The 112,597-nt window shown below is 64.9% G+C and carries 112 protein-coding genes and 1 tRNA gene (2 of these 113 running past the window's edge); 66 read left to right on the forward strand and 47 right to left on the reverse strand.

The features are described 5' to 3' along the window. From der to ING15_RS00845, 3 genes are all read right to left on the reverse strand, one after another. A protein-coding gene (der, locus tag ING15_RS00835; RefSeq protein ID WP_206452871.1) for a ribosome biogenesis GTPase Der crosses the window boundary here: on the reverse strand, positions 1-1,366 show its 5' portion. Its footprint begins 53 nt before the window's first position; 1,366 of the gene's 1,419 nt are visible here — the first part of the coding sequence; its start codon is at positions 1,364-1,366; its stop codon lies off the left edge, out of view. Between the two features lie 63 nt (positions 1,367-1,429). Further along, positions 1,430-2,305, reverse strand: coding sequence for a tetratricopeptide repeat protein (locus ING15_RS00840; protein WP_206452872.1), 876 nt, complete (start codon positions 2,303-2,305; stop codon positions 1,430-1,432). Positions 2,306-2,422: 117 nt separating this feature from the next. Continuing rightward, positions 2,423-3,004, reverse strand: a complete 582-nt coding sequence (locus ING15_RS00845; RefSeq protein ID WP_206452873.1) for an NnrU family protein — start codon at positions 3,002-3,004, stop codon at positions 2,423-2,425. Positions 3,005-3,241: 237 nt separating this feature from the next. Between ING15_RS00845 and ING15_RS00850 the strand changes: the two genes are divergently transcribed. Further along, on the forward strand, positions 3,242-3,658 hold the full coding sequence (locus ING15_RS00850; protein ID WP_206452874.1) for an MAPEG family protein: 417 nt from the start codon (positions 3,242-3,244) through the stop codon (positions 3,656-3,658). A 48-nt stretch (positions 3,659-3,706) separates the two neighbouring features. On the opposite strand, the gene ING15_RS00855 is transcribed toward ING15_RS00850, so the two are convergent. Then, complete coding sequence (locus ING15_RS00855) at positions 3,707-4,711, reverse strand: ABC transporter substrate-binding protein (RefSeq protein WP_206452875.1); 1,005 nt, start codon at positions 4,709-4,711, stop codon at positions 3,707-3,709. Positions 4,712-4,944: 233 nt separating this feature from the next. On the opposite strand from ING15_RS00855, the gene ING15_RS00860 reads away from it, so the two are divergent. The 8 genes from ING15_RS00860 (at position 4,945) to ING15_RS00895 (ending at position 12,694) form a co-directional block, all read left to right on the forward strand. After that, entirely contained in the window at positions 4,945-5,295 is a 351-nt protein-coding gene (locus ING15_RS00860) for an I78 family peptidase inhibitor (RefSeq protein WP_206452876.1), read from the forward strand. 151 nt (positions 5,296-5,446) lie between these two features. After that, positions 5,447-6,265, forward strand: a complete 819-nt coding sequence (locus ING15_RS00865) for a FadR/GntR family transcriptional regulator (RefSeq protein ID WP_206452877.1) — start codon at positions 5,447-5,449, stop codon at positions 6,263-6,265. Between the two features lie 110 nt (positions 6,266-6,375). Beyond that, positions 6,376-7,680 carry an ABC transporter substrate-binding protein gene (locus ING15_RS00870; RefSeq protein ID WP_206452878.1) on the forward strand — a complete coding sequence of 435 codons (1,305 nt, stop codon included), beginning with the start codon at positions 6,376-6,378 and terminating at the stop codon, positions 7,678-7,680. A 78-nt stretch (positions 7,681-7,758) separates the two neighbouring features. Next, positions 7,759-8,655, forward strand: a complete 897-nt coding sequence (locus ING15_RS00875) for a branched-chain amino acid ABC transporter permease (protein WP_206452879.1) — start codon at positions 7,759-7,761, stop codon at positions 8,653-8,655. Continuing rightward, positions 8,652-9,647 (forward strand): branched-chain amino acid ABC transporter permease, encoded by a 996-nt coding sequence (locus ING15_RS00880; RefSeq protein ID WP_206452880.1) that lies wholly within the window; start codon positions 8,652-8,654, stop codon positions 9,645-9,647. The genes ING15_RS00875 and ING15_RS00880 overlap by 4 nt, the downstream gene beginning before the upstream one ends. Continuing rightward, positions 9,644-10,396 carry an ABC transporter ATP-binding protein gene (locus tag ING15_RS00885; protein WP_206452881.1) on the forward strand — a complete coding sequence of 251 codons (753 nt, stop codon included), beginning with the start codon at positions 9,644-9,646 and terminating at the stop codon, positions 10,394-10,396. Before ING15_RS00880 ends, ING15_RS00885 begins: the two co-directional genes overlap by 4 nt. A 4-nt stretch (positions 10,397-10,400) precedes the next feature. Beyond that, positions 10,401-11,051: an ABC transporter ATP-binding protein gene (locus tag ING15_RS00890; protein ID WP_206452882.1), complete on the forward strand. Its 651-nt coding sequence runs from the start codon at positions 10,401-10,403 to the stop codon at positions 11,049-11,051. Next, on the forward strand, positions 11,048-12,694 hold the full coding sequence (locus ING15_RS00895; RefSeq protein ID WP_206452883.1) for a class I adenylate-forming enzyme family protein: 1,647 nt from the start codon (positions 11,048-11,050) through the stop codon (positions 12,692-12,694). The genes ING15_RS00890 and ING15_RS00895 overlap by 4 nt, the downstream gene beginning before the upstream one ends. Here ING15_RS00895 and ING15_RS00900 read toward each other — a convergent pair. The 4 genes from ING15_RS00900 to mobB form a co-directional block, all read right to left on the reverse strand. Then, positions 12,691-14,787 carry a heavy metal translocating P-type ATPase gene (locus ING15_RS00900; protein ID WP_232845513.1) on the reverse strand — a complete coding sequence of 699 codons (2,097 nt, stop codon included), beginning with the start codon at positions 14,785-14,787 and terminating at the stop codon, positions 12,691-12,693. The genes ING15_RS00895 and ING15_RS00900 overlap by 4 nt on opposite strands. Before the next feature lie 452 nt (positions 14,788-15,239). Then, positions 15,240-16,814, reverse strand: coding sequence for a bifunctional aminoglycoside phosphotransferase/ATP-binding protein (locus ING15_RS00905; protein WP_206452884.1), 1,575 nt, complete (start codon positions 16,812-16,814; stop codon positions 15,240-15,242). Positions 16,815-16,863: 49 nt separating this feature from the next. Beyond that, complete coding sequence (locus tag ING15_RS00910) at positions 16,864-17,715, reverse strand: universal stress protein (protein WP_206452885.1); 852 nt, start codon at positions 17,713-17,715, stop codon at positions 16,864-16,866. Between the two features lie 218 nt (positions 17,716-17,933). Next, on the reverse strand, positions 17,934-18,440 hold the full coding sequence (gene mobB / locus ING15_RS00915; RefSeq protein WP_206452886.1) for a molybdopterin-guanine dinucleotide biosynthesis protein B: 507 nt from the start codon (positions 18,438-18,440) through the stop codon (positions 17,934-17,936). A 164-nt stretch (positions 18,441-18,604) separates the two neighbouring features. Between mobB and ING15_RS00920 the strand changes: the two genes are divergently transcribed. Next, the gene (locus ING15_RS00920; protein WP_206452887.1) at positions 18,605-19,492 is read left to right on the forward strand and encodes a substrate-binding domain-containing protein; all 888 of its coding nucleotides are present in this window, start codon (positions 18,605-18,607) and stop codon (positions 19,490-19,492) included. 120 nt (positions 19,493-19,612) lie between these two features. Here the strand turns inward: ING15_RS00920 and ING15_RS00925 are convergent, their stop codons facing one another. Genes ING15_RS00925 through ING15_RS00935 form a run of 3 tightly spaced genes read right to left on the reverse strand, consistent with a single transcriptional unit; the run spans position 19,613 to position 21,978 of the window. Beyond that, positions 19,613-20,440: an extracellular solute-binding protein gene (locus tag ING15_RS00925; RefSeq protein ID WP_206452888.1), complete on the reverse strand. Its 828-nt coding sequence runs from the start codon at positions 20,438-20,440 to the stop codon at positions 19,613-19,615. A 31-nt stretch (positions 20,441-20,471) separates the two neighbouring features. Next, the gene (locus ING15_RS00930) at positions 20,472-21,218 is read right to left on the reverse strand and encodes an ATP-binding cassette domain-containing protein (RefSeq protein WP_206452889.1); all 747 of its coding nucleotides are present in this window, start codon (positions 21,216-21,218) and stop codon (positions 20,472-20,474) included. 37 nt (positions 21,219-21,255) lie between these two features. Next, entirely contained in the window at positions 21,256-21,978 is a 723-nt protein-coding gene (locus ING15_RS00935; protein WP_206452890.1) for an ABC transporter permease, read from the reverse strand. Between the two features lie 282 nt (positions 21,979-22,260). Here ING15_RS00935 and ING15_RS00940 point away from each other — a divergent pair, with 282 nt between their 5' ends. From ING15_RS00940 to ING15_RS00990, 11 genes are all read left to right on the forward strand, one after another. Further along, entirely contained in the window at positions 22,261-22,866 is a 606-nt protein-coding gene (locus ING15_RS00940; protein WP_232845478.1) for a TorD/DmsD family molecular chaperone, read from the forward strand. A gap of 92 nt (positions 22,867-22,958) precedes the next feature. Continuing rightward, complete coding sequence (locus tag ING15_RS00945; RefSeq protein ID WP_206452891.1) at positions 22,959-23,156, forward strand: twin-arginine translocation signal domain-containing protein; 198 nt, start codon at positions 22,959-22,961, stop codon at positions 23,154-23,156. A gap of 57 nt (positions 23,157-23,213) precedes the next feature. Further along, positions 23,214-26,204 carry a formate dehydrogenase subunit alpha gene (locus ING15_RS00950; RefSeq protein ID WP_206452892.1) on the forward strand — a complete coding sequence of 997 codons (2,991 nt, stop codon included), beginning with the start codon at positions 23,214-23,216 and terminating at the stop codon, positions 26,202-26,204. A gap of 16 nt (positions 26,205-26,220) precedes the next feature. Next, positions 26,221-26,817: a formate dehydrogenase FDH3 subunit beta gene (fdh3B, locus tag ING15_RS00955; protein WP_206452893.1), complete on the forward strand. Its 597-nt coding sequence runs from the start codon at positions 26,221-26,223 to the stop codon at positions 26,815-26,817. Between the two features lie 196 nt (positions 26,818-27,013). Next, positions 27,014-28,144 (forward strand): formate dehydrogenase subunit gamma, encoded by a 1,131-nt coding sequence (locus ING15_RS00960; protein ID WP_232845479.1) that lies wholly within the window; start codon positions 27,014-27,016, stop codon positions 28,142-28,144. A 19-nt stretch (positions 28,145-28,163) separates the two neighbouring features. Next, positions 28,164-29,549 carry a cytochrome C gene (locus ING15_RS00965; RefSeq protein ID WP_206452894.1) on the forward strand — a complete coding sequence of 462 codons (1,386 nt, stop codon included), beginning with the start codon at positions 28,164-28,166 and terminating at the stop codon, positions 29,547-29,549. A gap of 142 nt (positions 29,550-29,691) precedes the next feature. Continuing rightward, positions 29,692-30,672, forward strand: coding sequence for a S1C family serine protease (locus ING15_RS00970; RefSeq protein ID WP_206452895.1), 981 nt, complete (start codon positions 29,692-29,694; stop codon positions 30,670-30,672). Beyond that, positions 30,669-30,860 (forward strand): DUF6494 family protein, encoded by a 192-nt coding sequence (locus ING15_RS00975; RefSeq protein ID WP_206452896.1) that lies wholly within the window; start codon positions 30,669-30,671, stop codon positions 30,858-30,860. Before ING15_RS00970 ends, ING15_RS00975 begins: the two co-directional genes overlap by 4 nt. Next, a complete protein-coding gene (locus ING15_RS00980; RefSeq protein WP_206452897.1) occupies positions 30,860-31,621 on the forward strand; it encodes a biotin/lipoate--protein ligase family protein in 762 nt (253 codons plus the stop codon). Before ING15_RS00975 ends, ING15_RS00980 begins: the two co-directional genes overlap by 1 nt. Next, positions 31,621-32,670 (forward strand): DUF6352 family protein, encoded by a 1,050-nt coding sequence (locus tag ING15_RS00985; protein ID WP_206452898.1) that lies wholly within the window; start codon positions 31,621-31,623, stop codon positions 32,668-32,670. Before ING15_RS00980 ends, ING15_RS00985 begins: the two co-directional genes overlap by 1 nt. Positions 32,671-32,683: 13 nt before the next feature. Beyond that, on the forward strand, positions 32,684-32,983 hold the full coding sequence (locus ING15_RS00990; RefSeq protein WP_206452899.1) for a hypothetical protein: 300 nt from the start codon (positions 32,684-32,686) through the stop codon (positions 32,981-32,983). A 32-nt stretch (positions 32,984-33,015) separates the two neighbouring features. Here ING15_RS00990 and ING15_RS00995 read toward each other — a convergent pair whose 3' ends face one another. After that, positions 33,016-35,055, reverse strand: a complete 2,040-nt coding sequence (locus ING15_RS00995) for a 4Fe-4S binding protein (protein ID WP_206452900.1) — start codon at positions 35,053-35,055, stop codon at positions 33,016-33,018. 89 nt (positions 35,056-35,144) lie between these two features. Here ING15_RS00995 and ING15_RS01000 point away from each other — a divergent pair, with 89 nt between their 5' ends. Both ING15_RS01000 and ING15_RS01005 read left to right on the forward strand, forming a co-directional pair. Further along, positions 35,145-35,690, forward strand: coding sequence for a DUF3305 domain-containing protein (locus tag ING15_RS01000; RefSeq protein WP_232845480.1), 546 nt, complete (start codon positions 35,145-35,147; stop codon positions 35,688-35,690). After that, positions 35,683-36,372: a DUF3306 domain-containing protein gene (locus ING15_RS01005; RefSeq protein ID WP_206452901.1), complete on the forward strand. Its 690-nt coding sequence runs from the start codon at positions 35,683-35,685 to the stop codon at positions 36,370-36,372. Before ING15_RS01000 ends, ING15_RS01005 begins: the two co-directional genes overlap by 8 nt. A 34-nt stretch (positions 36,373-36,406) precedes the next feature. Here the strand turns inward: ING15_RS01005 and ING15_RS01010 are convergent, their stop codons facing one another. Continuing rightward, complete coding sequence (locus tag ING15_RS01010) at positions 36,407-36,697, reverse strand: DUF3144 domain-containing protein (protein WP_206452902.1); 291 nt, start codon at positions 36,695-36,697, stop codon at positions 36,407-36,409. Positions 36,698-36,820: 123 nt separating this feature from the next. On the opposite strand from ING15_RS01010, the gene ING15_RS01015 reads away from it, so the two are divergent. Next, positions 36,821-37,984: an Mrp/NBP35 family ATP-binding protein gene (locus ING15_RS01015; protein WP_206452903.1), complete on the forward strand. Its 1,164-nt coding sequence runs from the start codon at positions 36,821-36,823 to the stop codon at positions 37,982-37,984. Positions 37,985-38,054: 70 nt separating this feature from the next. Here the strand turns inward: ING15_RS01015 and ING15_RS01020 are convergent, their stop codons facing one another. Next, positions 38,055-38,303 (reverse strand): sulfurtransferase TusA family protein, encoded by a 249-nt coding sequence (locus tag ING15_RS01020; RefSeq protein ID WP_206452904.1) that lies wholly within the window; start codon positions 38,301-38,303, stop codon positions 38,055-38,057. 44 nt (positions 38,304-38,347) lie between these two features. Further along, on the reverse strand, positions 38,348-39,604 hold the full coding sequence (locus ING15_RS01025) for a molybdopterin molybdotransferase MoeA (RefSeq protein ID WP_206452905.1): 1,257 nt from the start codon (positions 39,602-39,604) through the stop codon (positions 38,348-38,350). 153 nt (positions 39,605-39,757) lie between these two features. On the opposite strand from ING15_RS01025, the gene ING15_RS01030 reads away from it, so the two are divergent. Both ING15_RS01030 and mobA read left to right on the forward strand, forming a co-directional pair. After that, the gene (locus ING15_RS01030) at positions 39,758-40,651 is read left to right on the forward strand and encodes a formate dehydrogenase accessory sulfurtransferase FdhD (RefSeq protein WP_206452906.1); all 894 of its coding nucleotides are present in this window, start codon (positions 39,758-39,760) and stop codon (positions 40,649-40,651) included. After that, positions 40,641-41,270 carry a molybdenum cofactor guanylyltransferase MobA gene (gene mobA, locus ING15_RS01035; protein WP_206452907.1) on the forward strand — a complete coding sequence of 210 codons (630 nt, stop codon included), beginning with the start codon at positions 40,641-40,643 and terminating at the stop codon, positions 41,268-41,270. The genes ING15_RS01030 and mobA overlap by 11 nt, the downstream gene beginning before the upstream one ends. Before the next feature lie 3 nt (positions 41,271-41,273). Here the strand turns inward: mobA and ING15_RS01040 are convergent, their stop codons facing one another. The 6 genes from ING15_RS01040 to ING15_RS01065 all read right to left on the reverse strand — a co-directional run bounded on the left by ING15_RS01040 (position 41,274) and on the right by ING15_RS01065 (position 47,359). After that, positions 41,274-43,244 (reverse strand): molybdopterin biosynthesis protein, encoded by a 1,971-nt coding sequence (locus tag ING15_RS01040; RefSeq protein WP_206452908.1) that lies wholly within the window; start codon positions 43,242-43,244, stop codon positions 41,274-41,276. Further along, a complete protein-coding gene (locus ING15_RS01045; protein WP_232845481.1) occupies positions 43,241-44,389 on the reverse strand; it encodes a molybdopterin-binding protein in 1,149 nt (382 codons plus the stop codon). Before ING15_RS01045 ends, ING15_RS01040 begins: the two co-directional genes overlap by 4 nt. Positions 44,390-44,568: 179 nt before the next feature. After that, positions 44,569-44,790 carry a hypothetical protein gene (locus tag ING15_RS01050; RefSeq protein ID WP_206452909.1) on the reverse strand — a complete coding sequence of 74 codons (222 nt, stop codon included), beginning with the start codon at positions 44,788-44,790 and terminating at the stop codon, positions 44,569-44,571. A 191-nt stretch (positions 44,791-44,981) separates the two neighbouring features. After that, positions 44,982-45,563 (reverse strand): cysteine hydrolase family protein, encoded by a 582-nt coding sequence (locus ING15_RS01055; protein ID WP_232845482.1) that lies wholly within the window; start codon positions 45,561-45,563, stop codon positions 44,982-44,984. Positions 45,564-45,860: 297 nt separating this feature from the next. Beyond that, on the reverse strand, positions 45,861-46,631 hold the full coding sequence (locus tag ING15_RS01060; protein ID WP_206452911.1) for an SDR family oxidoreductase: 771 nt from the start codon (positions 46,629-46,631) through the stop codon (positions 45,861-45,863). A 14-nt stretch (positions 46,632-46,645) separates the two neighbouring features. Then, entirely contained in the window at positions 46,646-47,359 is a 714-nt protein-coding gene (locus ING15_RS01065; protein ID WP_206452912.1) for a GntR family transcriptional regulator, read from the reverse strand. A 184-nt stretch (positions 47,360-47,543) separates the two neighbouring features. On the opposite strand from ING15_RS01065, the gene ING15_RS01070 reads away from it, so the two are divergent. The 5 genes from ING15_RS01070 (at position 47,544) to ING15_RS01090 (ending at position 54,202) form a co-directional block, all read left to right on the forward strand. Further along, positions 47,544-48,803: an ABC transporter substrate-binding protein gene (locus ING15_RS01070; RefSeq protein ID WP_206452913.1), complete on the forward strand. Its 1,260-nt coding sequence runs from the start codon at positions 47,544-47,546 to the stop codon at positions 48,801-48,803. A 92-nt stretch (positions 48,804-48,895) separates the two neighbouring features. Then, positions 48,896-49,768 (forward strand): branched-chain amino acid ABC transporter permease, encoded by an 873-nt coding sequence (locus tag ING15_RS01075; RefSeq protein ID WP_206453228.1) that lies wholly within the window; start codon positions 48,896-48,898, stop codon positions 49,766-49,768. A gap of 9 nt (positions 49,769-49,777) precedes the next feature. Next, positions 49,778-52,297, forward strand: a complete 2,520-nt coding sequence (locus tag ING15_RS01080; protein WP_206452914.1) for a branched-chain amino acid ABC transporter ATP-binding protein/permease — start codon at positions 49,778-49,780, stop codon at positions 52,295-52,297. 16 nt (positions 52,298-52,313) lie between these two features. After that, positions 52,314-53,261: a 3-hydroxyacyl-CoA dehydrogenase gene (locus ING15_RS01085; protein ID WP_206452915.1), complete on the forward strand. Its 948-nt coding sequence runs from the start codon at positions 52,314-52,316 to the stop codon at positions 53,259-53,261. 11 nt (positions 53,262-53,272) lie between these two features. Next, on the forward strand, positions 53,273-54,202 hold the full coding sequence (locus ING15_RS01090) for a BKACE family enzyme (RefSeq protein ID WP_206452916.1): 930 nt from the start codon (positions 53,273-53,275) through the stop codon (positions 54,200-54,202). Positions 54,203-54,232: 30 nt separating this feature from the next. On the opposite strand, the gene ING15_RS01095 is transcribed toward ING15_RS01090, so the two are convergent. Continuing rightward, a complete protein-coding gene (locus ING15_RS01095) occupies positions 54,233-55,993 on the reverse strand; it encodes a DEAD/DEAH box helicase (protein WP_206452917.1) in 1,761 nt (586 codons plus the stop codon). Between the two features lie 437 nt (positions 55,994-56,430). Between ING15_RS01095 and ING15_RS01100 the strand changes: the two genes are divergently transcribed. The 4 genes from ING15_RS01100 to ING15_RS01115 all read left to right on the forward strand — a co-directional run bounded on the left by ING15_RS01100 (position 56,431) and on the right by ING15_RS01115 (position 60,570). Further along, on the forward strand, positions 56,431-57,321 hold the full coding sequence (locus ING15_RS01100; protein ID WP_206453229.1) for a sugar ABC transporter substrate-binding protein: 891 nt from the start codon (positions 56,431-56,433) through the stop codon (positions 57,319-57,321). 153 nt (positions 57,322-57,474) lie between these two features. After that, positions 57,475-58,611: an ABC transporter permease gene (locus ING15_RS01105; RefSeq protein ID WP_206452918.1), complete on the forward strand. Its 1,137-nt coding sequence runs from the start codon at positions 57,475-57,477 to the stop codon at positions 58,609-58,611. Positions 58,612-58,613: 2 nt separating this feature from the next. Further along, positions 58,614-59,393 (forward strand): ATP-binding cassette domain-containing protein, encoded by a 780-nt coding sequence (locus ING15_RS01110; RefSeq protein WP_206452919.1) that lies wholly within the window; start codon positions 58,614-58,616, stop codon positions 59,391-59,393. A 166-nt stretch (positions 59,394-59,559) separates the two neighbouring features. Further along, complete coding sequence (locus ING15_RS01115) at positions 59,560-60,570, forward strand: LacI family DNA-binding transcriptional regulator (RefSeq protein WP_206452920.1); 1,011 nt, start codon at positions 59,560-59,562, stop codon at positions 60,568-60,570. Between the two features lie 101 nt (positions 60,571-60,671). Here the strand turns inward: ING15_RS01115 and ING15_RS01120 are convergent, their stop codons facing one another. Genes ING15_RS01120 through ING15_RS01130 form a run of 3 tightly spaced genes read right to left on the reverse strand, consistent with a single transcriptional unit; the run spans position 60,672 to position 63,878 of the window. Continuing rightward, positions 60,672-61,835, reverse strand: a complete 1,164-nt coding sequence (locus ING15_RS01120) for a Gfo/Idh/MocA family protein (protein ID WP_206452921.1) — start codon at positions 61,833-61,835, stop codon at positions 60,672-60,674. A gap of 10 nt (positions 61,836-61,845) precedes the next feature. After that, positions 61,846-62,739 carry a sugar phosphate isomerase/epimerase family protein gene (locus tag ING15_RS01125; protein WP_206452922.1) on the reverse strand — a complete coding sequence of 298 codons (894 nt, stop codon included), beginning with the start codon at positions 62,737-62,739 and terminating at the stop codon, positions 61,846-61,848. 23 nt (positions 62,740-62,762) lie between these two features. Further along, on the reverse strand, positions 62,763-63,878 hold the full coding sequence (locus tag ING15_RS01130; RefSeq protein ID WP_206452923.1) for a Gfo/Idh/MocA family protein: 1,116 nt from the start codon (positions 63,876-63,878) through the stop codon (positions 62,763-62,765). 128 nt (positions 63,879-64,006) lie between these two features. Between ING15_RS01130 and iolD the strand changes: the two genes are divergently transcribed. From iolD to ING15_RS01180, 10 genes are all read left to right on the forward strand, one after another. After that, positions 64,007-65,878, forward strand: a complete 1,872-nt coding sequence (gene iolD / locus ING15_RS01135) for a 3D-(3,5/4)-trihydroxycyclohexane-1,2-dione acylhydrolase (decyclizing) (protein WP_206452924.1) — start codon at positions 64,007-64,009, stop codon at positions 65,876-65,878. A gap of 81 nt (positions 65,879-65,959) precedes the next feature. Further along, positions 65,960-66,940: a 5-dehydro-2-deoxygluconokinase gene (iolC, locus tag ING15_RS01140; protein ID WP_206452925.1), complete on the forward strand. Its 981-nt coding sequence runs from the start codon at positions 65,960-65,962 to the stop codon at positions 66,938-66,940. A 12-nt stretch (positions 66,941-66,952) separates the two neighbouring features. Next, the gene (locus tag ING15_RS01145; protein ID WP_206452926.1) at positions 66,953-67,795 is read left to right on the forward strand and encodes a 5-deoxy-glucuronate isomerase; all 843 of its coding nucleotides are present in this window, start codon (positions 66,953-66,955) and stop codon (positions 67,793-67,795) included. After that, positions 67,792-68,631, forward strand: a complete 840-nt coding sequence (locus ING15_RS01150) for a class II fructose-bisphosphate aldolase (RefSeq protein ID WP_206452927.1) — start codon at positions 67,792-67,794, stop codon at positions 68,629-68,631. Before ING15_RS01145 ends, ING15_RS01150 begins: the two co-directional genes overlap by 4 nt. Positions 68,632-68,819: 188 nt before the next feature. Next, positions 68,820-69,779 (forward strand): YeiH family protein, encoded by a 960-nt coding sequence (locus tag ING15_RS01155; protein ID WP_408628666.1) that lies wholly within the window; start codon positions 68,820-68,822, stop codon positions 69,777-69,779. A gap of 110 nt (positions 69,780-69,889) precedes the next feature. Then, positions 69,890-70,141, forward strand: a complete 252-nt coding sequence (locus ING15_RS01160; protein ID WP_206452929.1) for a hypothetical protein — start codon at positions 69,890-69,892, stop codon at positions 70,139-70,141. A gap of 472 nt (positions 70,142-70,613) precedes the next feature. Further along, positions 70,614-70,994 (forward strand): hypothetical protein, encoded by a 381-nt coding sequence (locus ING15_RS01165; RefSeq protein ID WP_206452930.1) that lies wholly within the window; start codon positions 70,614-70,616, stop codon positions 70,992-70,994. Then, positions 70,987-71,367 carry a hypothetical protein gene (locus ING15_RS01170; RefSeq protein ID WP_206452931.1) on the forward strand — a complete coding sequence of 127 codons (381 nt, stop codon included), beginning with the start codon at positions 70,987-70,989 and terminating at the stop codon, positions 71,365-71,367. Before ING15_RS01165 ends, ING15_RS01170 begins: the two co-directional genes overlap by 8 nt. A 48-nt stretch (positions 71,368-71,415) precedes the next feature. Next, positions 71,416-71,796 (forward strand): hypothetical protein, encoded by a 381-nt coding sequence (locus ING15_RS01175; protein ID WP_206452932.1) that lies wholly within the window; start codon positions 71,416-71,418, stop codon positions 71,794-71,796. Positions 71,797-71,837: 41 nt separating this feature from the next. Beyond that, the gene (locus ING15_RS01180; protein WP_206452933.1) at positions 71,838-72,215 is read left to right on the forward strand and encodes a hypothetical protein; all 378 of its coding nucleotides are present in this window, start codon (positions 71,838-71,840) and stop codon (positions 72,213-72,215) included. A gap of 30 nt (positions 72,216-72,245) precedes the next feature. On the opposite strand, the gene ING15_RS01185 is transcribed toward ING15_RS01180, so the two are convergent. The 4 genes from ING15_RS01185 to ING15_RS01200 all read right to left on the reverse strand — a co-directional run bounded on the left by ING15_RS01185 (position 72,246) and on the right by ING15_RS01200 (position 77,177). Next, positions 72,246-73,565 (reverse strand): NAD(P)H-dependent oxidoreductase, encoded by a 1,320-nt coding sequence (locus ING15_RS01185; protein ID WP_206452934.1) that lies wholly within the window; start codon positions 73,563-73,565, stop codon positions 72,246-72,248. 111 nt (positions 73,566-73,676) lie between these two features. Then, complete coding sequence (gene hisG, locus ING15_RS01190) at positions 73,677-74,369, reverse strand: ATP phosphoribosyltransferase (protein ID WP_206452935.1); 693 nt, start codon at positions 74,367-74,369, stop codon at positions 73,677-73,679. Then, the gene (locus ING15_RS01195) at positions 74,366-75,508 is read right to left on the reverse strand and encodes an ATP phosphoribosyltransferase regulatory subunit (protein WP_408628658.1); all 1,143 of its coding nucleotides are present in this window, start codon (positions 75,506-75,508) and stop codon (positions 74,366-74,368) included. Before ING15_RS01195 ends, hisG begins: the two co-directional genes overlap by 4 nt. Before the next feature lie 4 nt (positions 75,509-75,512). Beyond that, positions 75,513-77,177, reverse strand: coding sequence for a histidine--tRNA ligase (locus tag ING15_RS01200; protein ID WP_206452937.1), 1,665 nt, complete (start codon positions 77,175-77,177; stop codon positions 75,513-75,515). 1,570 nt (positions 77,178-78,747) lie between these two features. Between ING15_RS01200 and ING15_RS01205 the strand changes: the two genes are divergently transcribed. Both ING15_RS01205 and ING15_RS01210 read left to right on the forward strand, forming a co-directional pair. Beyond that, complete coding sequence (locus ING15_RS01205; RefSeq protein WP_206452938.1) at positions 78,748-79,125, forward strand: hypothetical protein; 378 nt, start codon at positions 78,748-78,750, stop codon at positions 79,123-79,125. Continuing rightward, positions 79,122-79,493 (forward strand): DUF2019 domain-containing protein, encoded by a 372-nt coding sequence (locus ING15_RS01210; RefSeq protein ID WP_206452939.1) that lies wholly within the window; start codon positions 79,122-79,124, stop codon positions 79,491-79,493. Before ING15_RS01205 ends, ING15_RS01210 begins: the two co-directional genes overlap by 4 nt. A 5-nt stretch (positions 79,494-79,498) precedes the next feature. Here the strand turns inward: ING15_RS01210 and ING15_RS01215 are convergent, their stop codons facing one another. Further along, a complete protein-coding gene (locus tag ING15_RS01215) occupies positions 79,499-80,176 on the reverse strand; it encodes a DNA-3-methyladenine glycosylase I (protein WP_206452940.1) in 678 nt (225 codons plus the stop codon). A gap of 215 nt (positions 80,177-80,391) precedes the next feature. Between ING15_RS01215 and ING15_RS19900 the strand changes: the two genes are divergently transcribed. Both ING15_RS19900 and ING15_RS01225 read left to right on the forward strand, forming a co-directional pair. Continuing rightward, positions 80,392-81,210, forward strand: coding sequence for a L,D-transpeptidase (locus ING15_RS19900; protein ID WP_232845515.1), 819 nt, complete (start codon positions 80,392-80,394; stop codon positions 81,208-81,210). 138 nt (positions 81,211-81,348) lie between these two features. Continuing rightward, the gene (locus tag ING15_RS01225) at positions 81,349-82,071 is read left to right on the forward strand and encodes a L,D-transpeptidase (RefSeq protein WP_206452941.1); all 723 of its coding nucleotides are present in this window, start codon (positions 81,349-81,351) and stop codon (positions 82,069-82,071) included. Between the two features lie 80 nt (positions 82,072-82,151). Here ING15_RS01225 and glcF read toward each other — a convergent pair whose 3' ends face one another. The 8 genes from glcF to ING15_RS01265 form a co-directional block, all read right to left on the reverse strand. Next, positions 82,152-83,495 (reverse strand): glycolate oxidase subunit GlcF, encoded by a 1,344-nt coding sequence (glcF, locus tag ING15_RS01230; RefSeq protein ID WP_206452942.1) that lies wholly within the window; start codon positions 83,493-83,495, stop codon positions 82,152-82,154. Positions 83,496-83,498: 3 nt separating this feature from the next. Beyond that, positions 83,499-84,176, reverse strand: coding sequence for a hypothetical protein (locus ING15_RS01235; RefSeq protein WP_206452943.1), 678 nt, complete (start codon positions 84,174-84,176; stop codon positions 83,499-83,501). Beyond that, positions 84,124-84,450, reverse strand: a complete 327-nt coding sequence (locus tag ING15_RS01240; protein WP_206452944.1) for a DUF433 domain-containing protein — start codon at positions 84,448-84,450, stop codon at positions 84,124-84,126. The genes ING15_RS01235 and ING15_RS01240 overlap by 53 nt, the downstream gene beginning before the upstream one ends. Before the next feature lies 1 nt (position 84,451). Continuing rightward, positions 84,452-85,693, reverse strand: a complete 1,242-nt coding sequence (gene glcE / locus ING15_RS01245; RefSeq protein WP_206452945.1) for a glycolate oxidase subunit GlcE — start codon at positions 85,691-85,693, stop codon at positions 84,452-84,454. After that, a complete protein-coding gene (locus ING15_RS01250) occupies positions 85,690-86,268 on the reverse strand; it encodes a Uma2 family endonuclease (RefSeq protein WP_206452946.1) in 579 nt (192 codons plus the stop codon). Before ING15_RS01250 ends, glcE begins: the two co-directional genes overlap by 4 nt. After that, positions 86,256-86,834 (reverse strand): hypothetical protein, encoded by a 579-nt coding sequence (locus ING15_RS01255; protein WP_206452947.1) that lies wholly within the window; start codon positions 86,832-86,834, stop codon positions 86,256-86,258. The genes ING15_RS01250 and ING15_RS01255 overlap by 13 nt, the downstream gene beginning before the upstream one ends. Continuing rightward, entirely contained in the window at positions 86,834-88,327 is a 1,494-nt protein-coding gene (locus tag ING15_RS01260) for an FAD-linked oxidase C-terminal domain-containing protein (protein WP_206452948.1), read from the reverse strand. Before ING15_RS01260 ends, ING15_RS01255 begins: the two co-directional genes overlap by 1 nt. A gap of 81 nt (positions 88,328-88,408) precedes the next feature. Continuing rightward, on the reverse strand, positions 88,409-89,707 hold the full coding sequence (locus ING15_RS01265; RefSeq protein WP_206452949.1) for a DUF3422 family protein: 1,299 nt from the start codon (positions 89,705-89,707) through the stop codon (positions 88,409-88,411). 182 nt (positions 89,708-89,889) lie between these two features. On the opposite strand from ING15_RS01265, the gene ING15_RS01270 reads away from it, so the two are divergent. Genes ING15_RS01270 through ING15_RS01285 form a run of 4 tightly spaced genes read left to right on the forward strand, consistent with a single transcriptional unit; the run spans position 89,890 to position 92,902 of the window. Further along, positions 89,890-90,690, forward strand: coding sequence for a (Fe-S)-binding protein (locus tag ING15_RS01270; protein WP_206452950.1), 801 nt, complete (start codon positions 89,890-89,892; stop codon positions 90,688-90,690). After that, a complete protein-coding gene (locus tag ING15_RS19905; RefSeq protein WP_206452951.1) occupies positions 90,687-90,794 on the forward strand; it encodes a DUF29 family protein in 108 nt (35 codons plus the stop codon). The genes ING15_RS01270 and ING15_RS19905 overlap by 4 nt, the downstream gene beginning before the upstream one ends. 3 nt (positions 90,795-90,797) lie before the next feature. After that, positions 90,798-92,231 carry a LutB/LldF family L-lactate oxidation iron-sulfur protein gene (locus ING15_RS01280; RefSeq protein ID WP_206452952.1) on the forward strand — a complete coding sequence of 478 codons (1,434 nt, stop codon included), beginning with the start codon at positions 90,798-90,800 and terminating at the stop codon, positions 92,229-92,231. Further along, positions 92,228-92,902 (forward strand): LutC/YkgG family protein, encoded by a 675-nt coding sequence (locus ING15_RS01285; protein WP_206452953.1) that lies wholly within the window; start codon positions 92,228-92,230, stop codon positions 92,900-92,902. The genes ING15_RS01280 and ING15_RS01285 overlap by 4 nt, the downstream gene beginning before the upstream one ends. Before the next feature lie 13 nt (positions 92,903-92,915). Here the strand turns inward: ING15_RS01285 and ING15_RS01290 are convergent, their stop codons facing one another. Beyond that, on the reverse strand, positions 92,916-93,497 hold the full coding sequence (locus tag ING15_RS01290; protein ID WP_206452954.1) for a Uma2 family endonuclease: 582 nt from the start codon (positions 93,495-93,497) through the stop codon (positions 92,916-92,918). Between the two features lie 219 nt (positions 93,498-93,716). Between ING15_RS01290 and ING15_RS01295 the strand changes: the two genes are divergently transcribed. Beyond that, positions 93,717-94,349, forward strand: a complete 633-nt coding sequence (locus ING15_RS01295; protein ID WP_206452955.1) for a LysE family translocator — start codon at positions 93,717-93,719, stop codon at positions 94,347-94,349. A gap of 17 nt (positions 94,350-94,366) precedes the next feature. Next, a complete protein-coding gene (locus tag ING15_RS01300; RefSeq protein WP_206452956.1) occupies positions 94,367-95,170 on the forward strand; it encodes a 16S rRNA (uracil(1498)-N(3))-methyltransferase in 804 nt (267 codons plus the stop codon). A gap of 7 nt (positions 95,171-95,177) precedes the next feature. Here the strand turns inward: ING15_RS01300 and ING15_RS01305 are convergent, their stop codons facing one another. Together ING15_RS01305 and ING15_RS01310 are read right to left on the reverse strand one after the other, a co-directional pair. Further along, the gene (locus ING15_RS01305) at positions 95,178-95,504 is read right to left on the reverse strand and encodes a helix-turn-helix domain-containing protein (RefSeq protein WP_206452957.1); all 327 of its coding nucleotides are present in this window, start codon (positions 95,502-95,504) and stop codon (positions 95,178-95,180) included. Further along, positions 95,473-95,868: a type II toxin-antitoxin system RelE/ParE family toxin gene (locus tag ING15_RS01310; RefSeq protein WP_206452958.1), complete on the reverse strand. Its 396-nt coding sequence runs from the start codon at positions 95,866-95,868 to the stop codon at positions 95,473-95,475. The genes ING15_RS01305 and ING15_RS01310 overlap by 32 nt, the downstream gene beginning before the upstream one ends. Positions 95,869-96,027: 159 nt before the next feature. On the opposite strand from ING15_RS01310, the gene ING15_RS01315 reads away from it, so the two are divergent. The 4 genes from ING15_RS01315 (at position 96,028) to ING15_RS01330 (ending at position 100,204) form a co-directional block, all read left to right on the forward strand. Beyond that, positions 96,028-96,171 carry a hypothetical protein gene (locus ING15_RS01315; protein WP_206452959.1) on the forward strand — a complete coding sequence of 48 codons (144 nt, stop codon included), beginning with the start codon at positions 96,028-96,030 and terminating at the stop codon, positions 96,169-96,171. A gap of 55 nt (positions 96,172-96,226) precedes the next feature. Next, positions 96,227-97,600: a glutamate--cysteine ligase gene (locus ING15_RS01320; RefSeq protein ID WP_206452960.1), complete on the forward strand. Its 1,374-nt coding sequence runs from the start codon at positions 96,227-96,229 to the stop codon at positions 97,598-97,600. Between the two features lie 171 nt (positions 97,601-97,771). Next, positions 97,772-98,716: a hypothetical protein gene (locus ING15_RS01325; protein WP_206452961.1), complete on the forward strand. Its 945-nt coding sequence runs from the start codon at positions 97,772-97,774 to the stop codon at positions 98,714-98,716. A gap of 171 nt (positions 98,717-98,887) precedes the next feature. Further along, entirely contained in the window at positions 98,888-100,204 is a 1,317-nt protein-coding gene (locus ING15_RS01330) for a hemolysin family protein (protein WP_206452962.1), read from the forward strand. Between the two features lie 59 nt (positions 100,205-100,263). On the opposite strand, the gene ING15_RS01335 is transcribed toward ING15_RS01330, so the two are convergent. Further along, positions 100,264-100,536 (reverse strand): DUF1127 domain-containing protein, encoded by a 273-nt coding sequence (locus ING15_RS01335; protein WP_206452963.1) that lies wholly within the window; start codon positions 100,534-100,536, stop codon positions 100,264-100,266. 182 nt (positions 100,537-100,718) lie between these two features. Here ING15_RS01335 and ING15_RS01340 point away from each other — a divergent pair, with 182 nt between their 5' ends. The 3 genes from ING15_RS01340 (at position 100,719) to ING15_RS01350 (ending at position 102,587) form a co-directional block, all read left to right on the forward strand. Next, entirely contained in the window at positions 100,719-101,669 is a 951-nt protein-coding gene (locus tag ING15_RS01340) for a LysR family transcriptional regulator (RefSeq protein WP_206452964.1), read from the forward strand. A 291-nt stretch (positions 101,670-101,960) separates the two neighbouring features. Continuing rightward, the gene (locus tag ING15_RS01345; protein WP_206452965.1) at positions 101,961-102,173 is read left to right on the forward strand and encodes a cold-shock protein; all 213 of its coding nucleotides are present in this window, start codon (positions 101,961-101,963) and stop codon (positions 102,171-102,173) included. Between the two features lie 138 nt (positions 102,174-102,311). Continuing rightward, on the forward strand, positions 102,312-102,587 hold the full coding sequence (locus ING15_RS01350; RefSeq protein ID WP_206452966.1) for a hypothetical protein: 276 nt from the start codon (positions 102,312-102,314) through the stop codon (positions 102,585-102,587). 171 nt (positions 102,588-102,758) lie between these two features. Here the strand turns inward: ING15_RS01350 and ING15_RS01355 are convergent, their stop codons facing one another. After that, positions 102,759-103,526: a pentapeptide repeat-containing protein gene (locus ING15_RS01355; protein ID WP_206452967.1), complete on the reverse strand. Its 768-nt coding sequence runs from the start codon at positions 103,524-103,526 to the stop codon at positions 102,759-102,761. Positions 103,527-103,670: 144 nt separating this feature from the next. Between ING15_RS01355 and xseA the strand changes: the two genes are divergently transcribed. After that, entirely contained in the window at positions 103,671-105,293 is a 1,623-nt protein-coding gene (xseA, locus tag ING15_RS01360; protein WP_206453231.1) for an exodeoxyribonuclease VII large subunit, read from the forward strand. Positions 105,294-105,297: 4 nt separating this feature from the next. On the opposite strand, the gene ING15_RS01365 is transcribed toward xseA, so the two are convergent. The 4 genes from ING15_RS01365 to ING15_RS01380 form a co-directional block, all read right to left on the reverse strand. Next, positions 105,298-105,681, reverse strand: coding sequence for a hypothetical protein (locus tag ING15_RS01365; RefSeq protein WP_206452968.1), 384 nt, complete (start codon positions 105,679-105,681; stop codon positions 105,298-105,300). Positions 105,682-105,685: 4 nt separating this feature from the next. Then, positions 105,686-106,024 carry a hypothetical protein gene (locus ING15_RS01370; protein ID WP_206452969.1) on the reverse strand — a complete coding sequence of 113 codons (339 nt, stop codon included), beginning with the start codon at positions 106,022-106,024 and terminating at the stop codon, positions 105,686-105,688. A gap of 204 nt (positions 106,025-106,228) precedes the next feature. Next, positions 106,229-106,305: transfer RNA gene (locus tag ING15_RS01375), tRNA-His, on the reverse strand. Positions 106,306-106,477: 172 nt separating this feature from the next. Next, positions 106,478-106,942 (reverse strand): phasin, encoded by a 465-nt coding sequence (locus ING15_RS01380; protein ID WP_206452970.1) that lies wholly within the window; start codon positions 106,940-106,942, stop codon positions 106,478-106,480. Positions 106,943-107,210: 268 nt separating this feature from the next. Between ING15_RS01380 and ING15_RS01385 the strand changes: the two genes are divergently transcribed. The 3 genes from ING15_RS01385 to ING15_RS01395 form a co-directional block, all read left to right on the forward strand. Next, the gene (locus ING15_RS01385) at positions 107,211-110,999 is read left to right on the forward strand and encodes an ATP-binding protein (protein ID WP_206452971.1); all 3,789 of its coding nucleotides are present in this window, start codon (positions 107,211-107,213) and stop codon (positions 110,997-110,999) included. Positions 111,000-111,250: 251 nt separating this feature from the next. Then, positions 111,251-112,318, forward strand: a complete 1,068-nt coding sequence (locus ING15_RS01390; RefSeq protein WP_206452972.1) for a Fe(3+) ABC transporter substrate-binding protein — start codon at positions 111,251-111,253, stop codon at positions 112,316-112,318. Between the two features lie 167 nt (positions 112,319-112,485). Then, positions 112,486-112,597, forward strand: partial view of an ABC transporter permease gene (locus tag ING15_RS01395; RefSeq protein WP_206452973.1) — the 5' end (the start) only. 1,580 nt of this gene lie beyond the right edge of the window; the window shows 112 of its 1,692 coding nt (coding positions 1-112); its start codon is at positions 112,486-112,488; its stop codon lies beyond the right edge, outside the window.

The following is a 112,597-nucleotide window of genomic DNA, read 5'->3' on the forward strand; positions in this document are numbered from 1 at the left end:
CCAGACGAATCGGCACGCCGAGAAGCCCGAAGCTGTCGCGCAACCCGTTGATAAGATAGCGGGTATAAGCGGCGCCAAGCGCCTCCGGCCGAGTCGTGGACAACATGAAGGTCGGTGGCCGCGACTTGACTTGAGTCATGTATTTAATGGTCACCCGCCGGCCCGCGACCGCCGGAGGTGGGTGGTGGCCGACCATCCGGTCGAGCCACTGATTCAGTTTGGCGGTCGACACGCGACGGTTCCAGATTTCGTGCGTCTCGGCGATCGCGCGCATCAGCCGCTCGATCCCCTCGCCTGTTTCGCCCGACACTGTCACCGCCCGAATGCCACGCGCCTGCGGCAAAAGCCGTCCGGTCTTCTCGCGCAGATCGGCGAGCACCGCCTGCCGATCCTCGACCAGATCCCATTTGTTGAAGGCGATAACCGGCGCCCGTCCCTCGCGCACGACGAGGTCGACGATCGAAAGGTCCTGGCGCTCGAAGGGGATGGTCACGTCGAGGACCACCACAACGACTTCGGCGAATTTGATCGCGCGGAGCGCATCGGCGACGGAAAGCTTTTCGAGCTTTTCCTGGATCTTTGCCTTGCGCCGAAGGCCGGCTGTATCGAACAGCTTGATCTTGCGCCCGCGCCATTCCCACTCGACCGAGATGGAATCGCGCGTGATGCCGGCCTCGGGGCCGGTCAGCATGCGATCCTCGCCGATGAAGCGATTGATCAGCGTCGACTTGCCGGCATTCGGCCTTCCGACGATGGCGATGCGGAGCGGCTTGGTGGCGTCGTAGGCGGGCTCCTCGGCGTCATCCTCCAACGCAGTCTCGCCCTCTGCGTCTCCGCTGTCGTCGCCATCCTCATCCGCGCAGTCCAGGACCACGTCGCCCAATGCCTCGACGATGGCGTCGCGAAGCTCCGCCATTCCGACGCCGTGCTCGGCCGAAATGCCGATCGGCTCGCCCAGGCCGAGCGAATAGGCGTCGATGAGGCCCGACTCGGCGCCCTTCGCCTCGGCCTTGTTGGCGACCAGCACGACCTTTGCCGCGGTCCGCCGCATCAGATCGGCGAAGGCGAGGTCCTGGGGATTGAGACCGGCCTTGGCGTCGATCATGAACAGTGACAGATCCGCCGCCGCGATCGCCGCTTCAGTCTGGGCGCGCATCCGCCCCTCCAGCGTCTCCGCCCCGGCTTCCTCCAGACCCGCCGTGTCGACGATCTCGAATTCCAGATCCATCAGCGACGCCTCACCCGAGCGCCGGTCGCGGGTAACGCCCGGCCGGTCGTCGACGAGCGCCAGCCGCTTGCCGACGAGGCGGTTGAACAGGGTCGATTTGCCGACATTCGGCCGACCGATGATGGCGATGGTGACCATGACGGTCTCCGCGCTCCTCCGGAGCGATGGGGCGTCCGGCGGTTGGCCGGATGCCGATTGGAGTCAGTTCGCGCCGGCTGCCGGTGCCGGTTCGCTCACCGCCTGGGAAGGCGTCGAGGACGGCGCGGCCTGCGGATTCGTTTCTTCCGCCGGCGCGGCGGCGCTCGCCGGTTCGGGCACATCGGTACCGGATGCCGGTTGAGTTGCCGGCGGTGCGCCAGCGGCCTCACCGCCCGGAGCATCGGCGTCGGGGGATGCGGCCGGTGGCGCTGAAGCCGCCACCGGGTCGCTAGCGGCAATCACCTCGAGCATCATGCGCGCTCGTCCGGCAATACCGTTCGGTGCTCCGGCATCGTCGAGGAGTTGCTGGAAGAGCTGACGTGCGGTTTCCCGATCCCCCGCCTTCCACGCCGCCAGCGCGATCGCCTCGCGCGCCGGAAAGCGCAGCGGTTCGCTGTCGCCGGTCAGACGTTCGACGCGGCTGCGAACGTCTTCGAGCGTGCCGCTGTCAACAAGAATGTAGGCTGCCCGGACGGCGGCCATATCGCGGATCGGCTGCGGCACGTCGGAATCGTTCGTCACGTCGTCAAAGGCGGCGACTGCCTCACCGGGCTTGTCCTGCTCGTGAAGCACGCCTCCGATGCTCATCCGGGCGAGATCGGGATAGGCTCCGTAGCCGTCCACCGCGATCGTTTGCAGCGCCGCCACGGCTTCGTCCCGCTTGCCCTCCCGCGCCAGATCGAGCGCGGCGAGATATGAGTCTCCCGAGGCATTGGCTTGCTGGCTCCGGTAACGATCCCAGCCGACGACACCGGCCGTAATGGCGACAGCGAGGACGACGGCGGCGAAGATCCACGTACCGAACTTCGTCCAGACGGCCTTGACCTTGTCCTGGCGAAGCTCGTCACTGACCTCGCGGAAGAAACTGTCGTCGCTCATTCACCCACTCTTCGAAAAATCGTCGCGGCACATCATCCGCCGCAGCTGACGCACACAATGGACATGGCGTCTTCTAACGATTTTTCGCGTCTGTGAAAGGGCAGGCGCTTGCCGATCCTATCCAAGCAGCGGCATGCCAATGAGCCAGCCATGCAGTCCGAACAAAAAGGCTGCGGACAGGCCGAGGCCGATGACCACCGCGATCATGTCGCCCCGTAGGCTTTTGGCGGCGACCGCTTGCGCGGCGCCCGTCGCGGTTCGGCGAAGCGCACTGGCATAGTCGATGAGCGCCCAGGCCAGAAAGCCGCCGAACAGCACGAGGTCGGCATCGGTGCCGTTGACGAGGAGATGCGCCAAGGCCCAGAGGGCCACGCCGAGCACCGTCGGATGACGCACCGCTGCCTTGATGTGACCGGCCGGGGCGTAAGCGCTGGCGACAAGGATGAACGCCACCGGCACGAGAAGGAATGCCAGATGGCGAAGGCCGGTTGGCGGCGACCAGAGCAGGCTAGCATCCGCCCTCGCCTGCCTATAGCCGAAGATGATCAATAGCAGCCCGATCAAGGACAGCGCCGAATAGGTAAGCTTGAACTGGCTTTCACCCAGCCGAGCGATCAGCCGATCCGGCCCGTCCTCGGCAAAGATCCGCAACGAGTGAACCCCGAAGAAAACGATCATTCCCAGCAGCAGTGGCATCATGGCATCGCCTCTTCGGTTCGTGCGCGCGTGACATCTGCCGATGGCGCAGACGCTGACGAAGCAAAGACTACCTGAAAGATGCAGTGAACGCGCCTGCCTCCATGACCGATCAGGCCTGCCGCAATGCAATAGATGGGGACAATCTGGCGTGATGGCCCGGATCGACATCCGCGCGGCACCGCCTTAAACCCATGAGATCGGGCTGCGAACGCACCGCCGGGACAGGATCTGAACGCCATGTTGCAAGCGACCACCGACGCGACAGGGGTACTTGCGATCTACGCGGGCCTCAACACGCTGATCCTTCTCTGGCTAGCATTCCAGACGGGGCGCGTGCGCCAGAGCGAGAAGATTTTGATGGGCGATGGCGGCAATTCGCGCATGATCCGGATTATGCGCGGCCACGCGAATGCCATCGAGTTCATTCCGATGACGCTGATAGCCCTGCTTGTCGTTGCCCTGCTGGGCGGGCCGACCTGGGCGATCCACGGATTCGGCCTGCTTCTGACCGTCGGCCGTTTCCTGCACGCGCTGCATTTTACCGCCGCGGATGCACCCGGCTGGCAACGCTCGGCGGGCACCGGCCTGTCGATTCTGGCAATGCTCGGCGCCGCGCTCTGGGCTTTGTTCGCCGGGCTTTCCACGATCGTCTGATACAAGGTCGACCGTGGCGGCCCGGCGTAATTTTTACGGGTGGGCGAGTTAGAGCGCGGCCTTGACCTTTTCCGCCACCTCCGGCGAGACCCACTTGGTCCAGACGTCCTCCTCGGTGTCGAGGAAGTAGAGCGCGGTGTCCTCTCCCGTCGCCTGGTTCTCGTCCTTCCAGGCCAGCAGCTTGTTGACCGTGTCATTGCCCCAGGCACGCTGCTCGAGATAGGCGGCGGCTTCCGGCGATTCCTTCGCGAGCTTCGGCGTCATCAGCGTATAGACATCGGCCTCCGTCCAGGCGTTCAGCTTGGGGTTCTCGCAATTTGGCTGGGTCGTGCAGTTCAACCACTCGGCATCGTCGTAGGGAACGTCCCATTCGAGCTTCTTCATCGGGTAGCGCGCGATGATGGCGGTGGGCGACCAATAATAGCCGAGCCAGCCCTGCTTGGCCTCGAAGGCGTTGGCGATGGAGCCGTCGAGACCGGCGGCCGATCCGGTCGGCACGAGTTCGAACCCCTTCTCTTCGGCGTCATAGGCCTTGAAGAAGTTGTGGAGCACGATCTGGCAGCCCCAGCCGGCGGGACAGTCGTAGAACGCGCCCTTGTCCGGCGATTGCGGCGAGGGGAACAGCTCGGGGCGCTTCAACGCGTCGGAGACCGTGACGATGTCCGGATTCGCATCGGCAAGATATTGCGGAATCCAGAAGCCCTCCTCGCTGCCGTCCTTGAGCACCTTCGCGCCATAGACAATCCGGCCCTCCTTCAGCGCCGTCTCGATCTGCTCCTTGAACTGCTTGACGTAGATCTCCGGGGCGACGTCCGGCTCCCCCTTTTCGGTCATCGAGGTGAAGGTCGGCATGGTGTCGCCGGGCACGAGTTGCGCGTCGCAGCCGAAGCCGTTTTCGAGGATGAACTGGTCGATCGCGGCCATCACCTCGGCCGAGGCCCAGTTCATCGAGGCGATCTGGATGGTGCCGCAGCCCTCCTGGGCCTGACCGGCGGAGGGCATCGCGACGAGCCCGGCAAGGGCGGCGGTGACGGCGGCGAGAACGGATTTCATGGCGAAGTCTCCAAGGCACAGCGTCGAGGGGGAGGAACAGGTGTTGAGGCTTTGACATAGGCGCCGCTCCCGCCGGGAAAAGGATCGCCGATCCTCACACATTCGTGGCTGGCTTTCGTCTTTTGCGGACGGTGCGCTAGTCTGCGCCCGGACAATGAGGATGCACGTCGATCCGGGCGGTAATTCCGCAAGGGTCGAATGCCTGCATTACGGCGGATCATAAAGGAAGCGGCATGCAACGAACCCTCTTACTGGCACTCCTTTCGGGTGCGGCGATCATCACGGCGGGCTGCGCCGCGAGCAACCGCGCCGATCAGGTGCCGCCGCCGCAAAGCTTACCCATGCCGGTCGGCGGGCCGAGCATGCCCTCTCCCGAGCTGGAAGCCTGCAACGCCAACGCCGCGCGCGTCGTCCTCGGACAAATCGCCAATGTCGAGGCCACCGAGGCGGCGAAGGCGGCCTCCGGCGCCGAGGACGTGCGTGTGCTTTATCCCAATCAGCCGATCACCCAGGAGTTCGTTGCGGCCCGGCTGAACCTGGAAACCGATGGGGCGAACCGGATCGTCAGGGTTCGCTGCGGATAAGGCCGGCGGGGCGCGCGAACCACATTCCTTGGTTGACGCTTCCATAATCCTCCGCCTAGTCTGATTGTCGGACAATGAGAAACGTCGACGGCCGGAAGAGCCGCGGCACTCATGGGAGGAGGCCCGGCCTTTGTCGGGACGAGTGTTGCCAGTGGCGGATCGAACGCCGGGGGCGGTATCGAGCGTTGCCGCGCCCCAGCAGGCCGAGGACACCGCAAACCATTTCGCCGCGATCGAAGCCGCGCCGGCCTACCGGCTGGTGTTCGAGACGATCGAGCGGGAAATCCTCGACGGCCGTCTGGCCCTCGGCGATCGGCTGCCGACCGAGACCGAACTCGCGGCGCGCCTCGGCGTCCATCGCTCGACCACGCGCGAAGGCTTGCGGCTGCTCGAAGAGAGCGGCCTGGTGCAGCGTCGCACCGGCCGGCGCCTTTATGCCTCGGCACCGCGCGCAGAGGACCTGAGCACCCGCGCCAGCCGCGCGCTGGCGCTGCAGCGCGTCAGTTTCGACGAACTCTGGCAGTTGCTGCTGGCGCTGGAGCCGGCTGCGGCGGCGCAGGCGGCGCTCGCAATCCGGCCCGAGCAGATCGAAGCGCTGGAGGACAATCTCGTCCGCACCCGCGTGGCTGTGGCCGAGGGAAGCGTCCTGACCACGCTCGATCTCGAATTCCACGCGCTGATCGCCGAGGCAACCGGCAACGCCACCTGGCAATTGGCGCGCGAACCTGCGGCAATGCTGCTGTTTCCAGCAAATGAGCGGATGCTGCCACGCCTGAGCCAGGCCGGCGCGCGGCTGATCGAGGCGCATGAACACATCATTGCCGCCTTCAAGAAACGCGATGCGAAGCTGGCGGCGGACTGGATGCGCCGGCACATCAACGATTTCCGGCGTGGCTACGTCCTTGCCGGCTGCGATCCGGACGAGCCGGTGCATCTGTCCGCGACGCAAAAGGGAGGCGCCCGCCGTTAACGACAGAGCTTGGCCGACCGGTTCGGGAGACCGACGGCCCCGACGCAAACAGATAAACAAGGTCCGCCGCGATCTTCGCGAAACGGACCTGCAAAGAGGAGGAAACATCAATGAATCCAAAATCTCCACGCGCCGGCATCGCCGCCGCGCTGATGGCCACCACGGCCGCCTTTGCCTTGACCGGCGCCGCCGCGGCGCAGGAGACGTTCAAGATCGGCGTGGTCACCTTCCTGTCCGGCCAGGCCGCCCAGAGCTTCGGCGTCCCCGCCTGGGACGGCGGCAAGATGCTGATCGAGAAGCTGAACGCCGGCGAGGCCCCCGCCCCGTACGACACCAAAGGCTTCGGTGGCATGACGATCGAGCCGTTGGTGATCGACGAAGCCGGCGGCGCAACGGTACAGGTGCAGGAATACCGCAATCTGGTGCAGCGCGAGAACGTCGATGTCGTGGTCGGCTATGTCGGTTCGGGCGACTGTCTGGCCGTCGCGCCGGTCGCCGAGGAACTCAAGCAGTTCACGATTCTCTATGATTGCGGCACGCCGCGGGTCTTCGAGGAGAACGACTACGAATACGTCTTCCGCACCGCCGCTCACGCCACTCAGGACAATGTCGGGCTGGCCCGCTACCTGAAAGCCCTGGATATCAAGGTCGAGACCTTCTCCGGTATCAATCAGGACTATGCCTGGGGCCAGGACAGCTGGGGCGACTTCAAAGCCGCCATGGGACAGATCTATCCTGACGCAACCGTGACCGCGGAACTCTTCCCGGCCTTCGGCGCCGGCCAGTATGGCACCGAGATCTCGGCACTGCTGCAGGGCAAGGCCGACGTCGTGCATTCCTCGCTCTGGGGTGGCGATCTGCAGGCTCTGATCCTGCAGGCCCTGCCGCGCGGTCTGTTCCAGCGCAGCCAGGTGGCATTCTCGGCCGGCGATCACTCGCTGCCGCCGCTCGGCAAGAACATGCCGGAAGGCGTTATCGTCGGCGCTCGCGGCGCCTACGGTTTCATGGCACCTGAATCCGAGCTGAACACGTGGTGGAAGGACAATTACGAGGCCGCCTACGACGTCATGCCGGTGCAGGCGCCTTACCGCATGGCGCAGGCGATCCTCGGTCTGAAGACCGCGGTCGAAAAGGCCATGGCCGAAAACGGCGGCAAGAAGCCCAGCAGCGAGGAACTCGCCGCGGCGATGAAAGGGCTAAGCTGGGAAAGCCCAGGCGGCCTGATCGAGATGATCAACGGCAACGGCCACCAGGCGATCCAGCCGATCGGCTTCGGCCGTTCGAAGAAGGATGAAAACGGCGACATCATCCTCGATGACGTCATCCGGTTCAAAGCGCGCTGCGTGAATCCGCCGGCCGACATGAAGGGGCTCGAATGGATCAATGCCGGCTTCCCCGGCGCCGAATGCGAATGACGGTCTGACCGGAAACGAGCGCCGGGCCGCTCCGCGGCCCGGTTTACTGCAATCCTGCGACGGGTGGACCACGCCGCGATGGACATCGTTCTTACCATCATTCTCGATGGACTGATCTACGCTTCCTGGCTGTTCATCGTCGCGCTCGGACTGACGCTCGTCTTCGGTGTGCTGCGCATCCTCAACTTCGCCCATGGCGGGCTCTACGCGCTCGGCGCCTATGCCGCGGCGGTCGCCGTTCCCTTGTTCGCGGGTTGGGGCTTTCCCGAATGGTTCAGCCTCGTTGCGATGTTCATTGCCGCGCTGGCTGTCGCCATCGTCGTCGCCCCGCTCATCGAGCGCGGGCTGCTGCGGTTTTTCTACGGCCGCGACGAGGTTCTCGTCCTGCTGGTCACCTATGCGGTGTTCCTCATGCTGGAGGACATCACCAAGATGGTCTTCGGCGTCGACCCTTATTACGTCTTCGAGCCGCGCAATCTGTTCGGCAATGTCGAGGTCGGCAGCCTGTTCTATGTCGGCTACGATATTGCGCTGATCGGGCTGGCGATCGTCTGCGGCGTCGGCGTCTGGCTTGGCCTCACCCGCACCCGGATCGGCAAGATCACCGTCGCGGTGATCAACGAGCCGGAGGTGAGCGCGGCGATGGGGGTGAACGTCACCCGCATCTATCTTCTCGCCTTCGGCCTCGGCGTCTTTCTCGCCGCCCTCGGCGGCGCTTTCACCAGTCCGCTTATTTCGGTGCAGCCGGGCATCAGCGTCAGCGTGGTCATCGTCAGCTTCGCGGTCGTCATCATCGGCGGCCTCGGCTCGATTCCCGGTGCGGCGATCGGGGCGCTGATCGTCGGACTGGCGCGATCCTTCGCGGTCTATGAGATACCGGAGGCGGAGATTTTCATCATCTATCTGGTCATGGTCGTCGTGCTGATCTTTCGGCCCGAAGGCCTGTTCACGCCGGTCCAGGCGCGCAAGATATGAGCGCGCCCGTTCGGACTTTCGCCCTCGCCGTCCTCGGCGCCATCCTCTTCATAGCGCTGGGTTGGGTGCTGCCGCTCTGGCTGCTCTTCACCATGACCAAGGCGATCGCCTTCGGGCTGATCGCGCTGGGCATCGTCGCCCTGATGCGCGGCGGTCTCGTCTCCTTCGGCCAAGGGCTCTATTACTGCGTCGGCGCCTATGTATCGGGCATGTTGGCCAGCCGCCTCGGGATCACTGACGTTTTCGTCCTGCTGATCGTCGGCGGGCTTGCCGGCGGCCTCATCGCCGCCCTCGTCTCGCCGCTGATCGCGCGCTATCGCGGCATCTTCTTCGCCATGCTGACCATGGCGCTGTCGATGGTGCTGTATGGCGTTCTCGCCAAGGTCACGGCGATCGGCGGTTCGGACGGCTTCAACGTGCCGCAGCCCACTTTCCTCGGCTATCTGCCCGGCACCGGGTCCGCCGATTTCACGCTCTACGCAGTCGCGGTGGCCGTTGCCGCCATCTCCGCCGCGGTCTGCCGGATCTATTTCGACAGCGGTCCGGGGCTGATCTCGCTGGCGGCGCGGGAAAATGAACTCAGGGTCGAATATCTCGGTGCCTCGGTCTTTGCCCTCACCGCCCGCAATTTCATCCTCGCGGGTGTTCTGGCGGGCCTGGGCGGCGTGCTCAACGGCGTCGCGCTGGGGCATATCGACCCGTTCTTCGCCTACTGGACCACCTCCGGCGAAGTCGTGTTCATCGCCGTCCTCGGCGGCTATGCCAGCGTCGTCGCGGTGTTCGGCGCGGCGCTGGTCACCGAACTCGTGCGCTCCTTCGCCAACCAGTATTTCCCTGACAGTTGGCAGCTGGCGCTCGGCCTGTTCCTGCTGTTGGTCATCCTGTTCCTGCCGCGCGGCTTCGGATCGCTGTGGGCCGGCGCCACGGGCGGACGCGCTGCATCGAAATGGCGCGCGCGGAGCGCCACGCCGGACGAGGAGCCAGCCGAATGAGCGAAGCCGTTCTCGAGGCGCGCGGCCTCATGAAATCCTTTGGCGCGCTGGTGGCGGCCAACAACATCAACATCTCCGTCACCCCGACGGCGCGGCTTTCTCTCATCGGCGCGAACGGAGCGGGCAAGACGACCTTCGTGAACATGGTCACCGGCTACCTGAAGCCCGATTCCGGGCAGGTGCTGCTCGACGGCCAGAACGTGACCGGTCTCGCGCCACGGCGGATCACCCGGCGCGGCATGTGCCGCTCCTTCCAGATTCCGCAGCTCTGCGAAACCATGACGCCGGTCGACAACATTCTGGTTGCCATCGACATCGCCAGAAAGGACCGCCCGTCCTTCTTCCGTCCGGCCCATACGGAGGAGTCGCTCGACCGGGCGCATGAAATGCTGGGCCGCTTCGGCCTGTCCGACTATGCCGACCAGCCGGTCGATGAATTGCCCGGCGGCGTGCGCAAGCTGATCGACATCGCCATGGCGCTGGCGAGCCGCCCAAGAGTGCTATTGCTCGACGAGCCGACCTCCGGCGTCAGTTCGGAGGAAAAATTTCCTCTGATGGACCGGGTGATGAAGGCCCTGTCAGGCGAGGACGCCGCGGTAATCTTCGTCGAGCACGACATGGATATCGTCACCCGCTACGCCGACCGCGTGCTGGCCTTTTACGCTGGCGAGATCATCGCCGACGATGCGCCCGACGAGGTGCTCTCGGACCCGGCGGTGCAGAAATACGTCACCGGAACGGCGAGGTAGACCGATGCTCAGCCTGAAGGATGCCCATGTGAAGATCGGCTCGGTCGAAGCCGTACGCGGCTTTTCGCTCGAGGTGGGAGCCGGCGAGATGGTCGGCCTCGCCGGCCGCAACGGCGCCGGCAAGACCACAGTGATGCGCACCATCATGGGCATCACCAAGCTGACACGCGGGTCTCTGCATTTCGACGGCGCCGACATCACCGGCCTGGAGGTCCATAAAAGGGCAAGCCTGGGTATCGGCTACATGCCGGAAACGCGCGGGTTGATCCCCGATTTGACGGTCGAGGAAAACATCCTTCTGCCCACCTGGGTGACCTCCGTCGATGGCGCCGCGCGCCTCACGGTCGTCTACGAGATCATGCCGGAACTGGCGAGCATGTCGGACCGCAAGGCGCTGCTGTTGTCAGGCGGACAGCAGAAGATGGTGGCGCTGGGCCGGGCGCTGACGGTCGGCACGCGCCTTCTTCTGCTCGATGAGCCGTTCGAGGGCGTGGCCCCGGCGCTGGCGCAGCGCCTGTCGGATGTGATCTCAGCTTTGAAGAGCGACGCGCTCTCGATCGTGATGAGCATGTCGGAATTGACCCATTCGCATACCGTGCTGGATCAGGTCTGGGGCATAGAACGCGGTGCAAATGTGGTGGCCGAGGCCGCATGACAGCGTCGCGCCGGTTCTGGAAGGATGCGCCGGCAACCCGAGCGGAGGCGCATTTTGGCGACCGCGTCGTCACCTGTTTCACCGGTCGTCCCGCCAACGCCGACGCCATGCTTCGCGCCGCCGCGGCCGCCAACCCGCAAGGCGACGCGGTGGTGGACGGAACCGTCAGAATCTCTCATGCCGCGCTCGACGCGATGAGCGGTGCCGTGGCTGGCGGGCTGGCATCGCGCGGCATCGCCAAGGGCGACCGGGTTGCGCTTCTGGTGCGCAACCGCTGGCAGTTCATCGTGGCGCTGACCGGCATCGTGCGCGCCGGCGCCATCGCGGTCCCTTTGAGCGTCAGGGCGAGCCGAAACGAAATCGCTTTCATTCTGGAGAATTGCGGCGCCAGCCTCTCCATCTGTGACGCTGGAAAGACCGGGACATTGCCGGACACCATGCCGCGCGCGGCGATCGGCGGGCCGGTCGGCGGCAGCTTCGAGGATCTGCTTGCCGCGGCGCCCGGAATGACCCAACCGGAGATCACCGAGGAGGACGTCGCCGTCATTCTCTACACGTCCGGCACCACCGGAACGCCCAAAGGCGCGATGCTGACCCATCTCAACATCGTCCATTCCTGCCTGCACTATGCCCATTGCTTCGCCTTGACCGCCGTCGACCGCTCGGTGGTGGCGGTCCCCGCGAGCCACGTCACCGGGATGATTGCCAGCGTCTATGCGCCGCTCGCTGCCGGGGCAGCGACGGTGATGATGGAAAAATTCGACGCCGACGCCTTTCTCGCCCTCGCCACCGATGAACGGATGACGGTAACGATCCTCGTTCCGGCGATGTATAATCTGTGTCTCTTGCGCGCCGACTTCGCCCGGCACGACCTCGGCGCCTGGCGCATCGGCGCCTTCGGCGGAGCGCCGATGCCGGTCGCCACGATCGAACGCCTCGCAAAGCTCCTGCCGAACCTCGACCTGATCCAGGCCTATGGATCGACCGAAACCACGTCGCCGGCCACGATCATGCCGGCGGGTGGCCAGGCCGCCGCTCCTGCCAGCGTCGGCGCGCCCGCGCCCTGCGCCGACATCCGCGTTATGGATGCGGCGGGACACGAGGTTCCGACGGGGGAATCCGGCGAGGTCTGGATCGGCGGACCGATGGTCGTCCCGGGCTATTGGAACCTGCCCGACAGGACCGCCGAGAGCTTTCACGCGGGTTTCTGGAAATCCGGCGACGTCGGCCGTTTCGACGAAAACGGGCTGCTCTACATCCACGACCGCCTGAAGGACATGATCAATCGCGGCGGCTACAAGGTCTATAGCGCCGAGGTCGAGAACGTCCTGTCGTTCCATCCCGGTGTCGCCGAAGCCGCGGTCGTTCCCCGGCGAGATCCGGTGCTCGGCGAAAAGGTCCACGCCTTCGTCCACCGGTCAGACCCAAACCTCGACGAGGCAGCGCTCAAGGCCTTCTGCTGCGAACGCCTGTCCGACTACAAGGTGCCGGACTTCTTCACCTTCACCAGCGAGCCCCTGCCACGCAACGTCAACGGCAAGCTGATGAAGCAGGCGCTCCGCGACCGGGTAGCGGAACCAAATGGCCCGGCCGACCGCCGGCAAGCGGATCGGACGAGCCCGGGGCGGAGCGAACGCGGCTAATCCTGTTCGCAGATGGCGTCCTCCTGGCGGGTGTGCAGCCTGACCAGAAGAACGATCGTATCGATCACGCGCTGGGCGTCCCGGACCTGCAGCCGGTCGGGCTGACTTTTCCCAAGATCCGCCGCGATCTGCCGCAGGACCCGCGCCAGCTTGAAGATCTCGCTGTGGGCATAGCCGAGCGCGGTGATCAGCGCGCCATATTCGTGGTCTCCGAGAAGGCCGGGATAAAGGACCCGGTCGTCATGGCGTTCGTGATCGAGGATTTCCTGATCGACCATGTCGGACGCCTGGCGCACCAAGCCCGGTGCCTCGCCGTTCGCCGCGACATCGAGGGAGTCGGAGAGTGTCTGCAGGCGATCCAGCGTCTGATTGATAGCCGTATGCTCGGCTGCGACCGTCCGCGCCATCGGCCCAGGCAACGCGACGGTCCGCCGCCGGGAGCCGGATCCGAGCGCGCGCAACGCGTTGAGGATCACCGCGATATCGATCGCCTCCTGCGTCAGCGCCCCCGCGACCGGTGGAAGCAGCCCGGCCGCGGCGAAGACCATCGCGACGCCAGAAAGCGCCAGCCCGGCCACGATGCTTTGGAGCGCGATCTGGCGAGTCCGCCGCGCGATCGCGATACTTTCCGGCACGCGATTAAGGTTTTCGACCAGAATGACGACGTCGGCCGCCTCCGAGGAAGCGCTGGCACCCCGCGCGCCCATGGCAATGCCGACGGTGGCGGCGGCCAGGGCCGGCGCATCGTTGATACCGTCGCCGATCATCACCACGGGATGGCGGATAGCCTCCTCCCGCACCGCTTCGATCTTCTCGCGGGGCGTGCAATTCGCCTTGGTCTCGTCGAAATCGAGCCCTTCGGCGACGGCCTCGGCGGCGGCGGTGTGGTCGCCGGTCACCATCATCAGCCGGGACACACCGAGAGCGCGAAGCCAGCGCAGCGCGCCGGCGGTCTCGGTCCGCACCTCGTCGCCAAGCAGGATCGCGGCGGCGAGCCGACCCTCGATGGCAACGAAAATGGTCAGCGCCGAGCGCCAGCGCGCGCGCCGGATCGCGCGAGCGGCCCAATCGGCCGGTTGCGTCTCACCGGCGATCAGGGCGTGGGAGCCCGCCGAGACCCGCTTGCCCTCCACGATGCCTTCAAGACCGGAGCCGCGGATTTCGCCGACGTCGTGCGGCACCGACAAGGGCAGGCTTCGCGCGTGCGCCGCCGCGATCAGCGTTCCCGCGAGAACATGGTGCGACGCCTGCTCGAGCGAGGCGACGAGACGCAGAATGTCGTCGGCGTCTTCACCGGGCGCTGTCTCGATGCCGACAAGCCGCGCACCGCCGACAGTCAAGGTGCCCGTTTTGTCGAAGATCGCCATGCGAACCCGCGCCAGCGCCTCCAGCGCGCCGCCACCCTTGACGAGGATGCCGCGCCGGGCCGCGCGCGACACACCGGAAATGAAGGCGACGGGTGCCGCCAGGATCAGCGGACAGGGCGTCGCCACCACCAGCACGGCCAGCGCGCGCACGGGATCGCCAGAGGCATACCAGGCGACCCCGGCAACGCCCAGCGTCACCGGCAGGAGCACCAGGGCAAAGCGGTCGGCCATGCGCACGAACGGCACCTTCGCCGCCTGAGCCGAACTCACCATGCGGACGATGCCCGCATAGGTGCTCTCCGAGGCACGCGCCGCCGCGATCATGGTGACGGTCTCGCCGGCATTCACGGTACCGCTGCGCACGGTTTCGCCGGGGCCTCGGCGCACGGGCAACGGCTCGCCGGTCACCGCCGCTTCGTCGATCAGGGTCGAAGCGTCCGCCAGGAGCCCATCCACCGGCACGACGTCACCGGCGCGCAGCAGCAGCCGATCGCCCGGTTCGACTTCGGCGACGGCAACGGCTTCGACCCGACCATCGATCAGGCGATGGGCGGTCCTGGGCGCTCGGTCGGTGAGCAGCTTCAGATCGCGCTCGGCCCGGCCGACCGCGTAGTGCTCCAGCACGTTGCCGCCGGCATACATGATCGCGACCACGATGCCGGCGAGTGGCTGGCCGAGCGCCAGGGCCGCCGACATCGAAACGAAGGCGATCGCATCGACGCCCATGCGGCCCGACCACAGATCGACGGCGATGGAAATCGCCAGGCCAAGCACCACCGGAACGGTCCCGGCCGCCCAGACCAGATTTGCGGAGGCAGGACGGTCGGAGATCGCCAGGGCCGAGCCGGCCACCAGACCCACCAAGGCGACCAGCAGCAAAATCTGGTGGGCGGTCTTGCCGTTGAACGCGAAGGCAGACCTTGCCGGCGGTGCGTCCTCCACGGCCGCCGACGCGCCGGCATCGCGATCGGCGTCGTCGATATCGGCTTCTTTGCTATCGCTTTGGTGCGCTGAGGCAATATCAGAGGCCAAACGCTCGCCTTGGGTTGGTGACACCGCCCCTCCTTCCTGTTCATCAATCCCAACACCGGGATGCTAACGATGCCCGAACGCCGACCTGTTGACCTGCATCAACTCGGTCACGCAGCGCCCCGGATGGACAAGCCGCCCCTCGCCGATCAGCCCTTGCGACGATCATCCTCCAGATTGCCGGCAGGGCCATCCAGCGTGCCGTCGACCACGCGCCGTGCAGCTTCCGCCACCGCACCGATCTCGCCCTCGCTCGACAGATGCGTCCAATCGGTTGGCGCCTGCGACCGGCTCAGCTGATCCCGCACCACCTGCGGCGTAGCATCGGAGGGGTCGCCGCGACGAGCCGCGACGCGCTCGACCAGCCGCTCGGGCGGGGCTTCGAGCCACAGACCCAGGAAGGGGAGCGCTCCGCCCTCGCCAATGCCGGCGATCCGCTCCCGATCGGGGGCGCGATCGAACACCGCGTCGGCGACGACGCCGTGCCCGAGCGGCAGGATCGCATCGGCTTGTTCGGCCAGCCGCGCGTAAACGGTTTCGGAAACCTCCGGCCGGTAGCACTCGGCCGGCAGCGGGGTTTCGGCGGCAACGCCGAACAGGTGCTTGCGGATGCGGTCGCTGGCGAGGATTCGCGCACCCGGCGGCGGCCCGATCCGCGGCGCGATCGCCGCCGCGACGGTCGACTTGCCGGAGCCCGACAGTCCTCCGACCGCCACCAGGCGACCGGCCCGCGGCCGCAGGAGATCGAGCGCGAGGTCGAAATAATCATGCGCCTCAGCTCTCAGTGTCGGCGCATCGGGGCCGGCATCGGCGACCCGCGTCGCGGTGACATGGGCGCGAACCGCGGCACGCAGCGCCATCAAAAACGCCAGCAGCGGCAGACCGTCCGTCTCGTCGCATTCGTCCAGATAGCGGTTGAGGACGAGGTTCGCGCCTTCCTCCAGGCCCCGGTGCCAGAGATCCATCAACAGGAAAGCCAGATCGTAGAGGATGTCGGTGGTGGCAATGGCCTCATCGAATTCGAGGCAATCGAACAGCGTCGGCTCGCCCTCGAAGACGCAGATGTTGCGCAAGTGCAGATCGCCGTGGCAGCGGCGGATCTTTCCCGCCACGCTGCGCGCGTCGAGGAGCGGCGTCAGGCGAGCGAAACCCTCGCGGAACCGGCGATTGAAATCAGCCACCGCCGCTTCGGGAAACACCTCGGTGGTCGCCAGCGCGCGCTCGTTGATATCGAGGACCAGGGCCACCGCGGCCGCGCCGGTGACGCTGCGATCGGGCGCGATGCCGGTATGGAATGCCGCGATCCGGTGAGCCAGCCGCGCCATCAGCGGCGCCGTCAGCGTGCCCTCCATCGCCATGCGGTCCAGCAGGCAATCCGCGTCGAAACGGCGCATGTCGACAAAGGCGTCGACGAGCGGCCCGCCGCCATCGATGGCGAGACCGCCGTCCGCCTCACGCGTCACCCGGCGCACGGCGCGGTAGAGCTTCGGTGCTGTGCGCCGGTTGAGCACAAGTTCCCGCTCGCAGGTCGCGAGCCGGCGCTCGGGCGTCGAGAAATCGACATAGGGCAGATGCACCGGCCGTTTCAGCTTGATCGCCCGCTCGCCCGAGAGAAGGACGGTAGAAATATGCGTCACGATCGTTTCGACCGTCGACGCATCGCCGTCGTCGAAACCCGCGGACCTCAGGAAGGCGATCGTTTCGTCCTGGCTATTGGCGGGCATCGTGCGTCACCGGTGATCGTTCTGCCGAGCGGCCATTGGGCGGTAGGCGTCAGTGCGCCATGAGCAATGCGATCGGGCTGCGTTTCAGGAGTTCGCGGGTGACCCCGCCGAACAGCATCTGGCGAAGCCGCGTGCGCCCGTATGCGCCGACGACGATCAATTCCGCGCCGAGGCTCGAGGCCTCGTTCAAAAGACCCTCGGCCGCGTCGTCCCACTGCGGCAGATGCCGTATCTCGACGGTGACACCATGCCGCGCGAGATGCCGGGCCATATCGGCTGCCGGCTCCTGATGCCGTTCCTCGTCCGAGGAGGTCTCCGCGACCGAAACCAGATATACCTGCTTTGCCCGTTGGAGAAACGGGAGGGCCGCCTTGATGGCATGGGAACACTCGGTCGTATCCTTCCATGCGATGAGGACGGTCTCCGGTTCCTTGGCGTTCACAGCATCCGGCGGAACGACATAGGCGGGCGCTCCGGCATCAAAGATCACGGCCTCGAATATCTCCGGCCACTGCCCGCCGTCGCCATGCGGGCGTCCGACGATCACAAGATCGACCGAGCGGGCCGGCGGTCCGATCCGCGCGCCGAGTTCCTGGTAGGCATAGTCGATCCGTCTGATCTCGCTAGGCGCGCGCAGCCCGGCCAGACGCTCCCGCGCGCGTATTTCCGACGCATCGCCCTGTTCCACGCCACGCTTCCGAAGCTCGGCGGCAAGCCATGCGCGGCCTGGCCCCGGCGGAATGGGCGCCGCCTGCAGATAATTCATCAGGAGAGCGATGAGGGGGGCGTCGAACATCGTCGCGATCGTATCGGCATGGCTCGTCTTCGCCGTATCACCGTCCGAACCGTCGACATGGACGGCGATATCCCGGATCGCCAGGGAAGGCTTGGCAAGATTCATGCGTGGCAACCTTTCGATTCTCCGGCTACGCGACCGGCATTACCTTGTCGCCGAATCCCGTCGTCGCCCTTGATCACGGTCAATCGTTCTCACGCTATCAGAAATCGAACAAGCAGCGTCCAATTCGCCACCCGCGCGCCGCAAAGCGCAGATGTTCGAACGCCTCCGGGCAAATTGGGTCGAGTTTCCCCGACATCCGCCGACCAAAACAGGCTCCGTCAGGCCAGGCCTGTCTGGCTGACGATGAACGCCGCGATCGCGGCGACGTCGTCGATGTCGTAAACCGAAACGGCCGCCTCCTCCACCGCGTGATCGGCGGCGATGGCCGCAATTGCCGGAATGGTACCGAGCATCGGGGTGCGCTCTTTCGAGGCCGTTCGCCGACATTCGATCTTGGGATGCGGCGCGGCCTTGAACCCTTCCACGAGCACGAGGTCGCAGGGTTCGAGCCGGGCGATAATCGCATCGAGCGTCGGTTCGCCCTCACCGCGCAATTCGTGCATCAATGCCCAGCGCGTGGATGAAACGATCGCCACCTCGCTCGCGCCGGCGGCCCGATGGCGAAAGGAATCGGTCCGTGGCGTATCGATCTCGAAGGCATGATGCGCATGCTTGACCGTCGATACGCGATATCCGCGCTGGGTCAGTTCGGTGACGAGACGCTCCGTCAACGTCGTCTTGCCGGAGTTCTTCCAGCCGGTGATGCCGAATAGGCGCTGCGTCATGATCGAAGCGATTCCAAACAGGTTTCTGCCCGCCGGGCGATGTGCGGTCCAGAACGTGTAAACGTGGGCTCGGCGCCGTCAACTCCGGGGGACCCGCTTTTCCCGGCGCGCCGTCTTTCGGTTCACGGTTTGCCGCCACCGCCCCGAGGCGGCTAAATGCGGCGATGTCCGAATCGACGCCCCCCTATCTGACGACCCGCGAACTCGCCGATCTGCTGCGCATCAAGGAACGCAAGGTCTACGACCTAGCCGCCAGCGGCGAGGTTCCGTGCGTCCGCGTCGTCGGAAAGCTGTTGTTCCCGAAGGATGAGGTGGCGGCCTGGATGGCGGCGTCGCGCTCCGGCCCTGTCGTGGCCAGCCGCCAACTGCCGCTGATCCTGGCCGGCAGCCATGATCCCCTTCTGGAATGGGCGCTGCGCCAGTCCGGCAGCGGGTTGGCGGCCTTTTTCGATGGCAGCCTGGACGGGATCACGCGGCTTGGCCGGGGAGACGCGGCGGCCTGCGCCACCCATATCAGGGAAAGCGACGGCTGGAACGTCGACACGGTTCGCCAAATCCTCGGCGAGGCGCCTGTGGTGCTGATCGAATTCGCGCGGCGCCAGTGCGGCCTGATCGTCGAGTCGGGCAATCCCCGGCGGGTCGCCGCGATCGCCGATCTCGAGCCGCTTCGCTTCGCCCGTCGCCAGTCGGGCGCCGGCGGCCAGCGCCTGTTCGAGATGCTGGCGCAGGAAGCCGACGTCGACGTCTCCGCTCTCGCCGGTCCGCAGGCGCCGGCGAAAACCGAGGACGACGTGGCGCGTCTCGTGCTCGACGGCAAGGCGGACGCGGCTTTCGGCCTCGCCGCCATGGCCGAGCAATATCGGCTGGGTTTCGTCCCTCTGGCGGAGGACCGCACCGATTTGCTGGTCTGGCGCCGCGCCTATTTCGATCCGCCGTTTCAGCGACTGCTGCGGTTTCTGGCCTCCGACGAATTTGCCGACCGCGCCTCCGAGATGTCCGGCTACGACATCGGCGGGATCGGGACCGTCCACTACAATGCCCCCAGCCCATAGGACCCGTTGTTTCGTCCCGGCGGGCGCAAGATTTTCGCCCGCCCGATCGGCTTCGGCAATGATGGCTCGGGTTGCTAGATCAACCCAAAGAATCGCACCGCGGCATCGACGAGACTTCCGTCACTTGGCGTTCGGAAAGAACAGCTGCTGGCCGTCGACCTTGTAATTGGCGATCGCGGCCTGCCCCTTCTCGCCCGTCAGCCAGTCGATGAATGCCTGCCCCTCGGCGGCCTTGACGCCCGGATGCTTCTTCGGATTGACGAGAATCACCCCGTACTGGTTAAAAAGCTTGGGATCGCCTTCGACGGCTACGGCGAAATCGTCCTTGTTGCCGAACGAGATCCAGGTGGCGCGATCGGTCAGGATATAGGCGCCCATGCCGACGCCGGTGTTGAGCGTCGCGCCCATGCCCGAGCCGGTCTCACGGTACCAGCCGCCGGAGGCGGCATCGACATCGATGCCCGCCTGCTTCCACAAGCGCTGTTCGGCCTTGTGGGTCCCGGAATCGTCGCCTCGCGACGCGAACGGCGCCTTGGCTTCGGCGATTTTCCGCATGGCAGCCACGGCGTCGGTCATGCCGGCGACGCCGGCCGGATCGCTCGGCGGTCCGACGATGACGAAGTCGTTGTACATGACGTCGAAGCGCTCGACGCCGCCTCCATTAGCGACGAATTTCTCCTCCGCCGGCTTGGCGTGGACCAACAGAACATCTCCGTCGCCGTTTTCGGCGTTCTTGATCGCCTGGCCCGTTCCGACTGCCACGACGCGCACGTCGATGCCGGACTCCTTCTCGAACTCCGGCAGGATCGCGTCCAGCAGACCGGAATTCTGGGTCGACGTCGTCGACTGGACGACGATGAATTTGTCCTGTGCCATCGCGGCCGTGGACCCGAAGCCCGCGGTCGCCGCCAAAGCTATGGTCAGGGCGAGACAGATGCGTTTGAACATGACGTTCTCCATTGGTGCTTGCTGGTGTTGTTCAAAGCAGAAGAGCGCCGGCGAGAAATGCCCGCGCCGCCTCCGTGCTCGGTTGTTTGAAAAACGAGGCCGCCGCAGCCTGCTCCACGACCCGCCCTTGGTGCAGGAATACGATTTCGGCGCCGAGCCGGCGGGCCTGGCCGATGTCGTGCGTTACCATGACCACCTTCACCCCCCGCTCCACTGCCTGGAGGATCAGGGCCTCGATCCTGTGTGTCGCCGTGGGATCGAGGCTCGATGTCGGCTCGTCGAGAAACAGGATATCCGGATCGGTCGAGATGGCCCGCAGCAGCGCCAGCCTCTGCTGCTCGCCGCCTGACAGGGTTCGCGCCGGCTGCCTGGCCTTGCTCGCAAGATCCCCGATCTCGAGCAGTGCGCGAATGCGGTCCGCGCGCTCGCGGCGGCAAACACCGTGGGCCCGGAGGGCGAAACCGATATTGGCCGCGACCGAGCGGCGCAGGACGACAGGCCGCTGGAACACCATTGCCTGACGGCGGCGTATGCGCGCGCGCATCGGCTGGCCGCCATATAGCACCCGCCCTTCCGTCGGATCGATCAGTCCATGCAGCAGCCTGAGCAGCAGGCTCTTGCCGGCACCGTTCGGTCCCATCACCATGGTCGGCCCGCGACCGTACAGGGTCAAAGCATCGATATCGACGAGATGCTTTCCCGAAACGCGAAGAACCAGCCCTTCCGCATGGATCGGCAGGATCGTCGCGGAGGTCCCCTCGAGGACGCGCGATGGCATATCCAACCCGCCATCGCGTGATTGGGAGATCGCCGGGCTAGGCGTCGAAGCGATTGGCATAGGCCGCCCCCTTCGTCGTGCTGTCGAGCAGAGCGACCGCCGCGTTCACCGCGACGGCAATCAGGATCAGGATGGCCCCGAGTGCCAGCGCCAGCGCCAGATTGCCCTTCGACGTCTCGAGGGCGATCGTCGTCGTCATGACCCGGGTGACATGATTGATATTGCCGCCGACGATGATGACGGCGCCGACTTCCGCAATCGCCCGTCCGAAGCCTGCGAGGAAAGCGGTCATCAGGCTGGCACGTCCGTCCCAGAGCAGCGTCGGGATGGAGGCGGCGCGCGAAACCCCCAGTGAGCACAGCTGCTCGGCGTATTCCGCATGTAGGTCTTCCACGGCCTGCCGCGTCAACGCCGCAATGATCGGCGTCACCAGCACGAACTGCGCGATGATCATCGCGGTCGGCGTGTACAGCAGTTGCAGCACGCCGAGTGGTCCGCTGCTCGACAACATCAGATAGACCACCAGCCCGACCACCACCGGCGGCAAACCCATGAGCGCGTTGATTCCGATCACGGCCGCGCGCCTGCCCGCAAATCGGCCGACCGCCAGTGCAGCCCCAAGCGGCATGCCGACCAGCGCGGCGATCACGACTGCGCTCAAGGAGACGCGCAACGACAACAGGACAATCGCCCAAAGCTCTCGATCGCCCCGAAGGATCAAGCTGGCAGCGCGGCCAAAACTATCTGCAAAATCCTGCATTTTCTACATTTTGCCGAACAATCATGGATATTCCGCAGGACTTATGCCGAGTATTACCTCGCAAGTCCACAGGCACGAATGGCGTCCGCGACAAAAGCACCCAGGCGAACCCGCACCTTTCCCGGCTGGCAATCGCTAACCCCTTGTAAACGATGTTGTGGGAAGCGCCGGAATGGCCGGATGCCTTGCGTCAGGAAGCGACGCTTGTCCGCCTTTAGTCTTATGCAAATTAAATTGCCGAATCCGGGATTTGCTGGTTTATTCGCGTCAGGGAGAATCCGGTTGTCACAGGAAAACGTCGCCATTCTGCACGTGCTGCCAGAACCGGAACAATTGCGCGTCAATCTCTACCGCCTGATGGCCCGCCTTCTGGCGTTGCCGCCCAATCGCGAACTGCTGGATACGCTGGCCCCCCTTTCGGGTGACGACACGGATCTGGGCGCCGCGATCGGCGATCTGTCGGCAACAGCGCGCGCGCTGACCGAGGGCGAGGCGCGCGAAGAATACCATGACCTTTTCATCGGTGTCGGTCGGGGCGAGTTGGTCCCCTTCGGCTCCTACTATCTGACCGGCTTTTTGAACGAGAAGCCGCTGGCGCGCTTGCGCGACGATATGGCGCCGCTCGGCATCGCGCGTTCGCCCAGTTCCAAGGAGCCCGAGGATCACATCGGTGCCTTGATGGACATGATGGCCGGACTCATCGACGGCTCGTTCGGTCAGCGCCAGCCGCTGGAAACGCAAAAAGCTTTCTTCAAGAAGCATATCGGCTCCTGGGCCGGACATTTTTTCGCCGACCTGGAAAAGGCGCCATCGGCGCGATTGTTCCGGCCGGTCGGCGCGATCGGCAGGCACTTCCTGGAGATCGAGGAAGCCGGCTTCGACATGTAATCGACGATGTCATACCGACGGACCGGGTGGGTGAGGCTCGCGACGGTTTTGGGAATAATTTGAAACGGGTCTCGCGAAAAGAGGAGCTACTCATGAGCGCCAAGGACAAAGACGCCAGGACAGATCGCCGCGCTTTCCTGAAATTCGCCGGCTTGGGGACAGTCGCCACCGGCGCGGCCCTCGTGACGGGCGGGCAGGCCGAAGCCGAGATCGCAGACGCAAAATCCGCAGCGCCTGGCTACCGGGAAACCGATCATGTGAAGACGTTCTATCAGACCGCGCGTTTCTGACGCGAACCATTACAGGCCAGTTTGCAGGCGACTGCGACGGAGGAAACGGAGACAACCATGCTCAGGAAGAAGGCGGCAGGAACTGCGAGAAGTCCCCGGGTGTCATCTGCGCTGTCGGAATTCGGAAACCGGGCGGTCGATCGCCGCACGTTCTTGAAACGGTCCGGGCTCGCCATCGGCGGCGCGGCGGCGATTTCGTCGCTATCCGGCGGGATGGTGCGCCGGGCTGAGGCGGCCGCGGACACCGCCAGCGGCAACATCGAGACCAGGAAGTCGATCTGCACCCATTGCTCTGTCGGCTGCACGGTCATCGCGGAGGTTTCCAACGGAGTCTGGATCGGCCAGGAGCCGGGCTTCGATTCCCCGTTCAACCTCGGCGCGCATTGCGCCAAGGGCGCTTCGGTGCGCGAACACGCTCATGGCGAACGCCGGCTGAAATATCCGATGAAGCTCGTCGGCGGAAAATGGCAGCGCGTCAGCTGGGACGAGGCCATCAATGAAATCGGCGACAAGATGCTCGAGGTTCGCGAATCCAGCGGGCCCGATTCCGTTTATTGGCTGGGTTCGGCCAAGCATTCCAACGAGCAGGCCTATCTGATCCGCAAATTCGCCGCCTATTGGGGGTCGAACAATGTCGATCACCAGGCGCGTATCTGTCATTCCACCACTGTCGCGGGTGTTGCCAACACCTGGGGCTATGGCGCGATGACCAACTCCTACAACGACATCCACAATTCCAAGGCGATCTTCCTGATCGGCGGCAATCCGGCGGAAGCCCATCCGGTTTCGCTGCTGCATCTGTTGAAAGCCAAGGAAGAAAACAACGCCCCGCTGATCGTTCTCGATCCACGCTTTACCCGGACCGCGGCGCATGCCGACGAGTATGTCCGCTTCCGGCCGGGCACCGACGTGGCGCTGATCTGGGGCATCCTCTATCACATTTTCGAGAATGGCTGGGAGGACAAGCAGTTCATCCAGAGCCGCGTCTGGGGTATGGACCAGATTCGCGCCGAAGTGGCGAAATGGACGCCCGAAGAAGTCGAGAAGGTCACCGGCGTACCGGGATCGCAGTTGAACCGCGTCGCCCGCACGATGGCGGAAAACCGCCCCGCCACGCTGATCTGGTGCATGGGCGGAACCCAGCACAGCAACGGCAACAACAACACCCGCGCCTACTGCATCCTGCAGCTGGCTCTTGGCAACATGGGCACGGCCGGCGGCGGCACCAACATCTTCCGCGGCCATGACAATGTGCAGGGCGCGACGGATCTGGGCGTGCTGGCCGATACGTTGCCCGGCTATTACGGGCTCAGCGATGGCTCCTGGGCCCACTGGGCGCGTGTCTGGGAAGAGGAACTGGACTGGCTGAAGGGTCGGTTCGCGGTGATGCCGGGCGCAGGCGCCGACGGCAAGGATCGCATGATGATCAACGAGACCGGCATTCCCGTGTCCCGTTGGATCGACGGCGTTCTGGAAGCGAAGGAAAACCTGCAGCAGCCGGACAACACCAGGGTGATGGTGTTCTGGGGCCATGCCCCGAACTCGCAGACCCGCTTGCCGGAGATGCAGAAGGCGATGGGCATGCTCGACCTTCTGGTCGTGATCGATCCCTACCCGACCATGACGGCCGTGCTGCAGGACCGCACCGACGGTGTCTATCTGCTGCCGGCGGCCACGCAGTTCGAGACCTACGGCTCGGTCACCGCGTCGAACCGCTCGCTGCAATGGCGCGAAAAGGTGGTCGAGCCACTGTTCGAGTGCCTGCCCGACCACACGATCATGTACAAGTTCGCGGAAAAATTCGGCTTCGCCGATCGCATGTTCCGCAACATCGAGGTCAAGGACGGCGAACCCCTCATCGAGGACATCACCCGCGAGTTCAACCGCGGCATGTGGACCATCGGCTATACCGGTCAGTCGCCGGAGCGGATGAAGTCGCACATGGAAAACCAGCAGACCTTCGACAAGACCACCCTGCGCGCGGCGGGCGGCCCGCATGACGGCGAGTTCTACGGGATGCCGTGGCCCTGCTGGGGCACGCCGGAGATGAAGCATTCTGGCTCGGCCAATCTCTACGACACGTCGATCCCTGTGGCCCAGGGCGGCATGGGCTTCCGCGCCCGCTTTGGGGTCGAGCGCGACGGCGACAATCTTCTCGCCGAAGGGTCCTGGCCGGTCGGCTCGGAGATCGAGGACGGCTACCCGGAGTTCACCTTCGCAATGCTGAAGGAACTCGGCTGGGACAAGGACCTGACGCCTTACGAGCGCCGGTACATCGACTACGTTGCCGGTTTCGCCGATCAGCGTCCTTCCAGGGACAATGAGGTCGGCGAGACCTCGCAGACAGGCGAGATTCCGTCCGACTACGAGAAGAAGGTCGGCGGCGTGAACTGGAAGACCGACCTGTCCGGCGGCATCCAGCGGGTCGCCATCGCACACGGCTGCACGCCTTACGGAAACGCCAAGGCGCGGGCGGTCGTGTGGACCTTCCCCGATCCCGTCCCCATCCATCGTGAGCCGCTCTACACGCCGCGCCGCGATCTGGTCACCGACTATCCGACCTATGAGGACAAGACCTTCTGGCGCGTGCCGACGGCCTATGCGTCGATCCAGAAGAACGACTTCTCCAAGGACTTCCCGATGATCATGACGTCGGGACGGCTGGTCGAATATGAGGGCGGCGGCGACGAAACGCGGTCGAACCCATGGCTTGCCGAACTGCAGCAGGACATGTTCGTCGAGATCAACCCTTCAGACGCCAACAATCTCGGCCTTCGGGATCGCGACACGGTCTGGCTGCACAGTCCGGAAGGCGGCAAGATCCGCATCATGGCAATGATCACCCAGCGTGTGGGTCAGGGGGTCGTCTTCACCCCGTTTCACTTCGGCGGTTATTTCCAGGGCAACGATCTTCGCTCGAAATATCCGGAAGGGGCGGACCCCTATGTTCTCGGTGAAGCCTGTAATACCGCGCAGACCTACGGCTACGACTCGGTGACCCAGATGCAGGAAACCAAGACGACGCTGTGTCGGATCGAGCGGGCGTAAAGGGAGGAATGAGACAATGGCAAGAATGAAATTCCTCTGCGATGCCGAGCGCTGCATCGAGTGCAATGCCTGTGTCACCGCATGCAAGAACGAGAATGAAGTGCCGTGGGGCGTCAATCGCCGGCGTGTCGTCACGATCAATGACGGCAAGCCGGGCGAGCGCTCGATCTCGGTCGCCTGCATGCATTGTTCGGACGCGCCGTGTGCGGCGGTGTGCCCGGTCGACTGCTTCTACACGACGGACGACGGCGTTGTGTTGCATTCGAAGGACCTGTGCATCGGCTGCGGCTACTGCTTTTACGCTTGCCCGTTTGGCGCGCCGCAATATCCGCAGGCGTCCAACTTCGGCTCGCGCGGCAAGATGGACAAGTGCACCTTCTGCGCCGGCGGCCCGGAAGAAGACAATTCGGCGATCGAGTTTCAGAAATACGGCCGCAACCGCCTTGCCGAGGGCAAGCTTCCGCTCTGCGCGGAGATGTGCTCGACCAAGGCGCTTTTGGCCGGCGACGGCGACACCGTCTCGTCGATCTACCGCGAGCGCGTGGTGGCCCGAGGCTTCGGCGCCGGCGCGTGGGGTTGGGGCACGGCCTACGGCCAGAAGACTGGCGGCTGAGCCAGCTATCGTGTCCCACCGGCGGGCGGCTCCGGCTGTCCGCCGTTTTTTCCGAACTGCGAGGCGAGACCGTTGCCTTCGTGTTCGGCAGCATATGCTGGATTCGGTGTTTTCGATCCGCTCAGGAGAAGAGCAAATGCCCAGCTTGAGGATGCTTCGCGCTTGCTTGATCCGACTTGTGTCGGCGCGTTTGTTGATGTCGATCGCACCGGTCATTGCCGTGGCATTCTTTATGACATTGGTGGCGACGAGCGCCGGGACCGCGCAGAGTTCGGTCCGCCCGCCCGAGAGCGCTGTCTCGACAACCGGATCGCCGACCGGCGGCGCGGTGCCGGGAGATGCGCTGGGAACGACGTCGGACGCGGAAATCTGGCGGACTGTCCGCCAAGGGGTGTCGGGCAATGTCTCGATCCCCGACAAGAAGGCTGCCGTCATGATTCAATCGGAGGGGGAGTCCTGGCGGTTGCTGCGCAATGGACCGATGTTCGATTATCTCGGTCTTGCCATGATCGGTACGTTGATTCTGCTGGCGCTGTTCTTCGCTATTCGTGGACGGATCCGCGTCGAGCACGGACTGTCTGGCGTCAAGATCAAGCGTTTCTCGACCATTGAACGCACCGGCCATTGGCTGATGGCGCTGTCGTTCATCATCCTTGCGATCAGCGGCCTCAACGTTTCGTTCGGGCGAAGCGTCATCATACCGCTGATCGGCAAGGAGGCGTTCGGGCCGATCTCGGAATTCCTGAAGCTGTCCCACAACTACGTCGCCTTCGCCTTCATGCTTGGTTTGGCGATCGCGTTCGTCACATGGATCGCACACAATCTGCCGAGCCGGCACGACCTGGTATGGCTCGCCCATGCCGGTGGTTTGTTGTCCAAAGGCGTCCATCCCCCGGCGAAGAAGTTCAACGCGGGCCAGAAGATCATTTTCTGGCTGGTCATGCTCGGCGGGCTTTCGCTCGCCGTCTCGGGCTGGGCCTTGCTGTTTCCGTTCGAGCATAGTTTCTTCGGCGACACCTTCACCGGCCTCGCTTCGATCGGCGTCGATATTCCGGCGCTGTTGGGACTGCCGCAGCCGCCTTATTCGCCAATTCTGGAACAACAGTTCAACACCGTCTGGCACGTCGTCATGGCCGTCTTCATGATCTGCCTGATCTTCGGCCACATCTATATCGGCAGCTTCGGCATGGAGGGGGCATTCGGTGCGGTGGGCAGCGGCAAGGTCGATCTGAACTGGGCCAGGGAACACCACTCGCTTTGGGTCGATGAGCTACGCGAGAAGGACGCCATGCCGCCGGTCACGGCCAATCCTGAGCCCGCGGAATAATAGTCGGAAAGCAAGTGAGATGTATGGGGCGCTCCGGCGTGTGACATTGGCAGCGGCCCTCACCGTCTCCGCCCAGGCGCATTCCGCTCCAGGCGATCAGGAATGGCCTGAACGCCTCGTCGGCCATGGCGGTCCGGTCATGGGGATCGCCCTGTCCGATGATGGCTCCGAGGCACTGACCGCATCCTTCGACTATTCGATCATCCATTGGCGGATGCAGGGTCCGGAGGGCGCGATCGTCGCGCGGTTGATCGGACACAACGCCGCCGTCAATGACGTCGCCTTCGTCCCTGGCGCCGCAAAGGCCGTCTCCGTCTCCGATGACGGCGCGCTGGCGATCTGGAATCTGCGGGAAAATCGGCTGGAAGTCCTGATCGAGGACACCAAGGACAAGGTTCAGGACGTCGCGGTCAGTCTCGACGGGCGGTTCGCGGCCGCGGCCCGCTGGGACGGAACGGCGCGGATCTTCGACATCGCCGCTGGGCGGGAGATCGCCCGTATCGAAGGCCACCGCGGCAATGTCAACGCCGTTGCCTTCTCGTTGGACGGCCGGCAGCTCCTCACCGCCGGTTACGATGGCACGGTGCGCGAGTGGCCGCTTGAGAACGGCCTGATCGCCGGCCCCTCGCGCCTGCTTTACGCCCATGGCTGGGGCGTCAACGTGCTGGCCGCCCTGCCCGGCGGTTCGCTGCTGGCCTTCGGAACGCTGAACGGCGTGACCGGCGTCATCGATCTTCCGAGCGGTGACGTCGCCGAACTGGCATCGAACGAGCACCCGGTCCTGTCGATCGCTTCGTCGCCGCGCGCGGGGTGGTTCGCCACGGGCAGCGCCAACGGCAATATCCGCGTCTTCGATGTGGATACGGGAAACCTCGTGGAGGAATACGGGGATATCTACGGCCCCGTATGGGGGCTTTCGTTCACGCCCGAAGGCACCCAGCTCTATCGCAGCGGGCTGGACGATTTCGCGATCCGTTGGCAGGTCGCGCCGCGCCATCCCCTCGAGCCCATCCAGTCCGTCTATCCTCGCCGGTTTCAGACGGTTAACCGCGGCGGCCCCGGTGAGATGGAGTTCTTGCGCAAATGCTCGGTCTGCCACACGCTGACCCCGTACGACGCCAATCGCGCCGGACCGACGCTGTACGGCCTGTTCGGCAGGGTTGCCGGGACGGTGCCAGGCTACAAATATTCTCAGGCGCTGGTGGAATCGGATATCGTCTGGACTCCGGAGACGGTTTCGCGGCTATTCGACGATGGACCGGATGTCGTAACGCCGGGGACGAAAATGCCGGTCCAGCGGCTCAAGAGCGTCGAACGGCGGGACGCACTGATCACCTACTTGCTGGAAGCTACGGCCACGAACGGGAAAACGCCGTTGCCCGGCGAGCGGCAGAGCAAGAATTGACGGAGTCGGACTGAAAAATGAAAGCCTTCCTCTTGAGCATCGTAATCCTGCTGGTCGTCGCCCTCGGCGTCGGGTTTCTCCTCGACGAGCCTCTCGAAACGCCGGCGAGCCGGGCCTATTCGACGGAGAACGTGCGGCTGTAATGCGCGTCACTCGCGGCCGCGCGGCTCTGCTTGCGCTGGCCATCGGGGTGGCCGGCACGGGCGAGACGGCCGCGCTTGAAGGCGGCAATTGGCGCACGGCCATCGCAACCGCCGCGACGCAATCCGTTGTCGCTGTCCTTCCGCTGTTGCCAAAGCATGAGATCGATCAGGAAGAGCCCGAGGGCACCGGTTTCGCGATCCACGACGGCCGCACCCTCGTGACGGCGGACCATGTGCTCGGACGCGCCAACGCCGTGCGCGTGCGGTTGGCTTCCGGCGCCGTCCGCGACGCCGACATCACCCTGCGCGACGCCGATACGGATATCGCCCTGCTGCAAATCGCCGAGCCGCTTCCGCCCTTGGCCTTCTCCGCCGAGATAAGCACGGGCGCCGACGCCTGCGTCCTTGGAAACGCATTTGGCCTCGGGATCGGCCTGGCCTGCGGCGTGATATCGGCGACCGGCCGGCGCGGCGTCGGCTTCAATCGCGTCGAGGACTTCCTCCAGACCGACGCGGCAATCAATCCGGGCATGTCCGGGGCGCCCCTTATCACGGCGGACGGACACGTCGCCGGAATGGCCAGCGCGATCTTCACCAAGTCCTCGGACGGAAATCTCGGTGTCAACTTCGCAGTCTCCGCGCGGCTCCTTGCGGCGGTGCTGGATGACGGCGAAGATGGCCGTATCGACCGCCGCGCGGCGGGCCTCATCCTGCGCCCGCTGCCGGCGCCCGGCGAGACGGGGGAACCCGGCGCTGAAGTCGTTCGCGTTTCACCCGGTTCGCCGGAAGATCGGGCCGGCATCGCCGAAGGAGACCGTATCCGCGCCATCGGCGAGCTGGCCGTGCGTGGCCAGCCCGACTATCTCGCCGCGATCGTCCTTGCCGCCGGGCAGGACACGCTCACCTTTTCGATTGAACGCGCCGGCGAATTGTTGGACATCCTCGTCCAGAACGAAAGCGAAAAGGAAAAAAACCGATGAGCGAAGAAGCCTTCAACATGTCGCTGAGAAAATTTCTGAAGCAGGTCGGCGTGACCTCGCAGCGCGAAATCGAGGAACTGGTGCGCTCCGGCAAGGCAGGCTCCGGGCCGATGAAGGTCAAGATCGTCCTGACCGCCGAGGGCGCCCCGCTCAATCATGTGGTCGAGGGCGAAATCCAGCTGCCGTGATGATCGCGGCGCCCGAGCTCCGGCCGCTGGCCGTTCCGGAATTTCCACCGGTCTTCACCGGTCACGCGGTCGCCGTGGACGCGGACCCCTTCGCCGTCGCGGTGAAGGGCGTCGCATCCGGTTCGTATGGAGCCGGAGATGTCGTCTGGAGCGAGGATCGCGGCCGCGCCACGGCCGCGTTCGTTCTCGAACCGGAGACGCCTCTCGTCGTTGCGGCGCAGATGGTCCCGGTCATGATGGTCGCGCTCGGCGACGCGCTCGGCGCCATCGGCCCGCCCAATCTGGCATTGACCTTCCGCTGGCCCGGCACGATTCTGGCCAATGGCGGGATCGTCGGCACGGTCGCCTTCCACTCTTCCGGAAACGCCGAAGCTTCCGATATTCCGGACCACATCGTCGTCGCGTTCGAGCTGGCGCTCGACATTTCGGCCCGTTCGCGCGGCGAACCCGGCCTTGACCCGAATGTGACGGCGCTGTTCGAGGAAGGTTGCGGCGAACTGGACCGCACCAGCATCATCGAGGCTGTCGCCCGGCACTTCCTGTCATGGATCGACGGCTGGATGCATGATGGATTTCGCGACGCGCACCAGTCCTGGTTGGCGCGCGCCAACGATCTGGACAAGCATATCGACCTCCCTTTCGACAACGGTGCCCGCTCCGGCACAATGGTCGGCATGGATGAGGACGGCGGCCTGCTTGTTCAGGCGGAGGGGCGGCCGGTGCTGGTCCCTCTTTGCACAGGCTTGGGAGTAGGCGCCTGATGGACGCTCGACCCGCCCCTCCCCGTAACGGGCAGCGGGCAATCTGGAAATCCGCCGGCCTGCATTTGACGCACAGGCTCGAAAGCGGCTGGCTGGCCGTCACGCCGGACTTCTTGCGCGCCTATTACACGCGACCGGAAATCCACCCGATCGAGGAGAGCTGCGAGAACGAGCATCGCCTGTTCGAAAAGCTGATGGAGGCCCCGACAGCGCCGGTTCCCGACGCCGAACTCGCCGCGATCGCCGACAAGGACGCCGCCGACAATTACCGGCTGGTGCTTGGCTATCGCGATCATCTCTTGAAGCACGGCTCGATCGAAGCGGGTTATCTGGCGTTGTTTCAGCCGGGCGCGCCGCAAGTGCCGCCGGTCTTCATCGAGCAGATGGTTCATCTCGTCCTGTGCTCCCTGTTGGCGGATGTGCGCGATCCCTTCGTGCTGCGCGCCGCCGAGTTGTTCTTCCGCGACCAGAAGGCGACGACGAGCGATGGCCAGCTCATGCTCGCCGACGCGGAAGTGGTCGAGATGTATTCGGAATCCGGCGGTTTCGGCGGCCTTGGAGCCTTGCTGGCCGAGGCCGGAACGCCGATGCGCGAGGTCTTGCTCGATGTGATGACCGAGGACAACGCCGCCGCCTATTGGGAGCGCGCTGATCAGTTCAATTTCGCGCTCGATTTCCGCTTCACCCAGCCGGGACAGGACGCGCTGGCCCGCGTCGTCGAACGATGGGTCGGCCATTTCATGCAGCTACCGGTCCGCGTTCAGGCCATGCAGTCGATCAAAGACGAACGCTGGACCTGGCATGTCGGCCTCGACGCGGAATCAACGCTGATACTGAACGGGCTCTATGAGGGGGAGCCAGTCGATGAGAACCGTCTCAACCGCATCGCCGCACTGTACCGCATGGAGTTCCTGGAACCCGATCGCCTCATCGAGACGATGCGGGGCAAACCCGCCTATCTGGGTCTGGCGGCAACGGCCGATAGTCTCGTTCGACTGAAGCCACAAAACCTGTTGACCAACCTTCCCCTGACAACGGGCCTACAGTGAGCAAGGAACCGACATGACCACATCATCGACATCGATCGTGAACGCCCCGTGGATGCGGCTCGTTGCGCTGCTGTTCGCGATCCTGCTCGCCATCGGCGCCTTCTTCCTCTGGCTGAATACCGAGGAATGGGTGCCAAGCGTGGGAGAACGGGCCGAGCGACTTGAGGAATTGACCGTTTCGGGCGATGTGGCCGCCTGCATCGACAAGCGGGTCGCCGATATCGACGCGATGGTCGCGCAGGGCATGATCGGCGCGGACGCCGCCGAGCAGTCACGCGCGCAGGCGCGCTCGCTCTGCTACGACCGCAACTGAGCGATCCGGGCCGCAGCGATCTGCGGTTGATATCAGTCCTCTCTGAAGAAGTCGTCGATCGACAGCCCGCGCTTGCCGGCCTCCAGATAATCGTCGGTCGTGCGAATCCGCGACCGGTGGGCGATCGCGAAGGGATCGCCGCCGTCGGCGGCAAGGGCTTCGAGTCGGCAGTTTTCGCACATCTGCAACAGCGCGACACGCTCCTCGCTCTGGAACATCCAGTGCGTGCCGCCGAGTTTCTCCTTGACCTTGTCGAGCATGCCGCGCGCCGCGAAGGGCGTGCCGCAACGGATGCATTCGGCCGGCTCGTCCTCGTTCAGCGTCACAGGCTGCATGACGGTCGGCGCGAAATTGTAGCGCGCCTCCAGTGAGATCGCGGTTTCCGGGCAGGTAGCCGCGCAGATGCCGCACTGGACGCAGGCCGCTTCCACGAACCGTAATTGCGGCTTGTCCGGATTGTCGCGCAGCGCGTCGGCGGGACAGGCCGAGACGCAGGCCATGCACAGCGTGCAGCGTTGCTTGTCGACGTTGATCGAGCCATAGGGCGCGGATTCGGGCAGACGGATGAGGTCGGACTCTGCCTGCCCCGCCTTGGCCAGGATCGCAATGGCGGCCCGCGCCACCTCGCGCTTGCCGCCCACCGGCGCGAAAGCGGTACGCGCGATTTCCGGCGCCGGCTCGAACTCGTAGAGCGTCGATTCCACGATGTCGGGATCGCTTGCGTCGAGGATCAGGACACGGTTGGCGCCGAGCGCCATGCCGCCGGTCAAAGCGTCGAGGAGAGCGACCTCCTCATTCAGCGCGTTCAGCTCGCCCGTCTTGCGCGGGTCCACCAGCACCACCAGCGAGCGGAACCCGGCGGCCAGCGCCGAGGCCATCAGATCGTGTCCTATGCCGGTAGTCGAGTGCAGTTCGAGCGGGATGACGTTGGCCGGCAGGCCCCGCCCGAGCCGCGCCATGGCATTGATCAGCGGCGCGCCGCGGGTGCGATCGTGAATCAAGAGGACGGGCGATTTTCCGCCCGCGGCGAGATAGGTCTGCGCCAGCGTCTGGACGCGCTCGACCAGCTGGGCGCGCACCGGATAATCGTAGGAGACGGCGCCCGTCGGGCAATGGGCGGCGCAATTGCCGCAGCCACCGCAGATATCGGCGTCGATCAGCACCTCGTCGCCCGCGGGCGTGATCGCACTCGGCGGACAATTGTCGATGCATTTCGTGCAACCGGTCTTCTTCGACCGCTCGTGAGCGCAGATCGCGGCGTCGTACGAGACATAGATCGGTTTCTCGAACTCGCCCTCATAGGCGCTCGCCTCGAAGACAGCCCGCATGACGGCTGCGGGGTCACCCGGGTCGGCGCGGAAATAGCCGTCGCGACCCGCCGGCCGCGCAAACAGGGGGGCGTCGCCGGTCATGTCGAACAGGACGCTGCAGGTCGATCTGGCGCCGTCCCGAGCGAGGCCGAACTGGGGCTCGCCGCGCGAGGAGGGCAGCATGGCCGCATAGCCATCGACGACGACGTCGAAGGCCCCCAGCGAACCATGCGCCATGGACACCTTGCCGCGGAACACCGGAAAATCGAGAACGGCCGGCAGCAGAATGTCGTCGGCTCCCGTCAGGAGCAGCGTGACCGAAAGCGTCCGATTGAGCATCGCGGCGGCGTCGAAGGCCGCCTGCCCCTCGCCCATGACGAGGCACAGCCCGTCGCTGGAGATGGTGCGCAGACGGGCCGGCTTGATCGGCAGGGAAGCAGCGGCGAGCAGCGCGGCCATCTTCGGCGCGGTCGTCGCCTTGTCCGTCGTCCAGCCGGCGGTCTCGCGAATATTGACGAAGGCCGCGACCTCGCGTCCCGCCTCTTCCGCGACTTCGGCAAAGAGCGGGCTTTCCTGGGTACACGCGACGACGATCTCGTCCCCGGCCGCCACCGCGCCTTCGAAGACGCCGATCTGGCCGCGACAGAGATTGGTATGAACGGTCAGCCCCGTCTCGCCGGTCGCACGCGCAATGGCTTTTCCATCCATTTTCATGGACTTCTCGCAATTGCAGATCAGGAACCGTTTGCTCGTTGCGGACATGGCTTCTCCCTTGTGAGCGAGCCTTAACACGTTATTCTATCAACGAAAGCGGGCAAATGAGCCTGTCTGATACGAAAGGATGACGCTGCTTGGCCCGGGAGTTGACGATCATGGTGGGCGTGCTCGCAGAGAAGCGGCGGTCGGTCTCGAGATGGGCGAAGGAGTACTGGATTCCTGTCGGTATAACACCCGCTTCAGGGAACTTTTCGGCCGGCGATGAACTCCTGCGCGACGACACCATGACGCGCTATTTCATGGGCGTCCACAATCTCACATGCCACGCCGCCGACACCGAGGCCTATGTCCATAATTTCAACAGCCAGACACCGGCCCTTTTCGTCATCTTGCGGCGCTCCGAAGACGACACTCACCCGCTGCCGTGGTTTGTCCATTCGGTGACGGCCTCGCCCTATCTGGCACAGGACTATGACGACAGCGCCGAAGATATCGTCGAGCGGGTCGCGATGCCGGCTGAAATTGCCGGGGCGATCATGGATTTCGTCGAGCGCTATCACAAGGAAGACGTGTTCAGGAAGCGGCGGCGCGACAGGCTCGACATCGACGACCACAAATTCGGCCAGGAGCCGATCTTCCTGCACCGCGAAAAGCCCTCTGGAGGCAAATTCGATGGCTAACGAGGCCGACAAGACCGAAGGCTTCCTGTCGCGCTGGTCGCGGCGCAAGCGCGATCTCGAAGACGCCGAACCGGCGGCGGAGATAGCGCCGGACGATTGCGCGCCGGTCGTTGAAGCCGACACGCCCGATCCGGAAGCGGAGGAGAACCGCATCGCCGCCGAAGCGGTCGATATCGATTCCTTGGTTCGGGGCGACGATTTTTCGATCTTCCTGAAGCGCGGTGTTCCTGAGCTGCTGCGCAAGCAAGCGCTGCGGACGCTGTGGCGAACCGATCCGGTCTTCGCCAATCTCGACGGGCTCAACGACTATGAGGAGGATTTCCGCAATCCCGCGCACAATGTCTACAAATCCCTCTGGCAGGCTGGGCGCGGGTTTTTGAGCCTGGAAGAGCAGGAAACCCAGCAGGCGACCGGCGGGATTTCTCGGGACGTCGCGGCGAACGAGCCGGCCGCCGGTGAAGCCGAGCCTGTGGAGGAGGTTCGCGCCGCTGACGCTCTGACGATCGCTAACGACGATGAAGACGCTACGGCGGCGTCATCGGACGAAGAAGAGCCCGTCGAGATCGCCATCGAAAGCGACGCGACGGATGAACTCGTCTTCGCGCCTGGGCAATCGATCGAGCCTGAAGAGGCCGAGCCGCCGCGACGACGCGTCTCGATACGCAGCCGCCTGGAGGGGTAGGCCCGAGGCTTCGAGCCGCCGGCCGGCACTCCTTTCACACGTCCGGATCGGAAAGGTGGGTCCGCAGCATTTCCTTGTAAATGCCGGCCATTTCCTCGACATACACCTCGTGGTCGTCGACATCGCGGACATTGCGCCCGACATGGGCGTTGTAGCGCGCCGCGGCATAGAGAAAGGCCATGTGAATGTCCGTCGCGGGAACCTTGCGATTGGCGCGGTTGGCGACATCGATGAATCGGTCGGCCAACCTGACGAACGCCTCCGGGCTGGTCTTTTCCAGCGGTTCGGCCGCTTGCCCTTGCGTGCCATTTCCCTGCGGCGGCATATCCGTGTCTCCTCCTGGCGCGTCCCGGCGGTCGCCATTATCTCCAATCACGAAGAGCAATTGGCCGCGGCACGACATTTGCCGTATGTGACGGTCCAGACTTCCATAACAGCGAGAGTTCAGTTGGCAATCAGCAAGGACAACATTCTGGAGCAACTCAAGCGGGTCAAAGGGCCTGATCTGAGTGGCAACATCGTCGATCTCGGCCTGGTCTCGGAAATTTTCCTCGCGGACGGCAAGGCGTTCTTTTCGCTGACGGTCCCGGCCGACCGGGCCGAGGAACTGGAACCCCTGCGCGCCGCCGCCGAGAAGGCGGCGATGAACGCCGAGGGCGTCGAGAAGGCGGTCGTCGCGCTGACCGCCGAGCGTAGCGGCTCCTCCGCGCCGGCCGTGCGCCCGGCACCGAGCGCCCGGCAGGCCGCCGCCGTGCCTCCGCCAATGGCGGCCCACGCCGCTCACGCCAGGCCAACTCCGCCGGCAAAGGCCGGGGTTCCCGGCATCGGTGCAATCATCGCCGTTGCCTCCGGCAAGGGCGGCGTCGGCAAGTCGACCACGTCGGTCAATCTGGCGCTCGGCCTTCAGGCGAACGGGTTGAAGGTCGGCATTCTGGATGCCGACATCTACGGTCCCTCCATGCCCCGTCTGCTGCATATTTCCGGCAGGCCGCAGACGGTGTCCGGCCGCATCCTCAAGCCGATGGAGGGCTATGGCCTGAAGGTCATGTCGATGGGTTTCCTCGTCGATGAGGAAACTCCGATGATCTGGCGCGGGCCGATGGTCATTTCGGCGCTCACCCAGATGCTGCGCGAAGTCGAATGGGGCGAACTCGACGTGCTTGTCGTTGACATGCCGCCCGGCACCGGCGACGCCCAGCTGACCATGGCCCAGAACGTGCCGCTGGCCGGCGCGGTCATCGTCTCGACGCCGCAGGATCTTGCTCTGATCGACGCGCGCAAGGGCCTTGCCATGTTCCGGAAGGTCGATGTCCCGATCCTCGGCATCGTCGAGAATATGAGCTACTTCATCTGCCCGAATTGCGGCAGCCAGCACGATATTTTCGGCCATGGCGGAGCGCGCAAGGAAGCGACACGAATCGGCGCGCCGTTCCTCGGCGAGGTGCCGCTCGACATGGCGATCCGCGAGACGTCCGACGGCGGCACGCCGATCGTCGTTTCCGATCCGGACGGCACTCATGGAAGAATCTATCGGGAGATCGCCGAGAAGGCATGGACCAGGGTGATGGAGGAGCGCCGGATGAGCAGCGCGCCGGCCATCGTCTTCGAGTAAGGCCTCCCCGCGGCGCCTGAGCCGGGCCGGGAGCGGGTGCCCCCTGTCCAACTGGTCCGGTTTTCGCGCCTTAGCCCGCCACCGCGGCTTCCTGGCGCTTTTCGATCAGGAACACCACGCGGTCTTTGCCCCGATCGGTGATCTCGACGCTATCGCCGGTCTCGCGGATCAGATTCGGGATATCGATCGTCGCCAGCGGATCGCTGCAATGGACTTCGAGGCGATCGCCCGCGGCGAGGCCGCCGAGCGCCTTGCGGGTTTTCAGGGCCGGCCAGGGGCATTTCAGACCGACGAGATCGAGTTTGGTTGTAACGGACATGGCGGGCAAGTTGGCCGAGCCGACCGGCGGCGTCAATGATCTTGTCAGTAGAGGCTCGCATAGGGAATGAACCCGACGATATCGCCCGGCTGAACCGCAGTCACATCCTCGCCAAGTTCGACGAGCCCGTCCGTCTCGACCAGCGACGACAAGAGGCCGGCCCCCTCGCGCGGAAACTTCACGGCTTCCGCCGAACCATTTGTGGCGGGGCGCAGGCTGACACGCACATATTCGCGCCGGCCTTCCTTCTTCTTGTAGGAAAACGCTGCCCGGATCGGCGTCGCGACGACCGATTCCGGTGTCGCGCCAGCGAGTGCCAGGATCGCCGGACGGGCGATATGCGCGAAGGTGACGAAGCTTGCCACCGGGTTACCGGGCAATCCAATGAACGGCGTCCCGCCGATGACGCCCATCGCCACCGGGCGGCCCGGCTTGATCGCGACGCGCCAGAACACCAGCGATCCGGCGCTTTCCACGGCGTCCTTGACGAAATCCGCCTCGCCGGTCGACACGCCCCCCGATGTCAGGATGAGATCTTGCACGGACGAGGCATCGCGCAGCATTTCCGTGATCGCCGCCCGATCGTCCGGCAGAATGCCGAGATCGGTGATCTGGCAGCCGAGCCGCGCCAGCATCGCCATCAGCATGAACCGGTTGGAATCATAGAGCTGCGTCGGCCCGCGCGGCGTCCCGGCCGCGACGATCTCGTTGCCGGTCGAGAACACCGCGACGCGGACCCGGCGGCTGACGTCCAGACGGGTCTCGCCCAGCGCGGCGGCCATCGCGATATCCTGCGGCCGCAGGCGCCGGCCGGCATCCAGGACGACCGCCCCCCTCCGCACGTCCTCGCCGGCGGGGCGCATGTTGGCGCCCGCCTTGAGGCCGGCGGGAAGGACCACCGCACCGGTCTCATCGAGACGCACATCTTCCTGCATGAAGACCGTGTCGGCGCCGGCCGGCATCGGCGCGCCGGTGAAGATCCGGACGGCCTCCCCGGAGGCGACGGAAAGATTCGCGCCCGGCCCCGCTTGCACCCGCCCGCTGACCTGGAATGCTCGCTCCCCAGTCGAGGGAAGATCGGCGCCGCTGACGGCGTAACCATCGACGGCGGAATTGGCGAAGGGCGGCAACGCCATCGGCGCGATCAGGTCGCGAGCGAGGATACGCCCGTCGGCTTCGGCGAGAGGCACCGATTCGGACTCCGCCAGCGGCTGCAACCGCGATGCGATAAGGGCAATCGTCTCGGCCACCGTCATCATCGGCCCGCCGAAGGCGAAGCAATCGTCCGAAAGTTGAGCCATCGTCACAACCCATATCCGTCGCCGGTCGTCGGGATGACCAGACGTCCTGCGATCGGCACTATATGACAAGCGATCGACACTCTACCCTTGTCCTGGAATCTTCTGTGCCGGCTCCGACCGCCGCACACGCGACAAGATCACGATGGGAGCACCATGCAAGAACTTAACAACCGGGCGACCGTCGGCGTCGTCATGCCGGATCCCGGCAATTCGCGCCTGACGGAGCGGGTGAAAGGCGTCGACCAGGCCGGCGCGCCGGTGGAACTCAGCGTCCCGGTCGAGCGCGCCCTGACGCTCTACCTCAACGCCCAGGAGATCGTCACGATGATGACGATCAACGACTATCCGGATTATCTGGCGCTCGGCTACCTGTTGAACCAGAACATGCTGAAGCCCGACGATGTCGTCACCAGCGTCGAATATGACGAGGATTTGGAGGTCGTGGTCGTCAGGACGGAGCGCGGCACCAATTACGAGCAGAAGCTGAAAAAGCGGACCCTGACGTCGGGATGCGCGCAGGGCACCGCGTTCGGTGACCTGATGGAGGCGCTGGAGGATATCGAGCTGCCGGCCGCGGAACTTCACACCTCATGGCTCTACGCGATGACGAAGACGATCAACACGACCCCCTCGCTGTATCTGGAAGCCGGAGCGATCCACGGCTGCGTCCTCTGCGTGAAGGGCGAGCCGGTCTGCTACATGGAGGATGTCGGACGGCACAACGCGGTCGACAAGATCGCCGGCTGGATGTTCAGCCACAAGATCGATGCGGCGGACAAGATCCTCTACACCACCGGCCGGCTCACCTCGGAAATGACGATCAAGACCGTCCGCATGGGCATCCCGATCCTGGTCTCACGCTCCGGCTTTACCGCCTGGGGCGTGGCGCTGGCGCGGCAGGTCGGCCTGACGCTGGTCGGCCGGGCGCGGGGCAAGCGTTTCGCGGCGCTGTCGGGCGAGGACCGGATCGTCTTCGACCAGGACATCGCGACGGTCGAGGACGAACCCTCGCGCAGCAAACGGAAGGGCGCCGGCCATGACGAGTGATGTGGCATTGCCGATCGGCGTCATCCTCGCCGGCGGTCTGGCGCGACGTATGGGCGGCGGCGACAAGCCAATGCGGGAGATCGGCGGACGCCCCATCCTGTCGCATGTCGTGGATCGCCTCGCGCCGCAATGCGCCGAACTCATTCTCAACGCCAATGGCGACCCGGCCCGCTTTGCGGCCTTCCGCCTGCCGGTGGTCGCCGACACGCTCGAAGACTTCCCCGGACCACTCGCCGGTATCCTGGCGGCACTCGACTGGACCGCCGCGAACCGGCCCGGCGCCGCATGGGTCGTGAGCGTGGCGGGCGATTGTCCGTTCCTGCCGCGCGATCTTGTGGCCCGTCTCCAGGAGGCGCGGGAAGCCGAGGACGCCGATCTGGCGGTCGCCGCGTCCGGCGGCTGGTCGCATCCGGTGATCGGTCTTTGGAAGGTCGCCTTGCGCGACGAACTGCGCGACGCCCTTGTCGGAGAGGACATGCGCAAGATCGACCGATGGACAGCGCGCTATCGCCTCGCGACCGTCTCCTGGCCGAACGAGCCGGTCGATCCCTTCTTCAACGCCAATACGCTGGAGGATCTTGGCGGAGCCGAAGCTCTGGCGGCTCGACTTACAGATTGACATTCAAGCAGGCCGGAAACCCGCCTGTTGCAGTGCCTCGCGGCTTTCCGGCGCGTGGAGCGCCGACAGGAACGCCTGCACCGCGCTCCGCTCCTTCCGCGCCGAGACCAGTACGAAATCGTACGATTCCTCGGTGAGCGGGAGGAAGCCAAGCCCCGCCGCTTTCGCCACCGGCTCGATCGTCACGCCCCAGTCGGCGCGCTCCTGCGCGATCGCAGCCGCCACCGCGTTGTGCGAGCGCGGCTGGTTCCAGTAGCCGCCGGGGCGGTGCTGGCCCAGCAACCGGTCGATCAGAATGCGCGTGCCCGCGCCCTGATTGCGGTTGACCATCAGGCATTCCGGATCGGCGAGTGCGTTGGCGACGGCCTCATTCGCGCCAGTGCCGTCGAAGCGCGGGTCGCCAATGCGAAACGCGATTCCCTGCATGCGTCGCCAGCCGGAAACCAGTTCCAGGCCTTCGACCAGGAACGGCGTGTTGTAGCTGTCGGTTTCAGGATCGTAGAGGTGGATCGGTGCGAGGTCGCACTCGCCGCGCTTGGCCGCTGCGAGGCCGCCCAGACTGCCGACCGCGAGCGATCGGACCGTCAGCCCGTCGCCGGATAACGGCGTCAGGACCGGGTCGAGACCCGTGCAGTGGCTGCCGATGATGACCAGATCGGGAATCCGCATATGCGGCGTGAACAGCGTGACCTCGGCTTGCGCTCCGGCGGGCAGATGGTCGGCCAGCGCTTCGATGCGCAGAAACCCGTCGGCTTGCGAAAACGAGGTGATGGCACCGGACCCCTTGCCGGTCGGATAGGCGACCAGCCCGTCATCGCCCTGAACCAGCGACACCATCGCGAACTCGGTGCGCCCCAGTTCGGATGCGATCCGCACGGGAACGCGCGCCGATACCCGCGTCTCGGCACGTGGCGGCAGCCCGGCCATACGGCGAAGGATCGGCGCGATCATGTCGTGAAAGGTGAACATCGCGGATGTCGGGAACCCCGGCAGGATCACCACCGGCTTGCTGTCGCAGACCGCCAGACAAAGCGGCTTTCCCGGCTTCAGCGCAACGCCATGCGCGACGATTCCCGGCTGGCCCAGCCGGTCGACGATGCGATGGCTGACGTCGCCGGCGCCCTTCGATGTGCCGCCGGACAGGATGACCATGTCATGCGTATTAAGCGCCGCGCGCATCGCGGCTTCCAGCTTTTCCTCGTCGTCGGGAAACGCGCCGAGGAAATCCGGCACGCCGCCATTCTCGAAAATGGCCGCGGCGACGATCGCGCCGTTGGTGTCGTAGACCGAAGCCGGACCGAGCGCCTGTCCGGGCTGCACGAGTTCGTCGCCGGTCGACAGGACCGCCACCTTGACCTTCCGCAACATGTCGAGGCGGGCAATTCCGCATGCGGCCGCCATGCCGATTTCGCGCGAGCCGATGCTGGTCCCGGCACGCAGCAGCAATTCGCCACGCGCGATGTCCGAGCCCGCATAGGAAATGAACTGGCCGGCCGAGGCCGCGCGCCGGACCTCGACCGCGCCGTCTTCGAGGGGCTGTGTGTGCTCGACCATGACGATTGCGTCGGCCCCGCGCGGAACCATCCCCCCCGTCGAGATCGGCGTGGCCGTGCCGCTGGATACCGGCAGCGTCGGAGCAACGCCGCAAGCCAGCGTCTCGGGATTGAGCGCCAGACGCGCGGGCGAAGCTTGGCCGCAGGTCGCCAGATCATTCGACTGCACCGCGAACCCGTCGACATTGGATCGATCGAATTGCGGCACGTCGATGGGCGAGACGACATCGGCCGCAAGTACCCGGCCCAGCGCATCCTCAAGCGCGCATTCCTCGCTCGCGGGCGGGCGTGGGAACACGGCTGCCTCGAACCGGCGAAACGCCTCTTCGCGTGACAGGATCGACAGGAACTGCTCCTGGTCCACGCCCTCGTTGCGGGCGGCGACAGGGGTGTTCGACGCGATCGCGAAATTCTTCGTCATGGCGCCTCGTGGAGAGAAAATCCCGCAACGGGCGTACCGGCGGCATGGCCTTCGCTCATCGCAGGAATCAGGCACCATGCGTCGGCCGACACAAGTTGCGCCGGCGACAGGGCGCCGACCGAAAGCGGCGTCCAGGCGCGTTCCGTCTGCTTCAGTAAAACGATGTCCGTCACTCCAATTCCCGACGATATCTTGCGCGCCAGCGGCAGGGATAGCGGGTCTTGCGGTGTCGCTCCAGTCAACATGCGAAGGATCGGCTCGACAAGGGTCAGCCAGACCGCCAGCGCCTGATCGGGCTGCCCCGGCAATGCGACCACCGGGATTTTCCCGACTCTGCCGAATGCGGCGGTGCGCCCGGGTTGCAGCGCGATCCCGTGGGCGAAGCGTTCGCCCGCCCGTGCGATGGCGGCCGCCGTGTGGTCGTTCCGGCCGGCGCCCGTACCCCCGACGAGAACGATCAGGTCCGCGGTTTCTTCCAATATGTCGTTCGCAATGGAAGCCACGTCGCGCTTGCACGAAACGCGCGCCACGTCGGCGCCAGCCGCTCCCGCTCTCATTTCGGCGAAATCCGCGGTGAGACGCGCGGCATTGAGGGAGTCCAGGTCGATCAGCCGAACCCACGGCCGTCGGACGGGCAAGCACGCGAGGCCGCTCCGCCGCGCGCACAGAATGTCGAAGGCGGAAGTCCTGCGGCCAGGGGTTGCCGGCAACTGCCCCATCGCGATGTCCTCACCGGCGCGGCGTACGCCTTGGCCAGGAATAGCCTCGGTGAGGACCTGCACCAAAGGTCCTTGTGCGTCGACACCTTGCGCGTCGATAACGCAGTCGCATCCCTCCGGCATGGCGTCACCGACCTCGACCCAGACCGGAGGAGCCGCCGGCACGGCGGGCGCGAATGACGACGCGCCGATCAGATCCCGCGCCGCCAATGCCCAGCCGTCGATCGCCGCTTCATCCCGCGACGGACAGGCATGCACAGCCGGTGCGGGTTTCGCGGCGATCACGCCGAGGGCGGCTTCAAGCGGCAGATCGACCGGCGCGACGGGCGCAAGCCCGTCCAAAAGCCAGTCACGAACCATATCGAAGGCGATGATGGCGCTTCTGGTTTCCTGGAAAGCCGTCATTGTCCCGCTGAATCGACTCATCGTACCCCGCCGATATCACAGCCATCGCCACTGGCGCCATCCTATGCGGGCCAGACTGTCTCGGCATGTTGAGCGGAGCAGGAACGTCCTTCGCCGGGAAGAGGTAGACGACCCGGACAGACCTGGGAGGCCAAGTAGTGCGGCAAAGACCAATGGCTTCCATGCGCCGGCGACTGGCCTCATGCTCCGCCGAAGGGGATAGTCCCTCGCCCGCGAGGCTGGCCCTCCGCCGGGGATATCGCCCCGTCTTCGCGGAGCAATCCGGGACCGAGGATCATCGGGATGCCGGCCGCCCTGCATTGCTTGATGATCGAGCGCGCAATCATCAACTTCTTGGCCTCCTCCTCGGGGGCAAACTTGTCGGCAAGTTCCGCCGCAACGGCGTTGACGGACACCGTCATCCCCCTCCCGCGCGCATCCTCGACTTTCGCTCTGATGCTGCTCCGTAAATCGTCCATCCGCGATTCCGCCTCCTTTGCGGTGCCTCCCATACATGCCGCAGGGGTTGCATTCAGCTATGTGAAGTTTTTGGCGCCTCAGGCCGCGACGGTGGCGATTGGCGCAGGACAGATCGACTCAGCGCGAACCAGTCTCAGAGCACCCACCGCCGCATGATATCCTGGGATGTCGTCAGTTCGACCTGCTGGCTGAAACGGCTGGCATACACCCTCATCAGAGCGTCATGGGTTTCGTCCGAGCCGCTGCAAAGACCGTCTTGGGGAAGCACGACCCGGAAGCCGTGGTCGATCGCGTCCATGACCGCGGCGAGAACGCAGACATCCGTCTCGGTCCCGGTCACGAGCAGGGTTTCGACCTCCCGCTCCCGCAACCAGCCGGCAAGCCGGCCGTCGTGAAAGGGCGAATAGACCGACTTGTCGAAGACGGTCGCAGGCGGCACGAGCGCCCTCAGGGGTTCCACGATATCGAGCAGCCCCGGGTCGATCTCCGCCTGCGTAAATTGCGACCATCGCCGAAAATAATCTCGCCATGCCCCGGCGACGTCTCCCGGCGTTTTCGGCGGTATGAACCGGGTGAAGATCGTACGTTCGGGCCGGTGGCGGGCGATCGCCTCGACCACGGGCAAGACCCGGTCCATCCACGGTGTGCGCCATTCGGTCTCCTCCGCGAACATCCGTTGCATGTCGACGCACAGATGCGCGGTTTGCTGATTCAAGCCTTCGCTCGGACTTTTCCTGCTCATCGAGCCACCTCTCGACCGCGACGCTATCCGGCACCTCGCGGTCCAACGGATCGCAGACGGGCGATGCTGGCCATGAGCGACGGATGCGACCGCGTCCGGAATGATTTCATTCGGGCCGCGGTTCCGGCCCACTTCATTGGGCGGCGACGGATTGCCGCGATGAATGCGTCTGCCTCTGCGCTGTCCCCAGGGGTCGCACCGCGATGGCGGGAGCAAGTGCCCTGCTGGTCTGGCAACACCACTCGAGCGAGGGAACCCGCGCGGACTCCGTCAGACCATCATCTGCGCATCGCCGTCGATGCTCAGGGCCTGTCCCGAGATGCTCGAGCCTTGCGGAGATGCCAGGAACACCGCCATCGCCGCGAGGTGCTGCGGCGGAATGAGCTTTCTGAGAGACGTCACCGCGAGAGCCGCCGCCTCGACCTCCTCGTAACTCTTGCCGAGCGCGGCCGCCTTGTTGGCGAACACCGATTGGATGCGCGGTCCATCCACGGAGCCGGGCAGGATCGCATTGACGCGAATGCCGAACTCGCCGAGTTCGATGGCCAGCGACTTGGTGAAGCCGACGACGGCCCATTTCGACGCGGCGTAGGGGGTGCGCATGGAAAATCCCAGCCGCCCCGCCAACGACGCCACGTTGACGATACTGGCGTTCGAACTCCGTTTGAGCAACGGCACGGCCAGCCGGGTGCAATTGAACTGGCCAGTGATGTTGACGTTGAGGGTCTGGTCCCACGCCTCGGGATCGATGTCCTCGACCCGCCCCGTCGGCCCGGCGATGCCGGCATTGTTGACCAGCACGTCGAGCCCCCCGAGCCTCTTCTCCACCTCCGCGAACAGCCGCGCGACATCGCCGCGATCCGAGACGTCGGCCCTAGAGGCCGTGACGCCGTCAAGGTCGGTTCCGGCCCCTTCCCCGTCGCTGACGTCGCAGTAATGAACCCGCGCGCCACTGGCCTGGAAGGCCCGCACCATCTCCAGCCCGATGCCCGACGCGCCCGCCGTCACCAACACCCGCAAACCGGCTATGTCCGATACCATCGTCACTCTCGTTCTCAGATTGATGCGGACGGCAGATTGCCGTTCGCCAGGATGAAATCCGCCGCGTCCCGGATATCCGCCGCGACGGCGGCACGGGCCTCATCGGCCTGCCTTGCCTTCAGCGCCGCGATGAGCCGGGCATGGTGCTTGTGCGCCTCGACCTCTTTCAACCGGCGCCCGCTGGCGCGCAGATCGAGGTTGATGACCGGCCCGACCTGGAGCCACAACCCGTCGATGATCTGCTGCAGTTGCGGCATGCCCGCCGCCGCATAGACGGCGAAATGCAGCTCCTTGTTGGCCTTCAGTGCGACCGCCCCGTCGGGGTCGCGGTGCCGGCTCTCGGCGGCGAAGCGTTCGTGATGGGCGCAAGCGGCGGCGATCTGCGCGGCGTCGGCCCGTTCCGCAGCGAACTGAGCGGCGAGACCTTCCACTTCCATGCGGATGATCGTCAGTTCGCTGAACCGCTCGCGGGTCATGATCGGCACCCGGATCGCCCGGTTCGGCAGGATTTCCAGCGCCCCCTCCGCCGACAGCCGACCGACCGCCTCGCGCACCGGCATCGCACTGGTGCCGACGGCCTCGGCCAGGCCGCGCAGCGTAAACTTGTCTCCAGGCGCCACCTGCCCCGCCAGGATCAGCTCCCGCAGGTCTCGATAGACGTGCTCCCCGAGCGTCACCCGTGACACCCGCAAAACCTTGTCGGCGATACCCGCCTCGACCGCGCTCATGAAATAAATTCCTCTTATGCCGACCTCATGGCTGGACACGGACACGAAAGCACGTTTTTCTAGATGTGTCATGTGTGATCACAAATGACAATCTGAGTGGAGGGACAGTAGGCCGTCTCCGCGGGGTCCTGCGGATCACGGGCTGAGGGAGCCCCTCCTGACGGGTCCATTGGGAGGAAGAAGAATGTCCAATTCGCATATCCGGCCCCATCGCAGACAGGTCATCAAGGGCATCGGCACCGCGGCGCTCGTCGCCGGCATCGGAACGCCGTTCATCGCCCGGGCACAAAGCGAGGTCGTCAAGATCGGCCATTTAACGCCGCTGACCGGCTTTCTCGGGCCCCTCGGTGAATACGCCCAGCTCGGCGTCCAGCTGGCGGTCGAGGAACTCAACGCCGCGGGCGGCATCGACGGCCGCCAGATCGAGCTCTTGATGGAGGACAGCGTCAATCCGGCCACCGCATCGACCAAGGCCGAGCGCTATATCACCCGCGACAATGTCGCCTGTATCATCGGGGAAATCAGCTCGGCGTCGGGTCTCGCGATCGCGCAGGTGGTCGAGCGGAACAAGAAGCTGTTCTTCAACACCGGCTGCAACTCCGATGCGCTGCGCGGCAGCGACTGCAGCCGCTATATGTTCCACGTCGAGGCGTCGAACTCCCAATATGTGAAGGGTGTCGGCTCGGCTTTCCTGCGCGACGGCCTCATCGACGGCAAGAAGATCTACTTTCTCACCGCCGACTACGCCTATGGCCAGGATCTCTCCCGCGTCGGCAAGAACTTCATCGAAGCCAACAATGGCACGGTCGCATGGGAGGATCTGGTTCCGACCGATGCGACCGATTTCAGCGCCTACATCCTGAAGATCCGGCAGGCGCAACCCGACCTCATCATCTCCAACCTCGCCGGCAACCAGATCACCAATTTCGTCAAGCAATATACCGAGTACGGCCTCGACTTTCCCTATGGCGGCTTCGGCTTCGACACCGCCGTCGCCTGGGGTGCCGGCAAGGGCAATTTCGGTGGCGAATGGCCGGTGGTCTGGCATCACAAGCTGGAGAACCCCGGCGCGCAGGCCTTCGTCCAAGCCTTCACCGCGAAGTGGGGCAAACCGCCAGACAACCAGGCCTGGGGCGATTATCTCGCCACCAAGCTGGTCGCGCAGGCGATGACCGAGACCAAGTCGATCGAGACCGACGCAGTTCTGGATTATTTCGAGGGCGGGCCGAAACTCGACATCCTGAAGGCGCGCGAGGGATATTTCCGCAAGCGCGACCACCAGCTCATCCAGGAAATGTACACGATGACGGCCAAGCCGATCGATCAGCTGGAGGACGAGTGGGATCTGATGCTGCTCGGCGCGGCTGTGCCGGGCGAAGGCGAGGATCTGGAGGCGATCGCACCGACCGAGGCGGAAAACGCCTGCAGCTTCGACGCCGCATAGGCCCGTCGAACCAGGTTCGTCGGCGCGGCGCCGCTCGCCGCGCCGACGGATTTTGAAGTCTTCCGATCATCGCTGAGGGTCTTGCCTTGCCCCTGGAAGCCGTCTTTGTCCTCGAACAAATCGTCAACGGCCTGTTCGTCGGCGTCAATTATCTGCTGATCGCCCTCGGCCTGTCGCTGATATTTTCGCTCGGCGGCATCGTCAATCTGGCGCATGGCGGTTTTTACGCGATCGGCGCCTATCTGGTCGTGCTGCTGTTCGACACGATCGGCTATCCGGCCTTCGTGGCCGCGCCGCTCCTGGTGGCGGTGATCGGCGTGGGGGTCGAACGGGTCTTCCTGCGGCCCTTCTACAAGGCCGACCCGGCGTTGAGCCTGCTTCTGACCTTCGGTCTCGCCATGGTGATCGAGCAGTCGCTCCGCATGATCTTCGGCGCGAGCCCCCGTCCCTTTTCGATCCCGCAATTTCTCAGCGGCCAGATCTTCATCGGCGATTTCATCTATTCGCGCTATCGCTTCGCCATCCTGATCGTCGCCACCGCGGCCGTGGCCGGCCTCTGGCTGCTCTTGCAGCGAACGCCGTTCGGCCGGATCGTGCGCGCCGGCATCCAGGCGCCCGACATGGTCGGCGCGCTCGGCATCTCCCTGAAGCCGTATCTCACCGCCGTCGCCGCCCTCGGCCTCGGCCTCGCCGGACTGGCCGGAACAATGATGGCGCCGATCACCGGCATTCACCCGGCGATGGGAGCCGAGATTCTCATCCCCGCTTTCGTGGTCGTGGTGATCGGCGGCCTGGGGTCGTTCTGGGGCGTGATCGTCGCAGCGCTCCTCGTCGGCGTCGTCCGTGGATTGACCGTCTATTTCTATCCGCCGGCCGCCGAAGCCTCGATGTACATCCTGATGCTGCTCGTGCTGCTCGTCCGGCCTCGCGGCCTGTTCGGCGAGCGGATCGCCAGGTTCGAGTAAGGCGCTCCCATGCTGTCACGATCTCTCAACATCGTCATCGCGTTGGCGGCGCTTGTCATCCTGCCATTCTTCATGGAAGCGATCGGACTGACGGTCGATTCCGCCATAGACGTAATCGTGCTCGCCACCGCCGCGCTCGCGCTGAATCTGCTGTTCGGCTACACCGGGCTGATCTCCTTCGGTAACGGGCTGTGGTTCGGCGTGGGCGTCTATGCCGCCGCCCTGGCCCATCTGAACTGGTTCCCCGACCAGATGCTGCTCCCGGCGCTGGTCTCGATCGCGGTCGTTGCGGTCATGGCAACCGTGCTCGGATTTCTCATCCTGCGGCGCAAGGGTGTCTATTTCTCGCTGCTGACCCTCGCCCTGACCGCCCTCGGCTACGCCATCGCGTTTCGCTGGACGGAGGTGACGGGCGGTGAAAACGGCCTCGGCGGCATCACCCGCCCAAGCCCGTTCGGCCTCTCGACGGTGAACAGCGACGCCTACTACGTGCTCGCCGCCATCGTCGTCTTCGCGGTGATTTTCGCCCTGCAGCGCTTCGTCCGCTCGCCGATCGGCACCGTTCTTGTCGCGATCCGGGAAAACGAGGAGCGCGCGCGCTTCCTCGGCTACGCGACGCAGACCTACAAGCTGATCTGCTTCGTCGTCTCCGCGACCGTCACCGCCCTTGCCGGCATTCTGTTCCTCTTCCATCACCGCTTCGCCTCCGCCGACCCGGTCTCGCCGGCCTTTTCCGGCGAACTTCTTGCGATGGTGCTGATCGGCGGCTCGCGCAGCTTCCTCGGCCCGGCCCTCGGCGCGCTGTTCTACGTCCTGTTCCGCGAGTTCCTGTCGCAATGGACCGGCGACTGGCTGTTCTATTTCGGCCTTTTGTTCGTTGGCTTCATCATGTTCTCGCCCACCGGCCTCGTCGGTGTGGCAGGCCGTGTCATCGACCCGTTCCTGCCGAAGCGCACGGGCGCTGCCGCGATGGCCAACCGCAGCATCGCCGAGGGCGAACCACTGCCCGCCTTTTTGCGCCGCGAGCATGCCGGACAGGAGCCGCTGCTTCGCGTTGACGGGTTGGCCAAGAATTTCGGCTCCGTCCAGGCGGTACGCGACGCGAGCTTCATCGTCCGTAATCGAACCCTGCATGCGCTGATCGGTCCCAACGGCGCCGGCAAGACCAGTGCGTTCAACCTCATTTCCGGCATGTTCGCGCCCAGTCGCGGCAAGGTGACCCTTGGCGACGAGAGCATTGCGGGCCTGCCGCCCGAGGCGGTCTGCCGCCGGGGTTTGGCCCGCTCGTTCCAGATCACCAATCTCTTCCCGACCCTCAGCGTCGAGGAGAACCTGCGACTGGGTGTCCAGGCGACCCATGCCAGCCGGTTCAATCCGTGGATTGGCGCGAAAGGGATCACGGCGATCAACCAGGAAACGGCGGAAATCATCGGCTTTCTCGGCGTCCGCGGCATGGAGAGCGCCGAGGCTGGGGCGCTGTCCTATGGCGGACAGCGCGTGCTCGACATGGGGCTCGCCATCACCTCGAAGCCGCGCATGCTGCTACTGGACGAGCCGCTGGCGGGCTTGGCCGCGGCGGAGCGCGAACGGATCGGTCGTCTGATCCGCCAGATCGCCGACGACATCCCGGTGCTCCTGGTCGAACATGACATCGACCGCGTCTTCGACCTGGCGGATGCGGTTACCGTGATGAATGGCGGCGAGGTCCTCGTCGACGGAAGCGCGGAAGAGGTTCGCACCGACAAGCGCGTGCAGGACATCTATATCGGCTCGGGCGTCGCCGCGCTGGCCGCGCGCGAACTCGTCTCGGCGGCCCGGCCGGAACTGCTGCTCGGCCTCAAGGGGATCGATACCTTCTACGGCAAGAGCCAGATCCTTTCGGACGTCTCGCTCGACATCCATCACGGCGAGATCGTCGCCCTGCTCGGCCGCAACGGGGCCGGCAAGACCACCTTACTGAAGACGTTGATCGGCATCGCCCCGCCCGCGACCGGCGAGGCAACCTTGGCCGGGGAAGGCATCGCCGGCCTCGCCTCCGCCGAGATCGCGCGCCGGGGCGTCGGATACGTTCCGCAGGGGCGCGGCCTGTTTTCCGGCATGTCGGTCCGCCAGAATCTCGAATTGGGACGCTTGCGGCGGCTGACCGGCAATGGCCGCCACTGGACCGAGGACCGCGTACTGGAATTCTTTCCCCGGCTTCGGGAACGGCTCGACATCGACGCCGATCGGCTGTCGGGCGGCGAGCAGCAGATGGTCGCGGTGGCCCGCGCGCTGGTCGGTGACACCCGCCTGTTGCTGCTGGACGAACCCTTCGAGGGATTGTCCCCGGCGATCACCGAGGAACTCTTCGACGCCTTCGACAAGCTGCGCAGCGAGGTTTCGATCCTGATCGTCGATCATCATCTCGATCTGGTGCTCAATCTGGCCGATCGGGTGACGGTGCTCGAACGCGGCCGCGTCGTGCATGAAGGACCCGCCCGGCCGCTGGCGCGCGATCTCGATCTCCGCCGGGAGGTCCTTTGGCTCTGAACGGCAAGGAGAATCCATGACCAAGATCGCCATCGTCGGCTGTGGCCTGATCGGCCGCGCCTGGGCCATCACCTTCGCCCGCGCCGGCTACGACGTCGCGATGTTCGACCGCCAGGACGGAGCTACCGAAAGCGCGCGGGCCTATATCGCCGAAATCCTGCCCTCTCTGGCCGAATTCGACCTCTTGAACGGCGCCGCTCCCGAGGCCGTGCTCAGCCGCATCGCCCTGGCACCGTCCCTGCCGGCCGCGCTCGACGGGGCGGTTCATGTGCAGGAGAACACGCCCGAAGATCTGGCGATCAAGCGCGCCGTCTTCAGCGAACTGGAAGAGCATGCCGACGCCGACGCGGTGCTCGCCTCATCGACGTCGGCGATCCTGCCGTCCTTGTTCAGCGAGCATCTGCGTACCCGCGAGCGTTGCCTCGTCGCCCATCCGATCAACCCACCCTACCTCGTGCCCGCCGTGGAAGTCGTTCCGTCGCCCTGGACCAGCGCCGAAGCGCGCGATCGGACCGCGACCTTGATGCGCGACGCCGGCCAGTCGTCGATCGTCATGAAGCGCGAGATCGACGGCTTTGTCATGAACCGTATGCAGGGGGCGCTGCTCGAAGAGGCGTTTCGCCTTGTTCACGACGGCTTCGCCGACCCCGAGGACGTCGACATCGGCATCCGGGAAGGGCTGGCGCTGCGCTGGAGTTTCATGGGGCCGTTCGAGACGATCGACCTCAACGCCCCCGGCGGCGTCCGCGACTACGTCACCCGCTACCAGGGCATCTATGAGACCATCGCGCCCTCGCAGCGCCGCCGCGTCGATTGGGCCGGCCCGGTCATCGAGACGGTCGAAAAGGATCGCCGCGAGCGCCTGCCGGAAGGCCAGCTCGGCGCCCGGCAGCAATGGCGCGACCGGCGCCTGATGGCCCTCGCCGCCCACAAGCGGCAATCCGACCGCGACATCAAATCCTGAAGGAGACGGCCATGGCCCAACGTAAAGTCATCATCACCTGCGCCGTGACCGGCGCGATCCACACGCCGACCATGTCGCCGCATCTGCCGATCACGCCGGATGAGATCGTCACGGATGCCGTGGCCGCCGCCGAAGCCGGCGCCGCGATCCTGCATCTGCACGCGCGCAACCCGGAGACCGGGCAGCCCGACCAGACGATCGAGGCGTTCGCGCGCTTCCTGCCGCGCATCAAGCAGCAGACCGCCGCCGTCATCAACATCACCTCTGGCGGCAGCCCCTACATGAAGGTCGAGGAGCGCGTCATGCCGGCGGCGCGGTTCAAGCCGGAGGTCGCGTCCCTCAACATGGGCTCGATGAATTTCGGCCTGTTCCACCTGCTCGACAAATACAAGAAATTCCAGCACCCTTGGGAGAAGGAGCATCTCGCCAATACGCGCGATCTGGTGTTCCGCAACACCTTCAAGGACATCGAGTACATTCTCGAGACCTGCTACGATAACGGCACCCGCTTCGAATTCGAGTGCTACGACATCGGGCATCTCTACAATCTCAAGCACTTCCTCGACCGGGGTCTGGTGAAGCCGCCGCTGTTCGTGCAGTCAGTCTTCGGCCTGCTCGGCGGCATCGGCCCGCATCCCGAAGACGTCATGCACATGAAGCGGACCGCCGACCGGTTGTTCGGAGATCAATATCGCTGGTCGGTGCTCGGCGCCGGCCGTCACCAATTGGCCATCGCCGCGCAGGCCGCCTCCATGGGCGGCAACATTCGCGTCGGACTGGAGGATTCGCTCTGGGCGGGCGCCGGTAAGCTGGCGACATCGAATGCCGATCAGGTTCGACTGGCGCGCTCCATCGTCGAGGGCCTGGGGCTGGACGTGGCCTCGCCGGACGAAGCCCGCGAGATCCTGCAGCTCAAGGGTGGCGACAAGGTCGACATCTGATCCCCGCACCCACACGGGAGAGGCTGGCGTTCAAACCTTCGGTCGCTTGGGACGGCGTGGCTTGCCCGAGGGGGGCGCGCCGTCCTGGCGCTTGCCTTGATAGGGTTTCTTGCCGCGCGGCTTGCCGGATGGACCCCGGCCCGCGCGCGCTCCCCCGTCGCCCGGCGAATCCGCCATCGAGATCGTGATGTCGTCGCCGTCGCTGACCTCGGCCGCGGCAGCGAATTTCTTGGCGACGCTCTCGCTGATCTCGACCTTGGTCTCGCGGTCGAAAATCTTGATGGCGCCGATCTCCTCGCGGGTGATCTTGCCGCGCCGGCATAGCAACGGCAGAATCCATTTCGGATCGGCATTGTTGCGCCGGCCGACATCCATGTGGAACCACACCGTGGGACCGCCGCGCGCGTGCTCCTTGCCGCGCCCCAGGGTCCGGTCCCGACCGGCCGCGTAGTCCTTGCCGGCCTTCGGATCGGGGCCGAAGCCTGGATCGAAGACGTCCTCCGGCGAGGGCAGGCGCGACCGATAGAGCCGCGCGAGCGCCGCCGCGATCTCTTCGGGCGATCGTGTCGCCAGCAAATTGCGGGCGGCGGCCAGATCGTCCTCGCTGGCTTCCTGGGTCAGGATCGGATCGGACAACAACCGCTGCTCGTCCAGCCTGCGAATTTCGTCGGCGGAGGGGGCGCCACCCCACGTCGCCTGGATACGGGCCTCGGCCAGCAGCCGCTCGGCCTTGCGACGTCGCGAAATCGGCACCAGCAGCACCGACACGCCCTTGCGGCCGGCGCGGCCTGTTCGCCCGCTGCGATGCTGCAGGGTCTCCGCGTCACTCGGCAGATCCGCGTGGACGACGAGGCCGAGGCTCGGCAGATCGATGCCCCGGGCCGCGACGTCGGTGGCCACGCACACCCGAGCCCGCCCGTCGCGCAACGCCTGCATGGCCTGATTGCGCTCGCTCTGGCCGAGTTCGCCGGACAGCGTCACAGTCGAGAAGCCGCGCTCCAGCAGCCCCGATGAGAGATGGCGCACCGCCTCTCTGGTGTTGCAGAAGACGATCGCGCTGGGCGCGTCCGCCTGCCGCAGCACATTGACGATCGCGTGCTCCATCTCGTTCGGGGCAATGCGGATGGCGCGATATTCGATGTCCACATGGCCGGCGGCGCCGCGTGTCGCCTCGATGCGCAACGCATCGCGCTGATAGCGCTTGGCCATGGTCGTGATCGCCTTCGGCAGCGTCGCCGAGAACAATAGGGTGCGGCGCTCGCGCGGCGTCGCCTCCAGCAGGAATTCCAGATCCTCGCGGAAGCCGAGATTGAGCATCTCGTCCGCCTCGTCCAGGACCAGGGCCTTGAGCGCGCCGATCCGCAGCGCGCCGCGCTCCAGATGGTCGCGCAGGCGGCCGGGGGTTCCCACCACGATATGAACGCCCTGAGCCAGCTTCCGCTTTTCGGCGCGCGGGTCCATGCCGCCCACGCAGGTGACGATCTGCGCGCCGGTCTGGGCGTAGAGCCAGATCAGCTCCGTCGTGACCTGCATCGCCAGTTCGCGTGTCGGCGCGACGATCAGTGCCATCGGTTCGCCGGCCGGACCCAGCCGCTCCGCGTCACCGAGTAGCGTCGAGGCGATCGCCAGACCGTAGGCGATGGTCTTGCCCGATCCGGTCTGGGCCGAGACGAGGAGATCGCGCTCGGCCGCCTCCGACTCCAGAACCGCATCCTGGACGGGCGTCGGATCTTCGTAGCCGCGCTCCGCGAGAGCGCGGGCCAGCGGAAGGCTCGTTGGGCGAAACGCCATGGGGCAGTCCTTGCGTAGTGACGGTCGTGGCATCGCGTGGATCGTGCGACGCGCGCCTCCGGCGCGCTTGCGCGCCTTGCTATGGCACAGGCCGCTATCGCGCTCAATCGATGCGCTGGCTGTTCTAGCTCATCGGGCGGGCACCCGTCCGGATGCCGAGGACGCGATCAGGCCAGATGGTGCTTGACATCCTCAGCCGCCGACAGGTGGCCAGTCCTCTTATGCCGCCCGGCAAAGCGGTTCGACCGTAGGATTTTTTCGCCGGCGAAGCGGAATTGCAACCGGTTGCAAAATCGATCGGCATATGCTTGTCTTGAGTTCGCGATCCGAACCGGTTGGCCGCTTCCGTTCGCGAAACAGGGAGGACGATCACAGTGAAAAAATTCATCTCGAAATTGCTCGGCGCGACCTTCGCCGCTTCGCTCGCGGCGACGGCTATGGTTGGCACCGCGCAGGCCGAAGGCGAGCGCTTCGTGCTTGTCAGCCATGCGCCGGACAGCGACAGCTGGTGGAACACGATCAAGAACGCGCTGGCGCTGGCCGGCGAGCAGATGGACGTCGAAGTCGAGTACCGCAATCCGACCACGGGCGACATCGCCGACATGGCCCGGATCATCGAACAGGCGACCGCCACGAACCCCGACGGCATCATTACCACGCTGGCCGACCCCGACGTCCTCAAGGGGCCGATCGAGGACGCCGTCGCCAAGGGCATTCCGGTGATCATCATCAACTCCGGCACGCCCGAGCAGGCGGCGGAACTCGGCGCGCTGATGTATGTCGGCCAGCCCGAATACGACGCCGGCCTTGCCGCCGGCCAGCGGGCCAAGCGGGACGGCATCGCATCGTTCCTTTGCGTGAATCACGTGGTGTCGAACCCGGTCGTGGGCGAACGCTGTCGCGGATTCGCCGATGGCCTCGGGGTCGAGCTCGGCGAATCCATGATCGATTCAGGCCAGGACCCCGCCGAGATCAAGAATAAGGTCATGGCCTATCTGTCGGCCAATCCGGATACCGACGCCATCCTGACCTTGGGTCCCACGTCGGCGGACCCGACCATCGAGGCGGTCAAGGAAAACGGCATGGCTGGTGAGATCTACTTCGGCACCTTCGACCTCGGCGCCGAGATCGTCAAGGCGATCAAGGACGGCACAATCCAGTGGGGCATCGATCAGCAGCCCTTCCTGCAGGCTTATCTGCCGGTGATCGTGCTCACCAACTACAAGCGCTACGGCGTTCTGCCGGGCAACAACATCAACTCCGGCCCGGGCTTCGTCACCAAGGACGCCTTGGAGATGGTCGAGAAGTTCGCTGGCGAATACCGCTAGAGCTTAGGCCGGCGCGGCTCTCGGGCCGCCTCGCGACGCACCGCATCGCGGCGCCGAAACCGGCGCCGCGATCTCACCAGATCAAAGGAACAACCGGACGCACGCCACACGTGCTCCATCGGTTCGACCGCTGACGCGGCCGGGAGGAGAGACATGGTCGATCAACCGTCGCCTCAGGCACAAACCGCCCCGGAAGCCGACGAGCGTATCCGCAAACGCTCGCCATTCCGCACCGCGCTCGTGCGGCCGGAACTGGGAGCCATTTGCGGCACCATCCTCGTATTCGCCTTCTTCCTCGGCGTTGCCGGCGATAGCGGCATGTTCGCCCCCGAAGGCATCGTCAACTGGGGCGTCGTCTCCGCCCAGTTCGCCATCATCGCCGTCGGCGCCTGCCTGTTGATGATCGCCGGCGAGTTCGATCTCTCGGTCGGCTCGATGATCGGCTTTTCCGGCATCGTCATCGCATTGGTCTCGGTGACAGGCGGCTATCCGCTCTGGCTCGGTATTCTGGTGGCCTTCGCCTGCGCGATCAGCATCGGCGCACTGAACGGCTATCTGGTGGTCAAGACGGGCCTGCCCTCCTTCATCGTCACCCTGGCGTCGCTCTACATTCTGCGCGGCCTGACGATCTTCGCGGCGGTTGTCACAACCCGCAAGACCATCATCGGCGGCGTCCGGGACGTGACCGAAGGCGACCCAATCGGCTGGCTGTTCGGCGGTACGCTGTTCAAGGGCCTGTTCGTCTGGCTGGCCGATATCGGCATCGTCGGCAAATTCGTCGCCGGCAGCCGGGCCGGCCAGCCGATCGTCGAAGGCATCCCGATTTTGATTGTCTGGGCGCTCGGGCTGATCCTCTTCGGCCATATCCTGCTCACCCGCGCGAAGTTCGGCAACTGGATCTTCGCGTCCGGCGGCGATGCCCAGGCGGCGCGCTACGTCGGCGTGCCGGTGAACCGGGTGAAGATCCTGATGTTCATGTTCTCCGCCTTCTGCGCCACCGTCTTCGCCACCTTGCAGGTGATCGAGTTCGGATCGGCAGCCGCCGACCGTGGCCTGTTGAAGGAGTTCGAGGCGATCATCTCGGTGGTCATCGGCGGCGCGCTTCTGACCGGCGGATACGGCTCCGTGGTCGGCGCGGCACTCGGCGCCCTGATCTTCGGCGTGGTGCAGCAGGGCCTGTTCTTCGCCGGCGTCGAGAGTTCGCTGTTCCGGGTCTTCCTCGGCGGCATCCTTTTGATCGCCGTGATCCTCAACACCTACATCCGCCGCATGATCACCGGGGAGCGCTGACCATGACGACACCCTTGATCGAACTCGTCGATATCGAAAAGCACTTCGGCCCGGTTATCGCGCTGGCCGGCGTGTCGCTGTCGATCATGCCGGGCGAGTGCCATTGCCTTTTGGGCGACAACGGCGCCGGCAAGTCGACCTTCATCAAGACGATGTCGGGCGTCCACAAACCGTCGGCCGGCAAGATCCTCGTCGGCGGCAAGGAAGTTCATTTCACTAGCCCGCGTGACGCCATGGCCGCCGGCATCGCCACCGTCTATCAGGATCTGGCGATGATCCCGCTGATGTCGGTCACCCGCAATTTCTGGATGGGCCAGGAGCCCGAAAAGAGCGTCGGGCCGTTTAAATTCTTCGACTTCGACAAGGCCAATGCCATCACCATGCAGGAGATGGCGAAAATGGGTATCCGCCTGCGCGAGCCGACCCAGGCGGTCGGAACGCTCTCCGGCGGCGAACGCCAGACCGTGGCGATCGCGCGGGCGGTCTATTTCGGCGCCGAGGTCCTGATCCTCGACGAGCCGACATCGGCGCTCGGCGTGCGCCAGACCTCCAATGTCCTGGCGACGGTCGACCGGGTCCGCAAGTCGGGGATCGGCGTTGTGTTCATCACCCACAATGTCCGCCACGCCATGGCGGTCGGCGATCGCTTCACCGTGCTCAATCGCGGCAAGACGCTCGGCACCGCCAAGCGCGGCGAGATCAAGGCGGAAGAGTTGCAGGACATGATGGCGGGCGGCCAGGAATTGGCCGAACTGGAAGGAACGCTGGGCGGGACGGTGTAAGACCGCGTGCCCCGGCCCCGCGCCGGCGGCCCGGATGATGGTAACCCGCGCCAGCCTGTTCCATATAGAGCCGTCCATCGACATTTGCGGGAGTCGGTGCGGCGGTGTTGAGCCGGTCCCCGGCCGGCCAAACGATCCCGCCCGCGACAACGGAAATAATCGCTGGATGGCAGTAACCCTCAAGGAAGTGGCGGAACGCGCCGGGGTCTCGCGCTCGGCCGTGTCGCGCGCCTTCACGGAAGGTGCCTCCGTGTCCGTCAAGACCCGCCGCAAGGTCGCCAAGGCGGCGGCGGAACTGGGCTACAGTCCGAATCTGTTCGCCAGCAGTCTGACGACCCGGCGCACCAAGCTGATCGGGCTGGTTTCCAACAACTTCCACAACCCGATCTTCCTGCAGGTCTTCGATCTCTTCACCCGCGGGCTTCAGGAGCGTGGGTTGCGCCCGCTGCTCGTCAATCTGACGGACGAGACGGACCCGGAGAATTCCGTTCGGATGCTGCGGCAGTACTCGGTCGATGGCGTGGTCGTCGCCTCGTCCACATTGCCGCCCCGCTTCGCCCATGCGTTTCGCGAAGCCGGCGTGCCGGTGGTTCATTCCTTCGGGCGCTATTCCAGCGCGCCCGAAGTGCATGTCGTCGGCATCGACAATCGCTACTGCGGCAAGATGGCGGCGGATTTGCTGGTCGCCCGGGGCTATCGCCGGATCGGATTCATGGGCGGCCCGGCGACCGCCACATCCACACAGGATCGTCTCGCCGGCTTCATCGCGGCGATGCAGGCCCATCCAGACGTTGCCGTCAGCCACAGCTACGCCGCCGCCTATTCCTTCGACGCCGGGCGGCAGGAGATGGCACGGCTGATCCGGGAAGAACCGGCGGAGGCCTATTTCTGCGGTGACGACGTCCTGTCGATCGGCGCCTTGAGCGCGATCCAGTCCGCCGGCCTGTCCGTGCCCGACGACATCGGCATCATCGGCCTCAACGACATGGAAATGGCGCGGTGGGAGAACATCAATCTCACCACCATCCACCAGCCGATACGCCAGATCATCACCTCGTCGATCGAATTGATCGTGGCGATGCTCGAGGAGCCGGACCGTTATCCCGAATCCCGGCTTTTCCCCTGCCGGATCGTCGAGCGGGGAACGCTCAGACCGCCTGCGGTTAGAGCGGGATGAGGAAAAGTGGGAACCGGTTTTCCGTCCACATCCTGCTCGAAAATCACTGGAATCGATCACGTTTATGAAATGGGATCGAATCGATCCTATTTCATCGTGATCTAGGGCGTCCGAAACATAGGCGGGCGGGCGTCGACCCAGGCGCCTTGCCGGCTAGCCGAAGCGACAGCGCCGTGGACGGCCGCCATGGAGCGCAGCCCGTCCTCGGCCCGTGGATAAAGGTCGGCGGCCGGAACGGGCGATCGGCCTTCCTTCTCGGCGCGAATGATCTCCGCCAGATCGGCATAGATGTTGGCGAAGGCCAGCGGCATTCCTTCGGCATGGCCGATCGTGACGCGCGACGCGCGATCGGCTTCCGGCGACAATCCGGCCTCGCCACGCTCGATCGTCTGCACCCGGCCACCGAGCGGCGTCCAATAGAGCTGGTTGGGCTGCTCCTGCGCCCAGCGCAGACCGCCGGTCTCGCCGAACACCTGCAATGTCAGCCCGTGCTGGCGGCCGATGGCGACGGACGACGTCCACAGCCGCCCGACCGCGCCGCCATCCATGCGGAAATTCACCATCGCGTCGTCCTCGAGCGTCCGGCTCTCGATGCAGGAGACGAAATCCGCCGACAGCGACGCGACCTCCTGACCGGTGACGAAGCTTGCCATGTGCAGCGCATGGATGCCGCAATCGGCGAACTGCGCCGACACACCCGCCTGCGCCGGATCGTAACGCCAGCGCACGCGCGGATTGTCGGCATCGGCCGCGTTGGCATGATGGCCGTGGGCGAATTCGGCGACGACGAGGCGCACCCGGCCGAGATCGCCGCGCGCCACCATCGCCCGCATGTGCCGCACCAGCGAATAGCCGCTGTAGCCATAATTGACCGCGCAGATCCGTCCCGTCGCGCGGGCGGTTCGGACAATCTCCTCGCCCTCCTCGACGGTCATCGTCATCGGCTTTTCGCACAATACGTGGAAGCCGGCTTCGAGAAAGGCCTTGGTGATCTCGTAATGGGTGGCATTGGGCGTCGCCACGGTAACGAGATCGACGCGGTCGTCGCGGCCGCGCTCACCTTCAAGCATCTCCCGCCAGTCGCCATAGGCCCGGTCGGGCGCGATACCAAGGGTCCGCGCATAGGCCCGCCCGGCATCCGGCACATGGTCCAGCGCCCCGGCGGTGAAGGCAAAGGCGCCGTCGAGCCCGGCCCCCAGCCGGTGTGCCGGCCCGATCTGACTGCCCGCGCCGCCGCCGACCATACCCCAATTCAGCTTGCTCATGGCGTGTTCCTCAATTGAAACCGATCGATTCCAGATAGGCGCGGTTGGCCGCCGCGTCGTCGACCGGCGAGGTATCGCCCGCCGGGTCGCAGTCCTGCTCGACCGTGCACCAGCCTTCGAAGCCGGCATCCAGGAGCACCTGGCGCACGGCAGGAAAATCCACGTCGCCCTCGCCAAGATTGCAGAAGATGCCCTGCCCGCAGGCGTCGTAGAAGCCGGTGCGGTTGGCGATCGCGGCGGCCTTCACCTTCGGGTCGATATCCTTGAAATGCATGTAGGAGATGCGGCCGATATGGCGCCGCATGAAGGCCACCGGATCGAAGCCGGCATAGGAATGATGGCCGGTGTCGAAGCAGATCTTCAGGATGCCCTCGTCCACCTCGTCCAGGAGACGCTCCAGTTCCGGCTCGAAGTCGATGAAGCCGGCCGCATGGGCGTGCATCCCGACGGTCAGGCCGTATTCCTCCGCGCCCATCCTGGCGATGGTCCGGATTCGGTCGACGAAGGCCTTCCACTCGGCCGCGTCCATCTGCTCGGCCTCGCTGGCGCGGCCGGCGGTCGGCGCCCGGCGCGGCGAAATCGAATCGATCAGCACCAGATGGCGCGCACCGTGGGCGGCGAGCGCCTTGCAGGTTCGCACGGCGCCGTCGCGCACGTCGTCCCACTGGTCCGGGTCGTGAAACGCCCGGAACACGACGCCACCGATCAGTTCCAGATCGTGCCGCGCGAGCCCCTCGGACAGCAAGGCCGGGTCCTCGGGCATGAAGCCCACCGGGCCGAGCTCGATACCCTTGTAGCCGGCCTCGGCGCATTGGCGCAGGACCGTTTCCCAGGGAGGATTGCGCGGGTCGTTGGCGAATTCGACACCCCAGGAACAGGGCGCGTTGCCGATACGGATGGTCATGGTCGGAAAAGCCTTTGCCAAACTCAGAAACTGTCGAGCGATTGCCAGGACTTCGCCTGGCTCGACGCCATCGCTGCCGCGACGACGCGGTTGACGTCCATACCGTCCCGAAAGGTCGGAAAGACGGGTTCGCCGGTCGCGATCGCGGTGAGAAAATCCTTGGCCTCGATGGTGATCTGATCCTGATAACCGGTGCCGTGCCCCGGTCCCTGGCAGAACCCCGCATAGTCGGGATGCTCGGGACCGGTCAGGATCTTCGTGAACCCGCGCCGCTCCTCCGGGCCGTCCATCCGATAGAGCCAGAGCGCGTTCTGGTTCTCCTGATCGAAACGGATCGCGCCCTTGGTGCCCGTGATCTCATAGGCGTAGCCCATCTTGCGACCGGTCGCGACGCGGCTGAAGAACAGATGCCCCATCGCACCGTTCTCGAATCGGCACATGATCTGCGCCTGGTCGTCATTGGTGACGGCCTCGTCACCGCCCGGACCCGGACGGGTGGCATGGACGGTCTCGACCTCGGCGATCAGGTCGCGGATCGGACCGGCCAGCGCCAGCGCGCCATTGATCATATGCGGCGCCAGATCGCCCATCGTGCCGTTGCCCGCGCCGCGCGTGCGCCAGGTCGCCGGAGCCTTGGGGTCGGCGTAGAAATCTTCCGTGTGCTCGCCCCGGAACCAGGTGGTGTCGCCGATCTCGCCGGCGTCGATCAACTGGCGGGCGAATTGCGAAGCCGGCGTGCGGATATAGTTGAAGCCGACCATGTTCGCCGCCCCGGAGGCTTCCGCCGCCGCGACCATGGCCCGGCTATCCTCCAGCGACGCGCCGAGCGGCTTTTCGCAGAATACCGGCTTGCCCAAGGCGAACGCCGCTTCCGCTATCGCCCGGTGGGTCTCCTGCGGCGCGGCGATGACGACCGCCTCGACCGCCGAGTCCGTCACCAGCGCACGCCAATCCGACGTGCAGCGCTCGTATCCGAACGCCGCGCGATAACGCTCCGCCGATCCGGGACTCGTGGCGCAGACCATTTCCAGCCGCGGGCGCAGCGCCGTCTGGAAAACCGCGCCGACGGCCTGCATGGCGACCGCATGCGCCTTGCCCATATAGCCGCCGCCGACGATACCGATGCCAATTGGGGTCACGGGTGATCCTGCCTCAAAAAGAGGTTTGCAACCGGTTGCAAAACACGTAACCTCAATAGCGGCTGGCCGATCGTTCGACAATCGGCATCTGAAGAAAATTTCACGCCGGGCCACCAACGGAGGAAAGCATGAGCGCAGGAAGCGAAACGGTCCGTCTGACGACAGCGCAGGCCGTCATCCGCTATCTGGCCAATCAGTACATCGATATTGACGGCAGCGAGAAACGTCTGTGCGGCGGCGGCTTCGCCATCTTCGGGCATGGCAACGTGACGTGCCTCGGCGAGGCGCTCTACGACCACCGCGACGAATTGCCGGTCTATCGCGGCCAGAACGAGCAGAGCATGGGCTTTGCCGCGGCCGCCTACGCCAAGCAGCAATTGCGCCGGCGCTTCATGTTCTGCACCGCCTCGGCCGGACCGGGCACCGCCAATCTCCTGACCTCGGCCGCGCTCGCCCACGCCAACCGCCTGCCCATGCTGATGCTGTGCGGCGACACCTTCGTCACCCGCCTGCCCGATCCGGTGCTGCAACAGCTGGAGCATTTCGGCAATCCGTCGCTGGGGCTCAACGATGCGTTCAAGGCGGTCTGCCGCTATTGGGACCGGATCACCCATCCAGCCCAGATCATCCAGTCGCTCCCCGCCGCCATCGCCACCATGCTCGATCCGGCCGATTGCGGCCCGGCCTTCCTTGCCCTACCGCAGGACGTCCAAGGCTGGACTTACGATTATCCTGTCGAATTCTTCGACAGGATGGTGCATCGCATCCGCCGGCAGGCCCCGGACTTATCCGAAATCGCAGACGCCGCTGCGCTGCTGAAATCGGCGGAGCGGCCGATGATCATCGCTGGCGGCGGCGTGCAATATTCCCGCGCCGTCGCGGAACTGACCGCGTTCGCCGAGACTCACGCCATCCCGGTGGTCGAGACCATCGCCGGCCGCGCCAACATGCTGGCGACCCACCCGCTCAATATCGGCCCGATCGGGGTGACCGGCTCCAGTTCCGCCAACGCGATCGCCGAAAAGGCGGACGTGATCGTCGCCGTTGGCACGCGGCTGCAGGATTTCACCACTGGCTCCTGGACCGCCTTCGACAAGACCGCCCGGCTCATCTCCATCAACGCCGCGCGTCATGACGCCGGCAAGCACCGCTCGCTGCCGGTGGTAGGCGACGCGAAACGCGCGCTGACGGCTCTGGGCGACGCGCTCGCGGACTATCGCGCGCCCGATGCGTGGACCAACACGGCCAAGGCCGAGCGCCACACTTGGGACGCCTATGTCGCCGACAATGTGCGGCCCGGCAACCGGCCGAACTCCTACGCTCAGGCTATCGGCGTCGTGAACGATCTCTGCGACCCGCGCGACCGGATCGTCACCGCGGCCGGCGGCCTGCCGGCTGAGGTGACGGCGAACTGGCGCACTCTCGACATCGGCACCGTCGACGTCGAGTTCGGCTTTTCCTGCATGGGCTACGAGATCGCCGGCGGCTGGGGCGCGCGCATCGCCCAGTCGGAAACCGAGCCGGAGGCCGACACCATCGTCTTCGTCGGCGACGGGGCGTATCTCCTGATGAATTCCGACATCTATTCCTCGGTGCTGACGGCCAAGAAGCTGATTATCCTGGTGCTGGACAATGGCGGCTTCGCGGTGATCAACAAGCTGCAGAACAACACCGGCAACACCTCGTTCAACAATTTGATCGCCGATTGCAACATCGCGGTCGAGCCCTTCGCCGTGGATTTCGAGGCACACGCCCGGGCCATGGGCGCCGAGGCCGAGACCGTCGCCAACCCGGCCGAACTGGCGGAAGCCTTCGAGCGCGCCAAGGCGGCCGAGCGAACGTCGGTCATCGTCATGAAAGTCGATGCCCATGACGGCTGGACCGCCGAAGGCCATGCCTGGTGGGAGGTCGGCACGCCCCACGTGACTGACAACGACCGCGTCCGCGCCGCCCATGTCGAGCAGGAAGCCGGCCGCGCGCGCCAGCGCAAGGGCATCTGACATGAAGCAGTTGCTCGGGCTGAACTATTCCTATCCCGAAGTGCTGGACGCCGCGCGGGCCGGCAACACCGAGGGGCGCGCATGACATCGCTTGCCGGCATCGCCCGGAACGACTTCGTCATCGTCGGGCGGGCGGGGATGGATTTTTATCCCGACCCGCCCGGCACGAAGACCGAAGAGGCGGAAAAATTCGTCGCCTGCCTCGGCGGCTCCTCGGCCAATATCGGTGTCGCGATCACCCGGCATGGCGGCAGGGCGGCGCTGGTGACCTCGGTGTCCGACGACGCGATCGGACGGTTCTGCCTCAACGAGCTGGCGAAATACGGCGTCGATTCCCGCCACGTCCGCTCGGTCGGCGGCGAGGCGCGCAACTCGCTGGCCGTCGTCGAAAGCCGGGTCGAGGACCACCAGTCGGTGATCTACCGCAACGGCGCGGCGGATTTCCAGATGACGACGGAGGACGTCGCGGCGGTGGACTACGAAGCCTATGGCGCGTTGATCACGACGGGAACCGTCTTCGCCGCCGAGCCGTCGCGCGACGCGGCGTTCCACGCCTTTGACCTGGCCCGAAAGGCTGGTCTGCCGCTGATCTTCGACATCGACTACCGCCCCTATTCCTGGCCCTCGCCCGAAATCGCCGCGGACGTCTATTCGCGCGCCGGGCGGCTCTGCGACATCGTCATCGGCAATGACGACGAGTTCGGCTTCATGGCCGGCGGCAAGGACAAGGGCCTCGCCAAGGCGCGCGAACTGGCGGGCAGCACCGCCAGCATCGTCGTCTACAAGATGGGCGAGCACGGCGCGATCACCATCACGCCGCACGAGGAATTCCGCACCGGTATCTATCCGGTCACGGCGCTGAAGCCGACCGGCGCGGGCGACGCCTTCATGGGCGGCTTCGTCGCCTCGCTCGCCCAGGGCCATGCGTTGCGCGACTGCGTCCTGCGCGGCTCCGCCTCCGCCGCGATCGTCGTGTCGCGCGTCGGCTGCGCGCCCGCCATGCCCACCACGGCCGAGTTGGAGGCGTTTCTCGCCGACCATCCCGGCCCGACCGATTCCTGAAAGGACAAGCCGATGCATATCGCGCCCTATGACAACCGCAACAAGCCGATCGTCGATGTCGACGACGCGCTGGTTCCGCTGAACTATTTCAACATCGTCAAGCTGACCAAGGGCCAGGCGTTCGAGTATCGCGTGCCGGGCTACGAGACCTGCATCGTGCCCGCCACCGGCACCGTCGACGTGAGCGTCGAGGGCGAATCCTTCGCCGCGCTGGGGACACGCGGCGTCGATGTCTGGGACGGCGAGCCGGAAGGCGTCTACGTGCCGACCGGCGCGACCGCCCAGATGGTCTGCGTATCCGACGCGGCGGAGGTGTTCGTCGCCGGGGCGAGATACGACAAGGTGCTGTCGCCCTTCGCGGTGCGCGCCGACGAACTGGACAAGGTGCAATACGGCTCCGACGACACCAAGACCCATCGCAAGATCAAGCACATCCTCGGCCAGAAGCAGCATGACAAGGTGGGCCGGTTGCTGGTTTCCGAACTCTATACCGTCGGCAAGGGCGGCTGGTCGGGCTTTCCCAGCCACAAGCACGACACCGACCGCCTTCCGCAGGAGACGCGGCACGACGAGACCTACAATTTCCGCTTCCGTCCCAATCACGGCACGGGCGTGCAGATGCTCCAGCGCGAGGACGGTAAGCCGGGGGACGCCTACCACATCGTCGACGGCTCGACGATCTGCCTCGACAAGGGCTATCACCCCTGCGCGGTGCTGCCCGGCTATGAGATGTATTATTTCACCATCCTCGGCGGCCTCAGCCAGCGCAGCCTGGTGCAGTATTTCCAGCCGAGCCACGCCGACCAGCTCGAAACCATTCCCGGCATCAAGGACATGATCGCGAAGTTCAAATGACGCTGGCAACGCTTTCCGAGGTTCTGCAACCGGCGCTCAAGGGCGGCTACGCGGTTGGCGGCCTCGTCGTCCTCGGCTGGGAGGACGCCCGCGCCTATGTCGCGGCGGCCGAGGCCGAGAACGCCCCCGTCATCCTCCAGGCCGGCCCCGGCTGCCGGGCGCACACCCCGCTGCGCGTCCTCGGCGCAATGTTCCGGACGCTGGCCGAAGGCGCCAGCGTTCCTGTCGTGGCCCATCTCGACCATGGCTATACGGACGAGGAGTGCCGCGAGGCGATCGACTGCGGCTTCAGCTCCGTCATGTTCGACGGTTCGCGCAAGCCGCTCGACGAGAACATCGCCAAGACCGCCCGCATCGCCGAGATCGCCCACGCCGCCGGCGTCTCGATCGAGGGCGAAATCGGCTTCGTCGGCTATTCCCAAGGCGAGGCGTCGGCCGGAACCACGCCGGACGAGGCCGCACGCTTCGCCGCCGAGAGCGGCGTCGACGCAATGGCGGTTTCCATCGGCAACGTGCATCTGCAACAGGAAAAGGCCGCCGAGATCGACCTGGACGCGCTGCGCGCCATCGAGGCCGTCACCGATCTGCCGCTGGTCATCCACGGCGGCTCGGGGGTTCCGGTCGCCACACGCAGCCGGCTGGCGCGCGAGTCGAAGATCTGCAAGTTCAATATCGGCACCGAACTGCGCATGGCCTTCGGCAAGGCGCTGCGCGAGGCGGTCAACAGCGACCCCAAACGCTTCGACCGTCTGGCGATTCTGAAGGAGACCGAAGCGCCGGTCCGCGAGGCCGCCCGCGCCGTCATCCGGTCGCTTCGTAGCCCGTCGCTGGGATAGACATCCGCAACGAACGGCTTCCTATCGCCGCCGGTTTGTGTAACGTCCGGTCGGCTTTGTCGGGGGGCGGAGCCGAGTCGCGTTGCAGGGGAGAGGCAGCCATGACCGTAAGCGAGGAGACCGCGCCGGAGGCCGCCGAAAAACCCGCGCCGACCTTGGCAAACCGACTGCGGGACTATGCACCGGGGATGCTGGTCGCGGCGACGGTCGCCGTCGCGGCCAAATTCCTGTCCGAGCACTATGGCGCGCCGGCCATGCTGATGGCGCTGCTCCTGGGCATCGCGCTGAACTTCCTCACCGAGGAAGGCAAATGCGCGGCCGGCATCAACTTCACCGCCAAGACGATCCTGCGCGTCGGCGTCGCGCTCCTTGGCGTGCGCATCTCCGTCGCCTTGTTGATCGGCCTCGGCCCCGGCCTGATCGCGCTGCTCGTCGCCGGCGTCGTCGCCACCATCCTGTTCGGCTTCGCCGCGGCGAAGCTGCTCGGCCGCGGCTGGCGGCTGGCGCTCTTGACCGGGGGGTCGGTGGCGATCTGCGGCGCCTCGGCGGCCATGGCGATCGCCGCCGTTCTGCCGAAAAACCAGTTCTCCGAGCGCAACCTGATCTTCACCGTGCTCAGCGTCACCGTGCTCAGCACTCTGGCGATGATCGTCTATCCGCTGCTGATCCCGATCTTCGGGCTGAAGGACCAGGCCATCGGGGTGTTTCTCGGCGGCACGATCCACGACGTCGCCCAGGTCGTCGGCGCCGGCTTTTCGGTTTCCGACGCGGCCGGCGAGACCGCCACTTTGGTCAAGCTCATCCGCGTCACCATGCTGGCGCCGGTAGTGCTGGTGTTCACGCTGGTATTCCGCGCCACCCACAAGAGCGAGGCCGAGGCCGGCAAGCGGCCGCCGCTGATCCCCGGCTTCGTGCTCGGCTTTCTGGCGCTGGCCGCGCTCAACTCCTTCGGCCTCATCCCCAGGCAGGCGGCCGACATTACCGCCGACGTCTCCGGCTGGGCGCTCTTGTTCGGCATCGCCGCCGTCGGCATGAAGACCGCGCTGAAGAGCATCCTTTCCGTCGGCCGCCAGGCCGTCCTCCTCGTCGTCGCCGAGACCGTCTTCCTCGCCGCCTTCATCCTCATCGGCATCGCATATCTCGGCTGAGCGAACGCCTTGTGCTGAACGGTCGTCACCGTCTTTTTTTCAGCATGATTTATCCCCGCCCCGCCGCGCTCGCTTAGCCTGAACCCGTCACGAGACGGGGAACGGCGCGGATGGAGCAAGGAAACGCAAACAGGATCGGCCGGGATTCTCTGGGAGAGCTTCGCCGGGGCTTCGCGGCCTTGCGCCTCCATCTGGCAGCCGCACGCTTCGCGCTCCGGATCGAGACCCGTTACGATCCGAACCAGCCGCGCCTTCCGGCCGGCAATCCCGACGGCGGTCAGTGGACCCGCATCGGCGAACGCGTCGCGCAGGCGCGCGGGCCGAGGGGCACGCTGCCGATTCAGATCGGCTCGCGGTTTTAGAGGCGACACCTGGTCAACAGGCCCGTTACCAAGCCGCGCGGAATGCCTATCAGCGCGCCTTACGCGAAATCCAAAAGATCGAGCCGCAATGGAGGCCGCCCGCTCAGCTTTTCGAGACAGTCGAGGGAGCCATCGGGGCTCAACAGGCGCAAGCGCAGGCCGCACGGGTTCACCTCCGCCAGTTGCAAGCCCGCTCTTTGCTTCCGGGTCGCTATTCGACCGATTCATTGCCTGCACGTAATTCAGGTTTTAACTTCACGCGAGCCGAAAGAGATGGGATCAATAAAATCGGGCGGCGCGGCGGATGCCATACATGCGGTGATAAAGACCCAGGATCCCGCAGCGGAAATTTTGTTCCGGATCATCAACTGCCAAGTGCACTGAATCCAAGCGGAAGGGCGCAAAGGCTGTTTCCACAGTGCATCCGCTGCAGCCGCCAGCAAGGCGGTTTTGTTTCCGGAAGGACCAAACGATGAGCCCCCTCGCCGACATTAGCCTGCCGATCCACAACGCCCTCATCTACGTGCGGAACACCGGGGACTGGGATGTGCCGGCGATCGATGGCATCGGACATCTGTGGACGAGCAAGACCTGCGTCGCGGTTGGATGCCTGCCGGACATCGACGGCGTGACACGGATCATCGTCGGCGATGCCGCCGACGTTCCGCGGACCGAGCACGAGACCTTCGATGGTTGGATCGAGACGCTGTCGAAATCCGTGACCGTGGAATCTGTCTACGATCATGACCTTGCGGTCGTCGCGACAGGGACGCCGTCGACGCGCGTTCATATCTGGACGGACGGAACGTCGCTTTCCTCGATCATTATCGTCGGGGTGCATCGACATGACTGAGATCATTCACTGGACCGCCCGTCATCCCATCCAAAATTCTCTGATCTTCATCCACGATGACGAGGATTATGATCTTCCCGAGATCGATGGAATTGGGCGCCATTGGGCGACGCCGACATGCGTCGCGGTCAGTTGCAGCCCCGGCTGTGACGCGGACACGATCATCGACGTCGGCGATCCTTCCGATGTCCGGCAGTCCGACCACCAAATCTTCGACGGCTGGCTGAACACGCCCTCAAGGCGGATCAAGCTCGACGCCGTCCATATCGAGAGGATCGGTGAACTGGCCGTTCCCTGCACCATGACTCGCCTGCGGATCTGGACGGACGGCCATCAGGATAGCGAATTCGTGTCGATCGGCGTCAGCCAATGAGGCACGATAGAGCCTCCACCCTTGTCTGCATCAGCGATAGCCGACCCGATGAGCAATCGATTTTTCCGCCACATCCTCGCGAACGGCCTCATCTTCATTCACGACGGCGGCGAGTGGACAGCCCCGGACGTCGACGGGATCGGTACATTTTGGCGCAGCGACACGTGCGTCATCGTGAGTTGTCTGCCGCATTCCGAAGGCGCGACTTCCATCGAGGTCGGGGAGAGCGACGAGGTCAGGCATTCGCCTCATAAAATCTTTGACGATTGGCTGGACACCCCCAGCGGAAAGATCAGGATCGAGGGTGTTGAGATCGACGAGATCACGTCATTTGCCGTACCTGCGGCGCGAACCCGACTGATAATCTGGACAGACGGCCACAAATGCTCCGAATTCGTGTCGATCGGCGTCAGCCTCAGACAGGAATAGCGACCAGGAACGATATCGGCACCGCAGGAAGGAGGTCGGCATTGACGGATTCCATTCAACTCGCTCCTCCAAACTCCCTCTTCTTTCTGTCGGACATCGAGGATGACGGAGCAGGACCGGAATTCGCTCCGGATCGCCTGATCCTGTCGACCCCATCCTGCATCTCGATCGGATGCCTCGCCTTTGTCGACGGCAAGACGACGTTGACGCTGGCGCCATCGACGGAACTCGATCTGAAGCTGCCGCCAGCGTTCACCGGCTTCCTGAAAACACCCGATCGTGGTGTACGTATCTCGACGGTCGAGCATCCCTCGCTGCTGAGACTGACAACGGGCACAGTGTCGAGCAAAGTCCGAATCTGGGTCAATCGGCCCATCGAGCCGGACCGCATTCTCATCGGGGTCGGGGCGGCCTCCTGAGAGCCCCTCCCCCCTCGTTACACCGTCGCCTTACGCCCCGCTCTCCGGCACGAATGCCTGCTCCATCTCGCGGCGCAGATCATAGGCCCTGGAGCCGGTCGGCGCCGCGATGTCGGCATAGGTCACCGGCGAGCCGGCGCTGACCGGCCGGGTCAGCGTCACGCGATGGGCAAGGCCGATCGGCAGCGCGCCGTTCGCCAAGCTCCGGGCCGCCGGTATCGCCTTGCCGTAGACCGTGTAGCCGCCTTCCCCGTCGAGAACCTCGCCGGCGCGAAGGTCGCGCTTGGCGATCGCCACCGCGTCGCCGCGCCAGGTTTCCGACACGCCGGTCGCCTCGCCGCGCAGCGCCGCGTTGAGCACCGAGATCGACAGTTCCAGCCCGATCAGATGAAATGGTTTGTACATCGACGCATAACGGCCGGTGGCGTCGGTCGGCAGCCCATATTGCTTGAAACAGGCGGCGGCGTAGTCGTTCGGCGCCTTCAGGACGACATAGACGCCCCAGCGCAGATCCCGATAGACCGGCCGGCCATCCCGTTCCAAAGAGGAGACGACCTCGACCATGCCGTCGCGGTCGAGTTGCCCGCCGACGTCGCGGGGACGCAGGATGTGGGCGAGATCATCGACGCCGCAGGGCGGAAAGTTCAGCCCGTCCTCGGGCACCGACAGATCGCAGGCATTGGCGATGGCGGCCATTTCGATCGCCGACTTGGTGCCGTCGAGAAAGGAATTGAACATTTGCGGGTTCATGCCGGCCGCGGCCGCTTCCTGCGGCGACAGGCCATAGTGGGTCCAGACGTCGTCGGGCGTGACCTGATGATAGGCCGGCAGATATTTCGTGCCCTTGCCCGCCGCCGCAATGGTGAAGCCGGCCGAGCGTCCCCAGTCGACCATCTCGGCGACCAGCGCCGGCTGGTCGCCATAGGCCATGGAATAGACGACGCCCGCCTCGCGGGCGCGCCGGGCCAGAAGCGGACCGCAGAGCACGTCCGTCTCGACATTGACCATGACCACGTGCTTGCCGGCCTCGATGGCGGCCAGCGCGTGGGTCACGCCGGCCTCCGGCATGCCCGTCGCCTCGATCACGACCTCGACGCCGTCGGACGAACAGGCCGCGACGCCGGACTCGACGAAGCGGGTTTTGCCGATGCGCGCCTCGTCCCAGCCGACGTTCCGGCAGGTCTGGCGGGCCCTTTCGATATCGAGGTCGGCGATGACCGCGACCTCCAGCCCCGGTATCGTCGGCACCTGCGACAGGAACATCGAGCCGAACTTGCCGGCGCCGATCAGCGCGACCGTAACCGGCCGGCCATCCTCGCGGCGGCGGCGAAGCAGATGTTGCAGATTCAAGCGAAAGGCTCCTCTCCTCAAGACGCGCGGCCCGACCTCCATCGAGCGAAGCACCTGTCTTCATCGGCCGAACGGTACGCGGAGCTTATGTTTCAGGCAACGGCTCGCCCCTTACCCGAAGCGCGCCGCCAGATCCGCCGCCAGCGCCCTGTCCTCCGCGTCCCGATCGACCGTCTTCGAGCGCACCAGACACGCTTCCGACTTCAGGATCACCCCGTCGGCGAGGATCTTCAGATGGTTGGCGGTGAGCGTCGATCCGGTCGAGGTGATGTCGACGATGATGTCGGCGGAACCCGCCGCCGGCGCGCCTTCGGTGGCGCCCAGGCTCTCGACGATCCGGTAGCTCTGGATGCCATGCAGGCGGGTGAAGAAGCTCTGGGTCAGCCGCCAGTATTTGGTGGCGATCCTGAGCCGTCGCCCATGCCGGGCGCGGTAGAAGCCGGCGACGTCGCTCAGATCCTCCATCGTCTCGACATCGACCCAGGCGTCGGGGACGGCAACGACCACGTCGGCATGGCCGAAGCCGAGCCGCGCGACGATCTCGACGGCGCCGTCGGGCTCGGCAATCGTCTCCCGGATCAGATCCTCACCGGTGATGCCGAAATCGATCGCCCCGTCGCGCAGCTCGCGCGCGATCTCCGAGGCCGACAGAAGCAGCACCTCCAGCCCCGGCGCGCCGCTGACCAAGGTGCGGTAGCTGCGGGCGTTCTCGGCCGGCGCGACGCTGATGCCAGCCCCAGCCAGCGCCGCGATCGCCTGTTCATTCAACCGCCCCTTGGACGGGATCGCCAGCGTCATGGTCATGACATGCCTCCCGCCTGGCCGATCGCCGCGCCGATGCGGTCGAGCCAGAGCGCGAAACCGACGGCCGGGATCGGCGCTGAAGCGCCGAGCATCGTCAGCAGCCGGTCGTAGCGCCCGCCGCCGGCCAGCGTTTCGTCGGAACCCTTCAACCGCGCCTCGAAGACCAGCCCGGTATAATAGTCGATCGGCCGGCCGAAGGCGGCGCGATAGCGCACCGACGCCAGATCGACGCCGGCGGCGCGCAGCGCCAGATTGCGGGTCTCGAAGAACAGCGCCGCGCGGCCGAGATCGAGATCGGCCGATTCGGCCAGACCGCGCAGCCGGTCGCCGGCCTCGCCGAGCGGGCAGTCGATCGCAAGGAACTGCCGCAAGAGGTTCAGCGGCGCGTCGTCGAGCCGCGCTTCGGCGACGGCGAGCTTTTCGATCAGCCGCACCGCGACCTCGCCGGGCGAGCGGCCGGCGTGGGGCGGCAGTCCCGCCTCCTCCATGCGCGCCCGGATCGTCCTTGTCAGCGCGCCCTCCTCGCGGCGGCGGGCAAGATCGGCGAGCTCAGGGTCGAGCCGCTCCAGCGTGCCGGCGCCGCCGGTTGCGAGCGATTGCAGAGCCGCGTCGAGCAGCCCGTCATGGCCGAAGGTACGCACCAGCCGGCGCTGCCAGCCGTCGGGCAGGCCGAGGGCCTTCAGGAACGCCTCGAACAGACCCTGATCGCCGAGGACGATGTCGAGGCCGGCCGGATCGACGCCGCAAGCGGACAATCCGGCCAGCGCGTCGGCCAGCGCCCTTGCGTCGGCGGTGGCGCGGTTCGCCTCGCCGAGATCCTCGATACCGGCCTGGAAGAACTCGCCCGGCCCGCCCGGGCGCTGGCGAAAGACGAGGCCGAGATAGGAATAGCGGCGCGGCAGCGCCTCGCCGGCGCCGACATGGCCCAAGCAGACGGGAATGGTGAAATCGGGCCGCAGGCACAGATGCTCGCCGGCCTCGCCGCGGGTGAGAAAAATGCGGCGGCGCAGCGCCTCGCCGGCGGTGTCGAGATAGGGGTCGGCCGGCTGGATGATCGGCGCGTGGACGCGGCGCGCCCCACGTGCGTCGAACAGGGCGCCGAGCGCGGTCTGGAACGGAGCGGGCGCGGTGTCGCTCAACGCCTCAGCTCCCGGAAGCGCCGGACGCGCGATCCTCGGCATGGCGGGCGAGAATGCGGCGGACGGCCGCGATCATCTCACCTTCGTCCACCATCTCCTGGCCGGCGCGGGCCTCGCGCCATTCGGCATTGTCCTCGATGGTTTCGGCGATGCGCTTGCCCTCGATCAGATCCTTGATCTGGACCTTTCCGGCCGCCTTTTCGTCCGCACCTTGAATGATCACCACGGGCGCGTTGCGGCGGTCGGCATATTGCAGCTGCTTGCCGAACTGTTTCGGGTTGCCCTGAAAGACCTCGACCGGCACCGGCGCCTTCGATGGATCGTCGTTCAGCGCGGCGCGAAGCTTCGTCGCCATCGCCTGGTAGTCGGCCATGCGGTCGCGGTCCATGACCGTGACGACCACCGGGCCGGGGCGCTCGGAGACATCCAGACGGCCGAGATTCTTCAGCGCCGTCTGCAAGCGCGAGACGCCGATGGAAAAGCCGGTCGCCGGCACCGGCTGGCTCATGAAGCGCGACACCAGTCCGTCATAGCGCCCGCCGCCGCCGACCGAGCCGAACTGCACTTTCTGGCCCTTGTCGTTGACGACGTCGAACAACAGTTCCGCCTCGAAGACCGGGCCGGTATAGTATTCGAGACCGCGGACGACGGAGGGGTCGATGCGGATGCGTTCGGGGCCGTAGCCCGCGGCCTCTAATAACTTCGAAATATCTTCCAACTCTTTTGCGCCGTCCGCGGCAATTTTTCGAAAATCGACTCGATCGCTAAATCTCCGAGAGATGGCGGCATTCTCGTCATAGCCATCTTCTTCGAAAGTACTGATTTCCCATTCAACGCCATCCTCACCGGCGACGATCCGAGTGTCCGCTGGATCGCCAGGAACCAGCCTTTTAGTATCGAAAGTGAAATTTGAGATTGTTTCCAATACCCAGTTTATTGATCGAGCCTTAAGCCCCGCCCCCGGCGTGAAGTCACCCTCGCCTTCCTTGCCACCGTCCCAGCGTCCCTCGCCGAGCAAAAGCCGCACGCCCTCGACGCCGAACTTGTCGAGCTTGTCGATCGCCCTGAGCACCGTGAGCCGGCGCCCGGCGTTCTCATCGCCGCCGAGGCCGATGGCTTCGAGCACGCCGTCGAGCACCTTGCGGTTGTTCACCCGGATCACATACTGGCCGCGCGGAATCCCCAGCGCCTCCATCGTATCGGCCATCATCATCGCCATTTCGGCGTCGGCCGAGACGTTCGGCGCGCCGACGATGTCGGCGTCGAACTGCATGAACTGGCGAAACCGCCCCGGCCCCGGCTTTTCGTTGCGGAACACATGCCCCGCCCGGTAGCTGCGATAGGGCTTCGGCAGCGTCTCGTAATTTTCCGCGACATGGCGGGCGAGCGGCGCGGTGAGATCGTAGCGAAGGCTCATCCACTGCTCGTCATCGTCCAGCAGCGAGAACACGCCGGCATTCGGCCGGTCGGCATCGGGCAGGAATTTGCCCAGCGCGTCGGTGTATTCGAACAGCGGGGTCTCGACCGGCTCGAAACCGTAGGTCTCGTAGACACGCCGGATGGTGGCGAGCATGTCCGCCTCGGCACGCAGATCGTCGGCGGTCCGATCGACAAAGCCGCGCGGCACCCGCGCATGGACCCGTGTCGGTTTCTTCTTCTTGTCAGCCATGATGACGCAGCGATCCGGATAGGTTCGATGGATACCGGACAATCCCCGGCACTAGCGGGCGTTCCCGTAACCCGTGCGGGAAATTTCGGCAAGGCGACGGGTTTGCCGAGAGGCCTGGCGCCCGCTATCGCCCGCGCGTTTTCGGGTGGAGCCCTGTCCGTCCCGACGCCGACGTTTCCTCCTCTCTTTCCTTCGAAAATCCCCCTGCGCCTTCGTCTTCGGCACCAGTGCCTTCGCGCCCGGTTGTCGGGGCGAAGGATCGGGAAGCGGACGCATGGCGAACGTCGCTATGCTGATGAGTGAATGACGCTTGCCATGCGCCCGCCGGCTGCTTGCCCCGGACCCGACGCTTCGCTTGTGGCGAAGCCGGTCTGCAAAGGGCCCGGATGTGGGGGTTCATCACCCAGCCGCGCCACCGCAGCGCGACCCATCCGGCACCGTCCTCCCTCCACGCGCATCCGGTTCATGACCCGTGTTCCCGCGAGGGCGATGGGCAAAGGATAAGCGCGGCGCGGGAGACGGGGAGAGATTTTTTCGTGCGGAAGCACCAGAGGCGTTGGATTGCAACGGTTTGGCGGTGGCAGCGGTCTGGAATGGGTCCTCGGGTCAAGCCCGAGGATGACGCACGTTTGGGGTGGTGCTACCAGTTGGAGACCACGTTGAAGCTCAGCCGTTGCCGGGGATGACGGGCCTTCGGGGGTCGTGCGACGCCTGCGGACGACGCGCCTTGGGGACCTTGAGACGCCTGCCGAGGCGAATGGCGATGCCGCCGAACAAGGTCGTCATCCTCGGGCTTGACCCGAGGACCCATTCCCCTTCGGTGACGGCCTCCGCTCCGGCGAAGATTCGGCCGTCGCACTGCCCTGGCAGGCCCGCCTTGAGGGCCCGGAATGAGGATCGCGCGGCATAAAACTCGGCGCCTTTTCTCCCCCTTTCGACGGGCTCAGGAGCGCGAGAGGGAGTCCTGTCCGGCGCCGATCTGGCATCTCGGCCCGAGCCGGGCAAAGAATGACCGCACGGGCCCCGACATCCGCCTCTTCGCGTCGAACTTATCCCCGCCCTGCGGCGGTCCCTTAGCATCGGGACGGTCGGTGGCGAGGGATGGGCATGGAAAGACGATACGCCAAAGAAGACAGTGCGGCAGCGGATATACCGCTCGCCAGCTTGCGAGCCCAGATCGCCGGACTGCGCGTCACCGTCGCAGTGCTGCGGCTGAAATCGTTGGCCCTCAAGGCGGGCTTCGACCCCAGCCAGGCCCGTCACCCAAAGGGCAGTGGGCGCATCTCCGGCCGCTGGCGGCGCGAAGCTACCCGCAAGCCTTTGGAAGTCGATATCCCCGGCCCCAGGAAGACACCGGCGGCCGACGGATCGCCGAAGACGCCGCCGAAAAGCCCGCGACTGAAACTGCCGAAGCCAGGCATCGGTCACAATGGCGGCCCACCGCTGGAGGACCCGCCGACGATTCCCAGGCAGGAACCGCCAACGCGGCGGCTCCGCCATATCGTGGTGAAGGCTGTGGTTCGCTTCGCCGCGCGCCTTGAGCCGCGGAGCAGCGGGTCCGATAGCGGTGTTGCTGACGGCGATCGATGTCGCACGGTGGATGCAAACCTACTATTCTTGGATCGAGGCCTATTTCGACGCGCCGAAAACCCTGACAGAACTCCAGCGAGGCGCGGCTCGGGGTAAACGCGACGGGTATGATATCCACCATGTCGTTGAGGAGGATGCGGCCCTTAAGGATGGTTTCCCCGACTCGACCGTGAATGGAGCGGCCAACCTCGTTCGCATCTCGCGGCTTAAGCATTGGCAGATCAACAGCTGGTTTCAAAAGCCAAACCTCAATTATGGCGGGCTCACACCTCGACAGTTTCTAAAGGGGAAAAGCTGGGAGGAGCGGTTGAAGATCGGGCTCGACACGCTGAAGAAAGAAGGGATTCTCAAGCCGTGAGACCGATCAATCTGAGGACCGCGAGCGTCGACGTTCTCGTCGCCTATTTTGCCGAGCTGGGAGTGGCGGAGGACGAGGCGGAGTTGCGAGCCGCCCAAACGACGATCAACCGGCTGGTGCGGCGGCGATTTGCCGTGGAGAACGAATTGAAGGCGCGCGCCGGCGACCAGCGGCGCCAGCTCAGCCGCTATTTCAACCATCCGAATATTCAGGTGCAGCTGAACGCGGCGACCGCGACGCTCGCATTGTTTCCGGCGGAGGCGCGGCGCAAGATCGAGGAGATCGCGAGTTGGAAGGTCGGACCCTATGAGCTGGAGGCTGGCATGCGATTGGCCGCTTTGGACGACGGAACCTTCATCCCGGAGTAGCGATCCTACGCTCGCCCCGGCCGCAGGAACGCGGTGCGCGCTTCCTCGCAGGCGTCGCGCACGCAACAGCCCTCGACATGGTCGTTGACGAAGCCCATCGCCTGCATGAAGGCATAGATCGTGGTCGGGCCGACGAAGCTGAACCCGGCCTTCTTCAGAGCCTTGGACAGACGCGTCGAGGCCGGCGTCACCGGGTTCGCGGCAAGCCAGGTGCCGGTCAATGCGGGCGGCCGCTCGTCGCGGCCGGGTTCGTGCGCCCAGAGGAAGGCCGCGAGCGAGCCGTGTTCGGCGCGGATGTCGCGCGCGCGCCGCGCGTTGTTGATCGCCGAGACGATCTTGCCGCGATGCCGGATGATGCGGGCGTCGAGAACCAGGCGTTCGACATCGGCCGCGTCCATCGCCGCGACCCGGTCGATGGAAAAGCCCTGGAAGACCTCGCGGAAGGCCTCGCGCTTTCTGAGGATGGTCAGCCAGGAGAGACCCGCCTGAAACCCTTCCAGGCACAGCTTTTCGTAAAGCCGGTCGTCGTCGGCCGAGGGGCGGGCCCATTCGCGGTCGTGATAGGCGCGATAGGCGGCGTCGCCGCCGTGCCAGGCGCAGCGCAAGTGGCCGTCCTCGCCGCGGATGAGGCCAGCGGGAACGGGTGCTTGGAGGACGGACGGCTGCGAAACGGGAGCGCTCATCGGTCACGTCATCGCAGCCCTCATTGCGGGTGGCAAGTACGCTCTTGTGCGCTCCTGCCAACCTGCGGCGATAAGGAAGCATTAACCCTACCGCGATCGTGCTGAACGTCCGCATTCCATCCGTCCGCGAGTTTACGGTTTTCTCGTTATTTCCAGCCAGTCTGGGCACCAAGGGGTCTCGCGCCCCGCGACCGATCAACGAAACGAGCCCCATGATGCGAACGAAAGCCTGCTTGATTCTCGCGGCCTTGGCGGCGGCATTGGTCGCCCCGTCGGCCGGCCTGGCGCATGACCGCTATCACGATCTGGCCGCCGTGCCGATGCCGCCGCATCTCAGTGCCGAGCGGGTGTTGCAGCTGACGCCCGGCAGCGGTGTCGTGCCGGGCTACTATGGCGCCGCCGTGCGGCGCCCGGACGTCGCCCGCTCCGGCGTGATGCTCGCCACCACGCCTGTGCTGATCGAGCAGCCCGTCCGCGTGCCCACCGTCTACGCCGCGCCGGGCGCAGTCGTTGCCGGCCCGCGTGGCGTCGTGCTGGCACGGACCCCAGGCCGGCCGGTGGCGCCGCCGCGCGCGTTCGACCCCGTGTATTTGCCGCAGGACGTCGCCTATGGCGGCAAGGAGGCCCCCGGCACGATCATCGTCGATACGAAGGCGAAATTCCTCTATCGCGTCGGCAAGAACGGCACGGCCCGCCGCTACGGCGTCGGCGTCGGCAAGCAGGGCTTCAGCTGGCGCGGCACCGAAAAGATCAGCCGCAAGGCGGAATGGCCGAGGTGGACTCCGCCGAAGGAAATGATCGCCCGCGAACGCCGGAAGGGCCGTATCCTGCCGGCCCGCATGGAAGGCGGCGAGGCCAATCCGCTCGGCGCGCGGGCGCTCTATCTCGGCTCGACGCTCTACCGCATCCACGGCACCAACCAGCCCTGGACGATCGGCCAGGCCGTGTCCTCCGGCTGCATCCGCATGCGCAACCAGGATGTGGTCGAGCTTTACAGCCGGGTGACGGTCGGCACGAAGGTTGTCGTGCGCTGAAGGTAACGCTCGCCGGACCAACGGATGGGATGGGCACCAATTCGTGATGCGCCCTTTCCGAAACAGACCCAAATAACATAACGTAACGGCAGGATCTGCCTGGGACGCGGTATCCGCACTGGAAGAGGGACGCCAGTAATGAACAAATGGACGCAGTGGGCGGCCGCCGGCTTGGGAGCCACCCTGGCGCTGGTGCTGACGGTCGAGGCGGGTGCGCAGGAGACGAGGCGCTACAACTACGCGACCAATAGCTGGGAAACGGCGAGCGCGGCCTCGCCGCGCGGCCGGACGATTTCGCAGCGGCGCCCGGCGGCAAAATACATGCGCACGCAGGTCCGCATCGACACCAAGGAAAAGCCCGGCACGGTGATCGTCGATTCGAGCAAGAAGTATCTGTATTTCGTCGAAGGCAACGGCATGGCGACCCGCTATGGCGTCGGTGTCGGCAGGGAAGGCTTCGGCTGGTCCGGCCGCATGAGCGTCGGCCGCAAGGCGGAATGGCCGGGCTGGACCCCGCCGAAGACGATGATCGCGCGCGAGCGCAAGAAGGGCCGCATCCTGCCGGCCTACATGAAGGGCGGTCCGGCCAATCCTCTCGGCGCGCGGGCGCTCTATCTTTATCGCGGCGGCCGCGATTCGCTGTTCCGCATCCACGGCACCAACCAGCCCTGGACCATCGGCCAGAACATGTCCTCGGGCTGTATCCGTATGATGAACGAGGACGTCGAGCACCTCTACAGCCGGGTGCCGCGTGGCTCCAAAGTCGTGGTCATCGGCCCGAACGGAGAGGGCTCGAAGGGTGTCTATGCCGAGCGCGGCCAGGTGAAGACGGACCTCATCTCGGCGCTCTTCGGCGGTTGATTGCCGGACCAGCGGCTCGCTTTCTGAAACACAACGGCCCGCTTGGGGATGGCGGGCCGTTTCGCGTCCGGGGAAACACCCTATTCGGCGGCGGTAAGGACCGGCTGCGCCTGCGGCTCGACGCCGGCGAGGCTCGCCGGCTTCTCGCCGCCGAACGCCCAGTCGAGCAATTCGACCGTGTGCAGGATCGGGATTTTCGTCGCCGAACCGATCTGCGTCATGCAGCCGATATTGCCGGTCGCGATCGCCTGCGGCGCGGTACTTTCGATATTCCTTACCTTGCGGTCGCGCAGCGTCGCGGCGATCTCCGGCTGCAGGATGTTATAGGTACCGGCCGAGCCGCAGCACAGATGCCCCTCGGGCACGTCCCTGACCGTGAAGCCGGCCTGGGCCAGCAGCACTTTCGGCGCCTGGGTGATCTTCTGGCCGTGCTGCATCGAGCAGGCCGAGTGATAGGCGACCAGTAGATCGGTCTTGTTGACCGGCAGCGGCAAGTCGAGGTCCGACAGGAATTCGGTGACGTCCCTGGCCAGCGCCGAGACCTTCGCGGCCTTTTCGGCATAGCCGGGATCGAGCCGCAGCATGTGGCCGTAATCCTTGATCGTCGTGCCGCAGCCGGACGCCGTGATCAGCACCGCGTCGAGCCCGTCTTCCTCGGCGGTGCGCGTCCAGACGTCGACATTGCGACGGGCGAAGCCAAGCGCCTCATCCTCCTGGCCCATGTGATGGACGAGCGCGCCGCAGCAGCCCTCCCCCTTCGGCACCACGACCTCGACGCCGAGGCGGTTCAAGAGCCGCACCGTCGCCTCGTTGATCTTCGGGTCGAGCACCGACTGGGCGCAACCGGTCAGAAGCGCGACCCGTTTCTGGCGCGAACCTTCGGCGGTGTGGACCGCCGGGTCGTTGATCGCCGCCTTCGCCGGAACGTGGGAAGGCGCGAGCCGGAGCATCGCCGCGAAGGGTTTCAGCGGCTTGATCGCGGCGAAGAGCGGCGCGAGCGGACGGCCGAGCCGCGCCATCGTCAGGCTGGCGCGGAAGCGGGCCGGATAGGGCAGCGTCATCGCCAGCACCTGCCGGATCATCCGGTCCATGAACGGCCGGCGATAGGTCCTGGCGATATGCGCCCGGGCATGATCGACGAGATGCATGTAGTTCACGCCCGACGGGCAGGTTGTCATGCAGGCGAGGCAGGACAGGCACCGGTCGATATGGGTGACGGTCTTCGCGTCGGCCGGCCGGTCGTGCTCCAGCATCTCCTTGATCAGGTAGATGCGCCCGCGCGGGCTGTCGAGCTCGTTGCCAAGGGTCACATAGGTCGGACAGGTCGCGGTGCAGAAGCCGCAATGCACGCATTTGCGGATGATCTGTTCCGAATGCGCCGTGTGCGGGTCTTCGAGCTGGGCGGGGGTGAAGGTTGTTTGCACTTCTTATTCTCGCTTCAATCGGGCTAGGACCGCAAAGGATGCCGTCCCTGTCCATACGCCCTGGCCATACTCGATCGGGTCCCTCAGCAACTCTTCAGTGTACCTGGCTGAAAAGTTTAAATTTGGCGCGCTGTCTGCACATTTTTGCTCAACTTCTCGGGCAATTTCTGAGGGTGCCTTCCTTGCGTTGCTCCGGAGTTCGCGCATTCCAGCCAGAGCTGCCCATCTTACAGATCCCCCATGTTTAGTTCCGTGGCGACGCAGAAGGTACGAGATCCGCTTCAAATCCTCAGCCAGATTTGAAAAGCCGAATTGTCGCTTGACTTCCACTACTCCGATGGGCTTGTCGCCTCTTGACCAAAATACGACATCGGCCTTTTGATTTTCGGAGAAGCGCGAGTTTCTCTTCCCACGTCGTTCGCTTTCCGCATAATCAGCTATCTCGCGGAATGAAGTTTCGAGTGTGACACGATACTCCTTATCGCTTGGACGATTTAGGGGGATTTCTCCAGAGCAACCGTTGGCTTTCTTCCAAAGCTCCAGCGCTATTTGGGCAGAAATGAGCGACTCGATTCCATAATCCCTGACTGAACTTCCCCCAGAAACTGTGAGATATTGATTATTCGCCTTATGCACTGCTTCTAGAATTGTATCGTGGACGTCCGCTAGGTTGAACCTCATGGTGACGTCTCTCCCCCTCCGATAGCTCTGGACGCGGGACAAAGCCCCGCTTCACTAACTCGGTTGCGTGACGCAGCGCTCCTTCGGCCTGCTCACGCGACACGGTCGGGAAGTTCTCGAGGAACTCCGCCAGTGCCATGCTGGCTGCCAGGTTTTCGAACAGCGCATCGACGGGCACGCGCGTGCCTTTGAAGACCAGCGCACCCGACATGACATCCGGGTCGCGCGACAGAATCTCGCTCGCGTTCATGGCGGAAGCCTCCTCGCCGTTCATCCTACCCCATCCTGCCCGGATTGAGCACACCGGCCGGGTCGAACTGCTCCTTGAGCCGGCGCGACAGTGCCGCCAGCGGACCGGGCTGTGGCTGGAACACGTCCGTTGCGGTCCTGACGCTGTCGGATGCGCGCACCAGCGTCGCGTGACCGCCGCCGAAGCGGACGATCGTCTCACGCACCAGCGCCGCTTCGGGCTCACCCTCCAAGCGCATCCAGACGAGACCGCCCTGCCAGTCGTAATAGGCGTCGACGCCGGTCTGCATCCGCAAACTCATGACGATTTCATGGCCGCGCGTCGGCATCACCGACAGGCGCCAGACCGGCTTCATCGTGCCGTCGACGAAGGGCCGCACGTCGCGGACGTCGCGCCAGACCGCGCGGGACGCCTCGGCCTCGATCGTCTCCAACGGCGCCACCTTGGCGAGCGCCGCGCCGAGATAGGCCGCGCGCGCCTTGACCGACGGCCCGAAGCCTTCGAGCCGGATCAGCGTCGCCGCGTCCTTGCCGAGCGCCCCATCCGCGACGCGCCCCGCCACATAGGCCGGCAGATGCGCCGCCCCCGACGCTTCGGCGGAAGAGCCCATCGCCGCCGCCATCGCGCCGGCCGCCGCGTCGTCGTCGAGCCCGCGCAGCACCAGCGTCGTCTCGGTTTCCGTTTTCGGCAACACCTTGATCGTCACGTCGGTCAGCACCGCGAGCGTGCCATAGGAGCCGGTCAACCCCTTGGAGAGGTCGTAGCCGGTGACGTTCTTGACCACCCGCCCGCCGGACTTGAACATCTCGGCGCGGCCGGAAACCGCGTGAACGCCCAGCACATGGTCCCGCGCCGCACCCTGTTTCAGCCGGCGGGGACCGGCGAGATTGCAGGCGATGACGCCGCCGATCGTCCCCTGCCCCGGCTCCAGCCCGTGCAGCGGGCCGTAGTCCATCGGTTCGAATTCGAGGCGCTGGTTGTTGTCGTCGAGCAGCCGCTCGATCTCGGCGGTCGGCGTGCCGGCCCTCGCCGACAGCACCAGCTCCTCCGGCTCGTACAGTGTGACACCGCTCATCCCCGCCAGCGACAGGGTCCGTGCCGCCTGCACGGGACGGCCGAGGCCGCGCTTGGAGCCGGTGCCCTCAACGACGAGCGGGGCTTCTTCGGAGACGGCCGCGGCGACGAGGTCGCGGAGATCGCCGGGCGTTTCGGGACGCAGCGTGGTTTGAGCGAGGTCGATCGCCTTTGGGGATGGCGTAACGGTCATGCCAAATCCGTCCGTGCGTAGAGGTCGCGGACGGTGCAGGCAAAGCCGAATTCGGGCAATTCGATGCGGTCGCCTAGATCGGCGTAAATAGTTTCCGCCCAATCGCTCTGACGCGACCAAAGCCGCAGGCGCACCCGATCGACGTCAATTGCGATGACGTGATTACAGTCTGGGAATGCTCGATATCGTGGAAGCTTTCTGTATTCATCCATCGCGGCGGACTCGGCTGAGACAACCTCAGCGGCGAGAAAGCAGTGATCGAAATAGAAGTCGCTTCCCCTGATTCTCCACTCATCGCCATCAATGACCGCCACGTCTACGATTGGTCGGAAATATGCATCAGTCGGATGCCGAAGTCCGGCAGCAAGAAGCCCATCCAGTTTAACTGAATGCCGATCCAGTGATTTGCAGAGTAAACGCTCAAAGCTTTGTGCAATAAGTTGATGGCGCACCGGCTGCACGGCACGGCGGATCGCCTCTCCATCGATCAACTCCCAGCGGCGATCGTCTACGAGATTACTCGTAAAATGGAGGAAAGCGGACTCATCCAAATGAGGGGAATTCAAAGACTCCATTTCTTCATTACCCCTTCTATATCCCCAAGCTTCTCGGCCGCAGATTTCTGAAAAGAGTTGTTCATATAAGGATTTAGGTCAATGACGTGACGACTGACTCTCTGAGATCCATCAAATTGGTATACCGCAGTCAATTTCAGGATTTTTGGAGTCAAGTTTAGTGATTCTCGAAAATTTTCTAAATTAAAGCCCTGAGATAGGATAAAATTGAAGTGCTCTCCTGGCGAAAATTGAGGAATCTCATGCTGAAATGCATGGAAATTCCTTATGTTGTTGTCTTCTCTATATTCTCCAAATCGATAAAAATCTCGATCCAGCGATAAAGTCAGATTTACAGCCGGAGATCTACCTAAATTTTCTATTCTGAGACTCACTAAAACAGACTGACTTATTGCCACCCTAGCAACGATATACGGTGCCCGGTCTTCCTTAAATGCTCTCTGCGTTTCTTCCAGAAGCCTTGTGTTTGCTTGAGAAATCTTCCATGTAAGAAAAACATAAACTCCGGTAACAAGTAAAAGGAGGATTGCTATAAGGTTCGTCGCGGTTTGAGTTTCAAGTGTCATCAGAACCGCGGCAGGTCGGGGAAAGCGACCTGCCCCTTGTGAACGTGCATGCGGCCGAGTTCGGCGCAGCGGTGAAGGACGGGGAACATCTTGCCCGGATTGAGCAGATGCTTGTCGTCGAAGGCGCATTTGACCCGCTGCTGGTGCTTCAGATCGTCCTCGGAGAACATCTCCGGCATCAGGTCGCGCTTCTCGACGCCGACGCCATGCTCGCCGGTGAGCACTCCGCCGACTTCCACGCAGAGCCGCAGGATGTCGTTGCCGAATTCCTCGGCCCGATGAAGCTCACCCTCCTTGTTGGCATCGTAGAGGATCAGCGGATGCAGATTGCCGTCGCCGGCGTGGAAGACATTGGCGACGCGCAGATCGTATTTTTCCGACAGTGCCTTCATGCCGGCGAGCACCCTCGGCAGCTGCTTGCGCGGAATGGTGCCGTCCATGCAGTAATAATCCGGTGAGATCCGCCCGACCGCCGGGAAGGCCGCCTTGCGTCCGGCCCAGAAGGCGGTGCGTTCGGCTTCCGACTGCGAGACCTTGATGGTGACGGCGCCATTGGCCTTGGCGATGGCCTCCACTTCGGTGAGCAAATGATCGACCTCGGCGCCCGGACCGTCGAGTTCGACGATCAAAAGCGCCTCGACGTCGCGCGGATAGCCGGCATGGACGAAGTCCTCGGCTGCGTTGACGGCGGGGCGGTCCATCATTTCCATGCCGCCCGGGATGATGCCCTTGGCGATGATCGCCGCGACGCATTCGCCGGCCTGTTCGGAGGTCGGGAAGCCCAGCAGCACGGCCCGCGCCGTCTCCGGGCTTTGCAGGACGCGCACGGTGACCTCGGTGACGACGCCGAGCAGACCCTCCGAGCCGGTCATCAGCCCGAGCAGATCGTAGCCTTCGGAATCGAGATGCTTGCCGCCCAGGCGCATCACCTCGCCCTCGATGGTGACGAACTCCACCCCGATGACGTTGTTGGCCGTCAGCCCGTATTTGAGGCAGTGGACGCCGCCGGAATTCTCCGCGACGTTGCCGCCGATCGAACAGGCGATCTGCGAGGAGGGATCCGGCGCATAGTAGAAGCCCTCACCCTCGACGGCCCTGGTGATGCCGAGATTGGTGACGCCCGGCTGCACGACCGCGCAGCGATTGTCGTAGTCGATCTCGAGGATGCGATTGAACTTCGACAGCACCAACAGGACGCCATCCTGAAGCGGCAGCGCGCCGCCGGACAGCGACGTGCCGGAGCCGCGCGGCACCACCGGAATATCCTCCGAATGACAATATTTAAGGACGGCGGCGACCTGATCGACCGTCTCCGGCAGCACCACGACGAGCGGCATTTGACGGTAGGCGGTTAGCCCGTCGCTTTCGAAGACGCGCATCTCGTTCGCGGCATCGACGACCCCCTCGCCGGGCACGATCACCCTGAGGGCCGTAACGATCGCGGCGCGGCGGTCGAGGATCGCCTGGCTTGGCTTCGGCATCATGACCGACATGGACGGAACTCCCTAAACTGCGGTCCGAAGGTAAGCCCGCGGCGGCGCTTCGTCCACCGCGGCGGATCAGGGGCTCCGATCTCAATGATCGGCGGCGGAACGGTTCATATGCCGCTTGCGGATGCGGCGCACGACCAGCCAGACGCCGAGCAGCGCGACCGGCACGAATGCGGCGATCAATATCGGCTGCGCAACCGGGAAACCTTCGTATTCCAGCCCCTTGGCGACATAGGCGAAAAGGCCGACCACGTAATAGCCGATCGCCGCCACCGACAGGCCCTCGACCGTTTGTTGCAGGCGCAACTGCAGCTGCGCGCGGTTGTCCATGGAGCGCAGAAGATCGCGGTTCTGGTGCTCCAGTTCGACGTCGATGCGGGTACGCAGGAGGTTCGCCGCCCGCGCCAGCTTTTTCGACAGCGTTGCCTGACGTTCCTCCAGCGACCGGCAGGTGCGCATCGCTGGCGCCATGCGCCGCTTGAGAAACGCCGACCAGCTTTCCTGTCCTGGGATCGGTTGCTCCACCAGCGCGTTGAGGCGTTCACGGACGATCTCGTCATAGGCCCGGCTCGCCCCGAATCGGTAGAGAACCGAGGCGGACGACGCTTCGACCTCGGCCGCGGCGAGTGTGATCTCCTGAAGCTGCGAGCGGCTGTCCTCGCCGCCTTCTCGCATCTCCTCGGTAATACCGGCGAGCCGCGACTCCAGTTGCGTGACCACCGGGCCGATGGATTGCGCCAGCGGCAGGCCGAGCAGGGCCAAGGTGCGGTAGATCTCGATTTCGACCAGCCGCATGGCCAGCGCCCCGGCGCGCGCCGGCGGCAGGCCGTCGTCGAGCACCAGGATGCGCGTCAGACCGTCGCCGTCCTGACGAAAATCGGTCGCTGCATGGGCCAGTCCCCCATCCATGATGGAATAGCAGAAACTGGCCTTGTCGAAGCCGGCCAGCGACGCCTCGCCGGCTTCGTCATGGGGCCGGATTTCCAGACGAACGCCGGCGATGAAGGGACCGGGCGCGCGAAACTCGGCACCGAAGGGATGGCCCTCGAACGGATCGCCGAAGCGCGTGGGCGGCGGTCCTTCCCAGGAATAGGTGGAGAACTCGGTATGACGCTCCCAACGCAGCCGCCCCTTGCCAAAGGCGAAGGAGTGGGTCCGGGCACCGGCGGCGGGCGGCGCCACGCCTCGACGCGTCGACATTTCGGAGAGAATCGCGATGTCCCGTTCGCCATGATCCTCCATCATGAAAGCCAGGACGATCAGCGCGCCGGGTGTTTCGATCAGTGGGAACGGGCGCGCGTGGAGTTCGCCGAGCACCGCCGCGCGGCGCGGATCGGGGTCGAACGTCTCGAAGGCGCTCTGCTTGAATGTCGTTTTGGCCATCGTCCCTTGCGCCTTTGGTCTTGCGAGCGTGCTAGCCGAAACAACAGATGAACGGAAGCCGCCGGGCGCGCGAAGATATTGCGGCGCGGACGAAACGAGCCCAAAAGGAGCGGGATGGGCGTCGAGGCGCCGGGAGCTTGGCAGACGGCATATGTGCCGCAAGAAATTATCTGGGAGAGGGTATGGCCGACATCGACCATAAAACCGATCAAAACGAAGAGCGGTCCACCACGCCCGAGGTCGCGCTCTTCGTCACCTGTCTCGTCGATCTGTTTCGGCCGAGCGTCGGCTTCGCGGCGATCAAGCTGATCGAGGATTCCGGCTGCCGGGTGAGCGTGCCGACCGCGCAGACCTGCTGCGGCCAGCCCGCCTATAATTCCGGCGACCGGGCCGATACCCGCGCGATCGCCGAGCAGGTGATCGCCACGTTCGAGGACTTCGATTACGTCGTGGCGCCCTCCGGTTCCTGTTCGGCGATGCTGAAGAAGCATTATCCCGACCTCTTCGCCGGCGATGGCGAATGGGAGGCGCGCGCGGCGGCGTTTTCCGCCAAGGTCCACGAACTCGTCAGCTTCCTCGCCGATGTCCGAGGGATGACGGAGGTCGCCGCCAAGGTCGCGGGTACGGCGACCTATCACGATTCCTGTTCGGGCCTGCGCGAACTCGGCGTCAAGGCACAGCCGCGCAAGCTGCTCGGATCGGTCGAGGGGCTCCAATTGACTGAATTGAAGGAAGCCGAGGTCTGCTGCGGCTTCGGCGGCACTTTCTGCGTGAAATATCCCGACATTTCCAACGCCATCGTCACCAAGAAGGCCAGACACGTCGCGGCCAGCGGTGCGGACATGCTGCTGGCCGGCGATCTCGGCTGCCTGATGAACATGGACGGTAAGCTGAAGCGCGAGGGCATCGCCGTCGAGGTGCGGCACGTCGCCGAGGTGCTGGCCGGCATGACCGACACGCCGCCCATCGGCGGCAAGCTGTGACGCGGATCGTCAACGGCGAGACAGGCTTGACCCTTTCCAAGTTCCCCGCCGAATGTCCCTATACGATCGATCAATTGCGCGATCACGATTGGATGCCCGAGTAACCCATGCAGATCACCTCCCAGACCTTCAAGGCCAATTCCGTCAAGGCGCTCGCCGATGTCGAGCTGCAGCGCGCCCTCGGCAATGTCGAGCGCGGCTTCATCGACAAGCGGCAGAAGGCGGTCGACGCGCTGCCCGAATTCGACGCGTTGCGCGACAAGGCGCGTGAGATCAAGAATCACACGCTGAAGCATCTCGACCTCTACATCGAGGCCTATGTGGCGAAGGTCGAGGCGTCCGGCGGCATCGTGCATTTCGCCGAGGATTCCGACCACGCGCGGCAAATCTTCCTCGACATCGCCAAGCGGCGCAAGGCCAGGACCGTCACCAAGGGCAAGACGATGATCTCCGAGGAGATCGGGCTCAACGAGTTCCTCGAAGCCAATGGCATCACCCCGGTCGAGACCGATCTCGGCGAATACATCATCCAGCTCCGGGGCGAGCATCCGAGCCACATCATCGCCCCCGCCGTCCACGTCAACCGCGACCAGGTCGAGGCGGATTTTCGCCGCGTCCATGTCGATCTGGACCCGAAGCGCGATCTGATCGCCCCGGAGACGCTGCTCGGCGAGGCCCGGCAGATCCTGCGCCAAAAATATGGCGAGGCGGATATCGGCGTGACCGGCGCGAACTTCCTGATCGCCGAGACCGGCTCCTCGGTGATCGTCACCAATGAGGGCAATGGCGACCTCACCCAGCTTCTGGGTAAATGCCACGTGGTGCTCGCCTCGATCGAGAAGCTGGTGCCGACGCTGGAGGATACGGCCCAGATCCTGCGGGTGCTCGCCCGTTCGGCCACCGGCCAGGACATGAGCGTCTACACGACCCTGTCGACCGGCCCCAAACGGGCGGAGGACCCGGACGGGCCGGAGGAATACCACGTCATCCTGCTCGACAACGGCCGCTCCAACATGCTCGGCACCGAGTTCGAGGAGATGCTGCGCTGCATTCGCTGCGGCGCCTGCATGAACCACTGCCCGGTCTACCACGCCGTTGGCGGCCACTCCTATGGCTGGGTCTATCCCGGCCCGATGGGCGCCGTGCTCACCCCCTCGCTGATTGGCGTCGACAAGGCCGGGCATCTGCCGAACGCATCCACCTTCTGCGGCCGCTGCGAGAGCGTCTGCCCGATGCGGATTCCGCTGCCGAAGATGATGCGGCACTGGCGCGAGAAGGAATTCGAAAGCCATCTGCAGCCGAAGACCCAGCGCGCCGGCCTGGGTGTCTGGGCGTTTTTCGCGCGGCGGCCGAAACTCTACCGCGCCGCCGTCTCGGTCGCGATGCCGATGCTGAAGGCGCTCGGCGGCAAGAAGCGCCGCTTCGCCTCGCTGCCGCTCGCCGGCGGCTGGACCAAATGGCGCGATCTCCCCGCGCCCGAGGGCCGCACTTTCATGCAGGAATACGCGCAACGAACCGGCCGAACGGAGGCAAAGCGATGAGCGGCTCGACACGCGACGCGGTGCTCGGCCGCATCCGCCGCTCCAACGGTGCCCGGCCCGGCGACCCGGACCGCCGACGCATCGTCGAGGAGCGGCTTGTCGGCGCGCCGAAGGGCATCGTGCCGCAGCGTGGGCAATTGCCCCACGTGGATCAGGTCGCGCTGTTCCTCAAGATGGCGGAGAAGGCCGATGCGACCACGGCGCGGATCGAAAGCTACGGCGACCTTCCGGCCGAGGTCACGCGCTGGCTGCGCGACAACAACTTTCCCGCCGACCTGCGGCTGGCCGAGGACCCGCGCCTCGCCGGCGCCGATTTCGGCGCCACCGCGCTCACCCTGCGGCGCGGCGCGTCGGACGGCAACGACCTCAACGCCCTGTCCCATGCCGAACGCGGCATCGCCGAGACCGGCACGCTGGTGCTCGTGTCGGGACCGGACAACCCGACCAGCCTGAATTTCCTGCCCGAAAACCACATCGTCGTGGTGAAGGCCGGGGACATCGCCGGCGACATGGAGGCGGTCTTTCCCGCGATCAGGCAGCGCTACGGCAAGGGCGAGATGCCGCGCTCGCTGAACTTCGTCACCGGCCCGTCGCGCTCCGGCGACATCGAGCAGACGCTGCTGCTCGGCGCGCATGGCCCGCGGGCGCTGCACATCGTCGTCGTGGGGTGAGCGGGCTCGCGGATCAGGCCAAATAAGGACCGGTCGGGAACTCGACGCCGTCGAAAATCTCGGCGAGCGGCAGGTCGATGCCGAGCGCCGGGACCGGCGCGGCCGTGTCCATGCCGGCGAGACGGCTCTCGATCCATTCGCCGTCTTCGTTCCGCTCGAAAACGAACACCTCCGGCCGGTTCGGCTCGACATAAAGGATGGTGCGGAGCGAGGCGACAGCCTTGTACTCGGCGAGCTTGCCAGCCGTGTCGAAATCCCGCGTCGTCGGCGAAAACACCTCGATCACGAGCACTGGTTCGTTCGCGATAAGTGCATCCGGATCAGTCTGGTTGCAATCCACACCAGCATCCGGACGCCGGACCTGGCCGGGCAGCGTCTCGATACAAAACTGCGCGGTGAATGGCTTGCACGGATTGCCCCGCAATCTCTGGCGGAGCTCGGCCAGAATATTGAGAACAATGTTGTCGTGTCGAGCGCTGGCGCCAGCCATCATTTCGACCGGAAAACCGCCGACGAGTTCGAAACGCCCCGGCCGGCCCAGCTGCCAGGCGAGAAACTCCTCCACCGACCAGTGACGCGCTGCCGCCTGGCTCATCGTCTCGATGTCTCCCGGGATCGTCGATCTCGGCTGGAAATGTATCACGAAACAAGCTTGCCGCCATAGAACGGTCGAGGCACCCTGCCCGCATCGCACAGGGATGTCGGTCGGCCCCGCTGGGCCTCACAACCGACGCGGCGGCGGACTCCGCCTCTGGACAAAGCCCCCGAAAGCAGGATTTGTGGCGCGAATATCCATTCCCCGGAGTCTCTGGCCATGCCCGTCGATCCCGCCATCCTCGCCGCCTTCATCCTGGCCTCGGCGATCCTCGTGGTCATCCCCGGCCCGACCATCGTCATGGTCGTTGGCCAGGCGCTCGCCCATGGCCGGCGCACGGCGCTCGCCAGCGTCGCCGGGGTCGGCCTCGGCGACCTGATCGCGGCCAGCCTGTCGCTGGCCGGCGTCGGGGCGCTGCTCGCCACCTCAGCCGGCGCCTTTGCCGTGCTGAAATGGCTCGGCGCGGCCTATCTCGTCACTATCGGCATCAGGATGTGGCGCTCCCCCGTGAGCTTTACCGCCGAAGCCGCGGCGGTCGTCGAGATGCGCGGGCGAATCGTCTTTCGCGACGCCTTCCTGGTCACCCTGTTCAACCCGAAGGGCATCGTGTTCTTCGTCGCCTTCGTGCCGCAGTTCATCGACCCGGCAAGGCCCTACGCCGCGCAGGCGGCGCTCTTCGTCGGAACTTTCGTGCTGCTCGGCATCCTGAACGCCTATTTCTACGCGCTGCTCGCCACGACGGCCCGTGGCTTCATCCGGCGGCCGCGCGTCCTCAAGGCCGCGACGCGCACCGGCGCCGCCTGCCTCATCGGCGCGGGCGTCGTCTCCGCCTTCGCACGCCGGCCGGCTTGAGAAAGGTCCGTCCTCGAATGCCGAGTCATGATTTCCGGAGCCCGCGGCTGTTCGTCGAGGCCGATCTGTCGGAAGGGCAAGCCGTGCCCGCGACTCCGGTGCAGGCGAACTATCTCCTGAACGTCATGCGACTCGGCGAGGGCGATACGGTGCTTGCCTTCAACGGCCGCGACGGCGAATGGCGCTGTGATCTCGTCAAGCCGGCCAGGAAAAAGCTCGATCTTGTGCCGCATGAGCGGACGCGCGACCAGACGCCGCCGCCGGATCTGCATTATCTGTTCGCGCCGCTGAAGCACGCCCGCCTCGACTACATGGTGCAAAAGGCCGTCGAGATGGGCGCCGGCGTTTTGCAGCCGGTAATGACGCAGCATGTGCAGGCATCGCGGCTCAATATCGAGCGGATGCGGGCGAATGCCGTCGAGGCGGCCGAACAATGCGGCATCCTGTCGATCCCCGAATGCCGCGAGCCGGTGAAATTCGCCGACGTGATCGCCGGCTGGGACCGCTCCCGGCATCTGGTCTTCTGCGACGAGCGCGAGGACGCCGAGAGCCCGATCGAGACGCTCCGGGCGCTGCCACAGGGACCGCTGGCGCTTCTCATCGGCCCCGAGGGCGGCTTTTCGGCGGAGGAACGCCGGGCGCTCCGGGCGGCCGAGTTCGTCACCGCCATCTCGCTCGGACCGCGCATTCTGCGCGCCGACACGGCGGCGGTCGCGGCGCTGGCCGTGCTGCAGGCGAGCATCGGCGACTGGCGCGGGGCGGTTAATCGCCGCTTGTGCACGCCATCGAGCCACGGACGGCGACGCGCGGGACGTTTTTAGGCGTTTCTCAGAGGATAGCTTCGATGCCCTTCTTCTGAGCCAGCGAGAGCAGCTTCAGGGAAGGCCCACCAGGCCTCTTTTCACCCTGCTCCCATTTGCTGACCACGGATTTGCTGACATTCAGCACCTGCGCAAAAACCGCCTGGCTCATCTGCGCGGTCTCTCGAATCCCACGGATGTCGTCAGCCGCGAGTTCTTCGACCGTCGTCAGACAAGCGGCATCAAAACGCCTCTTTGTTTTTCGATCGACGGCGCCGACCTTGTAAAGACCGGCGATCGCCTCGTGAGCGGAACGGAGAGCATCACTCCGATAAACCCGCTTGCTCTTTTCCATAGTCAATCTCTATCCATTCCTTGGTTTCGAGCAGGCCTTCGACTTGCTCGGGGGCGAGATCGGTAAAAAATTTGGCAAGATCCCGATAGGTCTCCAACTCCTCGCCCGTGAGGTTCGCTCTCGCGCTCTTTGCGAACAAATGGACGAAAACGATCCGGCCCCCAACCTTGTGAACGATGATGGCACGGTGGCCTCCCGTCCGGCCTCCTTCGCCCTGTGAAACTCTTTGCTTGACGAGGTGAGCTCCAAGGTGAGCATCGATCTTCCCCGTCAAGACGCGGTCTACCGATTTCGCCAACTCAGCGTCTGTTACCCTCGCCTTCCGGGCATCACGGTTAAATGCCTTCGTCTTGAAAACCCGCATCGTAGCCTCTTGATGAATTCGTGATGAAAAACATAGCTTTATATCCAATTAAAAGACGGCCATTCAAATGGTCCGGCGACCGGATAGTGGAACCGAACGCACCTCTCAATCTATACCACCTAGTCATATAATTCAAGCAAAAATAGCATAGAGGATCAAATGCTCATCGCCATTGATGCCGAGGTGCCGTGGCGCCCATACGGCGCCGGGGCGCATTTCGACGCCGAAGCTAAAAGGACTGGCCGCACCGTCAACCCGAATTATGTTGCGATCGGGCGAAAAACTGGGCACGTCCCCACCTGAACCATCACCTCGTCCGTGCGGGCGACTCCAGGCGAAGATTTTAGAGGGCTCCTGCATGGCGCGCGACACGACCGATCTGACACCGGTCACCTCGGTCGAGGATTTGACCGCCTATCTCAAAGGTGGCGAGAAGCCGGCGACGCTCTTCCGGATCGGCACCGAGCACGAAAAGTTCGGCTATTATGTCGACGACCTTTCGCCGGTGCCTTACGAGGGCGAGAGCGGCATCGGCAAGTTGCTTGAGAAGATGCAGGCGCTGTCCGGCTGGGAAGCGATCGTCGATGACGGCAGGATCATCGGGCTTTACGGCAGCGACGGCCAGGGCGCGATCTCGCTGGAGCCCGGCGGTCAGTTCGAGCTCTCCGGCGCGCCGCTGGAGACCATCCACGCCACCTGTCAGGAATCCAACGGGCATCTGGCCCAGGTCCGCGCCGTCGCCAAGGAACTCGGCATCGGCTTTCTCGGCATCGGCTCCTCACCGACCTGGACGCTCGACGAAACGCCGATCATGCCGAAATCGCGCTACGAGATCATGCGCCGCTACATGCCCAAGGTCGGCACGCGTGGCCTCGACATGATGTTCCGCACGGCGACGATCCAGGTCAATCTCGACTTCGCGTCGGAAGCCGACATGCGCCGCAAGATGCAGATCGGCATGCGGCTGCAGCCGGTTGCCTCGGCGTTGTTCGCCCATTCGCCTTTCACCGAGGGCAAGCCCAACGGCCTGTGTTCCTGGCGCTCCGAGGTCTGGTCCGACGTCGACAACCAGCGATCCGGCCTCCTGCCCTTCGTCTTCAAGGACGATTTCACCTACCGCGACTACGCGGAATGGGCGCTCGACGTGCCGATGTATTTCGTCACCCGCGATGGCCACTACACCGACGCGACCGACGTCACCTTCCGGCAATTCATGGACGGCGCCCTGAAGGGCCGGGTCAGCGACCCCGAGCCACAGATGGGCGATTGGGTCAACCATCTGTCGACGCTGTTTCCGGACGTGCGCCTGAAGCGCTTCATCGAGATGCGCGGCGCCGATGGCGGCCCGTGGCGGCGCATTTGCGCCCTGCCCGCCTATTGGGTCGGCCTGCTCTATGACGAGGCGACGCTCGCCGCGGTCGAAGCGCTGACGTGTGACTGGACCTTTGAAGAAGTGTCGGCCATGCGCACCGAGGTGCCGCGAAGCGGATTTCGCACCCCGTTCCGGGACGGCACCGTGCTCGACCTCGCACGCGCGACGCTGAAACTGTCGCGCCAAGGCCTGGTCGCCCGGCATCGCCTGAACGAGGAAGGCAACGACGAGAGTCATTTTCTCGCACCGCTCGAGGAAGTCGTCGCCCGCGGCACGACATCTGGGGAAGAGCTGGTCCGGCTCTACGAGGAGCAATGGGGCGGTTCGATGGAGCGTGTCTTCAAGCATCTGAGCTACTGATCGATCGGCCTCCGCAGCCGCACCAGGCGCGCGGCGCTACGGATTGCCCCGCTGCAGAGACCCGTTCGCGCGATGTTTTGCCGATGATCGGGCAAGAACCGGTTGCTCCGCTTTGACAGGGAGCGCATGGTGTGCCCGGATGTGGACGGGCACGCTGCGATCGAGGTCAAAATGACCGATTTCTTCGACTGGCTGACTGTTGGCGATTCCGGTCTTGGCGCCGATCGCCTGGCGGATGCTTTCAAGCTCAGCCAACGGGAGGTGCGGCAGACTACGGAGGCGCTGGCGCCCGCCTTCACCCTGGCACTGCAGCGCGCGATGCTGGATCCAGCCGCCTGGACGGAGCTCTCCCACCGGTTTCTGCCGTTCATGGACGGCACCACCATGCCGGGACCGGAGACCGCCAGAAGCCCGGCGGCGAAGGATCTGGCCGACGCGCTGTTCGGCTCGCGCGACATTTCCAACGCGGTGGCGCGGAAGGTCTCGCTTGCCAGCGGGATCGCACCGGACACGGTCGAGAAGCTGATGCGCAACCTTTCGATCATGACCATGCAGACCATGGTCAAGATGATGCTCGCCAATGTCGCGCGAAATCAGCCGGAAGGATTTGCCGACGGCAATTATCCGGCGGCGATCGCGGAGATGATGCGGCGCGGCGCCAACGCGATGGAAGCCATGGGGCGCCCATCTGACAGTCAGCGGCGTCGGCAGCCGAGCTTCCCGGGCGCGGCCGGATCGGACTATCTCGCCGGGCTCTTCGCGGATGCGCTGAGTGGCAAGCTGCCCTTCATGCCGCCGGCCGCCGAAACGACCGGGCGCCCGTCTTCGACAAGCCGGCAGGCGGGCGACGACATGCCGCCAGCGTCGGGTTTCACCTCCTTCCAGCCCTTCGAGGCGATGATGGAAGGTTTCGCGCGCGGGCTGCAATCCGGCGACGATGCCGCGACGGGTGCGCCCGAAAGGTCCGCGCCCGCTCCGGAGCCCGACGCCACGCCTGCCAACTCCTTCGACGATCTGGCCCGCGCCGGCCAAGAGATGCAGGACGACTACGCCCGCCAGATGACCGAACTGTTCCAGCGTTTCCAAGGTGGTCTTGGAAACGACAAGGGCCGCTGATCTTCCGGGGCGGGGCCAGGGTGGATAACTCAATGCGGCCACGGGCGGAGAGCAACCTTCCCGTTTGCGCACCGCCCCACCCGCCGACCGACCGAACGCCTTGCGGCTTGCTTCGGGTCGTCGCGTTTCCATCTTCATGCGCTCGTCCAGAATCTACCTCAAGGTCGCCTTTTGCTCCTCACCAAATTCCTGATCATCCTCCTGCTCATCGTCCTCAACGGCTTCTTCGCCATGTCGGAGATTGCCATCGTATCGGCACGCAAGTCGCGTCTTGAACAAATGCGCAAGGAAGGTCGACGCGGCGCGGCCAGCGCCATCCGTCTGATCGAGGATCCGACGGGCTTTCTGTCGACCGTTCAGATCGGCATCACTCTCGTCGGCATCGTCGCCGGCGCCTATGGCGGATCGGTTTTCGCCGTGCCTCTGGCCGACCTTATACGCAACTGGCCGGTGATCGGCCCTTATGCGGGCACCGTCGCCTTCGTGCTTGTCGTCGTCGTCATCACCTATCTGTCATTGATCATCGGCGAGCTGGCGCCCAAGCGCTTCGCGCTCAGCCGTGCGGAGGCAATCGCCGTCAAGGTCGCGCCGATCATGACGATGATCGCCATGGCCGGCGCCCCGCTCGTGTGGTTGCTGCGCGTGTCGACGAAGGCTGTGATGGCGCTCGTCGGCGGCGATCGTGAGGACGGCGATAAGGTGACGGAGGAGGACGTCAAGGCGATGATCGCCGAGGGGACGCAGACCGGCGTTTTCAAGCCGAAGGAACGGGAGATGCTGGAAGGCGTCATCCGGATCGCCGATCGCACGGTGCGTTCGATCATGGTGCCGCGGCCGGATACGGCCTGGCTCGACCGACGTGACTCCGCCGATACGCTGCTCGACAAGATCCTCAAGGCCGGCCATTCGCGCTTTCCGGTGATCGACACCGACACCGACAAGGTCGTCGGCATCGTCCAGACCAAGGATCTGCTCGAACAGCAACGCCGCACCGGCACGATCGACCTCGCCGAGGCCATGCGCGAGCCGCTCTATGTCCATGAAACGATGCCGATCCTCAAACTCCTGGAGCGGTTTCGCGCCGCCGCGATCCATATCGCGATCGTGCTCGACGAATATAGCTCCTTCGAGGGCGTCGCGACGCCGACCGACATCCTGAAAGGCATCGCCGGGGCGCTGCCGGAAGGCGAGGACGACAATCCGCGCGTGATCGCGCGCGGCGACGGCTCCTGGCTGATCGATGCGGCGACGCCGATCGACGCCGTTGGAAACGCCGTGCCCGGCCTGCTCTTTCCCTCGGAACGGGATTACGAGACGGCCGCCGGTTTCGTCCTCAATCATCTGGGGCACATTCCCGATGTCGGCGAACGGTTTCGTTGGCGACGCTGGGACTTCGAGATCATGGATATGGACGGCCGGCGGATCGACAAGCTGCTCGTCACCGAGGTGCCGGCCGAGGCGGAGGCGGAGTCAACGTCCATTTCCTGAGCCGATAGCCACGGCTTCCGCCCGCGGCTATCGCCCGGAGGGCGCGGCCGGGGCCGCCGTCAGCGGCATCCCGCATTGCGTCGCTGCGCCGCCGTCAGCGCCAACCGATAGGTTGGATCCTCGCGCCAGTCGCCGCGCAGGGCATCATCGATGTCGCCGCGGCGAATGCCGATGTCTTTCAGCATATAATCGGGCAACTCGGTCATGGCGCGCGCCTGACGGCGATTGACCATGGTCTTGACGATCGCACGGGCTGCGACGAGCGAGAGGCGGATCGCCTGGAGGGGATGGGCGAGCGGCGTGCCGAGCCGAGGCTTGCTGATGATCGTCATGGCTGTTGTCCTTTCATAGCCATCGGTTTCAGGAAAAAATGGGAGCGCCCACGCTTTACCCTTGCGGCAGAGCCGCGACGCTCCCGAGTCGTTCCTGACAGGATGAAAGCTATGCGGTCCGGATTGATCATTCCAACGAATGTTAGTAATGTGAGGCATCGTTTTCGTTGATGGAAAATCCGATGAGCACGCCTCTCGACCTTGATCATCTGCGCACCTTCGTCGCCATCGTCGACGCTGGCAGCTTCACCCGCGCGGCGGAGGACGTGTTCAAGACTCAATCCGCGGTGTCCATGCAGATGCGGCGGTTGGAGGAACGGCTCGGCGCGATGCTGTTCGAGCGGACCGGACGGACGATCCGGATTACCGACGACGGCTCCCGGCTGCTCGCCTACGCCAGGCGCATGCTGGCGCTCAGCCAGGAGACGCTGTCGGCCTTCGATGAGGAGGCAATGCAGGGCCATGTGCGGATCGGCCTGCCGGACGATTACGCCGAACGCTTCCTGCCCGAGATCCTGGCGCGCTTCTCGCGGTCCAACCCGCTGGTCGAACTTCAGATCGCCTGCGAGCCCTCGTCCAATCTGGCCGAGCACATCGACAAGGGCCGGCTTGACGTAGCGCTGGTGTCCGACTGCTTTCCCGGCGCGACGCTGACCGAGGTCGTGCGTCGCGAACCACTACACTTCGTCACTTCAGCCTCGCACGACATCCACAACGAGCCGGTGCTGCCGCTGGCGCTCGGACGGCCGGATTGCGTCTGGCGGACCGAAGGTTGCGCGGCGCTCGACCGCATCGGGCGGCGCTACAAGGTCCTTTTCACCTCATGGTCGGCGCAGATCGTCACCTCGGCGGTGCTGTCGGGGCTGGCCGTCAGCGTGCTGCCGGAATGCGCGCTACGGCCAGGTATGCGGGTACTCGGCGAGTTCGACGATTTCCCGGTGCTGCAGGATACCGAAATCGGCGTTCTCAGATCGCGCAACGCCGACGGGCCGGTGGTCAGCGCCCTGGTCGAGCATATCCGCGACAGTCTGGCGAACTTGTCGCCGGCGGCGCAGGCTGTTCCCGCGCATCTGCCGGAGACGCGGACGCCGCGCCCACAGCGACCGCGCGGGGCGATGGTCGCGGCGGAATAGAGCGGCGGCCATCTCCCTGGGGCTGTCCCGCAAAACAATTGCACTCACTGCGCTTGGATTCGTACGGGCCTGACGCCGGCTGGGTCAGGCTGAATGTCGGCCGTCAGCGAGGAGATTCGTCTTGCTTGAAATACGAGCGCGTTAATCCCATATATTTCGAGGTGGCAATAATTTGTGCGCGCTAGGGTTTTCAGGATTTTTTCTCGTAATCATTAGTATTCGCCATCGACGACAAAATACCGTAGCGTTTAGCGTTACGAGTTTCAGAATTCATTCTAGAAAGGTTTTCCCATGGCTACGGGAACAGTGAAATGGTTCAACGCTCAAAAGGGCTTTGGCTTCATCGCACCGGATGACGGGGGCGCCGATGCGTTCGTTCATATCAGCGCGGTCGAGCGTTCCGGTCTCAACGGTTTGGACGAGGGCCAGAAGGTCAGTTTCGAACTCATGTCCGATCAAAAGAGCGGCAAGATGTCGGCCGAAAATCTGAAGACGATCGCCTGACCATTCGAGCAAGGTAGAATGGCATCCCCGCCGCAAGGACTGAGCCTCGCGGCGGGAATGCAGCCACAGGCGGCCGGAGGCTGGACGCGGCGGTGTTTCGTCAGGCCCACCAATGCCGCGGCGAAGGAGAAATCGAGCATGCCGATCATCAATTTCGATCTGCCGGCAGATCTTTTCTGGGCGAGGTCCGCGCGCCGCGTGGTGCCGAAAGGTGGCGTTGCCCACCGGCGTTTCGAGACGTTGGCCGAGGGCATATGTTTCGCGGTCGAGGATGATCAGACGGAGCGCTTCGGCGTGTCGATCGACACGGACGAAAATTCATTCTCCATGGACGAAATCGAAGCCCTGTATCGAAGCGAGGGTTTTTCGGCCTATCGGGAGAAGTCTTTGGGATCGCCCGCAGCAAAACTATAAAGCCTCTCGCGGCCCGTGCCCGTCACCTGATGCCAATCAGCCTTAAACCGCTGTTCGTCATGGGGCGCCTTGCCCTTCATTGAGCGGACGCAAGAATCCGGCAACCACTCCGCATACCCTTTGGCACGCCGGCGCGTTGACGGCCCGGCACTGCCCCCTATCCTTGATCCATTAGCGTTCCAGATTCTTCGCCGCGCCCTTGGCGTTGCCGAGCTTGGCGGACCGCAGATCGGCGTCAGCAAAATTCGCGCCCGCGATATTGGCGCCATCGAATCTGGCGCCCGCCGCCTCCATGCGCCGCATGTCGGCGCCGGCGAAATTCGCATCCGTGAAATTGGCGAATTCTCCCGCCGCGCGCGACAGATTGGCGCCTGAAAGATCCGCGCCGGTCAGGTCCGCCGAGTTCAGGACGCCGCGCATCATCCCCATCGACTGGTTGCGCATGTCAGCGGAAAAATCCGCGCCGCTCATATTCGCGCCGACCATCGAGGCGCGTGTGAAATCGCTGGCAAGTCGCGCGCCGGACAGATCGGCGCCGTCGAATTGGGCGTCGATCATCTGCGCCTGAAACAGATTGGCCCCGGATAGATTCGCGTTGGTGAAGACGGCCTTCAGCCCCCAGGCTTGATCGAGCTTGGCGCCAACGAGACTGGCGTCGGACAAATCCGTGCCGTTGAGATAGGCGCTGGTCATGTCGGCGCCGTCGAAATTCAGCCCCGAGAGATCGAGGCCGTTCAGCGCCTTGCTGTTGAGATCGGCGGGCTTGTCGGGCGTCGCCTGGCTCAGCAGTGCCTCGACCTCGGCCCGGCTCATTTCCGCTTCGGTCATGCGCGGCGAGGTCAGGTCGAGCCCGCTCATCATGTCCTGCGCCGCCGCCGGCGCGGCGAGCAGCAGCAAGGCCAGCAACGTGAAACCAAGCGTTCCCACGAATTTCCGCATGGACATCCTCCCTGGATGGTCCGGCGCCCGCTTCCAGCATGCACCGGAAAGGCGCGCGGTCAAAACGCATCCGATTGATCAGCATCACTTGGCATCGCCGGGTTTCGCCTTGACCCGCGGACGGAGCTCACCATGATGGCCGCAATGAGCCGTCTCGACGAATCCCCCACCGCATCGAATGTCGCCGAATACAGCGTCTCGGAAATCTCAGGCGCGCTGAAACGGACCGTCGAGGACGCGTTCGGCCATGTCCGGGTGCGCGGCGAGGTTTCCGGCTATCGCGGCCCGCACTCCTCCGGCCACGCCTATTTCTGCCTCAAGGACGATCGGGCACGGATCGATGCCGTGATCTGGCGGACGAGCTTCGCCAGGCTCGCCTTCAAGCCGGAGGAAGGGCTGGAGGTGATCGCCACCGGCAAGCTCACCACCTATCCCGGCTCGTCGAAGTACCAGATCGTCATCGAGACGATCGAGCCGGCCGGCGCCGGGGCGCTGATGGCGCTGTTGAACGAGCGCAAGCGCAAGCTGGAGGCCGAAGGGCTGTTCTCGGCCGACCGCAAGCAGCGCCTGCCCTATCTGCCGCGCGTCATCGGCATCGTCACCTCGCCGACCGGCGCGGTGATCCGCGACATCCATCACCGCATTGCCGACCGCTTCCCGGTCCGGTTGATCGTCTGGCCGGTGCGGGTCCAGGGCGAAACCTCGGGCGACGAGGTCGCGCGCGGCATCGAGGGCTTCAACGCGCTGGAGCCGGACGGCGCGATACCGCAGCCGGACCTGATCATCGTCGCGCGCGGCGGCGGCAGCCTGGAAGATCTATGGGGCTTCAACGACGAGGCGGTGGTGCGCGCGGCGGCAGCCTCGACGATCCCGCTGATCTCGGCGGTGGGACACGAGACCGACTGGACGCTGATCGACCACGCCGCCGACCGGCGCGCGCCGACGCCGACAGGTGCCGCCGAAATCGCCGTGCCGGTGCGGGCCGAACTTCTGGCCAACCTCGTCGGTCTTCACGCCCGGCAGGCCGGCGCGATCTCGCGGCGGCTCGATCAGGAGCGCAAGTCCGTCGCCGCCACGGCCCGCGCCCTGCCCTCGCCCGACATGCTGCTGGCGCTGCCACGGCGCCGACTCGACGAGGCCACCACCGCGCTCGGCCAATGCCTGCGCGTGGCGATTTCGGAAAAGCGTCGGCACTATGGGGACGTCGCCAGCCGGCTGTCGCCGTCGCGCCTCGACAGCCTGATCCGGGACAAGCGCTCGGATCTGCGCCATCAAGAGACCCGTGCCAGCCACGCGTTGCAGTCCAGGCTTCATGGCATGCGGCAGCGCTTCGAGCGGACGGCGGCGGGGCTGCAGCCATACCGGATCACCCTCGCCAGCGAGGCCGCGCGGCTGCGGCTGGACACGCTCGGTGAGCGGCTGTCGACGGCGCAGGTGCAGGCGACGGAAGCCCGCCGGCAGCGGATCGCGGCGGCCTGGCGCATGGCGGACAGTCTCAATCCGTTGCGCGTCCTGGAACGCGGCTATGCGATCATTCGCGGCGAGGCGGACGAGCCGATCGTGCGGGCGGACGGCCTGACGCCGGGCATGGCCTTCACGGTGCAGTTTGCCGGGAACGAGCGGCGCCCGGCCGTCGCGACGGGCGATGGCGGTTCGGACGCAGATCCCACGGCCGCTAAGAGCGGCGTGACGGCCCCGGCCAAGCCGAGCCCGCGCCGCCGTGCGGCGGCGAAAAAGCCCGTCGAGGGCCAGGGCTCGCTATTTTGACTAGTCATACACCGAGCAAAGCTGAGAGCTTCGGCCACGCAAGTATGAGCGCCACCGCCGCCGCCATCACTCCAAAGAATTGCCAAAAGCCCAAAGTTCGTTTCAACTCGCCTTCGACAGCTCCGACTCGAGTGCTCAAGCCGGTCTCGACACCTCCGACCCTGCCATGCAGACTGGCCTCCGCAGACGCTAGGTCAGCTTTACCGGCCATATTTTGGGCAATGGCCAATGTCCGCTCATCAATGCGTCCAAGAGTGACCCTGATGTCGGTCATATCGTTCTCAAGCTTGCTAACGCGTGCTTCCATGCCGTCATATTTGCCCCCGCCATCGCCAGGTGGCAAGGGCCGACTTCCATCTGATGGATGGAGAGAAACAACTTGCACCATATGATTAATATTTTCCTTGGATGGCTTCGGTTAAAAAAGACATAATAAATCCGCAGTTCGTGCAAGTGAAAAGATAGGACGGAATATAGGCGCCAGAGCTATCGCCCTCATGAACTACATGGCCACTTATGATCGGATTTTTATTGTCGCCAGAGAGAACCAAAGCTTCAATGGTGTTTTTTCCACACGATGGACAGGATTTTCCTGCATCACCACGAATCCTGTATACGGCCTCTTCGAGTTCATCTACCCGGCCATGATACGGATCTTTATCAAACTCTTCAGTCACATCAATTAGCCCTGTAATTATTTCATCGCTATGAACCGCAGCATTCTGGTTCAATTTTTTTCAGCATCGGCGAGGCCGAATAATGGCACAGAAAGGATGACAGCAGTTCTGTGTGACATCACTGCTGCATGGAACTGCCGAGTGTCGCAGGAACCCGCCGAAAATCAAGGGAACCGGTTTGCAACAAGGCGTCACACGAAATGCAGAATTGAGCGCTCTGCCCTATCTGCTAATCATTTTCTTCATTGTAAAATTCGATGGTACGGTTGGGTGGTCTCGAACCACCGACCTCCGGAGCCACAATCCGACGCTCTAACCAACTGAGCTACAACCGCACGGCGGACTCTCGTCCGCGCCAAGGTGCAGATAAAATCTTTCGCCGTCCTACGCAAGCCCGGATCGTCGATCGATCACGGCAAAACCCGGCTGCCGAGACAGGCCGGGTCTTCCTCGTGCGCATGGCGGCGGCGGGGCGACAGGCGTCCCGCCAGCATCTCGGCGGCCTGATTACTTGGCGTTCTTCTGCGCCTTCTGGAAGGCGTCGCGACTCGGCTTCATCATGTCCTGCGCGACCGACTGGCTCAGCGCCTGCATGTCCTTGCTCTGGTCGGTGGCCAACTCGATCTGCTTGCGGACGTAAGCCGTCTGCATCTCGATGACTTCGGCGAACGACTTGGCCGACATCATCTTGTCGAGGTGCTGGAAGCCGGCCTCTGCGTTGTTGCGCATCGCGTCGATCGCCTTCTTCGATAGTTGGAGCGAACCCTGATGGGCGTTCTCCATCGTCGACTCCAGAGCTTTGGTCGCTTCGTCCGCGGCGGACTTCATGCGGCCATAGGCCTCTTTGGACTGCTCCATCGACTTCTGCGTCATGGCGCGGAAGGTTTCGGTCATCTGCGACGGATCCATCCCCATCATCGACTGTGGGTTCGGCATCGCAAAGGGGTCCTGGGTGTTTTTCGAGTCGGCCATATCACTGTCTCCTCATGTTGGGTGTCGCCGATGGGAAGCAGGCGACTGCCCATTTATATAGCAATCATATTTGTGCAGTGCAACATTCGCTGAGTAATAGTTTGCACCTGCGAGACAATTAACCCTTAAACGCGACGAGTCCGGGCCAAGGCCGGAAGATTCTGGATTCCCTGGGGAGGCGCTATTATGAATCCATTCTTAAGATCGGCTCTGGACCGTGCATGATGCGTTGAGGCGCATAGGCGCGGCAAGCTTGAAAGCGTTGCCCATGGCGACACCGACGGTGCCCATCGCGTTAGCGATCATGGCACATCCGCAAGTACGCGAGGCCAACTCCGCTTCGACGGCTCTGGCCGTCTTCTCGTCCGATCTGACGCGGTTGCTCTGGACCAACAGCGCCGGTGCTCGTCTCCTACAGCTTGACGCGGCCGGACCGCAGCCGGCGGATGCCCAAATCAACACCGCCCCGATCCGCCAGATCCGCGCAGCGGGCCGCATGCTGGCGGCCGTAGGCCACGCCAAGGCGCTGGTGCGTCCGCTCGGCGGCGGGCTTGGGCCTCCAGCGACCGCCGAACTCCGGCCGATTTCCGGTGGCCAAATTCTCGACGATTTCGTTCTCGTCTCGGTGAGCGGGTTGCCGAGCAGCCATCCCACTGTTGACGATCCGACGATCCTGGCGGACGAAACGCTCGATCCGGAGACGCTTGCCGCCTTCCGCGTCTCGACGGACACGCATCGGGTCGTCGCGCGCGATGACGGGAGCATCCTGATGCTGGCGAAGCTCGACGACGAGCGTGTGCTGGTCTGGGTCGGCGCCGCACCGCAACGGCAGGGTGCCGAGGCCGATGGTCCAACCGACGATGATATTCCGGGCACCGATGGGGCGGATCCGACTTCGTCGCCCAGGGACGTCGCACTGGAACCCCAGGCCGATCCGGATGACAAAAGGTCCGATCAGATCGGCAAGATGGGGATGAGCGCGCTGCTCCAACGCTGGTACTTCAGAAACCGCGATGGTGGGACGTCGATGCCGGAGCCTGAGGCGGCGACGGAGCCGGACGAGGCCGACAGCGTCAATGTCGAGGCCGCCGTAACCGACGCAGCGGCCCACGAACGTGAGGGCGGCGCCGGACCGACTGGGGACGATCGCATTGTGGCGGCCGTTGATGCCGATGGCCCGACGATAGAGCAAAAGGACGAGTCCATCGATACCGATCGCGATACGTCCCGCGACGGGAATATCCCGGCCATCACCAGCGAGAACACGCTCATGCCGGCGCCGGGTCCGCAGCAGCCCTACGACGCCCATGCGGCAGCAGCTTCCCCTCCCCGTCCGCTGCGATCCAGCTGGGGGACACCGGCGCGCCCCACACCGGACGCTTTGCCGACGGAGCAGGTGCCGGAAAGCGACCGGGCCGCCAATGAAGGACAACCAACGCCGCCCGAGCCGGTGGCTGATGACACCGGATCGCGGCGCCGCGACCTCACCGCATCGGTACCATTGCGCGACGAACAGGAAGGCGATCGCGCTGCCTCCGCCGGTGATCTGGAGGAAGCAGACGACGGTGTCACGGAAACGCCGTTCTCGCCCCGCCTGGATGTCGTTTCGGTCCGCTTCGTCTGGCGCATCGACAGCGAGGGCCGCTTCCGCTCCTTGTCGCCGGAATTTGCCGCCGCCGTCGGCCCTCGCTCCGCCGACGTCATCGATCAGAGTTTTCATGAGGTTGCCGCGGCCTACGGGATCGATACCGATGGCGAGGTCGGTCGGCTCCTCGACCGCCGCGACACCTGGTCCGGCCGAACCGTCTACTGGCCCCTCGAAAACACCGCCAAGCGGGTTCCCATCGATCTCGCGGCACTTCCGGTCTATGCCCGCGACCGCAGCTTCGACGGCTTCCGCGGCTTCGGCATTGCGCGGCTGGCCGATGCCGTGGAGGATCCCGAAGCGATCGGCCTGGGTCTGGGCGCGCGCTCCAATGTGGTCGACCACGCGCTCGATGAATCACTGGCGGACGATTCCGTCGGCAGATCGCGCGAGATCGGCGGACGCGCCTTGCTGAAGCGGTTTTCGTCGGAGGAGCGGGAGGTATCCTTCGGCCGCCGCGATCCGGCCGATCGACCCGACACGCCCCCTGACCGCGTTGTGCCCAAGATCATTCGCCTGGAGGAGCGCCGGCGCTCCAAGGACGGCGACCTCAGCCAGGACGAAGAGGCTGCTTTCCGGGCGATCGGCCAGACCCTGGCCCACGAAGATGCGCCCAGTCGACTCGGGCAGGCAATCCAGACGGCGACACGGCGCATCGACGAATTGGAGAATGCTCGCGCCAACGGGCAGGTATCCGCCGAGGCGGCAAGCGAAGCCGGCCGGTCGCCCGATCCCGACAACGAGATGACGACCGCGAAGGAGCCGGTCGAGGACGCGGGCGACGGCGGCCAGCCACCGGCCGAGGCGGTCGTCGATGCCGCTGGTAGCGACGGAAACGGCCGTGACGACGGTGACGACGATACCGATACCAACTCCGCCGATATGCTGTCGTCGGACAAGTCCGCCCTGCTCGCCGAGCTTAAAACCGTTTACGCCGACCTTCCGCTGCCTGTCCTGGTGCAGGTCCGCGAGGATATCATCTATGGGAACCGCGAATTCCTCGATCTGACCGGCTACGAGACCGTCACGGCGCTGGGCGATGCCGGCGGCCTCGCCCATCTGTTCACCGATAGCCCGGAGCCGGACTCTGAGAACGAGGCGCTGTCGGTCCGGCGCGCGAACGGAGAGACGATCGCCGTTCGCACCCACATGCAGCGCTCGACGATCGCCGGGCGCTCCTGTCTGGTGATGTCCTTCTTCGCCTCGCCGAGCATCAGCGCGGCCGCCATTCGGCACGCTTCGGCCGGTATCGCCGACCTGGACAAGGCGAGCGACGACCGCGAACGCGAGACCCTGCGCCAGGAGGTCGAGGACCTGAAAGCCGTGATCGAGACGGCGGCGGACGGTCTGGTTCTGCTCGATACCGCGGGCACCATCCGCTCCATGAACGGCTCCGCCCACAAGCTCTTCGCCATTGCCGAGGGCGACAGCGCCGGACGCCCCTTCATCACGCTCTTCGCCCATCAGAGCCAGAAGGCGGCCAGCGACTATCTGGAGGACCTGCGGCACGGCAATGCCGCTTCCGCCGATAGCGAAGGTCGCGAGGTCATCGGCCGCGTCGCGGAGGGCGGCTTCGTTCCGCTGCTGCTGCGCTTTGGCCGGCTGCCGGACGAAAGCGGCTGGTATGCCGTCGTCCGGGACATCGCCCATCGCAAACGGGTGGAAGAGGAATTGACCACTGCCCGGCGCGAGGCCGAGGCGGCGAGCCTCCAGAAGAGCCAGTTCCTCGCCAATATCAGCCATGAACTGCGCACGCCGCTCAATGCCATTATCGGCTTCGCCGACGTCATGTCGGCGGAGTGCTTCGGTCCCATCGGCAATGAGCGCTACCTGGAGTATCTCGACGACATCAAGCGGTCCGGCCATCACGTACTCGACCTTGTCAACGATCTGCTCGACATCACCAAGATCGAGGCCGGCAAGCTCGATCTTGCCTTCGAGGCGGTCTCGCTGAACGAGGTGATCGCCGAAGTCGTGGCGCTGATGCAGCCGCAGGCAAACCGCGAGCGCGTCATCGTGCGCTCCAACCTGCCCTCGTCGGTGCCGCCGGTCATCGCTGACAACCGTTCGATCCGGCAGATCGCCATGAACCTCGTTTCGAATGCCATCCGCTTCACGCCGGCTGGCGGCCAGATCATCGTCTCGACCAGCTATTCGCCGGGAGGCGACGTCGCGCTGAGGTTCCGCGACAGCGGGATCGGGATGAGCGAGCGCGAGATTGAAATCGCCATGATGCCATTCCGGCAGATCAATCCGGATGCGCGCCGACGCGGGGAAGGCACCGGCCTCGGCCTGCCGCTGACCAAGGCGCTCGTCGAAGCCAACCGCGCCGCCTTCGCGATTTCCTCGACCCCTGGCGAGGGGACGCTGGTCGAAATTCTGTTTCCGCCGCAAAGAGTTCTGACCGACTGAACCGTTTCATGTCCCTCTCGCTTTAGAATGATTCAACATTAGAATACTTCTAAACCATTGATTTTATTCGTTATTTTCAATGAATCCTCTTGTGCTGTCCAAGCCCATGCGGCATGAGTGCGCCGGGTCGCATCCCAGGCGGCTCTTTCACCGCAAACGGGTGGGTTCTGTCGCGCGTCGATACGACCCACCCGTCCCGACCAGCCCAAACCGCGGGAGGCAATCGCCGCCGCGGATCGAGGAGAGTTTCAATGACCAAGCGTCTTTTGCCGCGGCTCGCGCGCGCCCTGACCCTGTCCGCCGGCTTCATTGCCGTGTCCTTCACCGCCGCGACCGCCAAGGCGGCGGACGTCAACATCTATACGGCGCGCCAGCCGGAGTTGATCCAGCCGCTGCTCGACGCCTTCACCGAGGAGACGGGTCTGACAACGGCGACAATCTTTCTCGACAAGGGTCTGGAAGAGCGCGTCGCCGCCGAGGGGGCCAATTCTCCGGCCGATCTGATCATGACCGTCGATATCGGCCGGCTCGACGCCGCCAAGCAGGCCGGCGTGGTGCAGCCGGTAGACGACGCGGCGCTGACGGCGAACATCCCGGCCCAATTCCGCGATGCCGAGAACGAATGGTTCGGCCTCACCGCCCGCGGCCGGGTGGCCTACGCCTCGAAGGAGCGCGTCGACGTGGACCAGATCACCTACAAGGACTTGGCTGATCCGAAATGGAAGGGACGGCTGTGCGTGCGCTCGGGCCAGCACCCCTACAATGTCGCGCTGATCGCCGCCTATATCGCCCATTACGGCGAGGACGCGGCGCGTGAATGGACCGCAGGCCTGCGGGACAACCTGGCCCGCCGGCCCGAGGGTGGCGACCGCGACCAGGCCAAGGCGATCTTCGCCGGCCAATGCGACATCGCGCTCGGCAACACCTATTACGTCGGCAAAATGGCAACCAACGACAAGGAGCCGGAACAGAAGGAGTGGGCCGAGGCGATCAAGGTGATCATGCCGACCTTCGACAACGGCCTGACCCATGTGAATATTTCCGGGATCGCGCTGGCCAAGAACGCGCCGAACAAGAACAACGCCCTGAAGCTGATGGAATTCCTGTCGAGCGACGAGGCCCAGAAGATCTACGCCGAGCTCAACTACGAATATCCCGTGAAGCCCGGCATCGCGACCTCTGAGCTGGTCACGTCCTTCGGCGAAATGAAGCCGGACGACATGCCGCTCGCCGAGATCGCCAAATTCCGGGCAAAGGCATCCGAAATCGTCGATGAGGTCGGCTTCGACAACGGACCGCAGAGTCAAACCCGAAGCTAAAAACCGGTCACAACGCGCACCCGGCGCCCGGGCGGATTTCCGCTTCGGGCGCCGGGCGTTTCTTCGCCGGCGTGCGCCTGCTAAGCCCTGTGGCCAGTCGCCATCGATTCCGGTTTCGCCGGACCGACCGCAGTTCGATCGTTTATCGCAGGATTGCCCACCGTTCTATGTCCAACGCCGCCCCGCTCCTGAAACCGCTCATCCGGAACCGTCTGCGCCTGAAGCGCGGGCGCGATCGCGGCTATCTCGTCGGCGCGACGGCGGTGGCGCTGACGGTGA

The organism is Aurantimonas marina, from assembly GCF_017183135.1.
In the GTDB taxonomy this organism is placed as follows: domain Bacteria; phylum Pseudomonadota; class Alphaproteobacteria; order Rhizobiales; family Rhizobiaceae; genus Aurantimonas; species Aurantimonas marina.

Excerpts from the sequence above, each read along its gene's own strand:
- ING15_RS00840 (WP_206452872.1), bottom strand. The coding sequence starts at position 2,305 with ATGAGCGACGACAGTTTCTTCCGCGAGGTCAGTGACGAGCTTCGCCAG.
- ING15_RS00845 (WP_206452873.1), bottom strand. The coding sequence starts at position 3,004 with ATGATGCCACTGCTGCTGGGAATGATCGTTTTCTTCGGGGTTCACTCG.
- ING15_RS00850 (WP_206452874.1), top strand. The coding sequence starts at position 3,242 with ATGTTGCAAGCGACCACCGACGCGACAGGGGTACTTGCGATCTACGCG.
- ING15_RS00855 (WP_206452875.1), bottom strand. The coding sequence starts at position 4,711 with ATGAAATCCGTTCTCGCCGCCGTCACCGCCGCCCTTGCCGGGCTCGTC.
- ING15_RS00860 (WP_206452876.1), top strand. The coding sequence starts at position 4,945 with ATGCAACGAACCCTCTTACTGGCACTCCTTTCGGGTGCGGCGATCATC.
- ING15_RS00870 (WP_206452878.1), top strand. The coding sequence starts at position 6,376 with ATGAATCCAAAATCTCCACGCGCCGGCATCGCCGCCGCGCTGATGGCC.
- ING15_RS00875 (WP_206452879.1), top strand. The coding sequence starts at position 7,759 with ATGGACATCGTTCTTACCATCATTCTCGATGGACTGATCTACGCTTCC.
- ING15_RS00880 (WP_206452880.1), top strand. The coding sequence starts at position 8,652 with ATGAGCGCGCCCGTTCGGACTTTCGCCCTCGCCGTCCTCGGCGCCATC.
- ING15_RS00885 (WP_206452881.1), top strand. The coding sequence starts at position 9,644 with ATGAGCGAAGCCGTTCTCGAGGCGCGCGGCCTCATGAAATCCTTTGGC.
- ING15_RS00890 (WP_206452882.1), top strand. The coding sequence starts at position 10,401 with ATGCTCAGCCTGAAGGATGCCCATGTGAAGATCGGCTCGGTCGAAGCC.
- ING15_RS00895 (WP_206452883.1), top strand. The coding sequence starts at position 11,048 with ATGACAGCGTCGCGCCGGTTCTGGAAGGATGCGCCGGCAACCCGAGCG.
- ING15_RS00900 (WP_232845513.1), bottom strand. The coding sequence starts at position 14,787 with ATGGGCGTCGATGCGATCGCCTTCGTTTCGATGTCGGCGGCCCTGGCG.
- ING15_RS00905 (WP_206452884.1), bottom strand. The coding sequence starts at position 16,814 with ATGCCCGCCAATAGCCAGGACGAAACGATCGCCTTCCTGAGGTCCGCG.
- ING15_RS00910 (WP_206452885.1), bottom strand. The coding sequence starts at position 17,715 with ATGAATCTTGCCAAGCCTTCCCTGGCGATCCGGGATATCGCCGTCCAT.
- mobB (WP_206452886.1), bottom strand. The coding sequence starts at position 18,440 with ATGACGCAGCGCCTATTCGGCATCACCGGCTGGAAGAACTCCGGCAAG.
- ING15_RS00920 (WP_206452887.1), top strand. The coding sequence starts at position 18,605 with ATGTCCGAATCGACGCCCCCCTATCTGACGACCCGCGAACTCGCCGAT.
- ING15_RS00925 (WP_206452888.1), bottom strand. The coding sequence starts at position 20,440 with ATGTTCAAACGCATCTGTCTCGCCCTGACCATAGCTTTGGCGGCGACC.
- ING15_RS00930 (WP_206452889.1), bottom strand. The coding sequence starts at position 21,218 with ATGCCATCGCGCGTCCTCGAGGGGACCTCCGCGACGATCCTGCCGATC.
- ING15_RS00935 (WP_206452890.1), bottom strand. The coding sequence starts at position 21,978 with ATGCAGGATTTTGCAGATAGTTTTGGCCGCGCTGCCAGCTTGATCCTT.
- ING15_RS00945 (WP_206452891.1), top strand. The coding sequence starts at position 22,959 with ATGAGCGCCAAGGACAAAGACGCCAGGACAGATCGCCGCGCTTTCCTG.
- ING15_RS00950 (WP_206452892.1), top strand. The coding sequence starts at position 23,214 with ATGCTCAGGAAGAAGGCGGCAGGAACTGCGAGAAGTCCCCGGGTGTCA.
- fdh3B (WP_206452893.1), top strand. The coding sequence starts at position 26,221 with ATGGCAAGAATGAAATTCCTCTGCGATGCCGAGCGCTGCATCGAGTGC.
- ING15_RS00960 (WP_232845479.1), top strand. The coding sequence starts at position 27,014 with ATGTCGATCGCACCGGTCATTGCCGTGGCATTCTTTATGACATTGGTG.
- ING15_RS00965 (WP_206452894.1), top strand. The coding sequence starts at position 28,164 with ATGTATGGGGCGCTCCGGCGTGTGACATTGGCAGCGGCCCTCACCGTC.
- ING15_RS00970 (WP_206452895.1), top strand. The coding sequence starts at position 29,692 with ATGCGCGTCACTCGCGGCCGCGCGGCTCTGCTTGCGCTGGCCATCGGG.
- ING15_RS00975 (WP_206452896.1), top strand. The coding sequence starts at position 30,669 with ATGAGCGAAGAAGCCTTCAACATGTCGCTGAGAAAATTTCTGAAGCAG.
- ING15_RS00980 (WP_206452897.1), top strand. The coding sequence starts at position 30,860 with ATGATCGCGGCGCCCGAGCTCCGGCCGCTGGCCGTTCCGGAATTTCCA.
- ING15_RS00985 (WP_206452898.1), top strand. The coding sequence starts at position 31,621 with ATGGACGCTCGACCCGCCCCTCCCCGTAACGGGCAGCGGGCAATCTGG.
- ING15_RS00990 (WP_206452899.1), top strand. The coding sequence starts at position 32,684 with ATGACCACATCATCGACATCGATCGTGAACGCCCCGTGGATGCGGCTC.
- ING15_RS00995 (WP_206452900.1), bottom strand. The coding sequence starts at position 35,055 with ATGTCCGCAACGAGCAAACGGTTCCTGATCTGCAATTGCGAGAAGTCC.
- ING15_RS01005 (WP_206452901.1), top strand. The coding sequence starts at position 35,683 with ATGGCTAACGAGGCCGACAAGACCGAAGGCTTCCTGTCGCGCTGGTCG.
- ING15_RS01010 (WP_206452902.1), bottom strand. The coding sequence starts at position 36,697 with ATGCCGCCGCAGGGAAATGGCACGCAAGGGCAAGCGGCCGAACCGCTG.
- ING15_RS01020 (WP_206452904.1), bottom strand. The coding sequence starts at position 38,303 with ATGTCCGTTACAACCAAACTCGATCTCGTCGGTCTGAAATGCCCCTGG.
- ING15_RS01025 (WP_206452905.1), bottom strand. The coding sequence starts at position 39,604 with ATGGCTCAACTTTCGGACGATTGCTTCGCCTTCGGCGGGCCGATGATG.
- ING15_RS01030 (WP_206452906.1), top strand. The coding sequence starts at position 39,758 with ATGCAAGAACTTAACAACCGGGCGACCGTCGGCGTCGTCATGCCGGAT.
- mobA (WP_206452907.1), top strand. The coding sequence starts at position 40,641 with ATGACGAGTGATGTGGCATTGCCGATCGGCGTCATCCTCGCCGGCGGT.
- ING15_RS01040 (WP_206452908.1), bottom strand. The coding sequence starts at position 43,244 with ATGACGAAGAATTTCGCGATCGCGTCGAACACCCCTGTCGCCGCCCGC.
- ING15_RS01045 (WP_232845481.1), bottom strand. The coding sequence starts at position 44,389 with ATGAGTCGATTCAGCGGGACAATGACGGCTTTCCAGGAAACCAGAAGC.
- ING15_RS01050 (WP_206452909.1), bottom strand. The coding sequence starts at position 44,790 with ATGACGGTGTCCGTCAACGCCGTTGCGGCGGAACTTGCCGACAAGTTT.
- ING15_RS01060 (WP_206452911.1), bottom strand. The coding sequence starts at position 46,631 with ATGGTATCGGACATAGCCGGTTTGCGGGTGTTGGTGACGGCGGGCGCG.
- ING15_RS01065 (WP_206452912.1), bottom strand. The coding sequence starts at position 47,359 with ATGAGCGCGGTCGAGGCGGGTATCGCCGACAAGGTTTTGCGGGTGTCA.
- ING15_RS01070 (WP_206452913.1), top strand. The coding sequence starts at position 47,544 with ATGTCCAATTCGCATATCCGGCCCCATCGCAGACAGGTCATCAAGGGC.
- ING15_RS01080 (WP_206452914.1), top strand. The coding sequence starts at position 49,778 with ATGCTGTCACGATCTCTCAACATCGTCATCGCGTTGGCGGCGCTTGTC.
- ING15_RS01085 (WP_206452915.1), top strand. The coding sequence starts at position 52,314 with ATGACCAAGATCGCCATCGTCGGCTGTGGCCTGATCGGCCGCGCCTGG.
- ING15_RS01090 (WP_206452916.1), top strand. The coding sequence starts at position 53,273 with ATGGCCCAACGTAAAGTCATCATCACCTGCGCCGTGACCGGCGCGATC.
- ING15_RS01095 (WP_206452917.1), bottom strand. The coding sequence starts at position 55,993 with ATGGCGTTTCGCCCAACGAGCCTTCCGCTGGCCCGCGCTCTCGCGGAG.
- ING15_RS01100 (WP_206453229.1), top strand. The coding sequence starts at position 56,431 with ATGGTTGGCACCGCGCAGGCCGAAGGCGAGCGCTTCGTGCTTGTCAGC.
- ING15_RS01105 (WP_206452918.1), top strand. The coding sequence starts at position 57,475 with ATGGTCGATCAACCGTCGCCTCAGGCACAAACCGCCCCGGAAGCCGAC.
- ING15_RS01110 (WP_206452919.1), top strand. The coding sequence starts at position 58,614 with ATGACGACACCCTTGATCGAACTCGTCGATATCGAAAAGCACTTCGGC.
- ING15_RS01115 (WP_206452920.1), top strand. The coding sequence starts at position 59,560 with ATGGCAGTAACCCTCAAGGAAGTGGCGGAACGCGCCGGGGTCTCGCGC.
- ING15_RS01120 (WP_206452921.1), bottom strand. The coding sequence starts at position 61,835 with ATGAGCAAGCTGAATTGGGGTATGGTCGGCGGCGGCGCGGGCAGTCAG.
- ING15_RS01125 (WP_206452922.1), bottom strand. The coding sequence starts at position 62,739 with ATGACCATCCGTATCGGCAACGCGCCCTGTTCCTGGGGTGTCGAATTC.
- iolD (WP_206452924.1), top strand. The coding sequence starts at position 64,007 with ATGAGCGCAGGAAGCGAAACGGTCCGTCTGACGACAGCGCAGGCCGTC.
- iolC (WP_206452925.1), top strand. The coding sequence starts at position 65,960 with ATGACATCGCTTGCCGGCATCGCCCGGAACGACTTCGTCATCGTCGGG.
- ING15_RS01145 (WP_206452926.1), top strand. The coding sequence starts at position 66,953 with ATGCATATCGCGCCCTATGACAACCGCAACAAGCCGATCGTCGATGTC.
- ING15_RS01150 (WP_206452927.1), top strand. The coding sequence starts at position 67,792 with ATGACGCTGGCAACGCTTTCCGAGGTTCTGCAACCGGCGCTCAAGGGC.
- ING15_RS01155 (WP_408628666.1), top strand. The coding sequence starts at position 68,820 with ATGCTGGTCGCGGCGACGGTCGCCGTCGCGGCCAAATTCCTGTCCGAG.
- ING15_RS01160 (WP_206452929.1), top strand. The coding sequence starts at position 69,890 with ATGGAGCAAGGAAACGCAAACAGGATCGGCCGGGATTCTCTGGGAGAG.
- ING15_RS01165 (WP_206452930.1), top strand. The coding sequence starts at position 70,614 with ATGAGCCCCCTCGCCGACATTAGCCTGCCGATCCACAACGCCCTCATC.
- ING15_RS01170 (WP_206452931.1), top strand. The coding sequence starts at position 70,987 with ATGACTGAGATCATTCACTGGACCGCCCGTCATCCCATCCAAAATTCT.
- ING15_RS01175 (WP_206452932.1), top strand. The coding sequence starts at position 71,416 with ATGAGCAATCGATTTTTCCGCCACATCCTCGCGAACGGCCTCATCTTC.
- hisG (WP_206452935.1), bottom strand. The coding sequence starts at position 74,369 with ATGACCATGACGCTGGCGATCCCGTCCAAGGGGCGGTTGAATGAACAG.
- ING15_RS01200 (WP_206452937.1), bottom strand. The coding sequence starts at position 77,177 with ATGGCTGACAAGAAGAAGAAACCGACACGGGTCCATGCGCGGGTGCCG.
- ING15_RS01215 (WP_206452940.1), bottom strand. The coding sequence starts at position 80,176 with ATGAGCGCTCCCGTTTCGCAGCCGTCCGTCCTCCAAGCACCCGTTCCC.
- ING15_RS19900 (WP_232845515.1), top strand. The coding sequence starts at position 80,392 with ATGCGAACGAAAGCCTGCTTGATTCTCGCGGCCTTGGCGGCGGCATTG.
- ING15_RS01225 (WP_206452941.1), top strand. The coding sequence starts at position 81,349 with ATGAACAAATGGACGCAGTGGGCGGCCGCCGGCTTGGGAGCCACCCTG.
- ING15_RS01235 (WP_206452943.1), bottom strand. The coding sequence starts at position 84,176 with ATGAGGTTCAACCTAGCGGACGTCCACGATACAATTCTAGAAGCAGTG.
- ING15_RS01240 (WP_206452944.1), bottom strand. The coding sequence starts at position 84,450 with ATGAACGGCGAGGAGGCTTCCGCCATGAACGCGAGCGAGATTCTGTCG.
- glcE (WP_206452945.1), bottom strand. The coding sequence starts at position 85,693 with ATGACCGTTACGCCATCCCCAAAGGCGATCGACCTCGCTCAAACCACG.
- ING15_RS01250 (WP_206452946.1), bottom strand. The coding sequence starts at position 86,268 with ATGGAGTCTTTGAATTCCCCTCATTTGGATGAGTCCGCTTTCCTCCAT.
- ING15_RS01255 (WP_206452947.1), bottom strand. The coding sequence starts at position 86,834 with ATGACACTTGAAACTCAAACCGCGACGAACCTTATAGCAATCCTCCTT.
- ING15_RS01260 (WP_206452948.1), bottom strand. The coding sequence starts at position 88,327 with ATGTCGGTCATGATGCCGAAGCCAAGCCAGGCGATCCTCGACCGCCGC.
- ING15_RS01265 (WP_206452949.1), bottom strand. The coding sequence starts at position 89,707 with ATGGCCAAAACGACATTCAAGCAGAGCGCCTTCGAGACGTTCGACCCC.
- ING15_RS01270 (WP_206452950.1), top strand. The coding sequence starts at position 89,890 with ATGGCCGACATCGACCATAAAACCGATCAAAACGAAGAGCGGTCCACC.
- ING15_RS01280 (WP_206452952.1), top strand. The coding sequence starts at position 90,798 with ATGCAGATCACCTCCCAGACCTTCAAGGCCAATTCCGTCAAGGCGCTC.
- ING15_RS01285 (WP_206452953.1), top strand. The coding sequence starts at position 92,228 with ATGAGCGGCTCGACACGCGACGCGGTGCTCGGCCGCATCCGCCGCTCC.
- ING15_RS01290 (WP_206452954.1), bottom strand. The coding sequence starts at position 93,497 with ATGAGCCAGGCGGCAGCGCGTCACTGGTCGGTGGAGGAGTTTCTCGCC.
- ING15_RS01295 (WP_206452955.1), top strand. The coding sequence starts at position 93,717 with ATGCCCGTCGATCCCGCCATCCTCGCCGCCTTCATCCTGGCCTCGGCG.
- ING15_RS01300 (WP_206452956.1), top strand. The coding sequence starts at position 94,367 with ATGCCGAGTCATGATTTCCGGAGCCCGCGGCTGTTCGTCGAGGCCGAT.
- ING15_RS01305 (WP_206452957.1), bottom strand. The coding sequence starts at position 95,504 with ATGGAAAAGAGCAAGCGGGTTTATCGGAGTGATGCTCTCCGTTCCGCT.
- ING15_RS01310 (WP_206452958.1), bottom strand. The coding sequence starts at position 95,868 with ATGCGGGTTTTCAAGACGAAGGCATTTAACCGTGATGCCCGGAAGGCG.
- ING15_RS01315 (WP_206452959.1), top strand. The coding sequence starts at position 96,028 with ATGCTCATCGCCATTGATGCCGAGGTGCCGTGGCGCCCATACGGCGCC.
- ING15_RS01320 (WP_206452960.1), top strand. The coding sequence starts at position 96,227 with ATGGCGCGCGACACGACCGATCTGACACCGGTCACCTCGGTCGAGGAT.
- ING15_RS01325 (WP_206452961.1), top strand. The coding sequence starts at position 97,772 with ATGACCGATTTCTTCGACTGGCTGACTGTTGGCGATTCCGGTCTTGGC.
- ING15_RS01335 (WP_206452963.1), bottom strand. The coding sequence starts at position 100,536 with ATGACGATCATCAGCAAGCCTCGGCTCGGCACGCCGCTCGCCCATCCC.
- ING15_RS01340 (WP_206452964.1), top strand. The coding sequence starts at position 100,719 with ATGAGCACGCCTCTCGACCTTGATCATCTGCGCACCTTCGTCGCCATC.
- ING15_RS01345 (WP_206452965.1), top strand. The coding sequence starts at position 101,961 with ATGGCTACGGGAACAGTGAAATGGTTCAACGCTCAAAAGGGCTTTGGC.
- ING15_RS01350 (WP_206452966.1), top strand. The coding sequence starts at position 102,312 with ATGCCGATCATCAATTTCGATCTGCCGGCAGATCTTTTCTGGGCGAGG.
- ING15_RS01355 (WP_206452967.1), bottom strand. The coding sequence starts at position 103,526 with ATGCGGAAATTCGTGGGAACGCTTGGTTTCACGTTGCTGGCCTTGCTG.
- xseA (WP_206453231.1), top strand. The coding sequence starts at position 103,671 with ATGAGCCGTCTCGACGAATCCCCCACCGCATCGAATGTCGCCGAATAC.
- ING15_RS01365 (WP_206452968.1), bottom strand. The coding sequence starts at position 105,681 with ATGGTGCAAGTTGTTTCTCTCCATCCATCAGATGGAAGTCGGCCCTTG.
- ING15_RS01380 (WP_206452970.1), bottom strand. The coding sequence starts at position 106,942 with ATGGCCGACTCGAAAAACACCCAGGACCCCTTTGCGATGCCGAACCCA.
- ING15_RS01385 (WP_206452971.1), top strand. The coding sequence starts at position 107,211 with ATGGCGACACCGACGGTGCCCATCGCGTTAGCGATCATGGCACATCCG.
- ING15_RS01390 (WP_206452972.1), top strand. The coding sequence starts at position 111,251 with ATGACCAAGCGTCTTTTGCCGCGGCTCGCGCGCGCCCTGACCCTGTCC.